Below are 113,571 nucleotides of genomic sequence, written 5' to 3'. Positions count from 1 at the left end.
GTCATCACCGATCCCCGGAGGGACTGTTCGGTCCCGGCGATGGATACACTTTGTAAACCTTTCGCCCCACTGATTCACGAACCTCCAGAACGCCTTGGCCTGCATGCGCGGGCCTTCACCACAGCGGGTGCACCACCCATGCAAAGAGGATCGGAACCCAATACAACCCAGCGGACACAGCAGCTGGTGCTGGCGCTGCTGTGTGGCTTTGCATCCCACGCTGCCGCGCAGGCGGACATTGCCCAGCTGCCGCTGGAACAGCTCATGCAGATGGAGGTCCGGACGGCCAGCCGGTATGCGCAAACCGCCCTGGAAGCGCCCGCCGTGGTGAGCGTGGTGACCGCAGACGACATCCGGCTTTTTGGCTATCGCACGCTGGCGGAAGTGCTGGGCAGCATGCGCGGGCTGTATGTCTCTTACGACCGCTCTTACCACTACCTTGGCACACGCGGCTTTGCCACACCGGGCGACTACAACACCCGGGTGCTGCTGCTGGTCAACGGCGTGCGCTTTAACGACAACCTCTACGACCAGGCCGCCATCGGCTCGGATTTCCCGCTCGACCTGGACCTGGTGGACCGCGTGGAGTTCGTTCCCGGGCCGGGCTCTGCGGTGTATGGCGCCAACGCGTTCTTTGGCGTGGTCAACGTCATCACGCGCAACGGCCGCCAGCTGGCCGGGCCGCAGATCAGCGTGGAGGCGGGCAGCCAAGGCAGCGCCAAGGCACGCTTCTCGCTGGGCACGGTGGATGCCCAGGGCAGCGACTGGCTCGTCGCGGTGACGCGCTCCAGCAGCCGGGGGGCAGACCAGTACTTTTCGGCGTTCGACGCGCCCGAGACCCACCATGGTGTGGCACACCGCCTGGATTTCGACCGCAGCACGCAGCTGTTTGCCCGCATGCAGCGGGAGGGGCTCACGCTCACCCTGGCCCATGGCGAGCGCACCAAGGGCACGCCCACGGCTTCGTTCTCGCAGGCGTTCAACGACCCACGCTCGCGCTACATCGACACCACCACCCGCCTGGCGGCCGAAACCACGCACCAGATTTCGCCCTCACTGGCGCTCACCGGCCGCGTACACGCCGGGCGCTACCGCTTCGTGGGCGACTATGTGTACGACTACCCACCCCTCACGGTCAACCGCGACGTCGGCACCGGGCAGTGGTGGGGCACCGACTGGCAGTGGGTCAGCACGGCGTTTGCACGCCACAAGCTCGCCTGGGGCATCGACTACCGGCGCGACACCCGCATCCAGCAGCTCAACGTCGATCTGGACCCACCCGCCCAGTACCTGGACACCCGCCGCTCGGGCGATGCGCTGGGCATCTACATGCAGGATGAATTTGCGCTGGCGCCCACACTCACGCTGCACACCGGGCTGCGCTGGGGCAAGCAGTCCGGCAGTGCGGGCAGCTTCCATCCCCGGCTGGGCCTGGTGTATTGGTGGAACCCCTCCACCGCCCTCAAGCTGCTGCACGGCACGGCCTACCGGCCCCCCAACGCCTACGAACGCGACTACCGCGTGGACCTGCCCGGCGGCATCGTCAGCTCGGAGGGGCTTCGGTCGGAAAAGGTGCGCACCACAGAGCTGGCCCTCGAACATGCCCCCACCGGCGCCACCCGCATGCTGCTGACGGCGTTCCGGTCGCAGGTGACCGACCTGATCGCGCTGGGCGATGCGAACGCAGCGGAAAGACTGAATTTCGGCAACACCGGCAGCGTGCGCGTTCACGGGCTGGAAGCCGAGGTGGAACAGCGCTGGCAAGGCGGCTCGCGCCTGCGTGTGGCCTATGGCTGGCAAAAGGCGCGCAACACCAGCACCCCCCAGCCGCTGACGAACTCTCCCCGGCACTTGCTCAAGGTCCAGTGGTCGGACACCCTGGCGCTGGGCGCGTGGGGAACGCAAGGCGCTGGCAGGCCGGGCCAATATGCCGTGGAGGCCATCGGCGTGGGCGCGCGCGCAACCCGTTCGGGCGCACGCTTGCCGGGGACCATCGTCACCAACCTCGTCTACACACAACGCTTTGCGGATGTGGACGTGTCGATGGGCGTCTACAACCTGTTCAACCACCGGCATGCAGACCCCGCCTCGTACGAGATCCGCGAAGAATCGATCCGGCAGGATGGACGGACCTACCGGCTCAAGCTCACCTACGCGTTCTGAGCCATGTACAACGCCATCCACCTGGGCAAGATACTGTGGTTCGGCCTGTGTTTGCTGGGCGGGTTGGTCGGCCTGGCGCATGCCACCAACCCCGTGGAAGAACCCGACCTCAAGGCCGCCTATATCTTCAACTTCATCCAGTTCATCGAATGGCCTGACAACGACAGCGCCATGGGCAGCGAACTGACCGTCTGCGTCTCGCCCTTCAGTCCACTCAAGCGCCCCCTGACCGCCCTGGAAGGCAAACAGGCCGCTAAAGGCCGTACCGTGCGGATCAGGCTGCTGGAGATGGCGAGCCTGCGCGACTGCAGGGTGCTCATCCTGCAAAACGCAGACGTGGAGCAGGCATTGCGAGCGCTTCGAACCCTGTCTCAGGGCCATGGCGTGCTGACGGTCTCGGACGAGCTGACCTTCGTCAACCCGGAGATCGTCATCGCTCTCACCCAGCAGGAAGGGCGTATCGTGTTCGGCATCAGCCCCGACGCCGCCGCCAAGGCGGGTCTCACGATCAGCTCCCGACTGCTGCGGCTGGCCAAGGTGAACCGATGAGAACCCAGGCCCCCGAACCCCAGATTGCCATCCCGGCGCCACCGCTGCCGCCCGTGCTGCTGTCGTCCAGGCTGGTGGTAACGGGCATCCTGGCGGCGGGCCTGGCGCTTTTGACGGTGGTGCTGGCACTCACAGGGCTGGACTACTGGAGCACGCGCCAGTCCATGCTGCAGGACAGCCGCGTGGAGGCCGCCATCGTCGCGGACAACATTGCGGCCGCTGTCATGTTCCGAGATGCGCGCACGGCCAACGAGATGCTCGCGGCGCTGAAGTCGTCGCCCATGGTGCTGGGCGCCGGGGTGTACGACGCGCAGGGCCTGCTGCTGGCGCACTACACACGCGGGCCAGGCGACAGCTTCCCCGCCACGCTGGCGGCCGCTGGCATGGGCGGGTTGACCGAGCGTGCGGGGGTGAGCGTGCTGGAGATCGCCCGGCTGGTTGAAACGGCGGGCGTGGCAGAGGGAACCCTGTACTTTCGCAAGTCCATGCGTGCGGTGTACTCGCGCCTGGCCATTCGTTTTGTCAGCGCGTTGCTGATTGCCGGGTGTGTGATGGCCATGGCCGCCGCCATGGTGCTGCGCAGCCAGGCGGCCGTGCGCAACGCCGAGAACCGGCTGCACGCGCTCGCCCATACCGATGCCGTCACGGGCACGGGCAACCGGCACGCCTTCAATGAACGCCTGGCCGCAGCGATCGAAGCCGCCCGGGACCAGGGCACCCGCGTGGCCCTGGTGTACATCGATCTCGACAATTTCAAGACGCTCAACGACACCTTCGGGCATGCGGCCGGGGACGGTTTGCTGCGCCAGGTGGCGCGGCGCCTGCAGTCCGTGGTGCGCAGCACCGATGCGATCTCGCGCCTGGGGGGCGACGAGTTCGCCGTGATCCTGCCGCTGGACATGGACGACGCAGCGCTCAACACCTATGGCCAGCGGATTGTTGGCACCTTCCACCATTCGTTCACCGAAGTCGGCCAGCAGATGACCATGACCTGCAGCGCGGGCATCGCCACCTTTCCGGGTGATGCGGCCGACATGGACGGCCTGGTCAGCAATGCCGATACGGCCATGTACCGCGCCAAGGAAATGGGCAAGAACCGCTGTGTGCGGTTTGACGCGTCGATGAACCAGGCGGTGGTCCGGCGCCAGGCCATCGAGCATGCACTGCGCGCCGCGCTCCAGCAGGGCGAGGGCCTCGCGCTGCACTACCAGCCGCTTTTTGCCGCCACCGACCGCGCCCTGGTGGGCGCCGAGGCGCTGCTGCGCTGGTCGCATGCGGAGCTGGGCAACGTTTCGCCGCTGGAGGCCGTGATGGTGGCCGAGGACTGCGGCCTCATCGTGCCGCTGGGCTACTGGGTGATGCGCACGGCCTGCCGCGATGCCGCCCGGTGGCAGGCGGGCGGGCCGCTCCGGGTGTCGGTCAACATCTCGGCACGGCAGTTGGGCGACCCGCAGTTTCTGGAGCGCGTGATGGACATCCTGCGCGAAGAGGGCCTGCCCGCCCACCTGCTCGAAATCGAACTCACCGAAACCGTGCTGATGGACAACATGGAGGCCGGTGCGCACACCCTGCACCGCCTGAGCCAGCTGGGCATCCACCTGGCCATTGACGACTTTGGCACCGGCTACTCCTCCCTGGCCTACCTGCGGCAGTTGCCGATGCGGCGCCTCAAGATCGACCGCAGCTTTGTCAAGGACCTGCCCGGCCAGGAACACAGCCGCACCATCGTCACCGCCATCGTGGCGCTGGCCCACGGTCTGGGGCTGCAGATCACAGCCGAAGGGGTGGAAACGCCCGAGCAGGCCGACTACCTGGTGCGCCAGGGCTGCGATGTGCTGCAGGGCTACCTGTTTGCGCGGCCCATGCCAGTGGGGGAGTTTCAGGCACAGCTGCAGGAAGGCACTGCGCGCCGGGGAGTGTGAAAAGCGTCAGCGCCCCTGATCACAAAGCCCCGTGGTAACACGGCGCCACTTCGCGCACCTCGACAGTGGCCCATTCGGCGGCCGGGCATTCGCGGGCAATGGCCACAGCCTCCTCGCGCGTGGCGCAGTCGAGCAGGTAAAAGCCACCCACCATTTCTTTCGTCTCGGCAAAGGGTCCATCGACCATGCGGGCCTGGCCTTCGCGCACCTGCAGGCGCACGGCCTGCTCGGTGGAGGCCAGCGATTCGGAGGCACGCAGCAGGCCCCGGGCCTGCAGGCCTTCGCCAAAACGCAGCATGCGCGCATAGGCCTCCTGGCCCCCCGCCAGCCCCCGCTCGGCCCGTTGGCCGTGGGGTTCCATGATGAGCAGCATGTAGGCCATGAAAAGATCTCCTGACGAAACAGATGGGGAGGGCACGCAGCGAAAGGCGCCATCCTATCAGCAGTATTCACTACTATTTTGATAGCTATCAGCGCTTATCCATCAAGCGCTAGCGGCAATTTTCATCAAAATTATTGCGCACCGCAGCAAGCCTGTGCTATCTTTGCCACCTATGCAACGCAGCATGCTCCTATCCACCCTATCGCTAGGCCTAGTGCCTGGCCGGGGTCTGCCTGCGTTCGCCACCGTTGCCTGATCCGCTCAGCGCAACACCTGATCTCCCCCTGACCCCGGCCCGCGAACCAGCCTTTGCACATGCAAAGGGCTGCAGGGGATGTCATTCGTTTCTAGATTCGTTTGACCTGTGCACCGTGTCTTTCACACCGCACACACCGTTCGTGGAGCCTTTTTCATGATTTCCAAACCCGCCACCAAGTACCAGCCCATTGCCCCGGTCGCGTTGACCGATCGCCAGTGGCCCACTCGCAGCATCACCCACGCGCCCGTGTGGCTGTCCACCGATTTGCGCGACGGCAACCAGGCCTTGTTCGAGCCCATGAACGGCGAGCGCAAGATGAAGCTCTTTGAAGAGCTGGTGCGCATCGGCTTCAAGGAGATCGAGGTCGGTTTTCCGGCCGCATCGCAGACGGACTTCGACTTTGTGCGCCGCCTCATCGACGAGAACCTGATCCCCGATGACGTGACTATCATGGTCATGACCCAGTCGCGCGAAGACCTCATTGCGCGCACCGTGGAGGCCGTGAAAGGAGCCCCCCGCGCCATCGTGCACCTCTACAACGCCACGGCCCCCGCATGGCGGCGCATCGTGTTCGGCATGAACGTGACGCAGGTGATGCAGCTCATCGCGCACCACGTGGGCTACCTCAAGCAGCTTACCGATGCACAGCCCGAAACGCAGTGGACCTTGCAGTATTCACCCGAAACCTTCAGCGCCACCGAACTCAGCGTGTCCCTCAAGGCCTGCCAGACCGCGATTGCCGCATGGAACGCGGGCCCCGGCCGTCCCATCATCATCAACCTGCCCACCACGGTGGAGAACGCCACGCCCAACGTGTTCGCCGACCAGATCGAGTGGATGGACCGGCACCTCAGCCCGCGCGAGCACATCACGCTCTCGGTGCACCCGCACAACGACCGGGGCACGGGCGTGGCGGCGGCAGAACTCGCGATGATGGCCGGCGCCGACCGCGTGGAAGGCTGCCTCTTCGGCAACGGCGAGCGCTGCGGCAACGTGGACATCGTGACGCTGGCGCTCAACATGTACACGCAGGGCGTGCACCCGAACCTCGACTTCTCGGACATCACCTCGGTCGCGCGCATTGCCGAGGAATGCACCTCGCTGCCCGTGCACCCGCGCCACCCGTACGCTGGCGACCTGGTGTTCACCGCATTCTCGGGCTCGCACCAGGATGCGATCAAAAAGGGCTTTGCCGCGCAGGACCCGAACGCCTTGTGGGAAGTGCCGTATCTGCCCATCGACCCGGCGGACCTCGGCCGCACCTACGACAGCGTGATCCGCGTGAACAGCCAATCGGGCAAGGGCGGCATTGCTTTCCTGCTCGAACGCGAACACGGCGTGGTGATGCCGCGCCGCATGCAGGTCGAATTCAGCGCAGTAGTGCAACGGCAGACGGACGCGAGCGAGGGCGAAATGAGCGGCGAGGCGCTGTGGGACTTGTTCCAGACCACATACCTGAAAGCGCCTGCGCACGCCGCCATCACCTGCCACAGCCACAAGCTCGATGAAGACGGGCAGGGCATCGAGCTGGACGTGACCATCGACGGCACGCGCCAGCATTTGCGCGGCCAGGGCAACGGGCCGATTGCCGCCACGGTGGATGCCCTCGGCCTGCCGCTGCGCGTGGACCACTACGAAGAGCGCGCCACCGGCACGGGGGCCAATGCCCAGGCACTGGCGATTGTGGAAGCAGCCATGGACGGCGTGGCGGGCTCCACCTTTGGCGCGGGCGCGAGCCACAACATCGTGACGGCGTCGGTACAGGCCATCGTGAGCGTAGCCAACCGGTTGCTGCTGCGGCGCCAGACGGCCGAAATCACTGCGACGGCATGAGCTCCCAAGTGTTGTAAAAAAGATAGCTGCCAACGCTTGATGCACAAGCGCTGGCGGCATTTTTGACCAATATCCCCAAGGCAGGAACGGGGTCAGCGCATGCGCCGGGCTCCATCCGTTACCCTTCGGTCCATGCGCGTTTTTCACAGCCTGGCCTTTGCCGCCTGCACCGCCGCCCTGCTGGCCCTGGGCGGCTGTGGCACCTCACGGCCGCCTTCGACGTCTTCTTCTTCGTCCGCCCCGATCCGCACCACGCCGCCCCTGACCGCCGAGCAGGCACACGACATCGCCATCCACGCACTGGGCCTGGTGGGCACGCCGTACCGTTACGGCGGCAACACGCCCGACTCGGGTTTCGACTGCAGCGGGCTGATTGGTTACGTGTACCGCAATCAGGTCGGCACACCGCCGCCGCGCACGGTGGCGCAGCTCAACAACTGGGGATACCGAATCGACGGTGGCGAGTTGCGCGCCGGAGACCTGGTGGTGTTTGGCACCGGCCGCCAGCCCAACCATGCGGGCATTTATGTGGGGGAAGGGCGTTTTGTGCACGCGCCCTCCACGGGCGGAACGGTGCGGCTCGACCATTTGCAGTCGCGCCATTGGTCGCGGCAGAATGCGGCGTTCCGCAGGCCTTGAATTCGGACACCCCCCTGAGCGGCTTCGCCGCTTCCCCCCGCTCTCGCATCGCTGCGCGCTGCGGGCAGGGGGACGACGCACTCGCTGCGGGGCGGCCCTTGCTCTGCGTCACTGGCCTGGGCCGCGCCAGTTCCGAGCCGTGTGACCACCTCCTTGACCAGTAGGCAACGGCGGCTCCGCGACAATCGGGGCCACCATGACCCACGCACACCGCTCCGCCAACCCCATTTCCACCCACGACACCACACGCATTGATGACACGCGCATCAAGGCCGTGCGCCCGCTGATTACGCCTGCGCTGCTGCAGGAGTGGCTGCCCGCACCCGATGCGGCGCAGGCGCTGGTCGAATCGAGCCGCGCCGCCATCTCACGCGTCCTGCACGGGCAGGACGACCGGCTCGTCGTGGTGGTGGGGCCCTGCTCCATCCACGACCACGACCAGGCCATGGACTACGCGCGCCAGCTCAAGCAACAGGCGGATGCGCTGCAGGCCGACCTGCTCGTCGTCATGCGCGTGTACTTTGAAAAGCCGCGCACCACTGTGGGCTGGAAGGGCTACATCAACGATCCGCACCTGGATGGAAGTTTTGCCATCAACGAAGGGCTGGAGCTGGCGCGCCAGCTGCTGCTCGATGTGCTGGCCACGGGCCTGCCGGTGGGCACCGAATTTCTGGACCTGCTCTCGCCACAGTTCATCAGCGACCTGGTGAGCTGGGGCGCGATAGGCGCGCGCACCACCGAGAGCCAGAGCCACCGCCAGCTGGCCAGTGGCCTGTCGTGCCCCGTGGGTTTCAAGAACGGCACGGATGGCGGCGTGAAGGTGGCCAGCGACGCCATCCAGGCCGCGCAGGCATCGCACGCGTTCATGGGCATGACCAAGATGGGCCAGGCCGCCATTTTTGAGACGCGCGGCAACCAGGACTGCCATGTGATCCTGCGCGGCGGCAAGCAGCCTAACTACAGCGCTGCCGATGTGGATGCTGCCTGCGCCATGCTCAAGGCGGCGGGCCTGCGCGAGCAGGTGATGATCGACGTGAGCCATGCCAACAGCAGCAAGCAGCACCAGCGTCAGATCACGGTGGCGGCAGAAGTGGCCGAGCAGATTGCAGCCGGTGATGCGCGCATCACCGGCCTGATGATCGAAAGCCATCTGAACGAAGGCCGACAGGACATCGTGCCCGGCCAGCCGCTGCAACACGGTGTGTCGGTGACTGACGCCTGCATCAGCCTGGCGCAGACCGTGCCGGTGCTTGAAGGGTTGGCGGCCGCCGTGCGGGCGCGGCGCTCGCGGGCGTAATCCCACCGCAGAACGGGACGGCCCGCCACCTACCGCGCAGCGGCGGGATCGATATTGCGCGCCGTGGCCAGAAGCGTGGCGCACAGGGTTTCCTGGCCGTTCCCGTCCACCGCAAAAACGTCGGACGCGCAGACGGTGAGTAACCGCCCCGCATCCACCACACGCCCGCGCGCACGCAGGCAAACGCCCCGGGCAGGCGCCACGAGTTTCACGGTCGCATCCACCGTGGCATTGGTCCACCCCGGCGGCAACACGCTGCCTGCTGCCGCCACCGCCGCAAAGTCGGCCACGGCAAACACAGCCGTGGCCTGCAACTGGCCGGGGCGAAAACTGAAGGCCTCACTCACCGGAATCTCCATCTCAACCCGGCCCGGTTCGGCGTGGACGAAGCGCAGCCCGAGCGTGCGGGCCATGGGCATGGCCAGCACAAAGGCCTGCAATGCGGCGATGGAGGCCGTGGGCAAAGGGGATGGCGAAGACAAAGTCATGGCGTTTTCCTGGAGGTTGGGGTTTGGGAGGGGGACTTGGTGGATGTGCTGGGCCGCACGCGCGGCCAGGCGCGGGGTGTCTCTCGCTTGCGTGTCTGTTGCGCCTGCAGCCACGCCTGGTGGTCGAGCACCACCTGCTTTTGGGCCTGCAACTGGCCGATCTGCTGCTCCAGCGTGGCCACGCGTTCCTGCAGGGCCAGCACCATATCGTCGATACCCAGCGTGCCGGCACGGTAGTCGTCAAGCCGCCGGGCAATCTGCGGCAGCGCAAAGCCCAGCTGGCGGGACATGGCGATGAACACCACCTCGCGCTTGATGCTGGCGGGATAGTCCCGGTATCCGTTGGCCCGGCGGTGCGGGCGAATCAGCCCCAGCCGTTCATAGTGGCGCAGGGCGTGGACGGACACAGAGGCCTGGCGGGCAAGTTCGGAGATCTGCATGGCACACAGGCTAGCAAGCCTGATGCTGCGCGAAGGTTGCCTTGGCGACTGTTTCCGCGCTGCCTGTGGTCGCTGGGCCGGTTTCCCCTTTGGGGCAAACCCGCATGCTGCGGTGCGTCAACATGGGTCTGTGCGGTGTAGCATTGCTGCTTTATTACAAGTTGTGGCCCCGGCGTTTGCGACTTCCTGCAGCGGCTGGGCCGTCCGGCATGTGCCGCCTTACCGCTCCACTTCCTTGTTGACGCAACTCCGGCCCTCCTACAACCCTCCCCAGGCAGCAAGGCGCCTGGAGGTCGGATGCGTGCCCCTGGGCCTGGCCCCAGCGTAACCACCATGCCGCCTGCGCACGCACCCCAAGAGGCCGCGCGGCTCCACGCACTGCAGTCCTACGCCATCCTGGATACCCCCCCGGAAGACGCGTTTGACCAGTTGGCCACGCTGGCCGCGCGCGTCTGCGGCTGCCCCATGGCCGTGGTCAACTTTGTAGACAGCGAGCGCCAGTGGTTCAAGGCAGCTGTGGGCGTGCCTTTCGCGCAGACCGACCGTGCCATTGCCTTTTGCGTCCATGCGCTGGATGGCAACCGCGATGCCGTGGTGGTGCCGGACGCCCGCCAGCACCCCGCATTTGCGGGCAATCCGCTGGTGGTGGGCGAACCCCGTGTTCGTTTTTATGCCTGCGTGCCCCTTGTTACGCCGGAGGGCTTTGCACTGGGAACGCTGGCGGTGCTGGACACCGTGCCCCGCACGCTGGGGGACGAGCAGCTCGACGGTCTGAAGATCCTGGCAGGCCAGGCCATGGTGCAGCTGGAGCTGCGCCGCCAGAAGCGCCTGCTGGCCCAGCTGGTGCAAGAGCGCGACCAGATGCATGCGGAGATGCTGGCCCAGAGCGATGCGCTGCGTGTGGCAGGACAGATTGCGCGCATCGGGGGATGGACGGTAGAGCTCCCCAGCCTCCAACTGACCTGGTCACAGGAGATCGCTGCCGCCTACGGGCTCACCCACCGCGTAGGCAGCCTGGCCCAGGTGCTGCAGCTGTACACCCCGCCCTACCGGGTGCTCATGCAAAAGGCCTTTGATGAATGCATGCACCATGGCACCCCCTTCGACGTCGAGGCTGAGGTGGCCATGCCTGGTGGCGGGCGATTCTGGGTGCGCACAGCAGGACAGGCGGCGCGTGATGCCCATGGCCAGATCATCCGCATCCAGGGCGCCTTCCAGGACATATCGGTCCAGCACCAGGCGCGGCAGGCACGCCGCGAAAGCGAAGAACGCTTTCACCTGGTCTCGCGTGCCACGGCCGATGCTGTGTGGGACTGGAACCTGCACACCGATGCCATGTGGTGGAACGAGGGCATGCAGAACCTGTTCGGCGTGCCGCTGGACGAGCTGCCCCCCGACAGCACCTCCTGGACCCTGCGGCTGCACCCCGACGACAGCCAGGAAATCCTCCACAGCATCCATGCAGCCATTGATGGCACCGACAACCACTGGTCGGCCGAGTACCGCTTTCTTCGGAAGGACGGCACGTATGCCTGGGTGCTGGACCGGGGCTTCCTGATCCGCGACTCCTCCGGCAAGGCCGTGCGCATGGTGGGCGGCATGACCGACATCAGCGTACAGAAGCTGACCGAGCTCGACGCGCAGCGTGATGCGCAGAACCATGCCGAGCTGCTGCATGTGCAGCAGCGCATCTCGTCGCTGGACATGCCCCTGCCCGACGTGCTGCAACTGGTGGCCGACACGGTGCTGCGCCAGACGCTGGCCCGGGGCGCGCTGGTGGAGCTGTTGCAGGGCCACCAGCTGGTGGCGCAGGCCTCGGCAGGCGACCATGTGCGGCCCGTGGGGCACCTGCTGGCCGTGGACCAGAGCCTGCTCTGGCCCGCACTGCGTGAAGGGCGCACCGTGGTGTGCAACGACACGGAGGCCGAGGGCTGGGACATGGCTTCGCTGCCCCATCGCCATGGCGTGCGCTCCGTGATGGCGGTGCCGCTGCGCACGGCGCAGGGGGTGGTGGGCTCGCTCAAGGTGACGTCTGACAAGCCCAACGCGTTCTCGCGGCGCGACGTGGCGCACCTGGAGATCCTTACCGAATCCCTGGGGGCCATGGTGCAGCTGCGGCATGTGGCCGGGCAGCTCAAGGCGTCGGAGCAGCAGTACCGCATGCTGTTCAACGAGCATCCCCATCCCATGTGGGTGTACGACAAGGAAACGCTGCGCCTGCAGGCTGTGAACCAGTCGATGGAAACCCACTACGGCTACACCGAGGCCGAGCTGCTGGCCATGGACATGACCGAACTGTGGCCCGCCGAGCGGCACGCAACCATCCGGGAGGCCCTGCATGCGATTGCGATCGACCAGCGCAACAAGCCAGTGATCAGCCGCCACGTCAAGAAGGACGGCAGCTTCATGGATGTGGAGATCACGGCTGGCAGCATCAGCTTCAATGGCCGCCCGGCACGCCAGGTGCTGGCCACCGACGTGACCGAACGCCTGCGCACCGAGCGCGAACTGGCCCGCATGGGCCGTGCGCAGCGCCTTCTGAGCGCCTGCAACGAAACCCTGGTGCGCGCCACCTCCGAAACCGCGCTGCTGCAGGCCATCTGCCAGATTGCCGTGGACATTGGCGGCTACCGCATGGGCTGGGTGGGGTTTGCGCTGGACGACGAACGCAAGTCCATCCAGCCTGTAGCCCACGCGGGCTACAACCAGAACTACCTCGAAAACCTGCAGCTTTCCTGGTCGGCCGATGACCCCTACGGCCGGGGGCCGGCGGGCATGGCGGTGCGTTCGGGCAAGCCCGTGATCGTGCAGGACATCCGCACCGAAGGCGACTTTGCCGACTGGACCGAGCGCATGCTGGACCACGGCTTCCACGGTGTGATCTGCCTGCCTTTGCAGGACCGTGATCGCAATCGCGACCGTACCTTTGGCCTGCTGTACCTCTACGCGCCGGACATTCTGCAGATCAGCCCTGAAGAGGCCGCCCTGCTGCAGGAACTCTCCAACGACCTGGCCTTTGGCATCACCAGCCTGCGCGCGCACAAGGCGCAGCAGCGGCTGCAGGCCTCGGTGCTCAAGGTGGCGGCGGCCGTGTCGGCCAGCACGGGCACCGAGTTTTTTGTGCAGCTGGTGCGCAACATGGCCGATGCCCTGGGGGCCCAGGGCGGCTGCGTGGTGCGGTTGCTGCCCCAAGCGCAAGGGCAACCACCCCGGGTGGTCACGCTGGCGGCGGTGCTGGACGGCCAGATGCTGCCCAACGACGAATACAGCCTGGAGGGCACGCCCAGCCTCATGCTGCTGACGCAGCGCGAGTACGTGGTGACCGACAAGGTACAGCAGCGCTATCCGGATGCGCCCGTGCTCCGTTACGTGGGCGCGCAGGCGTACGCAGGACAACAGCTGTGCAATGCCAACGGCGAGGTGGTGGGCATTGTGTTCGTGCTGTTCCGCCAGGCCATTGCGGAGACGGATTTCATCGCCTCCACGCTGCAGATCTTTGCCGCGCGCGCTTCGTCCGAGATCGACCGACAACTGGCCGACGCCCGCATCCGCCACCAGGCCTCGCTGCTGGACAAGGCGCAGGATGCCATCCTGGTGCGCGACCTGGAACACCGCATCATCTTCTGGAACAAAAGCGCCGAGCGCCTGTACGGCTGGTCGCAGCTGCAGGCGCTGGGCCAGTCCATCGAGACCCTGCTTTACGACGACCCCGCCCACTTTCGCCATGCCACCCAGTCGGTGCTGGAGCAAGGCGAGTGGACTGGCGAGATCGTGCAGCGCCACCGCGATGGCAGCACCATCGAGGTCGAGGGCCGCTGGACGCTGGTGCGCGGCGACGACGGCCAGCCGCAATCCATCCTCGCCATCAACACCGACATCCGGCAACGCAAGGCCAGCGAGCGCGAAATCCAGCGTCTGGCGTTCTACGACGCGCTCACCGGCCTGCCCAACCGCATGCTGCTCATGGACCGCATGGCCCATGCGCTGGCCAATGCCCAGCGGCGCCAGCAGGGCGGGGCGCTGCTGTTCATCGACCTCGACAACTTCAAGACCCTGAACGACACCCTGGGCCATGACCAGGGTGACCTGCTGCTGCAGCAGGTGGCGCAGCGCCTGAACACCTGCGTGCGCAGCGTGGACACGGTGGCCCGGCTGGGCGGCGACGAGTTTGTGGTGATGCTGGAAGAGCTGAGCCCCAAATCCCACGAACTGGCCCTGCACGCGCGGGGGGTGGGCGAGAAGATCCTGGCCATGCTGGCCGTGCCCTATGCGCTGGCAGGCTACCAGTACCGCAGCACACCGAGCATCGGCATCGCGCCCTTCACCGGCGAGTTGACCAGCGTGGGCGAGCTGCTCAAGCAGGCCGACCTGGCCATGTACCAGGCCAAGACGGCAGGGCGCAACACCCTGCGCTTTTTCGACCCCGACATGCAGGCCGTGGTGACGGCCCGCGCCGGTCTGGAAACCGACCTGCGTGCCGCACTGGCGCAGGAGGAATTTTTGCTGCACTTCCAGCCGCAGATGCACCAGTCGGGCCGCTGTGTGGGCGTAGAGGCCCTGGTGCGCTGGGCCCACCCGCAGCGCGGCATGGTACCCCCTGCCGTATTCATACCGCTGGCCGAGGAAACCGGGCTCATCCTGCCACTGGGCCGCTGGGTGCTGCACACGGCGTGCAAGCTCCTGGCCACCTGGCAGGCCGACCCGCAGCTGGCCCACCTGACCATGGCGGTGAACGTGAGTTCGCGGCAGTTCCGCCACGCCAGTTTTGTGGACGACGTGGCCCGGGTGCTGGCCATCACCGGGGCACCGGCCCACCTGCTCAAGCTGGAGCTGACCGAAAGCCTGCTGGTGGAAGACATGGAGACCACCATCGCCACCATGGCCGCGCTGCGTTCGCACGGCGTGGGCTTCTCGCTGGACGACTTCGGCACCGGGTACTCGTCGCTGAGCTACTTGAAGCGCATGCCGCTCGATCAGCTCAAGATCGACCAGAGCTTTGTGCGCGACCTGCTGACCGACCCCAACGACGCCGCCATTGTGGACACCATCATCGGCCTGTCGCGCAGCCTGGGCCTGGAAGTCATCGCCGAAGGCGTGGAAACCCCCGAGCAACGCGAGCTGCTGGCCCGCGCGGGCTGCCAGCTCTACCAGGGCTACCTCTTCAGCCGCCCCCTGTCTGCGGACCTCCTGGGGGCCTTCCTGCGCCCTGCGGCTTCCTAGACGGCCTGCACGGCCCCGCGTTTTCCCCGATCGCCTTGCCACAACCGGCCCATGCGCACGGTGGTCGGCTGCGGTTTTCTCCCTGGGGTTGTGTCCCGTGCGCCCCCAAACATCGCCCCGTCCAGATGACAACCCATGCCCTCGGGTGTGCCCCAAGTTGTCCCTCTGTCTTCTTCTTATGTTGTCTATAAATACATAGTCGTAGTAGTAGAAGGCTGCACGGAATGTGGACAACCGCTTTTTTCCCAACCGCAGCGCGCACTTGCAGGTGCGCCAACCCTGTGCACCGATCCCTCTTGCCGTTGTCACGGGAACGGGGACAAAACACAGCGCCTGTCTTTTTCTGTGGATAACCACGTGGTTGTGCCAGAACTATCCCCAGTCTTACGCACCGGCCCTGGTTCGTCATGAACTTGTGCAAAAACTGGCTCTGGCGATTACTGCATAAGCGCTATTAGCTATCTTATTTATAGTAAACACACATTCGCAGGCGCCGCGCTGCGAGTGCCGCTCCACCTCCACCTCAGCAAAGCGGTGCCCAAAAACGGAGGTCCGCACCCAGGTCTTGTTCATGCCCCCTGCTTTTGGGGTAGCCCACCAGAACGCGTGTGCGCTGCGGAATGGTGTTTCGAGGGGTTCTGGTTATTCTTCTATAGTTCTATATATAAATAGCAGTAGTAGTAGAGCAAGCCACTTTCTGTGGACAAGGCCAATTTGTTCAATGTTGGCGCGGGGTTGCGCAGCTGCAAAGTCTGTGTGGCGGTCTGCACAAAGGGCGGGGCTCGCAGACAACAACTTGGGGCCATCGCCGCTTTGTGTGGATAACTGTCCAGTTGTGCCAGAACTGTTCCCAGTGTTATCCACAACGGGTGCCCGTCGGCAACCTTTTCCATCCCACAAAGCACAAAGCCCGGGGTCCGTGGAGGACTCCGGGCTTTGTCAGGCAAGAAGAGAGGGAACCGCCGCCCACCTTGGAGCCGCCCCCTGCGTCAGGGCGGTCCCAGGAGGGGGATTTACTTCGCGGGTGCTGCCTGTGGTTGCTGATGGCGGCCTTCGCCACCCCGCATGCCGTGGTGCCCGTGTCGGCCTTCGCCGTCGCCCTTCAAGCCTGCCATGCCTCCCATACGGTGGCCGTGGTGGGCCTGGGCGTCAAAGGTTTTTTGCTGCTCGGGCGTCAGTGCCGCGTAGAAGGCCTTGGTGGCCTCGCCACGGCGGTCGGCCTCGGCGGCGTGCTGGGCGCGCATGGCCCGCATGCGGTCGATGCGCTCGGGGGTGGTCAGTTTGTCCATGTTCTGGCGGTCCAGACGGGCAGGGCGTTCGCCCGGTTGCATGGCCGCAGTGAACGTTGTCCACGCGGGTTCTTGCGCGGCGGTCAGCTTGAGCTGGCCCTTGAGGGCGGCCAGGCGTTTGGCATGGTGTTCGGCACGTTTTTCTGCACGGTCGCCATGGTGGCGTTCGTGCCGTTCTCCGGCCTTGTAGCGCGGGGCGGCTTCGGTTGTGGGGGCGCCAGCAGCGGGTGGGGTGGCTGGGGCTGGCTGGGCCAGAACAGGCAGGGCCAGCGCGGCCAGAACAGCGGTGGCGGCAAGGCGGTGTTGGAAGCGGAAAGCCATGGTGTGAGTCCTTTTACGGGGGTGGCTCGCTGGAACGACCGTTCCGGCGATTGAGAGTCAGTGTCCGCCCCGCATGTATCGCGGCCGTGCGCGTTGGATGACGCTGTGTAAAGTTGTGCCAAGAAGCTGCAGGCCTGCGCGATCATGGTTTTGATAAAAAATGGCCGCTAGCGCTTATCCATAAAGTGCTAGTAGCTATTATATTTATAGCTAATTAAGGCGACCATCGTTGCTTGTGCACTCCGGCCGAAGGCTGCGTGCCGACGACCACCGACAATGGCACGTTCCGTGTCGGGCGGGCTGTTTTGCTCACGGGTTCGATCGCTCGATCATCCGTTGGCAATAGCTTCACCGATAGAGAAAGTGCTCTCGCTGAAAGCGCTTCACCACCAACGCTCCCGAACAAAAGGTTATCTGTGTTCAAGAACATGATCGTGTACCGCATTGCCCCGCAATGGCAGGTTGAATTGACGCAAGTAGAAGAAGCCCTGGCCAAGGCGCCCTTCATGGAATGTGGTGCCACCCAGGAAAAGTCCCTGGGCTGGGTGCCCCCGCGCGGTGATGCACACGGCCCGCTGGCCGAGTCGGTCGGGGGCCAGTGGATCCTGCGCTTCATGGTCGAATCCAAAGTGCTGCCCGGCAGCGTGCTGGCCCGCCGCGTGAAAGAAAAGGCCGAGCGCATCGAGCAGGAAACCGGCCGCAAGCCCGGCAAGAAGGAAAGCAAGGAGCTGAAAGACGAGGCCAAGCTCGACCTGCTGCCCATGGCCTTCACCAAGCAGGGCTCGATGTGGGTGTGGATCGACACTGCCTCGCGCCTGCTGGTGCTGGACACCTCCAGCCAGGGCCGCGCGGACGAAGTGGTCACCCTGCTGGTCGAGGCGCTGCCCGGCCTGTCGGTGTCGCTGCTGAATACCCAGACCAGCCCGCAGGCCGCCATGGCCCACTGGCTCAAGGAACAGGAGCCGCCCGTGGGCTTCACGGTGGACCGCGAGTGCGAACTCAAAAGCGCCAACGAGGAAAAAGCCGTGGTGCGCTACGCCCGCCACCCGCTGGATATCGAGGAGGTGCAGGCCCACATCGACGCCGGCAAACTGCCCACCAAGCTGGCACTGACCTGGGACGACCGCGTGTCCTTCATGCTGACCGAGGGGCTGCAGATCAAAAAAGTGTCGTTCCTGGACACCGTGTTCGAGGGCACCAAGGCCGATGACGGTGGTTTTGATACCGATGTGGCGATTGCCACCGGCGAGTTGGTCAAGCTGATCCCGGACCTGATCGAGGCGCTGGGGGGAGAGGCTGAGAGTGGCGTGGCCAGTGCGGCAGCTGCGGTGGCCTCAGAGGGCAACAGCATGCCGGCGCCTTCAGTGGAATCACGCGCCCCCACGAATTCAGCGCCTGCGCGAAAGAGTGGCGCTGGTGGCGTGGTGACGGGGCCTGCGCAAGTCCCAGTGGATACGGATCCGGAGTCGGCACCGTTTTAAAAAGCGGGAACTGATCGGTTCGCAGGGATAAATTTGGGAACTATAAAAAATCCTAAAAAGAAATAAAAAATGGAAAATTCTCAAAATCAAAAGAATGCTTCTATTGAGACGTTAAGAGCTTTGGCGGTTGCCTTGGTGTTTGTGCACCATCTTCATTCAGGAGCCAATATTGGCCTGCCCTTTTTTTACCAAATTGGTGGCTGGCTCGGTGTACAAATATTCTTTGTGATCAGTGGATATTTGATTATTTTGAGCGCCATTCGATATTCGGCAAGAGATTATTTTATTCATCGATTTTTTAGAATATATCCAGCGTACATATTTTGGTTTTTATTTTTTTCATTGGCTTTTAATCAATTGACGCTGGATAGCCTCGATGTAAGGGCTCTGTTGGCGCACCTGACATTCTTGCAGCATCTATTTCCTGGTTATTACTTCAAATATAATGCTCTGTTTGTGAGTTGGACGCTGACCATAGAATTGGTCTGGTATGTAGTCGCATTCCTCTGCGCTACAAAATTTTCAAGACATCCATTGAAAATAACGTTTGTTTTCATGGCTATTGCATACGTGTGGACTATATGGGGATGGTCCAATCCTGCGATCTACAAATCTTTGGATTCAAATGGCAGATATTTCTTTATTAACAACAATTTTATCAGTCAACTACCATTTTTCTTTTTTGGAGCATATATTGCTGTTAAAAATCCAAAATTTGATAAGGCAGGATTGTTTGCGATTTTCTTGGTTGCTGTGATTCTATCAACGTCATGGAAACCACACTTTCCAGATCCGATATTTATCACTGGATTTGGTGTTGCATCGCTTTTTCTTATATTAAAAGATGCCGATTACAAAAATCCAAAATTTGTCAATGTATTGTCTGATATTTCTTATTCGTTTTATTTGATTCACTACCCGGTGATAGTCTCTGTGGCACGAGTGATCGAGAACAAGGGAATGTTAGTCATCTTGTCTATCGTTATTACCGTTGCACTTGCCTACATTAGCCATCGATTTATTGAGCAGCCTTTTATCAGGATGGCAAAGCGTCATGCTGGAAAGTTTGTCCAGAAAGGTGGAAACATCAAACCAGCTTCTCAATAGACAAGTTGCACTGAATCTATATTTATTTGGATGCAGAAGTATTTGAACTTGCCACGCTGCTTATTTCTCGCACAAACAACTTCCGCCAAGCATCTCGGGTTTCATCTTCCACCAGCTGAGGCATAAAACCGAAGGCCAGGGTGCGTTCCCCACGCACCATGATGCCGCGGTCCTCTCGCTTCAGGGGTTCCCTGGCCAGCACCTTGTAGCCCGGACGGGGCGCCATGGATGCATAGCTTGTGTACATGCGTCTTGTAGGCTTGAGTCGGTAGACCTTGCCGTCAATGAGGAAGACACCACCGTTCTTCTTCCACTCAATATTGGCAATACCAAACACCTCATGCATCCAGTCAAATGTGGGTTTGCCGTTTTCGTCAAATTCACCCAGGCGCATGTCCTGAATCAGTACCCCGCCTTTTTTCCAGTAGGTGGCTAGCTTGGTCTTAATGTTCTGGGGCATGGCGGCCTGGTGGGGCACCAGGATGGCATCCAACTGTTGGATGATGGGTTCGTCTGCGAGAAGGTTCTTTTCGCCGATGACGTGGACCTGCATGCCGGGCTCGCTGCTCAGGATCTTGTAAGACGCGAACAGCGCATCGCGGTGGGTGTTTCTGCCCGCGCTTTTCTCACCGTGCCACACGTGGAAGTTGGTGGTGGAGCCCAGGATGCCAATTCTGACCCTGCGTTCCGTGCCCGCTGTGACGGCGGGGCCCGGCTTGGCAATGCGGGCGTGAAGCTTGTTCAGCTGCAGGCCAGCCAGCGGCCCCCCACCTGCCTGGTGGTGGAAGCCTCCGATCTCGTAGCCCATCACATGGGGCTGGGCCAGCGACTGGGCCACCGCCTGCTGGATGACGGGGATCAGCTCTGGTGTCTTCTTGGCTGCTTCCCACCGCTCACCATATGCGCCCACCATGACTTTCTTGTAGCCCAGTGAACCCATGTAGTTGGCCAGCGTGGGCAACACATCGGAGTCTCCCACCAGCCCATAGCCATCGTAGAAATTGAAGTCGATGACTGCGATGTCAATGCACGGGGCCAGCTTTTCGACGACACCCGTGGCGTAGATGGCGTCGTGGGAGGTAAAGGTTTCTGCAAAGTAGCCAATCGCCTCTGCCCCCTTGCTCCGGATCACATTGGCGTAGGCACAGGTGGCTTCCTGGAGCCGGGTTTCCCGGAATTCCTTGTGGGCGTGCAGCAGGGGCTCTGCTTTAGGAACACCTGCTGCGATGTGGTTGTTGTAGTTGATGATGGGCTGTTTGGCGTTGTACTTTTTGGCAAACGCATCCTGGGTGGACTCCTTGTAGTCCCGCCACTGGTAGCCCATCTGCCCGTACTTGATTTCGTGCTCTTCCTGCAGGCCAATGGCGTAGCCCAGGACCTTGCCGGGGTAGCGCTTGGAGAAGTGATCGACCGTCTGTGCAATGAATGGGTCTGCATACTTCCTGATCGACGCATCGGTGAAGTCGGGCTGCCAGCTGGGGTCTCCCGAGAAATTGCGCATGGCCATGTCTGGGCGTACCGTGGTGATCCATTGCGGCACGGTGGACATGTTGGGCACGAGCTGGCCCGTCTCGTCCTTGTAGGGGCGTCCACCCATGTCAATGACCAGCAGCAGCGACAGGCCGCCGTTGACGATGGCATCCAGATGGCGGTGGTACTGGGCAAATTCGTACTGGCCCTTGCGACTTTCGATATCGGACCAGTTGAGATAGACGGTGGCGTGGCTGAAGCCCTGGGCCTTGAGTTCGCGGGGCAGGTTCTGGTTCTGATTCAGATCCCAGGGCATGACGATGATGCTGGAGACGGGAGCGGGTGGAGGTGGGGCTGCTTGGCTGGCCAGCGCAACCAGCGAAACAAGAACGGCGGCAATGCGGAGAATTTTTTTCATGAAAGCGCTGGAAGAAAGATTCCGTAGGAGGCGTTGGGCGGCCTGGATTCACAAAATGCGCCCCTCGCTGGGCGGTCGAAGCGCTGGCAACAAGAGGGATTTCCATTCCATTGTTCCATGAACAACATTGGTACCTTGATCTTGTGCTGCGCTACACCGGCGCGGGGTGGTAGTGCGCCACCGCCTGCTCGGAAGCCCGTTCAGCAGGCCGTCTGCACCAGCTCCGCCAGCGCATGCACATAGGGGTCCTCGATGCCCAGCACGCCGAATTGCGTGACCAGCTGATCGAGGTATTCGCGGTTGCTGCCGATGCGGCCACAGGCGCTGGCTATGGTGGCGGCGGTGGCCTGCATGGACAGGTCGCCCCGGTAGTGTGGATGGGCTGTATTGGCCGTCAGCACCAGCGCCTGATTGACAACACCCTGGGGCGTCTGCAATGGCAGCAGGGCGGGGCTGTAGGCGCCGGTGATCATCTCGCGGCGCCAGAGCAGGCGTGACTCCTCTTCAACCGCACAGGCCGGAATGCGGAACACCAGCCCGTCGCAAGACTGCGCTGCGTCGCGCTGCAGCGTGAGCACGAGGCCGGGGCAATCCGGTGTGCCCCGGCCGATGGTGGTGCTCAGCGCAAAGCGCCGGGCGAATCCCGGCAGGTGCGCCCTGCGGACTTCGGCAAACTCCAGGCCGGGGTTCCACATCAGCGATCCATACGCAAACACCCACAGGTCGTCCCGGCGTTCGGACACGCCCGCCAGCACCTGGCGGCGCGAGCGTTCGATGTCGCCGTCGGGCAGGCGCCAATCGATGGGCAGGCCCTGGCTGCGCGCCTGCGCGTCCCATTCCGCCAGGACCTCGTCGGTCAACCGCAGTCCGCAGGCGTGGGCGGGGATGAGCCGTCCTTGAAGTTCGGGAAGGTGCACAAAGGCAGGGGGCGTCATGTGCTGGGGCTTCAGGAGATCGTGGGGCAAGCTCTACAGTAGTGGTCCGAGAACGGTTGGATCAATGGGCCGACTGACAACTCAGTGTTCCAGCGATGGTGTTGATGGCGGCGCGCGGTGACGTGTTACGGCAGAGGCCATGAAAGAAGGGGGCGCCGCCGTAGCGATGGCCCGTCAGCGGCCCACAAATTGCGCGCTTTGGCGTTGGTGAAAGGCCTCCACCCCCGCACGGAAGTCCTCGGTGCCCGCGCAGTGCACAAAGGCGTCTTTTTCGGCCGCCAGTTGTTCGGGCAGAGTGCGGTCCATCGATGCGCGCATGAGGCGCTTCATCGCGCCGTAGGCCACGGTAGGTCCGGCGGCCAGGCGCTGGGCAAGGTTGGTGGCGGCACTGTCCAGTTCGGCGGCAGGCACGATGCGGTTGATGAGGCCCAGGCGCAGCGCGTCGTCGGCGGTGAAGGCTTCGCCCAGCAGCGCGATCTCCAGCGCCTTGCGCACGCCCACGGTACGCGGCAGCGCCCACGAGGCGCCCACGTCGCAGCTGGTGCCCAGGTTGATGTAGGCCAGGTTCAGGCGTGTGCCTTCGGCGGCGATCACGTAGTCGGCCATGAGCAGCAGGCTCAGGCCCGCGCCAGCGGCCACACCGTGCACTTGCGCAATGACGGGCGCGTTCATCTGCGCCAACAGGAGCAGTGCTGCGTTGAGCGGCGTGAGAATGTCGATGGCACCCTGCACCGGGTCGGCGCGCAGCGTGGCCAGGTCGCCACCGGCCATGAAACCCCGGCCGTTGCCACACAACACCACTGCGCGCACGCCAGGGTCGGCGGCAATGGTCTGCACGGCGGCGAGGACGGCGTTGGCCATGGGCACGTCGATGGCGTTGAGCGCATCGGGCCGGTTGAAACGCAGCGTGGCGATGGCGCCGTTTCGTTCCAGCAGCAGGGGGGCGGTCGGGTCGGCGGCGGTGGTTTTCATGTCAAATTGGCCTCTAGCGCTTGCTATATAAGCGCAGATAGCTCCTGTTTTGATAGTAATCTACGCGGCAAGTGGTGAGCCCCGGGCTAGTGGTACAGCGCCTCGATCTCGGCCGCATAGGTCTTGTAGATGCTGGAGCGGCGCACCTTCATGGTTGCGGTCACCTCGCCGTCGTCGTGGTCCAGCTCCTTGGTGAGCAGGTGGAACTTGCGGATCTGCGATACCTGCGCGAGGCGCTGGTTGCCCTGGTTGATTTCGGCGTCGATGAGGCCACGCACCTCGGGGTGCTCCACCAGCGAGCGAAAGTGCGTGAACGGAATGCGCCGCGCCTCGGCCCACTTGCCCACGGTCTCGTAATCGATCATCACCAGTGCGCCGACGAACTTGCGCGCCTCGGCCACGATGATGCATTCCTTGATGAAGGGGCTGCCCTTCATCGTGTTCTCGATCTCGGACGGGGTGAGGTTCTTGCCACCGGCCGTGATCATGATGTCCTTGAGTCGGTCCACGATCTGGATCTGGCCTTGCGATTCACGCACCACGTCGCCCGTGTGCAGCCAGCCATCCACGATGCTGCTGGCCGTGGCCTCGGGGTTCTTGTAGTAACCCGCAAACACCATGTCGCCTCGCAATTGCAGCTCGCCGTTGTCCGCAATGCGGTGCTCCACACCCAGCGTGGGCACGCCCACGGTCCCCACCACTACATGATCGAGCCGGTGGCCCGTGACCATGCCGGTGGATTCGGTCAGGCCATACACCTCGATGAGCGGCACGCCCAGCACGCGGAAAAAGCGCACCACATCGGGCGGAATGGGCGCGGCGCCGGTGAGCGCCACATGGGCGTTGCGCAGGCCGATGAAGTTCTGCAGCGCGCGGAAGACGAGCCAGTAGCTCGTGGCATAAGTGAGCTTGTCGCCCACGCTCCAGGCACTGTGCGGCTTGTCGGCCAACGGCTTGCAGGCGTTGTAGGCCTTGTGGAACAGCGCGCGGCGCAGTCCGCCAGTCTCTTGCAGCTTGATGTGGATGGCGGCGTGCAGCTTTTCCCAGATGCGCGGCACGCCCAGGAACATGGTGGGCGCGACTTCGCGCAGGTCTTCCTGCACCGTGCGGATGGACTCGCCAAAGTTCACCTGCGAGCCGATGTACACCGGCACAAAGCTGGTGAGCATCTGCTCGGCCACATGGCACAGCGGCAAGTACGACAGGTGCGTGGTCTCGCGCGACAGCTCCAGCCGGTCCACGATGCCCGGCACCACGCCCCGGATGTTGCGGTACGAAATCATCGCGCCCTTGGGCTTGCCGGTGGAGCCCGAGGTGTAGATCATCAGGCCCACGTCATCCAGCCGCTGGCGCGCCAGGGCGTCGTCGATGATGGCTTGTTGGCCCGACGCTGCGCCCAGCCGTTCCACCTCGTCAAAGGTGGTGATGAACTGCCGCACTTCGGGCGCAAAGCTGCGCAGGCCCTTGGTCTCCATGACCACGATCTTTTTCAGGCGCGGCAGCTCGGGCAGCGCGGCCAGCAGCTTGTCGGTCTGCTCCTGGTCTTCGCAGACCATGATCTCGATGTCGGCATGGCCGACCACATAGGCCACTTCGTTGGTGGGGCTGGTGGGGTACACACCCACGGTCACCGCGCCCACCAGGCCTGCGCCCATTTGTGCCAGCACCCATTCGATGCGGTTCTCGGAGATCACGCCCACATGCCCGCCCGCAGGCAGGCCCAGAGCGCGCAGCCCCAGGCCGAAGTGACTGGCACGCTGGTGGTACTGCGCCCAGGTGAAGGGCTTCCAGATACCGAAGTCCTTTTGCCGGATGGCGATGCGCTGCGCGTCGGTGCGTGCGCGCTCGCGGAGCATCTGGGGCAGGGTGAGGTCGGGGAGTGTACTCATGACAGCCAGCGTTTGCGACGCTTGTAGTGCTTGATGTCCTTGAAGCTTTTCGCCTCGCCACCGCCACCCATGCCGAGGTAGAACTCGCGCACATCGGGGTCGTTGGCCAGGCGTTCTGCCGTGCCGTCGATCACGATCTTGCCGTTCTCCATGATGTAGCCCCGGTGCGCCACGGCCAGGGCCACGGTGGCGTTCTGCTCCACCAGCAGCATGCTGGTACCGCGCTCGGCATTGATGCGCGCGATGATGGTGAAGATGTCTTCGACCAGCTTGGGGGAGAGCCCCAGCGAGGGCTCGTCGAGCAGGATGAGCTGGGGCTGCGCAATCAGCGCGCGGCCAATCGCCAGCATCTGCTGCTCGCCGCCTGACAGGTACCCGGCCAGGCCCTTGCGCCGCTCATGCAGGCGCGGAAAGTAGCTGTAGACCAGGTCGAAATCCGGCGTTGCATCCTTGCGGCCCGTGAGTGCATAGGTGGCGGCCACCAGGTTCTCTTCGACCGTGAGGTCTTCAAACACGCGGCGGCCTTCCATCACGTGGCTCAGGCCGTTGCGCACCAGCTGCTGTGGCGCCAGCGCCGCCGTGGGCTGGCCATTGAAGTGGATGCTGCCGCTTTCGACCACACCATCCTCCAGCGCCAGCAGGCCCGAGATGGCCTTGAGCGTGGTGCTCTTGCCAGCCCCATTGCTGCCCAGCAGCGCCACGATCTGCCCCCGCGGCACGGCCAGCGACAGGCCGCGCAGGGCCTGCACCACCTTGTTGTAGATGACCTCGATGTTGTTGACTTCGAGGACGTTGGCCGGGGTTGGCTGGGTCATGGCAAAGGCGAGGTCAGAGCTTGATCCAGTCCGAGGCGGCAACCATCTTCTGCGCCTTCATGTCCGCGCGGTACACACGGCCCACGGGGATGGAGTTGCCACTGATGGTGATCGGCACGCCGATCAGCCCGCCCGTGTCGAAGTCCTTGATGGAGTTGAGCGCGGCCTTGAGGTTGGGGCCGGTGAGCGGTTTGCCCGCATCCAGGCAGCGCTTGGCCGATTCGGTGAACAGCATGGCGGCCAGGAAGCCCTGGATGTAGGCCGTGCTCTGGTACTCGGGCCGCAGCGCGCGGATCTTCTCCAGCATCGGCGCCTTCTCGGTGTCGTAGTAGTAGCGGTAGGGCATCACGCCCATGAAGCCATCGGCGGCCTCGCCCATCTTCATCACGGTGGAGCTGTCCATGGTCCAGAAGGTGCCCATCCACTTGCTGGTCATGCCTTGCTGCTTTCCCTGGGTGATGAATTCGGGGATGGGCGCGAGGATGTAGCCGTGGAAGATGGTGTAGTCGGGCGCTGCGCGGCGCAGCTTGATGACCTCCGTGGACACGTCCACGCTGCCTGCGGGCGTCATGATCTTGATGGGCACCGACAGGCCGAGGGCCTTGGCGGCAGCCTCGCTTTTCTCGATGGGGTCGCGGCCGAACTCTGAGTCGGAGTACACAAAGGCCACCTTGGCGCCGGGCTTCTCTTTGGCGATGTGCTTGAGCAGGATGCCGAACATCTCCGTGTAGTCGGGGCCCACGAGGAACTGGTTCGGGTACTTGGCAGGGTCGTTCAGCTCGGATGCGAACGAGGCCCCGGCCATCAGTGTGGTGCCAGCGCGGTCCAGCTCGGGGTTGATGGTCTTGGAGAAACCGGTGGAGTCACCGTAGTACAGATTCACCTTGTTCTGGCTGGTGATCTTCTTGTACGCGGCCACCGACACATCGACCTTGTAGCCCGTGTCCTCGGGCACGTACTTGAGCTTGCGGCCCTTGATGCCGCCCGCGTCGTTGACCATCTTCACGTAGTCACCAATGCCCGCGTTGATGCCCACACCCGCAAACGCGAACACACCCGTGAGCGGGATGGAGCCGCCGATCACGATGTCTTCGTTCGACTGCGCCAGCACCGAGAGCGGGCTGGTGAGCGCGGCGGCGCCAGCGGCACCGAGCAGCAGGTGGCGGCGCTGGAGGGAAGTGTGTGGTGTGTCCATGTTGTCTCCTGAATGGTTTAGTTGCGGAAAGGCCAGAGATGGAAAAAACGGCGGATACGCCGCCACACTTCGGCCAGGCCATGGGGCTCGAAGACGAGGAAACCGATGATGAGCAGGCCAAAAATGACGGTGCGCACGGGCGAGAGAAACACGGTGAGTTCCGCACCCCCGGGCAGCAGGCCCACGACGAGCTTGAGCAGCTCGGGCACCATGGTCATGAACACCGCACCCAGGATGCCGCCCAGGATGGAGCCCATGCCGCCGACGATGATGGCCGCCAGGAAGAAGATGGACATGAGCAGCGGAAAACTCTCGGGCGTGACCACGCGAAAGAAGTAGGCCCACAGCCCGCCCGCCACGCCTGCGTAGAACGAGGACAGGCCAAACGACAGCAGCTTGTAGCGCAGCAGCGGTATGCCCAGCACCTCGGCCGAGATGTCGCGGTCGCGAATCGCGATGAAGGCACGGCCCACGCGCGTGCGAAACAGGTTGGCCGCGCCCAGCAGCATGAGGAGGGTGACCGGCACGATGAGCCAGTACAGGCGGAACGAGGTGTCGAGCGCCATGCCAAACAGCTTGGCGGGCGGCACGCTCAGGCCACCGGTGCCGCCGGTGAACTTCCAGTTGGCAAAGATGAAGTGCGCAATGAACGATGCGGCAATGGTGGCAATCGCCAGATACAGCCCCTTCACGCGCAGCGAAGGGATGCCCACCACGATGCCACCCAGCATCGCGACAAAGCCACCGGCCAGCAGGTTGAGCACAAAGGGCGTGCCCACCTTGGTTTCCAACACGGCCACGGTATAGGCGCCCAGGCCCATGAAGGCGGCCTGTCCCAGGCTGACCAGCCCTGTGTAGCCCGTGAGGATGTTCAAGCCCGTGGCGCTGGCCACATTGATGCTGACCAGGCAGGCCAAGTACAGCCAATAGTCGCTGGCCATGAACGGGAACAGCACCAGCAGCGCGGCGCCCACGGCCAGCCACACTTTTTGCGTGTGCGAGTCGAACAGCGCCGCATCGGCGATGTAGGTTTCCTTGAGGGTTCCGATGCGCATCAGAGTCTCTCTATCTCGTGGGTGCCGAACAGGCCGTAGGGCCGCACCAGCAACACGGCGACCAGCACGATGAAGGTGGCCAGCAGCTTGTATTCGCCACCCAGGTAGGCCCCGGCCAGTGCCTCGATCAGGCCGATGAGCACGCCGCCGATGAGTGCGCCCAGCACGCTGTCGAGCCCGCCCACGATGACCACCACCAGCACCGACAGGCCAAACAAGCCCATGCTGGACGAGATGCCACCAATCGAGCCGACGATGATCCCGGAGACCGCCGCGATCATGGCCGACACCACCCAGGCCAGCGAGAACACACGCGGCACGTTGATGCCGACGGAATAGGCCGCAGCCTGGTCGCTGGCGGTGGCGCGCAGGGCCACGCCACCGCGCCAGAAGCGGAACACCACCAGCACCGCCGCGATGAACACGATGGCAATCACCGCACCCCAAAACACCTTGGGCGCGAGGAAGGCATCCCCCACCATGATGGGCTGGCTGGGCATGAAGTCGGGCAGGCGGCGCTGGTCGGCCGTCCAGATCATCTCGACCAGGCCCACGAGCACGGAAGCCAGGCCCACGGTGACCATGAACACGGAGATGGGTGGCTCGCCCAGCAGCGGGCGGATCATGGTGCGCTCGATCACCGCGCCCAGCAGGCCTGTGCCCAGAACGGCGGCCGGAATGGCCAGCCACAGCGGCAGCGCAAACGTGGCGGCAAAGGTGAAGAACAGGTAGGCGCCGACCATGAGGAGCTCGCCAATGGCGATGTTCACGACGCGCGTGGCCTTGTAAACCATCACGAAGGCCAGCGCAGCGAGGGCGTACAGCCCGCCGCCCGCGATGCCGGTGAGGCTGATTTCAAACAGGTAGGCCCAGTCCATCATGCGGCTCCCTGCGGGGTGGTTGGGTGGCTGCTGGCCCGGAGCTTGGCGCGCAGGTCGCCCACATCGCCAGCGCCCAGGTAGGCACGAATCACCTCGGGATCCGCCTGCACGGCAGCGGGGGTGCCTTGGGCGATGACCTGGCCGAAGTTGAGCACCACCACATGGTCCGACAGGTCCATCACCATGCCCATGTCGTGCTCCACCATGAGCACCGTCACGCCCCACTCTTCGCGCACGTCGAGGATGAAGCGCGCCATGTCTTCGGTCTCTTCGCGGTTCATGCCAGCCACGGGCTCGTCCAGCATCAGGATCTGTGGCTGCATGGCGAGCGCACGGGCCATCTCCACGCGTTTTTGCAAGCCGTAGGGAAGGGCCGACACGGGCGCATGGCGGATGTGGTCGATTTCGAGGAAGTCGATGATGCGCTCCTCGATGTCGCGGCGCAGCTCGGCCTCTTCGCGGCGCGCGCGGCCCAGGTAGAACAGCGCTTGGAGCACGTTGGTTTTGAGGTGCGCGTGGCGGCCCAGCTTGATGTTGTCGAGCACCGTCATGCCGCGAAACAGCGCAATGTTCTGAAAGCTGCGTCCCAGGCCCAGCTTGGCGCGCTGCGGCGCCGGGATGCGCGTGATGTCCTGCCCCTGAAAGCGGATGGAGCCCTGGCTGGGCCGGTAAAAGCCCGAGATGGTGTTGAACAGCGAGGTCTTGCCCGCGCCGTTGGGGCCGATGACGGCGGTGATGGAGCCGGGCTGCACATCGAACCCTACACCGGTCAGCGCCTTCACGCCGCCAAACGCCAGGGTCACGCCCTGCACCTGGAGCAGGGGCGTGGCAGCAAAGGGGCCGGAAGGGGTTGTCTCCATTGGCTTTCTAATACGGGTTGTTCGCAGCTTCTGACAGAAATTTCTCTGGAACCCTGCAGAAATTTCCTACTTTTGCGTAAACTGTTTACTCGTAAGTAGATTCTGGAAGCCGCAACCCCGTTCAGCATCCGTACTTTCCCGAGGAATCGCCCCCCATGCCCCAGGCCAAAGCGGCATCGACCCGACGCAGCAGCAAAAGCAGCACGAGCGGCAGCAGCACCCAGCGCGCGGCCCCCAAGCCCTCATCCTCAGCGCCGTTGCCCCCGGCCCAGGCTGCTGCACCCGACGAAGCTTCGCCCGCCGCAGCTTCGCCCTGGGCCCCCGTATCGCACCGCGAGCGACAGCGCGAAGCCAAGCGCAACGCCGTGCTGCAGGCGGCGGCGCAGCTGTTCAACGAGCGCGGCTTTCACGCCACCTCGCTCGACGACATCGCTGCGCGCCTGAACGTGACCAAGCCCACGCTGTACTACTACGTGAAGAACAAGGACGAGATCCTGCTGCAGTGCGTGGGCAAGGGGCTGGCGATGATGCTCGAAGGCATCGACGCATCCCGCGCCGCAGGCGGCAAGGCCATCGACCAGCTCATGACCTGCATGCAGGTGTACGCGCGCATCGTCACCATGGACTTCGGCATGTGTCTGATCCGCGTGGGCGACGAGCAGGTGCCCCCCGAAAGCCGCAAGGAGCTGCGCCGCCTCAAGTCCGCCATCGACCAGGAGTTCCGCCGCCTAGTGGCTGAGGGCGTGGCCGAGGGCTCGATCCAGCCCTGCGACCCCAAGATCACGGCCTTTGTGATTGCAGGTGCGCTCAGCTGGATCGGCCGCTGGTACCAGCCCGGCGGCGAGTACACGGCCGAGCAGGTCGCGCAGCAGTGCATTGCGACGCTGTGTGAAGGGGTGTTGCGGCGGCCTGCAGACAGCACTACGCTGGACGCCGCTGCCGTGCCCGCCCCCAAACGCAGGGCGGCGAGCAGCAAAGCCAATACCGCTGTTCGGCCCAGCGGGGGCTGATGCGTCTCGGTGGGTCGGAATTCAAGCCAAATCGGCCTTTCGCGCTTGATGGATAAGCGCTAAATGCTACTGATTGGGTAGCGTTTTGCGCGGTGCCCTGGGGGCTTGGTGTTCCGCCTGCCCTGCCGCCAGGTCATCCAATATCGGACAGTCCGGCCGGTCGTTGCCCTTGCAGCAGGACACCAGCGTTTGCAGGCTGCGCTGCATGGCCTGCATTTGGGCGATGCGTTCGCTCAGGTCGTCGATGTGTTGTTGGGCGATGCGCTTGACCTGGCTGCTGGCGCGGCTGCGGTCGTGCCACAGGCCCAGCAGTTCGGCGATTTCTTCCATCGAAAAGCCCAGGTCGCGGCTGCGGCGGATGAAGTGCAGGGCGTGCACGTCGGCCTCGGTGTACTGGCGGTAGCCGCTGTCGGTGCGCGCCACGCCGTTGATGAGGCCCAGCGATTCGTAGTGCCGCACCATGCGCGCCGAGATGCCTGCGCGCTTGGCAGCGACGCCGATGGGCACGGGCCAGGCGATGGGGCGGGGCGCTGTGGCCTTGGCGCGCGTGGTCGGCGCGGCATCGGGGGAATGGGGCATGGTCATGGTGTGGCCCTCGCTGGGTGCGTGGTGGCGCGGCGCTCAGGCCGCGACGGTGTAGCCTTCTTCGGCAATCGCGGCGGCCAGGGCCTCGCGGGGGGCGGTGCTGTCCACGTCCACCTTGCCGCTGGCGCGGTCGATGCGCACCTGGGCGTTGGGATCTACCTGCTGCACGGCCTGGGTGACGGCGCGTTCGCAGTGGCCACAGGTCATGCCCTGCACTTGGAAAGTCGTGGTGGTGGTGGTTGCCATGGGGTGTCCTTGTTGGGTTTGGAAATGTGGCCGTGGATGCGACCGAAGCGAATGTTGAAGCTTGACATCGTGGCAGAGTCAAACGCCGCTCAAGACACTCATGGTGTGAGGGTTGATCAATATCAATGCTTGACCTTGCCATCACGTCAAGGATCAGCATCCCGGCCATGAACACCATCACCACCCCCCCCAACACCGCGCCCGGGTCTGTGCACTCGCTGGACCTGGGCATTTCTGGCATGACCTGCGCAAGCTGCGTGGGCCGTGTGGAGCGCGCGCTGCGCAAGGTGCCGGGCGTGCAGGAGGCCTCGGTCAACCTGGCGACCGAGTCTGCGCGCATTGCCTTTGTCACGCAGGTGGGCGCCGACGCCGCCGCCATGGAGGCGGTGCTGCGCCGCGCGGTGCGCAATGCGGGCTACGAGCCGCGTGCGGCGGGGCAGGAGGACGCGCCTGAGGACTTGTCACCCTGGGCGGGCTTCATGCCTGTGGGCATTGGCCTGCTGCTGTCTGCGCCTCTGGTGCTGCCCATGATCGGCGACCTGTTCGGCCAGCACTGGATGCTGCCGGCCTGGGTGCAGTTTGTGCTGGCCACGCCGGTGCAGTTCATCCTGGGGGCACGGTTTTACAAGGCGGGCTGGCATGCGGCCAAGGCGCTCAGCGGCAACATGGATTTGCTGGTGGCGCTGGGCACCAGTGCGGGCTGGGGCCTGTCGATGTGGCTGTGGCTCACGGCCCCCACGGACCACTCTGGGCATGTGCCGCACCTGTACTTCGAGGCCTCGGCCGTGGTGGTCACGCTGGTGTTGCTGGGCAAGTGGCTGGAGGCACGCGCCAAGCGGCAGACCACGGCCGCCATCCGCGCGCTGCATGCGCTGCGGCCGGATGTGGTGCACCTGCTGGGCAAAGATGGCGAGGTGGATGTGCCGGTGGCTGAGGTGCTGGTGGGCGACCAGCTGGTGGTGCGGCCCGGCGAGCGCATCCCCGTGGATGGCACGGTGCACGAGGGCCACACGCAGGTGGATGAATCCATGCTGACGGGCGAGCCCTTGCCCGTGGCGCGCGATGTGGGCGCGGCGCTGACAGGTGGCTCCATCAACGGCGATGGCCGCATCGTGATGGCGGTGACGGCCGTGGGCGCTGAGACAGTGCTGGCCCAGATCATCCGGCTGGTGGAAGACGCGCAGGCGGCCAAGGCGCCGATTCAGCGGCTGGTGGACCAGGTGTCGGCCGTGTTTGTGCCCGTGGTGCTTGTGGTGGCGGTGGTCACGCTGCTGGGCTGGCTGTGGATGGGCGTGGGCATGGAGGCCGCGCTGATCCACGCCGTGGCCGTGATGGTGATTGCCTGCCCCTGTGCGCTGGGATTGGCCACGCCGGCGGCCATCATGGCGGGCACGGGCGTGGCGGCCAAACACGGCATTTTGATCAAGGATGTGCAGGCGCTGGAGCTGGCGCACAAGGTGGATGTGGTGGCTTTTGACAAGACCGGCACGCTGACCGTGGGCCAGCCTCGGCTAACGGCGTTTGAGGTGGTGCCAGGCTTCGACGATGCGGCCGTGATGGCGGCGGTGGCTGCGGTACAAAGCGGCAGCGAACACCCGCTGGCGCGTGCCGTGGTGGCGGCTGCGGGCGAGCGGCAGATCAGCGTGGCCACCGCGCAGGATGTGCGCGCCGTGCCTGGGCGCGGCACCGAGGGCGAGGTGGACGGCCAGAGCTACCTGGTGGGCAGCCTGCGCTGGATGCAGGAGCTGGGGGTGGACCTGGGTGCGCTCGCGGTGCGGGCACAGCAGCTGCAGAACGAGGGGGCCACCGTATCGGCTGTGGCCCAGCGCGTGACGGAAGGGTTAGCGCTTCGGGCCCTGATGGCTTTTGGTGACGAACCCAAGCCCGGTGCGCGCGAGGCGCTGGCGGCACTGAAGGCGCGTGGCATCCGCAACGTGATGATTTCGGGTGACAACCGCGGCGCGGCCGAGGCCATGGCCCGGCGCCTGGGGCTGGACCCCGACGCGGGCGAGGTGATGGCCGAGGTGCTGCCGGGTGACAAGGCGGCGAAGGTGGTGGCATTGCAACAAGGGCCTGATGGCAAGCGCCATCAAGTGGCGATGGTGGGCGACGGCGTTAACGATGCCCCAGCTCTCGCGGCTGCGGATGTGGGCATGGCCATGGGCAATGGGACCGACGTGGCCATGCACGCGGCGGGCATCACGCTGATGCGGGGCGACCCGATGCTGGTGGCAGCGGCGCTCGATATCTCGCACCGCACAGTGATGAAGATCCGGCAGAACCTGTTCTGGGCGTTTGCATACAACGTGGCGGGCATCCCGCTGGCGGCCCTGGGCTTTCTGAGCCCGGTGGTGGCGGGGGCTGCGATGGCGCTGAGTTCGGTGAGCGTGATGGCGAATGCCCTCTTACTCAAGCGGTGGCGCATGTGATAAATACGTACAACACGGTCATCGATGTCTGGCAAACTGCAACGATTTGTTGCGAATCCGTGGCCTCGGGGGAGGTGCGACGGGCGCACAGGCATACCAATATATGAAGGACGACAGATCATGAATCTCTTCTCGCTCATGCGGCAGTTCACCATACGTTTGCGCATGCTGGGGGCCATTGGCGTGGTGCTGGGCCTGCTGGGGCTGCTGGGGGGCGCGGGCATGCTGGGCATGTTTCGCATCCACAACATGAGTCAGGACTTCATGGACCACTCGTTTGCCGAGGTGGGCTACATGGCCGAGCTGCGTGGCGAGATGGGGGCCATTCGCCAGTTCGAGAAGGACATGATCATTGGCTACGAAAAGCCCGAGGCGGTGAAAGCGGCGCACGCCAAATGGCTGGAAAGCCAGGACAAGGCCAAGAAGATTGCGAACAAGTTCCTGGAAGGCGAGGAAGACTCTGACAACCCTGTGGTGCGCAACATCGTCAAGCGCCTGGACAGCTACCGCGAGCTGTTCGCGCACGTGGCGCGCCAGCTGGAGGCCAGCGGCTATGACACGGCCACGATTGCCAACCGCATGAGCGGCAAGGCCGTGGCCGAGTTTGCCGAGGCCGACAAGCTGATGGCCGAGCTTGATTCCGTGCTGCGCGCCGAGGTGGCCAAGTCGGTGGAGCAGCAGGGCGAGGTGTCTGACCAGACCAAGTGGCTGTTTGTGCTGGCCGTGCTGATCACCGTGGTGGTGGTGGTGCCCACCACGCTGATGAACATGAACTCCATCTGCCGCCCGTTGGAAGACGCACGCAGGATGGCGCAGGCGATTGCGGGGGGCGACCTCTCGCAGCACATTGCGGCCGAGGGCAAGGACGAAGTGGCCGACCTGCAGCGCGCTCTGCGCGACATGCAGCAGGGCCTGGGCGCGCTGGTGGCGCAGGTGCGCGATGCCAGCGGCAACATCGCCACAGCCAGCCAGGAGATTGCCACGGGCAACCAGGACCTGTCGCAGCGCACCGAGCAGACGGCCAGCAACGCCCAGGAGGCCGTGTCTTCGCTGTCGCAGCTGACCGCCACGGTGCAGCAGACGGCGTCGTCGTCGCAGATGGCGAACCAGTTGGCGGCCTCGGCCTCGCAGATGGCCACGCACGGCGGTGGCGTGGTGCAGCAGGCCGTGGCCAGCATGCACGAGATCTCCACCTCCAGCCGCAAGATCGGTGACATCATCGGCCTGATCGACTCGATTGCGTTCCAGACCAACATCCTCGCGCTGAACGCTGCCGTTGAGGCCGCCCGCGCGGGGGAACAGGGCCGGGGCTTTGCGGTGGTGGCCAGCGAAGTGCGCAGCCTGGCGCAGCGCTCGGCCGCAGCAGCCAGCGACATCAAGGGGTTGATCCAGAACAGCGTGGCCGCCGTGGACGGTGGTGTGCGCCACGTGGAAGAAGCGGGCACGGCCATGAAGGACATCGTGAGCAGTGTGCAGCGCGTGGGCGACATCATTGGCGAGATCACGGCAGCGGCGTCCGAGCAGTCGGCCGGCATCGGCCAGGTGAATGGCTCGGTGGGCGAGATCGACCGCATGACGCAGCAGAACGCGGCGCTGGTGGAAGAGTCCGCGGCCGCCGCCGAATCACTGCGCGAGCAGGCCGCGCGGCTGTCGCAGGTGGTGCAGCAGTTCCATCTGGCCGACTCCATGGGGCATGGCCATGCTCACCGCAGCGGCGGTGGCAGCAGCAGCGTGGCCGCGCCGTATGCCGAGGCACCGACGCAGGTTTCATCAGGCCCCACGCAGGCTCGGCTGGCGCGCTGATCTGTTGCCCGTGCTGCGCATGCGCAGCCAGTGCATCAAGGCCCTGCAGGCTTGGCGTGCAGGGCTTTTTTATTTGGCTGCTCTCCATGCTGCCGCGGAGAGGGGCAGATCAGGCCGCAGTCCGTTTATTGACCTGGGTCATGGGCGTGGTGTGTGCTGCATGGCACCCTTAGAACCTGTTCAAGATCTTTTCGGGGTCGCACAAGGTCCATACCGGGATGGGATGCAAGGCGCGGGGCGCCGCTAATAGCCCGTGCTATTGGCAAGCGCCGCAACGCTGCAGACCGCCCGGCAAGGCACTTGCCCGAAGGGTTGGAGTGAAATCGGGCGATTAGAAGCCTCGACTGCTTGCATGGGCACGAGCCCATGCGGCGCATCCGAAGCATCCACTCATCCCGATTGCACTCCAATGCGATCCCCGAAAGATCTTGAACAGGTTCTTAGAGTTCGTCTAACCTGGGGAGTGCACCATGCCGTCGATCAGCCTGCGGACCATTCGCGAAGAGCATGCGTCGCTTGCGGCGGTGCTCCATTCCTTGCGTCTGATGCTGGACCAAGGCCCGGGCGATGCGCCTGCCGCGTTCTTTGACGTGATGCGGGCCATGCTGTTCTACATCGACGAGTTTCCCGAACGGCAGCACCACCCCAAAGAGTCGCAGTGGCTTTTCCCCAAAGTGGCCGAGCGCGCGCCGCAGGCCGCTGAGGCCATTGCGCAGCTGGAGCGCGACCACGAAGGTGGCGAGGCAGCGGTGCGGGAGCTGCAGCACCTGCTGCTGGGTTGGGAGCTGATGGGTGATGGCCGCCGCGAGGCCTTTGCCGACGCGCTGCAGCGCTATGTGCGCTTTTACCTGGAGCACATGCGCACTGAGGAAACCGTGGTCCTGCCGGCGGCGCAGGAGTGCCTGCAGCCGGGTGATTGGGTGGCCATTGATGCGGCCTTTGCCAGCAACACCAACCCGCTGGCCCCGGGCAAGCCGCGCGATGCGGCGTATGACCGGTTGTTCACCCGGATCGTGATGCGGGCGCCCAGCCCGATAGGGCTTGGAAGCCCCCCCTGAGTCGCCTGCGGCGCCTTCCCCCTCAAGGGGGACGCCGCCAGCGTGGCGGGGCGGCCCTTGCGCGGCGGCCCTGGCTTGGGGCGCGCCGGTATCCACCGTTGTGTGGCGAGACTGCCGCTTGGTGGACAGGGCTGTTCAGCCCGCTGCCAAGGCTGGATAGTCGGTGTACCCCTCAGCACCGCCTCCGTACAGCGTCGCGCGGTTGATTTCGTTCAGCGGGGCGTTGCTCTCCAGGCGCGCCACCAGGTCGGGGTTGGCGATGAAGGGGCGGCCAAAGGCAACAATGTCGGCACCGTGGGCCAGTGCGGCATCGGCCAGCTCGCGGGTGTAGGCGTTGTTGACCATCCAGGCGCCCTTGCCACCGGCTGCGCGGTAGGCTGCCTTGAGGGCGGCGTAGTCAAACGGGCGGCCTTCCACCTCGCGCGGGCCGCCGGTGGCGCCTTCGATGATGTGGATGTAGGCCAGGTTCAGGGGCGCGAGCTGGCGGACCACGTGGTCGAACAGGGGCTGGGGGTCGGCGTCCACGATGTCGTTGGCGGGGGTGACGGGCGACAGGCGGATGCCGGTGCGGCCACCGCCGATTTCTTCAACGATGGCGCGGGTCACTTCCAGCAGCAGGCGGGCGCGGTTCTCGATGCTGCCACCGTAGTCATCCGTGCGCTGGTTGGCGCCGGTCTTGAGGAACTGGTCGATCAGGTAGCCGTTGGCGGCGTGGATTTCGACACCGTCAAAACCCGACGCAACGGCGTTGCGCGCGGCGTGGCGGTAGTCCTGCACGATGCCGGGGATCTCTTCGGCATCGAGTGCGCGGGGCATGGAGGTGGGGGTGAAGGTGGGCACGCCGTCCTTGATGAGCACGGTCTTGGTGTTGGCCTGCACGGCCGAGGGTGCGACGGGGGCGGCGTTGCCCGGCTGCAGGTCGGTGTGCGAGACACGGCCCACATGCCACAGCTGCACCACGATCTTGCCGCCGGCATCGTGCACGGCGCGGGTGACCTTCTTCCAGCCGTCCAGCTGCTCGGTGCCGTACAGGCCGGGCACATCGGCATAGCCCTGGGCTTGCGGGCTGATGGCTGTGGCCTCGGAAATGATGAGGCCGGCACTGGCGCGCTGCGCGTAGTAGGTGGCGACCAGGTCGGTGGGGATGGCCTCGGGCGAGCGGTTGCGCGTCAGGGGCGCCATGGCAATGCGGTTGGCCAGCTGAAGGTCGCCCGCGCGGGTGGGTTCAAACAAAGAGGTCATGGTGAGGGTGTCCTGAGGGGCTGTGTGCAAGAAAAGCAGCCTTTCAGCTTAATGCTGCAGCGCAAAACGTGCAGCACACTTGCGTCAACAAGGGCACAGGTTTTGTGTTAACCCGGTCGCTCAGACTGTCGTGCCAGCGGCGCGGGGGCCGTTGCACGAGAATGGACCGCCATGCCCTTGCCACCGCCTTCCGCACCGTTGTTCGTCTCCCCGTTGCGCAGCCTGTGGCTGGCCGTGGCCTTGTCGATGGGCGCCGCTATCTCGCTGGGCATCACGCGGTTTGCCTATGCCTTGTTGTTGCCGCCCATGCGTGAGGACCTGGGCTGGTCGTACACGCTGGCGGGCGGCATGAACACGGTGAACGCGCTGGGCTATCTGCTGGGGGCTCTTGCCACGCCGTTGCTGTTGAGGCGCGTGGCCCCGGGGACGGTGCTGGTGGCAGGTGCGGTGATGGCCACGGTGTTCATGGGCCTGAGCGGATTTTTCACGCAGGCAGCGCCCCTGCTGGTGCAGCGCCTGCTGGCCGGTGGTGCCAGTGCGCTGGTGTTCATTGCGGGGGGCCTGCTGGCGGCACGCCTGGGCGCCCAGGTGCCGGGGCGCAGCGGTTTGCTGCTGGGCCTGTACTACGGCGGCACGGGCTGGGGCATCAGCCTGTCGGCCTTGCTGGTGCCTGCGGTGCTGGGCGTGGCGCCTGCGCCGCACAGCTGGACCTGGGCGTGGTGGGTGCTGGCGCTGGCCTGCGTGGCGGCCACGGCGGTGCTGCTGTGGCCTGCGCGGGCGTTGAACGGGTTGGCTGCACCCGTGGCCGCCGCATTCGGGACCACACCGGAGGCTGCAGTGCCCGACCGCGTGCGCTGGCGGGCGCTGGCTCCTGCGCTGCTGGGTTATGGCCTCTTTGGCGTGGGCTACATCGGCTACATGACCTTTGTGGTGGCGTTGCTGCGCGAGCAGGGCCGGGGTGCGGTCGAGGTGACGCTGTTCTACGCCCTGCTGGGGCTGGCCGTGGTGTTGTCGTCGCGCATCTGGGCCGGGCTGCTGGACCGCAGCCGGGGCGGTGAGGCACTGGCGCGGCTCAATGCGCTGCTGGGCGTGGCCACCATCCTGCCCGCCATCACGGGCGCGTGGCCGGTGGTGCTGGCCTCGGGGCTGCTGTTTGGCGGGGTGTTCCTGTCGGTGGTGGCATCGACCACGGCGCTGGTGCGGCACAACCTGCCGCAGGCGCTGTGGGCCAGCGGCATCAGCGCGTTCACCATCGTGTTTGCGGCGGGGCAGATCGTGGGGCCCACGGTGGTGGGCTGGATTGCCGATGGCCCTGGAGGCCTGGCGCGCGGGCTGGTCTTCTCGGCCTGCGCGTTGTGGGTGGGGGCGCTGGTGGCGTGGCGGCAGAAGCCGCTCTAGCGCATCTGGAGTTTTGGCCGAGTGCGTGCTATGCGCTCCCAATCGATACTGGCGCGGCCTAGACCAGAAACGCCGAGCAAGGGCCGCCCCGCAGCGAGGGTGTTGTCCCGCTGCCCGCGTAGCGAGAGCGGGGGGAAGGCGCGCAGCGCCTCAGGGGGTATCCCTATTTCAGCAGGCCTTCTGCCTTCATGGCCGCCTGCACCGCAGGCCGTGCACCCACACGCTCGCGGTAGGCCGCCAGATTCGCCAGGCCGGCGATGTCGAGCTTGGTGGGTTGGGTCCAGTTGGTCACGGTGAACAGGTAACCGTCGGCCACGGTGAACTGGTCGCCCATCAGGTATTGCTTGCCCGCCAGCTGGCCATCTACCCACTGCAGGCGTTGCAGCAGCCGCTCGCGCACCATGGGTTTGTAGTCCTCGGGAGTGGCGGGGTTGAACAGGGGGCTGAAGCCCTTATGCAGCTCCGTGCCGATGAAGGTCAGCCACTCCTGCAGGCGGTAGCGCGCCAGGGTGCCGTTGGCGGGGGCCAGTTGCTTGTCGGGCACTTGGTCGGCGATGTATTGCACGATGGCCGGGCCTTCGCGCAGGCGCTCGCCGTTGTCCAGCTCCAGCACGGGCACGTAACCCAGCGCATTGATGGTGTAGTAGTCGGTACCATCCTGCAGCTTGTGGCTCTTGGTGCTGGCCAGCACGGGGGTGTAGGCTAGGCCGGCCTCTTGCAGGGCGATGTGGGGAGACAGGGAGCAGGCGCCGGGGGAGTAGTAGAGCTTCATGGATCGGTCCTTGAATTCGTGAAAGAGTGACAAACGGTGAAGCTGTCGATGCTATGCGCTTCGCTGTTTTTATGTCGGCCGACAGTGCGTGGTGGCCTCGGTCATTCCTCTGCAGCCCTAACCCTGGTAAAAGTCTGTAACCCGCGCAGCCCACCTCCTGCATTCCCCGCGTGCAGGAAGCTCCTGATTTCATAGCTGATCGCGCAATCCCCACGGCCCCTGCAGCCCGATTCCTTGCTTTCCCCGCCGCCCACACCGGCCCGTCCCATGTAGGGGTCATTCCTAGCTAGGAACACTCCTAGCTAGGAGCCTTCCCAGTTTCGCGCGCTGATGCCTGTAGGCACAGTCGCGCGCCATGCAAGTCGCCCCCTCAGCCTCCACCTACGCTCCCGCCCCTGGCGACCTGGCCAGCCAGCCCGCCCCTGGCAGCGCATTCAACAGCTACACAGACCAACCCCAGGACAACGCTGGCGCCTTTGCCGACAGCGGCCCAGGCGGCTACGCCCAGCCCGATCCTCAGAACCCCCAGGCTGCCCCCGCCCTGGCCAGCACCTCCCTCTTCGCCCCCACCGACCAAACCCCCAGCACCACACTGGCCCTGATGGTGCAGGCACAGACCAAACCTCTGCTGGTCACCCCTGAGAACGCAGCAGGCCTGGGCATCGACTTTGCGCACACCAAGCCCCTGACCGTCACCCCGGAGAACGCAGCAGGTCTCGGCATCGACCTGGTGCAGACCAAACCCCTGCAGATCACCCCCGAGAACCCAGCCATTGGCACTGTCGGCGCCCAGGCAGCAGCCCCCAATGCCAGCCCCACCGAGATCGCCGCCCTGGAACTGCTGCTGGCCGAGCCCGCCAACCAAGAGATGGTGGCCCAGTTCGGCCCGCCCCTGCGCCCCCTGAACACCGACACCGACGTCGGCCAAGGCATCCTCGCGCGCTTTGGCCCCGACCTGGGCGCCCGGCTGACCCAGCTGCAAGAGGCGCACAACGCCGTACGCGACCAATTCCTGCAGGCCCTGGACCACGCCCAGCAAAACCCCGGCCCCGAAGTGGCAGGCAGCGAACTGATCGCATGGCACTCCAGCGGAGGCGATGCCGAGCACATCACCGAGCAGACACTGCACAGCGTCACCCACCCGCCCAGCGCCAATCAGGCCAGCGACCTCCAGGCCATCGAAGCCCAGGCGCTCGCCGCTGGCGGGCAACACCAGAACCTCTGGCGCCTGAGCGACCCCGCCGAATTCGCCAAGGCCTATGCCAGCGGCGACAGCCCCGCACAAAAAGCCTTCGCCCAACTGCACGGCAAAGAGCCCCTGCAGTTCCATGCCGCCGTGCAGCACGGCGAAACCGATGCGGGCCCGGACATCACCCCTGCCTACTACGGCCTGGGCGAGAGCCAGCTGGTGCTCGGCGGCCCCACCGTCACAGAAAACGGCAACCCCGGGCCCTGGGCAGCCAGCACATGGCAGACCACCCAGCTCACCCCCGAACAGAACCGGGATCTGATCAACAACGAATACCTGTGGTTTGACCCCGTCAACGGCTGGAGCACGGACCTAGCCAACAACATCAAGCAAAGCACCAGCTTCCTGGACAAGGCGCTGCCCATGGTGTTTGCAGGCGTCATGACCTTCGCCACCGCAGGCGCCTTTGGCATTACCGCCGCCAGCGCCAGTACCAGCCTGGGCCAAAGCATGGCGCTGGGCGCCATCAGCAGCGCCACCATGCAGCTGACCACCGGGGGCAAGATCGACCTGGGCGACCTGCTGCGCTCGGCACTGACGGCCGGAGTGAGCTTTGGGGTGATGAACGCCACAGGCATGAACGAGCTGCTGCAAGGCGGCGATCTGGCTACGCGCAGCCTGGGGCACCTGGGCAAGGCGGGCCTGCAGGGTGTGCTGCAAGAAGCCACGGGGGGCAAGTTCAAGGACGGCCTGACCAACAGCCTGCTGGCCAGCGTGGCGGGAGAAGTGGGCAAGAGCCTGGAGGTGCAGATCGCCGAGCTCAGCAAGAACGAAGGCCTGAGCGTGCAAGAAGCCAGCATGCTGCGCCTGCTCGGCCGGGCGGCCAGCAGCGCAGTGAAGGTTGCGGGCAGCAATGACCCGGCGGCGGGGTTTGCGAGTGACTTCCTGGGCGAAGTGCTGGGTGAAGAGCTGCGGGGCGCACAAGGAAAGGGGCAAAGCCAAAGCCAGAACCCAAGCCAGGCAGGGAGTGAGGGACAACCAGGAGACAGGCCCTCCAGCGACTGGGTGAGGAACCTGGGGGCCAGTGAGGTGGATGCGCAGGGGCTGGGCCTGCGGCCAGGGCTCGGGGGACTGGGCGTGCGGGTTTCAGACGAAGCCCTGTCTGGCTGGAGTGACGAGATCGATGGCGGCATCGCCCTGAACGGCAGCATGGCCCCCGAAACGCAAGCGATCACTGAAGCAGTGGTCGGAAAGGGCCAGGGCCCGCTGGCAGCACTGGAGGCAGTGGGGCTGGACAAGCATCAGCAAGTAGCGGCCTACGGTCAGTTGCTGGCCAGCGGTCAGATACAGCTCAACGCACAGGGCGCGCCCATCGTGCAGCCGGGGCAGGTGCTGCAGTTTGATCTGTCGGACACGAGCGCGGCGCAGCTGGGCGGGCGGGCCATTGCGGTGGAGAGTGCGGGGCGGGAGGCGCTGGCTGCGCAGCAGGCGGCTGAGACCTATACGGGAGCAGGTGGGGGAAGAGGGTTTGTGAATCCGGCACTTGCAGGGTCGCTCGCAGGAGCTGCGCAAGACAGCAGCCTGTTCTCACGTGACTCAATGAACGAGTACTGGAGCGGAGACGACATCCTTAGCCGAGGCATGCGTGCTGCAGGCAACACCATCTATGACGTAGCAGAAGCATTGACCCCCGCAGACAGCACTCCGCAAGAGGTGCAGCGAGCACGCGAACTGGGGCAGTTGCGCCAGTCTTTCAATGCCGCGCGCGAAGCTGGCGACATCGGGGAGATGCAAAAGCTACAAGCGCGCCATGCACAGATCACGTCGGCTGATGGCAACCCATCGATGTTGCAGGTTTCTATGGCGTCGGACATTCTTCGCGCCCAGATAGCGCAAGGACTGCCGGCTGACCGGTATTCGCTGGGACTCGCGGCGGGTGCTGCCATTACGCAGGGGTTTGCTGGTATGGTGGCACCCACCGCTGGCGGTCCCATTGCCGGGGCAAATGGGGGAGCGGCAACGACAGTCATAACACCTGCAATGGAGACAAAAATCCTATATGGTGAGCGGGTCACTAATGCAAGTGGAACGCCGACGAATCGATTGATTGGCGCACATGGCGGCGAAATTTCGAATTCAAAACCGAACTACGCTGTCGAGGTGATTTCCGTGAACGCAGACGGAACACGAAATGCAAAACTGTTAACTCAGTTCAGTGATGGTAATGTCTCAAATATTAAGTCGAGTACGTTGTTTCCTGAACATTGGACACCCAGCCAAAGCATTGGTGCTGTGAAGCAAGTCGGAGATTTGGTGCCAGTTGCTACGCGTGCTGATGGAGCGGCGCTCTATCAATCAACTGTAAATGGGGTTCAGATTGAGGTGATTAAAGTTGGGAATAATGTGACTGCTGGCTACCCAGTTGGATCACGTGGATTTCAAACAAAAACATACTTTTTAACAGGCAAGAACTAGCATGTTTGCGGAATATGAAAACTACTTGAATGAAGTTAAAGAATTCGACAATTACTGGTCTGATGTTGGTATCTCTGAAGCGGTTTCAATGTTGGAAAAATTTTCTGCCAACGACTGGCAAATGCTTAATGAAAAAATTCAAGACAAATCAAAAGTATGGCTCGTTTCGTGTGCGGAAACGCTTGGTGATGATGTAGGTGGAGGCAGTTCATTTGATCTGCTTCTAAAATTACTTTCTTCAGAAATTAATGAGGTCAAGATTGCTGCCCTTGATTCAATAAATAGCCGCATATCGTTGGGCTTTGATATTGGAGATAGTGGCGGGAAAATTCGTTCTGCTGTTAGTACAGCGAGAGGTTCGGCGGGCGTTGTTGTTTCAAGGATGTTGGACTCCTTAGAAAAGAAGCTGACGTAATCAGCCCTGCTTAGTCGGCTAACAATCCAAGCCAGGCGCTACGTGTCGCATCCCGGACGACGCATATAGGCGCTCATACACTACGGCCGATTTTGCAAAAGCTGGCCCATCTCTCAATGCGCCTCCCGCCCACCTCGCACAACCAGATCCTTGGTAGAGCTGCCCTCCGCGCCAGCGTTGAAGCCATCAAGGGCTTTTGGCGCACCGGCTGTCGGGGGCTTTAGGACGTCTCAGGTATTCCAGCCTGGCAGGTCGCGCTGCACCTTGCGCAGCAGTGCAGGCCAGGCAAAGGCGCCGCCCAGGCCGCCCGTCTGCACGCGCATGGCCTGGGCCACGCCGCTCACGATCTGGGGGTTTACGGCGATCAACTCGCCACCTGCCTGCGCGTCGATCTGAATGCGGCAGGTGTTCTCGAAGGTGTACATCGACAGGAACGCGTCGGCAATCGTCTTGCCCACGGTGAGCAGGCCGTGGTTGCGCAGCATGAGGAAGTTGGCCTCGCCCAGGTCGGCCTGCAGGCGTGGCTTTTCTTCGTCGCGGAAGGCCACGCCCTCGTACGCGTGGTACGCCAGCGAGCCCAGCACGAAGGTGCTTTGCTGGCTGATGGGCAGCACGCCGCCCTTCTGGGCGCTGACGGCCACACCGGCACGCGTGTGGGTGTGCAGCACGCAGCCCGCCTCCGGCCGGGCCTCGTGCACCGCGCTGTGGATCACAAAACCGGCCGGGTTCACGGGGAAGGGCGAGTCGTGCAGCTTGTTGCATTGCATGTCCACCTTGATCAGGCTCGATGCCGTGATCTCGTCGAACATGAGGCCGTAGGGGTTGATGAGGAACTGGTGCTCGCCCGGACCCGACACCGATTCGGGCAGTTTGGCGCTGATGTGGGTGAAGACCAGGTCGCTCCAGCCGTACAGCGCAACGAGCCGGTAGCACGCGGCCAGGTCGCAGCGCAGCTGCCATTCTTCGGGGCTGACGCTTTCTTGCAGCGAAGGGATGTTGAGCATGGGGTGGTGTCTCCGTTTTTTGAGGAATGGGAAACGCCACTGTAGGGCGATGGGGCGCCCTGGTCTGTCAGGCAGGCTACAGGTGCTGCATTTTTGCGGATTGCTATAAAAAATATAGCTGTTTGCGCCCGTCCACAAAGCGCTAGGGCCGAATTTTGTTGAATTTTCGTGCCCTGGCCCTGCCCGGCCATCAGCGCCCGCGCCCTTGCTGCTGCCGCATCTGGCGCTGCCCCAGCCAGCCCAGCTCAGAGGCTGTCGGACTTGGAAATCGTAGGCAGCAAATCGGCCACAGCGGTCCATTTTTGGCTTCGCCGCTCTTCGAGAACACCGTCTTTTTGCCCCATAGCCGAGCTATGGGGCTGCAAATCCGGCAAAAACTGTCCTCGCTGGGGCCAATTTTCGCTTCGACGCTCCAAGTCCGACAGCCTCCAGGAATGTCCTGCATAACTCCCTGCGGTCGGTGATAGCGCGGTCTCGGGCGGTCTGCTGCGTTGCTTTTCTTGCCAATAGCCGGGCTATTGGCTGCAAAAAGACGCCTTGTAGCCCATCCCGATCCGCACTACCTCCGCCTCGCGAGGGCTATGCAGGCCATCCCCAGCGCCGCCAGCACCAGCATCCATGGATCGTTCACCGGAATCCCCGTGGAGAGGGCCATCACTTGGAGGTTCAGTGTGATGGTGGAGGACAGGCCGTTGGCGTCCGTGACCTGGATGACCAGGACATAGAGCCCCGGTGTGGTCGGTGTTCCGCTCAGCAGGCCGTTGGGCCCCAAGGTCATGCCCGGGGGCAGGGGGCCGGAGTTCACGGTGAAGGTGTAGGGGCCGGTGCCGCCGGTGACCTGGATCTGTCCGCTGTAGGCGGTGTTCGCGACCAGCACGGGCGGAGGGGTGATGGTCAGCGCACCTGTCACGGTGCCTGCACCCAGCAGGTCCAGCTCGCGCCCCAGGGCGTCGGACACTGTGATGGTGAAGCTGTAGGGCGCCGAGCTGGTGGGCGTGCCCGTGAGATCGCCCGTGCCCGACAGGCTCAGGCCCGCCGGAAGAAGCCCTGCGCTGACGAGGAACTGGTAGGGCGGCACGCCATCGCTGCCGACAAAGGTCACGCTGTAGGGCACACCCAGCGCGGGGGTGGGAATGCTGGACGGGGTGACGGTGATGTCCTGCGCGGCGGCGCTGGCAGCCCACAGCACCAGGCTGGCAACGCCGATCCATGTGGTGAAGCGGCGCAAGCCGGTGCGCAGCGCCTGCACTGCGCGGGCCGTCATCGCGCGCCCCCGTTTTTGCGCGCGAGCTGCTGCTCCAGGGCCGAAAGGCGTTCGGCCAGGGCCATGAGTTCTGCATCCTTGGCGTCCAGCTTCTGGTGGAGGGCCTGGACCGTGGCGGCCGCAAGGCCGGCGACATCGCTGGGCGCAAGCGTCCGGGGGCTGGCGCCCACCTGAAAGCGCTGGTGTACATCCTCGGCCATGGGCCCCAGGTGCAGGCTGGCGTTGAGATCGCTCAGGTAGCGCCAGGCATACAGCGGCAGGTTCAACACTTCGCCGAGGACAGCATGGATCGGGGCCGGGCTGATGTCGTGTTTGAGCGTGCGGCTGGAGCCCTGGCTGAGCGTGCCGGCCACCACCAGACCCCCACCTGCCTGCATCGACAGTGCATTGCTGCCACTGCCGCTGGGCGCCAGGCTGAAGGCCGAAGCCGTAGCGTGTTGCGTCCAGTATGCGGTGCCTGTGCCATGTGCAAGCCGCGCAGCGATGGCGCCGTTGTTCTGCAGCTCCATCTGCACGCGGGGCAGGGCAGTGGCGTTGGTGTTGTCCACCAGCAGGGCTCCGCTGCCGTCCGCGCGCCGCAGGTGCAACGGGGCAGCAGGGCGCGGCGTGCCCAGGCCCACGCTGCCGTTGCCCGCAATATCAACGCTGGCATGTGGCGCCCCCGGCCGGATGCGCAGGGGAAGGAGGGAGCCCCCGGTGACATCGCGCACGAAGAAATTGGCTTCGTTGCCCGCCACATCCCAGGTCTGGGCTGTGTAGCCGTTGGTGTTGTTCTGCTCTTGCCGAAGCGCCGGGGTGTTGGAGGACAGCACATGCAGATCAAGCACGGGTACGCCGGTGCCCACCCCCACGCGCCCTTGCGGGTCCACAACCAGGCTGTTGGCGGGCGCTCCGGCCAGCCAGCGCACGGGGGTCAAGCTGCCTGTGACATCGTCGATGCCGAGGTAGCTGGCCCCGCCGCTGGCGCTGTCGTTGGCGATGATCTGCCAGTCGTTGCCGGGAAACGCGCCCGCACTGGTGTCTTCAAACTTGATGCGCAGGTTGTTTTCCTTCAGGCGCAGGGTGTCGAAGCCAAAGCTCTCGTTGTTGACGCAGTCAAACCCCATGCAGATGCTGCCTTGCACGATCTGGTCGTCGGCGACCAACTGGTCTTTGGTGGCAAGGCGGAGGGTGCGGGCGGCCTTTGAAGATGGGGCGGACTGCGCGGCGGGGCCGTCGGCTGTATCCCCTTCGCCCGGGGGCAAAAGTGCGGGTGGCAGCACAAACGCGCCGCCCGCCACCGACACGTTGCCGGCCAGCATGGCGCCCCTGGGCCCGGCAGCGCTGGAGGCACCCACGGGGTTGGCCGCCACGGGGGTTGCATCGTCGGGCCGCACGGCAGCTGTGGTGGGGGCCAGCGTCAACTCGTAGGTGTAGCGCCCGTCGGGCAAGGGATGGTCTTGCAGCGACAACACCAACGGGCCGGACAGCACCAGGTCCTGGGGCGCATCGCCCTCGCGGGCGATGCGCAGCACGGCGCGGCCATGGGGTGCGGTAGAGGTCCACTCCAGCCGGGTGGCCTGAAGCCGTGCCGCAATGGCGGGGGGCTGCACTTCGCTGCCGGTTTGTGCGTGCACGAGGGGTGGGCTCAGCAGGGATGCCAGGGTGGCGGCAACCAGGGCGGCAGCGCGCGGCCGCAGCCTGGTCAGGAGGGGCAAGCAATGGTGGATTGGCATATTGGCAATCCCTAGCGTGCTGCGGGCGTGGCGGTCTTGGTGGGCACGCCCGAAGCGCCCGGAGCGCCCGTTGGGGCCATCTGCGCTTCGAGCAGGGAGATGCGGGCCCGGATCGCGGCGATGTCTGCCTCGCGCTCGTTCACCTTGCGGGCCAGCGCCTGCACGGCGCCCAGGGTCACGCCGGCCAGATCGCCGGGGGCCAGGCTTTTGTCGTCCTGCCCCAGCTGGAAGATCTTGCGGAAGTCCTCGGCCATGGGGCCGACGTGGCGCTCTTGTGTGGGGCTGGATTTGTAGCGCCAGTGGTAGAGCGGCAGGGCCAGCACCTTCTCCAGCAGGGCGGCGCCATTGACCGGCTCGATGCCGGTCTTGAGCGTGCGGCTGGAGCCTGTGCTCAGGGTGCCGGTGATTGCCAGGTTGCCGTTGGCCGCCAGCGTGAACTGGGGGGTGCCAGCGCCCTGGGTCGCCAGCGTGAGCGCGGTGCCTGATGTCATGTCCCAGCCCGTGGCCGGTGCCGTGGTAAAGCGCAGCACGGCAGGCCCGTTGTTGGCCAGATTCAGCAGTGTGCGCGGGGCCGTTGTGCCGCTGGTTTCCTGCACCAGCACCTGGGCCGTGCCATCGGTGCGCCGGACGTGCAGCGCCGCGCCGGGCGAAGCGGTGCCTATGCCCACTGCGCCGGAGGCCGCAATGTCCAGGCTGCTGGTGGGCGCGCCGGGGCGAATGCGCAAGGGCAGGCGCGAGCCGTTGGTGACGTCGCGCACGAAGAAGTTGGCCTCGTTGGCGCCGATGTCCCAGGTCTGCGCCGTGAAGCCGCCTGCCGACGACTGCTCCAGCCGAATGGCGGGGGTGTTGCCGGTCAGTGTGTGCACGTCCAGCACCGGCGTGGCAGTGCGCAGGCCCAGGCGCCCCGTCGAGCTGACGTACAGGCTGTTGCTGGGGGCGCCAGCACTAACGGTGAAGACCTGGCGGTTGGCCGTGGCATCTTCGACCGTGAAATACGATGCCCCGCCCGAGGCGGTGTCATTGACACGGATCCGCCAGTCGTTGGCCGGAAAGGTGCCAACGCTGGTGTCGTCGAAATGAATGCCGAGGTTGTTCTCCTTGAGCCGGAGCGTGTCAAAGCCAAAGGATTCGTTGTTGACGCAATCAAGGCCCGCGCACAGGCTGCCCTGCACGATCAGGTCGTCGGCCACCACCTGGTCCTTGGTGGTGAAGGTGCTGCCGGTCTTGGTGGGCAGCACAGGGGCGCCTGGCTCGGTCGCATCCACCACCAACTGGCCCTGAATGACCACGAACGAGCCCGCTGTGATGCGCTGCTGCATCGTGGCCTGGGCCTGGGCAGGGTCCATGGACGCAGGGGGCTCCAGGCTCAACTCATAAAAATAGCGGCCATCGGCCAGCCCTGCACGCTGGGGCTCCAGCACCACGGGGCCGCGCGCAAACGGCAGGTCGCTGACCGTGCCATCCGGGCGCGCCAGCCGCAGCTTGGCAGCGCCGTGGGGGGCCGCAGCCGTCCAGGTGATGCGGTCAGCCTGGCGCGTGGTGGAGATGGCCTGGGCGGGGGATTGGGCAGCGCAGGTGGCAGCCGCGAGGGTTGCCATCAGGGCGATGGCGGCTCGGTACAGGGGTTTCATGGGGCTTTCTCGAAGGTGGGCAGGGGCTGCCCAGGGCGCCAATATGGCCATTGCCGCCCGCAGAACCAGCGGCCCATCAGTGGCGACGAGTCTGGCCGAGCGATGCCAGATCGTCAATCGAGTAATGCCAGGGGTCGCGCTGCGGAAAAGCCCTGCGCCTGTGCTCAGCCCGCTTGCGGAATTGGCGCCCGCATGCCCGCGTTGATGAGGTTCCACGCATTGATCACGCCAATGGCAAAGCCCAGTTCGGAGATTTCCGCTTCGTTGAACACCGCCTGCAGCTTGGCGTATTCCTCGTCGCTCGCATCGCTGTGGGGCGTGGCGGTGATGATCTCGGCCCAGCGGAAGGCGGCGCGTTCGCGCTCGCCGAAGAACGGCGCCTCGCGCCACCCCGCCACGGCGTTCAGGTGGCGCGGGTCCATGCCGTCCTTGACCAGGTAGGTCCAGTGCATGTCCATGCAGTACGCGCAGCCGTTGATCTGCGACACGCGTAGAAACACCAGCTCGGCCAGGCGCGCGCCCAGCGGGCCCTTCTTGATGGTTTCGGAAAGGCTCACCAGGCCCATGAAGGCTTTGGAAGACAGCTTGTGATAGGGCAGGCGGGCGGTGTGTTGGGTGGTCGATGACATGGTGGTTCCTTGGATGTAGGTGGCAATGGTCCGGGGTAGATAGACCTTGGGCATGAAGGCGGCGGTGGTGTTGCTGCCTCTCATACTGGTTAGACGTTGCCAGGTCTGCCGCTGTGACACGGGGCGCCAAAAATCTCCAAAGAGATTTCACCCCAGCGTGGCCGGAATGCCCGCCAGCTTGTCCGGATTGCGCACGGCGTAGATGGCCACTATCTGCTCCCCGTCCGTCACAAATGCCTGCGCCGATTCAAGGTGGCCATCCACATAGCGCAGTAGCCCCGGCTCGCCATTGATGAGCGCCATGCGGTACGCCACCTGCGCACCCAGGCGGCGGAACAGCGCCCAGTACAGGTTGGCGATGCGAAACGGCCCCACCAGCGGCTTGGGGAAGGACGGTACCTTGCCGCCGCCGTCGCCAATCAGCTGCGCGTCTTCGCTCAGCAGCGCCTCGATGGCGTTGCGGTCGCCACTTTTGGCGGCCAGCATGAAACGCTGGAGCAGTTGGTGGTGCACGGCATGGGGCACCTCAAAGCGTGTGCGCGCTTGCTGCACGCGTTCGCTGGCGCGGTGCACCATCTGGCGGCAGCTCGCCTCGGTTTTGCCCAGCTGCGCGGCAATCTCGGGGTAGTCGTAGTCAAACACCTGGCGCAGCAAGAATGCAGCGCGCTCCTCCGGCCCCAGGCGCTCCAGCACGTACAGGAAGGCCACCGACAGCTCGCCCGCCAGCTCGGCGGCTGCCTCCGGCGTGTTGTGGTGTTGCGCGTCGCCGGTGGGGTTGTCATGCAGCTCCACCAGCGGCTCGGGCAGCCACCAGCCCACATAGGCCTCGCGCTCGGCCTTCAGTGCCCGCAGCCGGTCGATGGACAGCCGCGTGACCACCGTCACCAGCCAGGCCTCGGCCGACTGCAGCGCGGTGGGGTCCTGGCGGCTCCAGCGCAGCCAGGTGTCCTGCAGCACATCCTCGGCATCGGCGCGCACGCCCAGCATGCGGTAGGCAATGCCGAAGAGGCGGGGACGCAGGGTGGTGAAGGGGTCGGTGGCGGGTGGGGCGGTGGATGCGGGCTGTGTGGTCATGGTGGCGTGCGTGAGAGACCTGTGGGTCTTTGATAGACGTTGGAGGTCGCTGTCTTGTGACAAGGTCTCTGCGGCTGCTTTTATTTTGATAGCTGTCAGCGCTTGTTGTATAAGCGCTAGGGGCACTTTTGACCTGAAATGGAAAGGATGCAGAGATGGCAGCTTTGTACGCAACCCGGCGCGCGCAAGCAACCCCGCGCGCGGGCCGGACGGGGAACGGCGCGAAGGCGGCGGCGGCAACGCTCTTATTTGCGCTGGTGCCCTGGGCGACCCAAGCCCAGACCCAATCGCAAACACTGCAACCCGCCGCTGGTGTTGCCCAGCCGCTGGAAAACCGCTGCGGCTGGTTTCACAACCCCACCCCCAACAACGCCACCCTGACCGACCGTGATGGGGAATGGGTGGTGTCCACCCAGGGCGGAGACAGCGCCGAAGGCGACTGGCCCGTGTTCACCGACGCGCAGTGGAAGAAAACCAATGGCCACTATGGCTACGGGTGTGCGTGCATGAAGGTGGTCGTGGACCGCAGCGATGGGCGGGTGCTGCGCATTGCGTCGGCGGCGGCGAAGCCGTTGAAGGCGTGCCGGGAGGACCGGGCGCTGCCGAAGCCTTGAGAAGACCAGTTAGCAAGCTACGCTTTCAAGGTGGCGGGCATGTTGAAAAGGCGGAGCAAATGAACACGAGCGATATTCCTACCTACACCAAACTTGAGCTTGCAGAGATTCAACTCAATCGCGCGATAAAGCTGCTGGTTCACGACGGCGATGTTGTGTCGTCAATCACGCTTTCTGGTGCGGCTGACGACATCATCTGGAAGTCTCTCGAAGAAACGGGTGTCAAGAGTCAACTGACGGAGATCGAAGAACAGGTCGCCGCGTGGTGCAAATCGAACGAAACGCCGTTTAACAAAACGACTTTTAGAAATGACATGCACGTTTTTCGGACGGAACTAAAGCACTTACGTACGGAGTTCTCCTCCGAGAAAATTCCAATTCCAATTGAGGCGGCTATCGAAATAATTGATAGGTGTTGCGAAAACTTCAGGCGTCTGATGGGAAGGTACCCAGAGGAGAGGCCGCTGTTCGTTAGTGTGTACGGCAAGTGACGGCCAAACGAATTTGGGGATCTTCACGGCTGCGTCAGCCGCTCCAGCTGCGTCAGATACGCCAGGGCCTGCCCATTGCTGGTTCCGCACATTTCCACCTGTGGCATCAACCCGCCGCACACCGCCGGTCGCTCAGGCTGCCCAAAAATGCGGCAGCGCGCATCGTCCCCCAGTTGAACGCACCGCATCCCCGCAGGTTTGCCCTGCGGCATGCCCGGGATGGGCGAGCTGATGGAGGGGGCGGTGCAGCAGGCGCCGCAGCCAGGGCGGCAGTTCATGGGTGGTTGCTATTGTTTGCGTAGCTGCTAGCGCTTTTCGGGCAAGCGCTAGAGGCCAATTTGACTCAAATTTTGGCGTTCACTGGCCAGCGGCAGCATCGCCGTGCAGGCGGCTGGATGCCCACAGCACCTGGTCGACCACGGCGCGCACGCGGTCGCGGTGGGCTTGCTGGATGAGGGCGCCGCTGTCGTCAAACGCGCTGCCCGCCGAGCCCAGTGCAAACGCCTTGGGCGCCAGCCAGCATTCGGCGTTGATGAGCAAGGGGGCCAGATGGCTTTGCGAGCGCAGGCCGCCCAGTGCCCCCGGCGACGCGCTGAGCATGCCCACCACCTTGCCGCGAAAGCTCTTGCCGCCGTCTTGCCAGTCGGGGTTGCCTTTGACGGGGCTGGAGGCCCAGTCGATGGTGTTCTTGAGCAGGGCGGTGTAGCTGCCGTTGTATTCGGGCGAGCAGATGACCCAGGCGGGGTGCTGCCACAGGATTTCTTTGAGCCGGATCACGTCGGCGGGCGTGCCCTGGGCTTCGAGGTCGGCGTTGTACAGCGGGATGTCGAAATCCGACAGTTCCAGCAGCGTGACGCTGGCACCCGCGTCGCTTGCGATGGCGGCGGTGGCGTGGGCCAGTTTGCGGTTGAACGATTGCTGGCGCGTGCTGCCGGCAAAGATGAGGAGGGAGGAGGGAGTGGTGTGTGGCATGGTGCCTGCGATTGAATCACAGGCGTGCGTCAGGAATCCTGCAAGCGAGGCAGGCCGGGCAGGGTTATTCCGTGGTGTGGCTACACGGTGTTCGGGGCGGATGTAGCGATCTACGTGCCGCGACCGGCAAGCCGCCCCACCAGCGTCCCCAGCGCTGTGGCAAAGCAACCCAGGCTGAGCAGCGCACGCCACAGGTTGGCGGCATTCCACTGGTCACGCACTTTGGCCCAGTCGGCGGGCAGGGCCTTGGGGTTCCAGGCTTCTGTTGTGTAGTTCAGGGGCAGGTTGACCTGCTGGGTGAAGAACACAATGCCCAGCAGGTAGGCCACGCCGACCACGGCCAGCAGGCGCCACCACAGTGTGCGGTGTTCACGCCAGGCCGTAGCCACGGCCAGCGCGCACCACAGCGGTGGGCCAAAGAACAGCGCAAAGAACAGGGCGTGCCGGACGTTGCGGTTGAAGGCGGACTGCACGGTGGCGTAGGTGGCGCCGTCCATCTGCAACATGGCCAGGTTGACGTTGGCGCTGTAGGTGCCGAAGAACCCGGCCATGAGGCCGAGCCACAACACGGCGAGGGCGTGCGGGATGAGGACGAGCAGGGCAGGCGGCGGGTTGTGGGGGCGTGGGATGGTGGTCATGGCGGGCATGTAGAACGATGCCCGCAGTCTGCCGATGCCCCGCACCCCGCGCCTTATCCTTTGATAAGCCCCATCTCGCTGCGCAGGCGCGACAGAGAGACATCGGTCACGCCCAGGTAGGACGCGAGGTGTTTGAGGGCGATGCGATCCGCCCACTCCGGGTGCTGCTCCAGCAAACTGGCGTAGCGCTGGCGGGCGCTGAGTTGCAAGAACTCCTGCTCGCGCTGCATCTTGCCGTCGAGCAGCGCGCAGAGCACCCGGTGCTCCAGCGCGGCCCAGGGTGCCCAGCCCGCGCTGGGCAGCGGCTCACCTGGATCGATGGGCAAGGGCAGCGCCCACACCACGCTGTCTTCCAGTGGTTCCACGTGAAACATCACCGGCTGATGGCGCAGCGTGGGAGTGATGGGCCAGCACAGGGCGCCGTCCAGAAAGAAGTTCTTGTTGGACTCTGCGCCGTCGCGGCCCAGGTAGTACAGCCGCAGCGCGCCGCGCTCCACCCACCACAGGTGCCGCCAGTGTTCGCCCGCCCGCAGCAGGGGCTGGCCACGCTCCAGCAAGCGCCGTTCGGCGCGTACCCACCAGGTCTCCACGGCCGGAGGCGGGACGCCAAGCAACTCGGTCAGGAAGAAGGTGAGGGGGCTGGAAACAGACACGGCCTGCGCAAAGTGGGAAAATCGCGGGTTGCCTGCTGGGGCGCCAAGTGCGCCCACCACCAGCAGGGCCGGTGTGCGGCGCCTTTGACAGGGCACCCTAGCGCACCGGGTGTTTTGATTATCGGGCCCGCTAGGCCCCGGAGTGTCCCCATGTTGTATCCCCAGGAATTTGATGTGATCGTTGTCGGCGGTGGCCATGCTGGCACCGAGGCCGCGCTGGCCGCTGCGCGCATGGGCAGCAAAACGCTGCTGCTGACCCACAACATCGAGACCCTGGGGCAGATGAGTTGCAACCCCAGCATCGGTGGCATCGGCAAGGGCCACCTGGTGAAAGAGGTGGATGCGCTGGGTGGCGCCATGGCGCTGGCCACGGACGAGGGCGGCATCCAATTCCGCATTCTCAACAGCTCCAAAGGCCCCGCCGTGCGGGCCACGCGGGCGCAGGCCGACCGCATTCTGTACAAGGCGGCCATTCGCCGCGTGCTGGAGAACCAGCCCAACCTGTGGCTGTTCCAGCAGGCGGTGGACGACCTGATGGTGGAGGGCGACCGCGTGGTGGGCGCCGTCACGCAGGTGGGTATCCGGTTCCGCTCGCGCACGGTGGTGCTCACCGCCGGGACGTTCCTGGACGGCAAGATCCACGTGGGGCTGAACAACTACGCGGCGGGCAGGGCGGGTGACCCGCCTGCCGTGTCGCTGTCGGCACGCCTCAAGGAGCTGAAGCTGCCCCAGGGCCGCCTGAAGACCGGCACGCCGCCCCGGCTGGATGGGCGCAGCATCGACTTCTCGAAGTGCACTGAGCAGCCCGGCGACGGCATGCCCGGTGGTGTGAACGAGGGCACGGTGCCCGTGTTCAGCTTCATGGGCAACGCAGAAATGCACCCGCGCCAGATGCCTTGCTGGGTGACGCACACCAACGAACGCACGCACGAGATCATCCGCAGCGGATTTGACCGCAGCCCCATGTTCACCGGCAAGATCGAGGGCGTGGGCCCGCGTTACTGCCCCAGCGTGGAAGACAAGATCAACCGCTTTGCGGACAAGGACAGCCACCAGATCTTCCTGGAGCCCGAGGGGCTGACCACGCACGAGTTCTACCCCAACGGTATCAGCACCAGCCTGCCGTTCGACATCCAGTACGAGCTGGTGCGCAGCATGAAGGGGCTGGAGAACGCGCACATCCTGCGCCCCGGCTACGCCATTGAGTACGACTACTTCGACCCCCGCTCGCTCAAGAGCAGCTTCGAGACGCGGCAGATCCAGGGCCTGTTCTTCGCCGGGCAGATCAACGGCACCACCGGTTATGAAGAGGCGGCGGCCCAGGGCCTGTTCGCAGGCATCAACGCCGCCCTGCAGTGCCGGGGCGACGCGCCTTGGCTGCCTGGCCGCGACGAGGCCTACCTGGGCGTGCTGGTGGACGACCTGATCACCAAGGGCGTGACAGAGCCCTACCGCATGTTCACCAGCCGGGCCGAGTTCCGCCTGCAACTGCGGGAGGACAACGCGGACATGCGCCTGACGGAAGCCGGTCGCAAAATGGGCCTGGTGGATGACGCCCGCTGGGATGCGTTCAGTCGCAAGCGCGATGCTGTTTCACGTGAAACAGAACGCCTAAAGGCCACGTGGGTGAATCCGCGCAGCCTGCCTGCGGCCGAATCCGAGCGGGTGCTGGGCAAGAGCATCGAGCATGAATACAACCTGTTCGAACTGCTGCGCCGCCCAGATGTGAACTACACCAACCTGATGTCCATGGATGGTGGCAAATACGCGACCAACGATGTTTCACGTGAAACGCTGGGCGATTTGAGCGAACCCGTGGTGGAGCAGGTGGAGATTGCCGCCAAGTATTCGGGCTACATCGACCGGCAGCGAGATGAGGTGGGGCGCGCCGCGCACTTTGAAAAGTTGCGCTTGCCAGCCGAGCTGGACTACATGCAGGTCACCGCCCTGAGCATCGAGGCACGCCAGGTGCTCAGTCGCCACCGGCCCGAAACCCTGGGCCACGCCTCGCGCATCACCGGCATCACGCCGGCGGCGATCTCGCTGCTGATGGTGCATCTCAAGAAGGGCGGGTTCAAGGAGTTTGCGGTGGCTGCGGCTGCCAAGGCAGAAGGGGAAGTGGCGGCATGACGATGGCAGTGACAAATGACAGCTTGCGCCAACAGCTGCAGGCAGGGGCCGATGCCTTGGCCCTGGGGCTGACCGACGCCCAGATTACCCTGTTGATGGATTTTCTGGCCCTGCTGCAGAAGTGGAACAAGGTCTACAACCTGACCTCGGTGCGCGATCCGCAGGAGATGATGACGCACCATCTGCTGGACAGCTTGGCCGCTGTGCCGCCGCTGCGCCGCCATGTTGCTGTGCTTGCAGGGCAGGGCCACCACGCTGTGCGCTTGCTCGACGTCGGCTCGGGCGGAGGTTTGCCCGGTGTGGTGTTTGCCATCTGCTGCCCGGATGTGGATGTGAGCTGCGTAGACACCGTGGGCAAAAAGGCTGCGTTCATCCAGCAGGCGGCGGTGGCTCTCAAGCTGCGCAACCTGCATGGCGTGCACGCACGGGTCGAGACGCTGACGACCCCCTTTGACATCATCAGCTGCCGCGCCTTTGCCTCGCTACCCGATTTTGTGACCTGGTCGCGGGCTGCATTGGTAGCGCCGCACGGGGTCTGGCTGGCCATGAAGGGCAAGCACCCCGAGGATGAAATTACGGCCCTGCCCACCGATGTGTCGGTGTTTCACGTGGAACAGCTCACCGTCCCAGGCCTCGACGCCGAGCGCTGCATCATCTGGATGAAGCCGGTCTGACCGTCGGCCGCTAGCTTGTCAGCGGCCGGGGCGGAGTGGTCGCGTAAACTCGGCACCTCACTTAGGGTGCATCCATCTGCGCACCCGTCCAGCACACCGGGAGAGATCATGTTCGGCATCGCAGACTACGGCGCCTTTGTCGCCGCCATTGTGTTGTTCCTGCTCATTCCGGGCCCCGGCAATCTGGCGCTCATCACCTCCACCAGCAAGGGCGGGGTGCGGGGCGGCCTGGCGGCCACGATGGGGGTGATCGCGGGTGACCAGGTGTTGATGTGGGCCGCGGTGGCCGGTGTGGCGGCGCTGCTGGCCACGTACCCCACAGCGTTCAATGCAGTGCAGTGGTTGGGCGCGGCCTACCTGGCCTGGCTGGGCTTCAAGATGCTCACGGCCAAGCCCGGCGCGCAACCCATCCTCAACATCCAGCCGCGCCACTACTTCAAACAGGCCGGCCTGATCACCTTGCTCAACCCCAAGGCCATCGTGTTTTACATGGCGTTCTTCCCTCTGTTTGTGGACCCGGCCCGGCACCAAGGGTTGCTGACCTTTGGCGTGATGGCAGCGACGGTGGCGGTGCTGACGTTTTTCTATGGGCTGGTCGCCGTGCTGCTCACGCACCACCTGGCCGAGCGCATGCGCGCCAACCCGCGCATCGGCCGCGTGCTGGAAAAGGTGGCGGGCGTCTTTCTGATCGGCTTTGGCATCAAGCTCGCCATCTCCAAATAAAACAACGACAACAACAACACGGACTGCAACACCCACATGGCCAAAATTTTCTGCGTTGCCAACCAAAAGGGTGGCGTTGGCAAGACCACCACCACCGTCAACCTTGCTGCGGGCCTGGCCAAGATCGGCCAGCGCGTGTTGATGGTGGACCTGGACCCACAGGGCAACGCCACCATGGGCTCGGGCGTGGACAAGCGCAGCCTCGACCTCACGGTGTACGACGTCCTGCTCGAATCCGCCTCGGTCAAAGAGGCAGCCGTGTTGTCGGAAAAATGTGGCTACTGGGTGCTGGGCGCCAACCGCGAACTGGCCGGGGCCGAGGTGGAACTGGTGGCGCTGGAGCACCGCGAAAAGCGCCTCAAATCCGCGCTGGCGGAGGCCGATGGTGACTACGACTTCGTGCTTATCGACTGCCCTCCGTCGCTGTCGATGCTCACCCTCAACGGCCTGTGCAGCGCCCATGGCGTGATCGTGCCCATGCAGTGCGAGTACTTCGCGCTCGAAGGGCTGACCGACCTGGTCAACACCATCAAGCAGGTGCACGCCAACCTCAATGCCGACCTGCAGATCATCGGCCTGCTGCGCGTGATGTTCGACCCGCGCATCACCTTGCAGCAGCAGGTCAGCGACCAGCTCAAGGGCCACTTTGGCGAGAAGGTGTTCAACAGCGTGATCCCGCGCAACGTGCGCCTGGCCGAAGCGCCCAGCTACGGCTTGCCCGGCGTGGTGTTTGACCCGGCGGCCAAGGGCAGCCAGGCGTTTGTCGAGTTTGCACAAGAGATGGTGGACCGCGTGAAAAACATGCCTGCTGCTGCATCTTCTATGGCAAAAATGGCACCTGGCGCTTGATGGATAAGCGCTAACAGCTATTAAATTGATAGTAATGAAGGCATCCAACATCCTGTTGCTGCCCGGCTGGCAGAACTCCGGCCCCGACCACTGGCAAAGCCGCTGGGAGGCTGTGCACGGCTACCAGCGCGTGGAGCAGCACGACTGGATGCGCCCGCTGCGCGGTGACTGGTCGGCGCGCCTGGAAGAAACCGTGGTCGACGCCGACGGCCCCGTGGTGCTGGTGGCGCACAGCCTGGGCTGCGTTCTCACCGCGTGGTGGGCTGCGCATTCGGCCAACACGCACCGCGTGTTGGGTGCGTTGCTGGTGGCACCGGGCGATGTGGAGCGGCCCGATCTGGCCGCGCAGATCCACGGCTGGGCGCCCATTGCACGCAAGCCCCTGCCGTTCCCGGCGCTGCTGGTGGGCAGCCGCAATGATCCGTATTGCAGCCTGGAGCGCGCTGAGGGTTTGGCGCAGGCTTGGGGCGCTCGCTTCATCGACTACGGCGAGCGCGGCCACATCAATGCCGAATCGGGCCTGGGCGATTGGGACGAGGGGCACGGCTGGCTGATGCAGCTGGCCAACCCGGCATGAGCCGCTGGGCCTTGTGGCGCGTGGTGCGCCGTGTAGCCGTCAGCTACCGAATTTCTCAGTGAACCGATCCATGACCAAAATCAACCTGTCCGCCATCGCCGACCAACTGCCCCGCGCCTGGAACTCCACGGTCGTGGGCCAGGCGGCAGGCGCCAACGTCAAGGTGCTGCGCATGGACGACGCCGCCTACCCCGACGAGTCGCACGACTTTGACGAGGCGCTGCTGGTGCTCGACGGCTGCATGCGCCTGGACCTGCAAGGGCAGGTCACCGAGGTGAATGCGGGCGAGGTGTTCATCGTGCCCGCGGGTGTGCCCCACGCCGTCGCGCCCGGCAGCCATGGCACGCTGGTCATCATCGACCGCTGATTCTTCCCATTCCTTTTTCCCTTTCGCGAGACGCATTTCATGGTCACCAAAAAACCCAAGGGCCTCGGCCGTGGCCTCGAAGCCCTGCTGGGCCCCAAGGTCGAAGAAAAAGTGGAGCAGGCCCAGGCGGCCGAAGCCGGGCTGCCCAGCAGCCTGCCGCTCTCCGAACTGGTGCCCGGCGTGTACCAGCCCCGCACGCGCATGGACGAGGGTGCGCTGTACGAGCTGGCCGAAAGCATCAAGGCCCAGGGCATCATGCAGCCCATCCTGGTGCGGCGCTTGACGGGTGGCGACAACGCCGGCAAGTACGAAATCATCGCGGGCGAGCGGCGGTTCCGCGCCTCGCGCCTGGCGGGCCTGGCCGAGGTGCCAGTGCTGGTGCGCGATGTGCCCGACGAGTCGGCGGCGGCCATGGCGCTCATCGAGAACATCCAGCGCGAAGACCTCAACCCGCTGGAAGAAGCCCATGGCCTGCAGCGCCTGGTCAAGGAGTTCGGCCTGACCCACGAACTGGCCGCGCAGGCCGTGGGCCGCTCGCGCAGCGCGGCCAGCAACCTGCTGCGCCTGTTGAACCTGGCCGAGCCCGTGCAGACCATGCTGATGGCCGGCGACATCGACATGGGCCATGCGCGCGCGCTGCTGTCGCTGGACCGCGCTGCGCAGATCACGGCGGGCAACCAGATTGCGGCCAAGAAGCTGTCGGTGCGCGAGGCCGAAGCGCTGGTCAAGAAGATCGGTGCCGAGTTCAGCCTGGTGCCGCAAAAGCCCCAGAAGGAAAAGTCGCGCGACATGAAGCGCGTGGAAGAAGAGCTCTCAGACCTGCTCATGGCCGAGGTCGAGGTGCGCGTGAAAAAGCGTGTGAAACGCCATGGCCGGGTGGAGGACATGGGCGAGTTGGCGATTCAGTTCGGCTCGCTCGAAGCTTTGAATGGCTTGATCGACCGCCTGCGCGGCTGATCGACCGTTGGTCCGGGGCGCGGCGCTGTCGCCGCGCAAACATGCGTGAAATAGCGCACACAAACGGTTTCCACAGGTAACTTGCGCAGGCAAAATGCGTCCGTGCGGGGCCTACACTGCGCTGCGTTCAACACACCCGGGTTGACCGCAAGGCCTCTTCACAGGGCGGCGAAAGTGCCGCCCTGTGGCCCACGATGGTTTGCCGGGTGATCCATGTATCTCCTGGAGCAGACCCCCATGACCTCTTTGCGCTTCGTCCTGACCCCCGCCTGCCTGGCCGTTGGCCTGTGCATCGCCAGCCTGGGCGCCCAGGCCCAAACCACCAAGGCCCCCAAAGTCCAGCTGTGGATGGATGTCTCCACCGGCACCATGGCGGGCATGCCTGAGATGGACAGCCTGCCCGGTGGCGGCGGCATGCTCGGCGGCCTGATGGGGGGGATGGGCGGTGGCGCGCAGGGCAGGGCGGGTGGTGGTAACACGTCCTATGGCCACGCCCGCGCCATGTCCATCATGCCGCCGCGTGTCATCGACATCGCCTTGCACAACACCCTGCGTCCCGGCGTCGAAGCCAGCCAGGCCATACCGCCTGGCATGCGCATGGGCGAATCCCTTCCGCTGATCCCGCCCCGTGCCCAGCCCACCCAGACCGAGCCGGGCGAGGTGCCGCAGGAATACCAGCAGCACCAGCCCAAGGGCCGCATCTTGCTGTACTGGGGCTGCGGCGCCTCGGTGCGTGCGGGCCAGCCGCGCGTCATCGATCTGGCGCGCGCCAAGCCGACCGACTACGCACAGGCCTTTGTCGGCCGCGCCGTGCCCGACCGGGGGCCGCGCGTGGGCCCGGCCTATGCGCTGTACCCCAACGAACGCAACCAGGTGAGCCTGTCGCGGGACAGCTCGCTGGTGGGCGAACACCAGGTGCGCGGCGATGGTGTGCCTGCTTCTATGAAGTTCACGCTGGGTGCGGCACAAGACCTCATGCCCGCCATCGACCTGCGCACCACCGGCAAGCCGCAGGACAGCATGGGCACCAGCTGGCAGCCTGTGCGCAATGCGCGTGCCTACTACCTGCACGCCATGTCGCAGAGCGGGGACGACCTCATCATGTGGTCCAGCGCCGAGACGCCCGACACGGGCATGGGCCTGTTCGACTACCTGTCGCCCGCCACCATCGACCGCTGGCTCAAGGAGCGTGTGCTGCTGCAGCCCGAAACCACGCAGTGCGCTATCCCGCAGGGCATCTTTGCAGGCGGTGGGCGTGACGCCACACCCATGCTGCGCATGATGGCCTACGGCGGCGAAAGCCACATCGTGCACCCCCCGCGCCCGGCGGACCCCAAGGCCGCGTGGGAGCCCGAATGGGCCGTGCGCGTGCGTGTGAAATCACACACCATGGCCATGCTGGGCGAAGAGATGCAGGGGCGGCGCGAGGGCATGGGGGCTGCTCCGCCGGCCGCTTCGGGCGGTGCCTATTCGAGCGGCATGGGCGGTGCGCCGACCGGCCAGCAGCCCGCTGGCGACGGCGGTGCGGAATCTGGCAACGCGGGCAACGTGGTCAACCCCGTCAACCTGTTGCGCGGCATTTTGGGCCGTTAAGAACCCATGTTGGCCCTGCGCATGCCCTGGCCCCTGCCCGCGCTGGTCGCGTGGGCGTGCGCGTGGCTGATTTTTGTGGCGCTCCAGCGCGCGGTTCCCCCCGTGGCTGCCTTGCTGGTCGCCTGCCTGCTGGGGACGGCGGCCAGTGTCCTGGGCGACAGCTGGTGGCGACGCGGGCTGATTGCGGCGGGCTTTCCGCTGTCGCTGGCGCTGCTGGGTGCGGCCAGCCTGCCGACCTGGGCGTGGCTGGTGCCGCTGGCGCTGCTGCTGCTGGTCTACCCCCTGAACGCCTGGCGCGATGCACCGCTGTTTCCCACGCCCCACCATGCGCTGCAGTCGCTGGCCTCGCAGGCCCCGCTGCCGCTGGGTGCCCGGGTGCTGGATGCGGGCAGCGGCGTGGGCGATGGCCTCAAGGCGCTGCGCCATGCGTACCCGGCCGCGCAGCTGGAGGGCATCGAATGGAGCTGGCCCCTGCGCCTGCTGTGCGCCCTGCGGTGCCCCTGGGCCCAGGTGCGGCGCGCCGACATGTGGGCCGAGGACTGGAGCCCCTACCGCATGGTCTATCTGTTCCAACGGCCCGAAAGCATGGCCCGCGCCGCCGCCAAGGCCCGGGCCGAGCTGGCGACCGGGGCATGGCTGGTGAGCCTGGAATTTGCCGTGCCCGGCGTTCTGCCCTGTGCACAGCTGCGTGCGCCCGGTGGCCGCGTGGTGTGGCTGTACCGCATGCCCCTGAACCGCGTCGAGGCATGAAATGGCACTGTTGGATTGCGATTTGAGCCGTTCGCCACGGTTACAGAAAAGATACAAGCTTTTGCTACATTGCGTCCCTGGCTACAACCCCATACAAAACTACCAAGAAACTCACAGCCAGAGGGGGCTGCCAGCAGCACGTGAACGCGCCGGGAGGGGGCGCACCGGCCGCCAGCACCTTCCTTGTCCGGACCTCCCATCCTGCAGGCCCCACCAGCCTCTGCGGGGCACCACTCTGACGGGTGTGCCTGCAGTGCGGTGCCGTCTTGCGCGTGGACATGGCCGGGGTTTTCTGGTGCACCACCGACCGATCTGCAAGGAGCATTCATGACCGCCCATCCATCCCGTTTCCGCCCGCGCCTTCTGTGGGTGCTGGCCCTGAGTGCCGCCCTCACGGGCTGCGCCACCATGCAGAGCCACGACAAGCTGGCGACCGACATGCAGAACGCCGGCCGCAGCGGCGGCATTCCCGCAGCCATCGCCCAGCTCGAAAGCACGGCCAAGACCGAAGAAGAAAAAACCGCGCTGCTCTACAACATGGAACGCGGCGAGCTGCTGCGCATGGACCGCCGTTACCCCGACAGCACCAACGCCTTCCTGCTGGCCGACAACAAGGTCAAGGAATGGGAAGAAACCGCCAAGACCAACCCCAGCAAACTCATGGGCACCGTGGGCGCTGCGCTGATCAGCGAACGCCTGAAGGTCTACGAGGGCCAGGACTATGAAAAGGTGTGGGTGACCACGCGCCTTGCGCTCAACCGCATGGCCGTGGGCGACTTTGAAAACGCCCGTGTGGACATTAAGCGCACCCACGAGCGCGAAGCCATCATTGCCGAGTTCCGCGCCAAGGAAACCCTGGCCGCTGAAGAAGAAGCAAAGTCCAAGGGCGCCACCTCTGGCGGCAAGGAACTCAACGGCTACCCCGTCGAGACGCTGAACGATCCCGAAGTGCTGGCGCTCAAGAACGGCTACCAGAACGCGCTTTCGCACTACCTGGCCGGTTTTCTGTACGAAATGCTCAACGAGCCTGGCCTGGCCGCGCCCGGCTACCGCAAGGCCATCGAGCTCAAGCCCGAAACCGGCGTGCTCGAAGAAGGCCTGCGCGGCCTGGACACGCGCACGGGCTTCACCTGGAAGCGCCGCCAGCGCATGACCGACGTGCTCTTCATCGTCGAAGCCGGTGATGCCCCCGCGCGCAAGCCCAAGGCCTTCACCATTCCCGTGCCCACGGGCCGTGGTTTGGTCACGGCCAGCATCTCCTACCCCGTGATCGAGCCGTCTTCCGATCCACTGCTGACCACCATCTCCGCGGCTGGCACCGACCTCAAGCTGGAAAAAGTGGTGGACGTGAACGTGATGGCGCGCCGCGCGCTCAAGGACGAAATGCCCGGCATGGTGCTGCGTGGCTTCACCCGCGCCGTGGCCAAGGGCGTGCTGCAGAACGAACTGCAAAAGCGCGGCGGCCTCATCGGCGGCATCATCGGCGCGGCCGCCTCGGTGGCCACCGAGCAGGCCGACGACCGCATGTGGCGCATGCTGCCCGGCCGCGTGTATGTGGCCCGTGGCTACCTGCCGCCCGGCGAGCATGTGGTGAGCGTGAACGGCCGCCAGCTGCCCCAGCCCATCAAGATCGACGGCCAGTACGCCCTGGTGCCCCTGCGCATGTATGAAAACAGCGTGCTGACCGGCGACGTGGCCATGCTCGGCCAGCTGCCCACCGTGGCGGCGGCACCGCAGCCCGCCGCAGAGCCTGCCACCACCGTGCGCACGACGACGACCACCACCACCCGCACGCGCTCGGTGCCCAAGTCGGCGGTCAAGTCCACCTCGGCCACGCCTGCCGCCAAGAACTGAAACCGAACATGTCCCATTTTCAAGGAGCCTCTGGCATGAGAACCCGTTTTGCCCTTGCCGCCGCCGCACCCGCCGTTGCGTGCGCGGTCCTCGCGATGACCCTGGCCACCGCTGCCCGCGCCCAGCTGCACGACCCGGCCACCCCGCTGGCCGTGGCGTCCAAGGTCGCCCTGCGTGGCGAAGCCAACAGCATCGCCGTGCGCGAGATGCGCATCGTGCGCAAGAACGACATCCTGGTCGTGCAGGCCGACATGGCCAACATGGGCCGCACCGACCGCACCGTGTTCTACCGATTCAAGTGGCTGGACAACGTGGGCAACCAGGTGGGCGATGGCGAGTCCTGGAAGCAGATGAGCGTGCTGGGCCTGGGCCAGCAGACCGTCAAGAGCGTGGCGCCCACCAGCGCTGCCGTGGACCTGCGCCTGGAAATGAATGTGGAGCCGCGCTGATCGCGCCGCGCCAATCCCTGTTTGAGTGAGGAGTAAACCAATATGAACACCAAGAACCGCATCCAGCGCAGCGCGCTGATCCTGGCCTTTGCGGCCAGCACCCTGGCCCTGTCGGCCTGCCAGAACCTGTCCTCGCCCACCGTGCGTTTTGACCGCCAGGTCAACTACGGCGATGCCAAGGCCGTCGAGCTGGTGACCAACGAATTCGGCTCCACCGACCTGCAGATGATTGCCGAGAAGATGACCGGCGGTTTGCTCGAAACCGGCATCTTCCAGGGCCGCCCCACGGTGACGATCTCCACCGTGAAGAACAAGACCAGCGAATACATCGACACCACCAACGTGATGAACTCGATCCAGACCTCGCTGGTCAAGTCGGGCAAGGTGCGTTTTGTGCGCTCCATCAACGAGATGCAGGCCGGTGTGGACGAGCTGCAGCGCCAGAACCAGAGCGGCCTGTACAAGCAAGGCACCACCGCCAAGGTCGGCCAGATGACGGCCGCCAAGTACAGCATGGAAGGCGAGCTGACCAGCATCGTCAAGCAGAACAACGCGACCAAGGACGTGTACTACAAGTTCACGCTCAAGCTGTTTGATGTGCAGGAAGGCACGATCGAGTGGCAGGACGAAAAGGAAATCCGGAAGACGAGTAAGAGGTAACCCCCTGAGCGGCTGCGCCGCTTCCCCCTTTCTCTCGCACTGCGCGCGGGAAGGGGGACGCCGCCGGCGCGGCGGGGCGGCCCTTGCACGGCGGCCGCTGGCCTGGGCCGCGCCAGTTTCGAAGGATGTGGGCGCTAAGGCCACATCGCTCGATGGATTCATGAATTCCCGTTAGCTCACAAGGAGCACACCATGCAACGCAGAACCACTTTGCACACGGCCCTGGCCGTGATCGCCGCCACCACCATGGCCTGGGGCACGGGCGCCCAGGCGCAGCAGCCGGGCGCGGCCCCCAAGATCGCCGTGACCGACCTGGCCTATGCCCAGCGCGTGTCCGAATACTTTGTGGCCGGCACCTACCAGCGCAGCAGCCAGATGAGCGCAGGCGGCAGCCACAGCGGTGGCTACAGCCACGGCCCCTATGGCGGTGGCGGCTCGCACTCGGGCAGCCACTCGATGCAGGCGTCCGAGCAGGCCAGCGGCACCTACGTGGCCGGGCGCTACAGCTACATCGAGCAGCGCGAGCTGGGTGGCTACACCAACGACATCAAGGGCGCCATCCTGCAGGGCACGTACTTCCGCCTGATCCAGGGCAAGGGCTTTGACGCAGGCAAGCCCCAGCCGAGCAAGGCCGAGCAGGTGCTCAACCAGGTGCAGGGCGGCAAGATGGCCACGCCGCAGGTTCAGCCCCAGGTCAACGACGTGATCAGCCGCATCAAGAAGGGCGAGTTCAACGGCGCCGACTACGTGCTGTTCGGCGTGGTCTCCAGCATCGACTTCACCGACGCGCTCTCGCCCCTGCAAGGCACCACCAGCGCCACGCGCCAGTACGGCCTGCAGCTCCTGGCCGACTTCTCGCTCATCAATACCAAGACCTACGAGATCAAGGCCGCGTTCTCTGCCCAGGGCGAAGGCAACGACACCAAGATTTTGTCGATCCGTGGCGACATCGCCCCCCCCAACCGCGCCAAGGTGATGCGCGAAACCTCGCTGTCGCTGGCGCAGGACGTGTACCAGCAGCTCGCCATGCAGCTGGGCTACACCGACGCCAACCTGTCGCGCGGCGTGCGCCCGCCCGTGGTCTACCAACAGGGCGGCCAGCCCATGCCCATGCCGCAGCCCCAGCAGCCTGAGCAAGTCCTCATCTTGAAGTAGCAGGGGCGGCAACCCCCAGAGGCGCTGCCGCTCGGTACCGACCGCCGGAGGCAGCCGCCTCTTGCTCGGCATCTCGCGCGGGGCGGCGCACCCGTAGCAGGTGCAGCGCCCGGGGTGGTCGCAGTCATGCCAGACTGTGGCCTGTGCTCAACGTAAAACACCTTTCTGCTTCTGCCGCACCTTTGCGGCCCCTGGCCAGCCCGGTGCTGGCGTTTTTCGTCGCCACGGTCATTGCCGTGGTGCTGGGTGGCTGCGCCTCGCCCCCGCCGTTCTATGCGGCGGCCGCGTCTGAATCACTGGTGAATGTGTACGGGCCGGAGGCTTCCACAGAGACGCCCACGGCGCCTGCACAGGCCAATGCACAGGAGGCTCCTGCAGCCACCCAGACGCCACCCCCTGCGGAGCGCTTTGCTCTGCGGCCCTTGCCAGGCGCTGATGGCGCCACGCTCCTGGCCCTCACGCGCAGCGAGCGCACCGCCTCGCTGCGCTATCGCGTGATCGTCATCCCCGGCTCCGGCTGCGCGGGCATGGGGCCGATTGCCGACCGCTACTTTGCCGGCCTGCTGCATGCCCAGGTGCTGGTGTTGCACAAGCCCGGCGTGGACCCGCAGGCGCGCACGGCGCCCGCAGACTGCGCACGCGACTTCGTGCAGCAAGACCGCCTCTCCAGCTGGCTGGCCCACGCCCGTGCGGCGTTGGTGGCCGATGCGCAGCAACGCGCGCGCGAAGGCGCACCCGCGCTGCCGCAACTGCTGGTGGGCATCTCCGAAGGCGCCGAACTGCTGCCCGCCCTGGCCCCCGAGGTTCCGCAACTCGCGGGCCTGGTGGTGCTGGCGTCCAGTGGCCTTGATCCGCAGGAGGCGGGAGCCCTGCAAGCCCAGCGCCTGGGGGCGCAAGCCGACTGGGAGGAACTGGGCCGCATGGTGGCTGGACGCCGCCCCGACAGTGCCGTAGCGCAGGGCCGCAGCCTGGGCTACTGGCGCGACCTGTGGAACTGGTCATTGACCCTGCCGCTGGTGCGAAGCCCCTGGCCGTTGCTGCAGGTGTGGGGTGGCGACGATGCGCTGGTGCCCCTTGCGGCCTACGAGCGTTTTGCAGAGCTGGCCTCCTTGCGCACCGTGCCCTATTGCGCGCGCCGCCTGGACGGCGCCAACCACGGCTTGCAGCGCGGTGCGGGGCCGCTCACAGACGGCGTGCAGCTGGTCTGGGCCTGGATCGAGCAATGGGCGCGCAACCCGGCCTCAGGGCTGTGCGCGCCACTGCTGGACCGGCCCCTGATGCTGTTGCCATCAGTGGGCGTTCCCTGAGCCAGGATCGCACCGCAGCCAGCTCCGCTGCTGCCGATGCGGTAAAAAAAGGACCCTCAGCCCGACGGTGGCCCTTGCGGCCCGGGAGGGACGGGATTGGCAAGGGCCTGCGCCTGTAGCCAGGCACAGAACACATCCAGCCGGGGCAGGGGGCCGCTGGTGCGGCGGCGCACCACGTAGTCATAGCCGGAGGCCACAAAACCCAGCGGGGCCACCAGCCGCCCCGCCAACACGTCGTCCATCACCAGATGCCAGGGGGCGACGGCAATGCCCAGCCCGCGCACGGCGGCCTCCAGCGTGAAGTAGTAGTGCTCGAACTCGGGCCCCGCCTGTGAAGGCGTGGGCAGCGGCACGGTAGCGCCCGCCGCTGCCCCCCACATGGCCCAGGCGTTGCGCCGCGTGCGGGTGTGCAGGCGCAAGGGAGCGAGGGCCGGGTCGGCCAGATCGGCGGACTGGCGCAGCGCCACTCGTTGCGCCAGTTCGGGGCTCAACACCGGGCCCAGGTGTTCGGGGAACAACCGTTGTTCCTTGCTGGTATCCCACGCCCCGGTGGCCTCTTCGGCAGTGATGGCCAGGTCGCCGTGCATGCGGCCCGCACCGGTGCCAGCGTCGGTGGTGCGCAGGCGCACCTCGATGCCAGGGTGCCGGGCCTGGAAGTCGAACAGCCGGGGGATCAGCCACTTCACGGTGAAGGTGCTGAAGCAGGCCACGTCCAGCGGCCCCCGGCGGGTGTCGCTGACCTCGCGCACCGCATCGGCGATGTGGGCAAAGGCGGTGGTCAGCACCGGCTGCAGCACATGCGCTGCCGGGGTGAGGGTAGGGCGGGCCTTGGTGCCGTCAAACAGGGCCACGCCCAGGTGCTGCTCCAGCTGGCGCACCTGGCGGCTGATGGCGCCGGGCGTGACTGCCAACTCGTCCGCGGCCGCCGTCATGCGGCCCAGCCGGGCGGCGGCCTCGAACGCGCGCAGGGCACTCAGTGGGGGCAGGCGGTGGCTCATCTATGTGATTTTAGAGCACATAAATTCAGCCAAATCATCGCTTTTCAATCAAAAAATTGATAGCAAAAATGGATGGAATTTCAAGCGATAGCTGCTTGAAATGCTTGCAAATTGGCAAGCGCTGGTTTGAATGTCTTTATTTGATTTGAATGAACATAGGAAAACTGATGCCCTTTATCCGCACCAACGTTCCGCAGGACACCCCCGCCGCCACGCGCAATGCCATCGTTCAAGGCATCCACCAAGCGCTGGTGGACGCCATCGGCATGCCGCCCGACGAGCTGTTCAACCTGGTGGCTGGCTACGCCCCCGGCGAATTTGCCTGCAGCCCCACCTTCAACGGCGTGGCGCGCTCCGACCGCGTGGTGGTGGTCGAGATCACGCTGCGGCGCGGGCGCAGCGACGCGATGAAGCGCACCCTCTACGCCGCCATTGCGCGCAACCTGCAGGCCACGGCGGGCGTGGCCCCGGCCGACGTGTTCATCTTCATGCACGAGAACGACTATTCCGACTGGTCCGTGGGCCACGGGCGGTTTGCGATGGACCTGGTGCAAAACAGCGCGGCAGCCTGAGCCGTGGCGCTCGCTACCGGGGCCGGAACATCCTGAACAACTGCTCCGGCCCCACCGTGAAATAGTCCGCCGGGCCGCCGCCGCGCAGGATGTGGCCGGCGTTCGCCGTGTCGTACACGCCGTCTTTCAGCAGCGCCTTGTCGATGTGCACGGCCACCACCTCGCCCAGCACCAGCCAGGTGTCCACCTGCATTCCGTCCGCGCCTTGCAGCTGCAGGATCTGCGTGCTGCGGCATTCAAAGGTGACCGGACTTTCGGCCACGCGCGGCGGTGCGACCAAAGTGGAGGGAAGGGGGGTGAGACCCGTCAGCGCGAACTCGCTGACCTCGGGCGGCACAGCGGCGCAGCTTTGGTTCATCACGTCGGCCAAATCGCGCGTGGCCAGGTTCCACACGAATTCGCCCGTCTCCTGCACGTTGCGCACCGTGTCTTTGAAGCCGATGCTGGCAAAGCCCACGATGGGCGGCACGTAGTTGAAGGCGTTGAAAAAGCTGTAGGGCGCCAGGTTGGTGGCACCTGCTGCGTTCTGCGTGGAGATCCAGCCAATGGGGCGCGGCCCCACGATGGCGTTGAACGGGTCGTGCGGCAGGCCGTGGCCCAGGCGGGGCTCGTAGCTGTGGATGTCATCGCGGCGGGGTGGGGCGGTGGTCATGGGGGTGCAGTGAGGTGGATGGGGATGTGCACGCTGCAGCGGGTGTTCCTTTCACCGCGCAGTCTCCGGGTCGTACATTACCTCCGGCTTCTGCGGGAGGCAGTCACCGGGATTCCAAAGATGCTACTAAAGTAATAGCTAAAAGCGCCTTATGGTCTAGCGCTAGGGGGCTATTTCTATCAAAAGGGGTGGCGCCCACTGGAGCAGTGGCTTTGGCGGTGATCAACACGTAAGACCGAAGGCCAGGGCTATCAGCCGCCCCCATGCCCGGGTGGCAGGCCGAAAAGGCTCCGCCCAAAAAAATGGACCCGCGAGGGGTCCATGGGTAGTCGGCGATTTCGGGTCACCGCCGAGGTGCCGGCAGCGCCTTATTTCTGGAACAGCACCAGCTGGGTCTCTGTCGGGGCCATGCCGCCCCTTTCGGCGTTCATCGTCACTTCGTAGCGTGTGCCGGGTAGCGGTATTTGCGATGTGAAGCTGAACGAGAAGTCACCGTTGCCATCTGCCTGCACACGCTGCGACAGCAATTCCTGGTTCAGGCCAAACGCACCGACGAGCGTGCCGACCGCATTCACCTTGACATCCACCACCGCGCCAGGCACGGTGCGGCCGCGCACGACCACGGCGCCTCTGTCCACTGTGGCATGGTTGGCGTGGCTGGTCACCTGCAGCTGCACCGTGGTGGGCGCGGCGTTCACTTGCGAAGCGATGTTGAAGGTCCAGTTCTGGCGCATGCCGTTGCCCACCAGGTCCCGGGCGGTCACTTCGACCGGATACCGGCCGGTGGGCAGGTCAGCGCGGTAGGTGAAAAACTGCGGCGTGACCTGCGAGGCGGACGTGACATCGCGACCCGCGATCACGATGCGAACGCTCTTGGGGTCTACACCCACACCACCGACGTCATCAAACGTGCCGGACACCGAAGTGGCCGCATTGCGCGGGACCGTTTCCCCGTCGCGCGGCGACACGTGGCGAATCACCGGTGGCTTGGCATCGGCGATCAAAGGCTGGGTCAGGGTTGACGAAACCGTGCGGTCCCCGACACGCAAGGTGGCGACCGTGGGCCGCGATGGCGCCAGGTTGTCCATGCGGCGGATGGTGTACGCGCCCTCATACACGCCGGGCGATACCTCGCGCATCGGCACGTTGTCGATGACACCGGGAATGTCGAAATCCGCCCGGCCTCCGGGCGCGCCGTTCAGCGTAAAGCGCAATTCCGCGCCGGGCTCCATCTTGTCAATGGGGGCGACAGAGAAACGGTCGATCTTCAGTCCGGGTGGCGGTGCGGCCACCACGTTCCGGTCACCAATGTTGGCCGGAAGCGTGTAGTTGCTGGTGATGGTGCGGTTGCGCACCTTCAGCGTGGCGCGCACGGCGCTGCCTTCATTGAGCCGGTCCTGGCGGCGGACTGTGTAGCTGCCCGTGTACACGCCCCGTTCGGTTTCCTGCAGCACGATGGCGCGGGGCACGCCAGCCACACGGAGCTGAACCTTGCCCCGCGGTGTGCCTTCTACCGTGAACTGCAGGTCGGCGCCGGCCCGCAGACCGTCGTCTGTCGCTACCTGCAGTGATCGCAATTCAGGGGCGGCGGGCTGCGCCATGACCGTACCTGGAACGACCATCAGGGCGCTGGCGATGGGAAGAAGCAGGAAAAGGGCTGCCACATGGTGGCGAATCTGTTTTGTCATGGGGTTCAAACCTGGTGCTACGGATGAACTCACTGTGGGCGCAACACATGTTTCCAAACGTAGGCGGGCAGCGACAAGTTCGAAGGACAAGACGCCGTTGGCGCGTCAGGAGCGCGCCGTTTTGAGCCCTTTCACGCGTGCGTAGACCGGTGGTGCAGCCTTGCACAGCCTCTATTGCTCAGGCGCCGGGTGTTGCTGCCCCAGAAACCGCCCCGGTGGCTGCCCCACCGACTTGCGCACCATCGCGCTGAACGCGCTGGGGCTGTAGCCCAGCTCGGCGGCGATCTGGCCCATGGGCATGCGCCCGGCAGCCAGCGACACGGCCTTGGCCAGGATGACCTGCTGGCGCCACTGGGTGAAGGTGCTGCCCAGTTCGGAACGGAACAGCCGTGCCACGGTGCGCGGGCTGGCGCCGGTGTCCTGCGCCCAGTCGGCCAGGGTTTCATGGCGCGTGGGGTCGGCCAGCACGGCCTCGCACAGGTGGCGCAGGCGCTTGTCCTGGGGCAGGTCCACGCCCAACTTCACGGCGGCGGCGCGGGCCAGTTCATCGCGGATGAGGGCGCTCAGGTGCTGCTCGCGCAGCCGCTGGGCGGGCGTGAGAGCGGGGCCGCCGTCGGGCGTGGTGGGCATCTCGCGCACCAGGGCGCGCAGCAGCTCGGACACCTCCAGCACGCGGCACTGGCGCCAGGCGTCTTCCTGGTCGCGCGGCACACCGGGGCCGCAGCGCCCCCGGGGCTGGTGAAAGTACAGCGTGCGCAGGTCGGCGTCTTCCACCATGGTCACGGCATGTTCCACACCGGGCGGAATCCACAGCGCGCGCGAGGGCGGCACGATGTAGGTGCCGTGGTTCACCGTGAGCCGGATCACGCCCGTGGTCGATATCGCCACCTGCGCCCAGGGGTGGCTGTGCGGCATCACCTGGGTGTCGGCGGCCAGCCAGCGCAGCTTGGCGCGCACCGGGCGCGCGGTGGTGGGCACAAACAGCTCGGGCGTGAGCGAGTCCACGTACGACAGGCCGCGTGGCTTGCCGGCCTGGGGGCGCGGCACGACCTGTGCGGCAAAGTGTTCCACCACCGGTTCGGTGGGCGCCGTGGGCGTGGCGGGCAGAGTGCGCGGGTTTGGCATGTTTGCGACAAAAGTTGTCTGCCTATCGTAAACCTGCCGGAGCTGCCCTGCCTAAGATCAGCCCATGACCGCTTCCTCTTCCTCTGGCACCCTCGCCAACCCTGTCCCGTTGCGGCAGGACGCCCGCACCATCGGCCTCGTTGGCCTGGCCCATGGCAGCTCGCATTTCTTCCACATGCTGCTGCCGCCGCTGTTCCCTTGGCTGATCGGGGAGTTTGGCTTCAGCTACTCCGAGCTGGGCCTGCTGGTGTCGGTGTTTTTTGTGATCTCGGGCGTGGGCCAGGCGCTGTCGGGCTTCATCGTGGACCGCGTGGGCGCGCGGCCGGTGATGTTTTTTGCGCTGTCGAGTTTTGCGGCAGCGGGCCTGGCGGCGGGCACCGCGCAGGGCTACTGGGGCCTGTTGCTGGCGGCCGCGCTGGCCGGGCTGGGCAATGCGCCGTTCCACCCGGTGGACTTCACCATCCTCAATAAGCGCGTGTCGCCCCAGCGCCTGGGGCATGGCTTTTCGGTGCACGGCATCAGCGGCAACCTGGGCTGGGCCACGGCGCCCGTGTTCATGGCGGGCATTGCCACGGCCACGGGCTCGTGGCGCACGGCCTGTCTGTGCGGGGGCCTGTTCGCCCTGGTGGTGCTGGCCATCATGGTCTGGAACCGCGATGCGCTGGACGACCGCCAGGGCGCCTGGGCGCACCAGGCCAAGGGCGGGGCAGGGGCTGCCAAGCCCGAGCACCCCATGGCCTTCCTCAAGCTGCCCTCGGTGTGGCTGTGTTTCTCGTTCTTCTTCTGGAGCACCTGCGCCCTGAGCGCCATCCAGAGCTTTGCCAGCCCGGCGCTGCAGTCCATGTATGGCCTGCCGCTGAGTATCACGGCCATGGTGGTCACCGGCTACATGCTGTGTGGCGCGGTGGGCATGTTGATCGGCGGCTTCCTGGTGGGGCGTGTGCAGCGGCTGGAGAAGATCATCTCGGTGTGCCTGCTCGGCTCGGCCGCGCTGCTGGTGGTGGTGGGCCTGGGGCTCCTGCCCGCCATGGCAGCCGTGGTGGTGGCTTCGGTGGCTGGCCTTGGCACAGGCCTGGCCGGCCCTTCGCGCGACATGCTGATCAAGCGCGCTGCGCCCCCGGGCGCCACGGGTCGTGTGTACGGTACCGTGTATTCGGGTCTGGACCTGGGCTTTTGCCTGGCCGCCCCGGTGTTTGGCGCCATGCTGGACCACGGCATGACCTCGGGCATCTTCTACGGCTCGGCCTTCACGCTGGCGCTGAGTGTGGTGTCGGCGGCGCTGGTGGGGGTGGGGGTTGCGGCACGGGCTGCCAGGCCCCTGGCGACGGCGGTCTGAAGGACGCTGGGGCAGCTACGGGCACTCCCGCCGCGCTGGCGAGGCTGTCGAGAGACAGGTCGAACGCGTTCTAATGCCAGGCTGAACGCGCGCCCCGCGTCGGTAGCCCCAGCCGGGGCTTGGCCGCAACGGAGCTTGCTGCTTTTGGTCACCAACCCTTCATTGCCCTGTTCGTACACACCCATGCGCAAGATTGCTTTGGAATCCATCGCGGCGGGCACCTTCGCTGCGCTGGCCATGATGCCGGCGGGCTGGCTCTTTCGGCTGCTGGAGATGCGCGTCGGGCACTACGGCCCCAAGTTTGCGGCCCTGTACCTTGCGCAGCCCGGGCCCGTCGCGCTATTCGTTCAACACCTGGTTCTAGGCTGGGTGTCTGCCCTTCCCCTGGTAGTGTTGCCACTGCACCGTATGGTCACAGGCGGGGCGCTGGGTGTGGGTGCTGTCTACGGTGCACTTTATTACGCAACCGTCAACTCGCTGGCGCTCCCGATCTACTTTGGTGATCCATTGCCCTGGAGCCTGGGGCTGGCCGTGGTGCTGCCGAGCCTGGTGGTGCACGTGGTTTTTGGTGTGGCGGTGGCTTTCGGAGTGCTGGCGATGAGGCGCAGGGGCGGGGGTGGACGTTAAATATCGTCGCGGTCGATTTGCAGCCGACGATCTCTCAGTCCGACAACTCTTAGGCTCCCGCATACTCCTGCCATGCCATTTCCCCTTGAAGAACGCCGCGCCTTGCTCAACGTGAAGGGCGTGGGGCCGACCGTCGTCGCTCGGCTTGAACAGATGGGCTTTGAATCGCTGGCGCATCTGGGCAAGGCCAATGCCCTGGACATTGTTTCCACGGCCTCGGCCATGGTGGGCTCCACCTGCTGGAAGAACAGCCCCCAGGCCCGCGCAGCGATCCAGGCGGCCATTGCACTGGCCCAGTCGCGGCCTGCTTGACCTTTCAGCTGCAAGCCTGGGTGGGGTGTGTTGCAATGCGGCCCGGCGATGGGGCAACAAGTGGCCCCTGCTGCTGCCTCACACCATTTCCAGGACACCCCATGACCCACCCCATCTACAACGCCAGCATCCCCGTCTTTCGCCAGATGCTGGGCTCCCTGAAAGACGTGCTGGCCAAGACCGAGGCCCATGCCACGGCGCGCAAGATCGAGCCGGATGCCCTGCTGCAGGCCCGGCTGTTCCCCGACATGTTCCCCATGGCGCGCCAGGTGCTGATTGCCTGCGACTTTGCCAAGGGCGTGGCGGCGCGCCTGGCCGGGGTGGAGGTGCCGTCCTTCCCCGACGCCGAGCGTCCCGGTTTCGCCGACCTGAATGAACGCATCGACACCGTGCTCACGTTTGTCGAAGGCCTGCCAGAGGCTGCGTTTGCCGATGCCGCCACGCGCCAGATCACCATCCAGCCCGGCACGCCGCGCGAAAAACAGTTCGTCGGCGAGCACTACCTGCTGCACTACGGCCTGCCACAGTTCTTCTTCCATGTGAACGCAACCTACGCCATTGCGCGGCACAACGGCGTGGAGCTGGGCAAACGCGACTACATGGGCAAGTACTGATCAGGGCCTGGGCGCAGACGGTCACCTCGGTGGCCGCTACTGCGCATAGTTCAGCGGCAGCGCCGTGGTGAACTTGATTTCTTCCATCGCAAAGCTCGAACTTACGTCTGACAGCGCCACGGCCTGCGTGAGCCGCTTGTAGACCGAATCGTAGGCGCGGATGTCGGGCACCACCACGCGCAACAGGTAATCCACATCCCCGCTCATGCGGTAGAACTCGACGATCTCGGGGATGCCCATCACGGCATCCCGCAGGGTGTCAAACCATTGCTGGTGGTGCTGGTTGGTCTTCACGGCCACGAACACCGTCACACCCACATTCACCTTGCGCGGGTCCACCAGGGCGACATGGCGGGTGATGTAGCCCTTCTCGCGCAACCACTGAATGCGCCGCCAGCAGGGCGTGTTGGACAGGTGCACGGCCTCGGCCAGCTCGGCCAGCGGCGTCTCGGCGTTGTGTTGCAGCATCGCCAGCAGCTGGCGGTCAATGGAATCCAGATTCTGTTTCAAGGGATATGTGAGAAATCGTTTCCCTTATTGGGCGTTAATCAGGGCATAAAAGCAAAGTTTTTTCAGGGCTGTCGTTACATACTGTCAAGGCATCGTTGGCACGGAATCTGCGTCAAGTTCCCGTAATTTCGCACCGTGCATCCACCCGGTGCGTGGTGCGCTGTCTGCCCATGGCACGCCGTTTCTGGCCCCTCCCGTCGCCCTTTTTTCAAGGATTTCATCCATGTCGCTTTCTGTTTTTCGACGCAACCCCTACGCCCTGGGACTGAGCATTGCCGCATTGGCCGTGCTGGCCGCCTGTGGCGGCAGTGACGGCCCCACCACCCCGGTGGCCACGCCTGAGCCCACCGAGCAGTACGTGCCGCCCGAGCCGCCCTCGGGCTACACGCCCAAAACCATCAGCTATGCCAACAAGGACATGGTGGCGGCGGCCAACCCGCTGGCGGTGAAGGCAGGTGTGGACATCCTGGCCAAGGGCGGCACGGCCACAGATGCCGCCATTGCCGTGCAGATGGTGCTGAACCTGGTGGAGCCGCAGTCGTCGGGCATTGGCGGTGGCGCCTTCATGCTGCACTACGACAAGGGCGCCAACAAGCTGCTGGCCTACGACGGCCGCGAGACCGCGCCCAAGGCCGCCACGCCCAACCTGTTCATCGGCGCCGATGGCAAGCCGCTGGCGTTTCTGGCGGCGGTGGACGGCGGCCTGTCGGTGGGCACGCCGGGCGTGCTGCGCATGCTCGAAGCCGCGCACAAGGCCCACGGCAAGCTGCCCTGGAAGGACCTGTTGGAGCCCGCCATCAAGCTCAGCGAAGAAGGCTTTGCGATCTCGCAGCGCATGAGTGTGTCCATTGCCGGATCGGCCGCGCGCATCAAGGCCCAGGGCGAGCCCGGATCCAGCTATTTCCTCAACGCCGACGGCACGGCAAAGGCGGCTGGCACGCTGCTCAAGAACCCTGAATTTGCAGCCACGCTCAAGGCCATTGCAGCGGGCGGTGCCGATGCGTTCTACAAGGGGGACATCGCCAAGGACATCGTGGCCAAGGTGGTCAGCCATCCCACCAACCCCGGCAAGCTCGCGCTCGATGACCTGAGTGATTACACCCACAAGGTGCGTGAGCCCGTGTGCGGCGTCTACCGTGTGCAGTACCGCGTGTGTGGCATGCCCGCGCCCAGCTCCGGCGGCATCGCGGTGCTGCAGACGCTGGGCCTGCTGCAGGGCTTTGACCTGGCGGCCATGAAGCCCAACACGCTCGACTCCGTGCACGTGGTGTCCGAGGCCTACCGCCTGGCCTATGCCGACCGCGCGCTGTATGTGGCCGACCCTGACTTCGTCAACGTGCCCCAGGCCGGCCTGATCAATGCCGACTACCTCAAGGAGCGCGCCAAGCTCATCAGCCTGCAAAAGAGCATGGGCGTGCCGGTGGCCGGCATCCCGCCTGGTGTCACGGGCGCCACGGGCAAGGACAGCTCACTGGCCCTGCCATCGACCACGCACATGTCCATCATCGACAACGCGGGCAACGCGGTGTCCATGACCACCACCATCGAGAACGGCTTCGGCAGCCTGCAGATGGTGCGCGGCTTCTTGCTGAACAACCAGCTCACCGACTTCTCGTTCACGGCCACCGACGCGGCAGGCAACCCCATTGCCAACAGCGTGCAGGCCGGTAAGCGCCCCCGCAGTTCCATGGCACCCACCATCATCTTCAACGCCGCCACGGGCGACCTGGAAGGTGTGGTCGGCTCGCCAGGAGGCAGTGCCATCATCCAGTACACCGCCAAGACCATCCTGGGCATGACGGACTGGGGCCTGAACGTCCAGCAGGCCATCAACCTGCCGAACTTCGGTGCGCAGACCAACGCCACCACGTCCATCGAAAAGGGCTCGCTCATCGACACCGCTGCCATCCGCGACGGACTCAAGGCACGCGGCCACACCGTGGCGCAGACCGACTCCTTCACCAGCGGCCTGCATGGAGCGGTGTTCAACGGTGTGCGGTCCAACGGCAATGCGGGCCTGCTGTCGCGCAACCCAGGTGCGGGCACCTATGCCGGCGGCGCCGATCCCCGCCGGGAGGGGATTGCGCTGGGCAACAACTGAGCTGCGCAATGTGATCGGTGGCGGCTCCAGAGCAGGGGCTGCGCTGATACTGACGAAGGCTGCCGGGTGGACTACCGGGCAGCCTTTTTTTGGGGGTGCTCGGTGGTGGCCGCCGGATGCTTTTCGCCCGCCAGCGTTTGGAGCAAGCGGGTGAAGGTCGCTGTCGGGCCCACGTTGTCCTCGGCGCGATAGACCAGCGTCAGGGGCACATCCAGCCGCCCGCCATCCACCAACGGCCGGTAGGCAATGGCGTGGCGGTGCACGCCCAGCATCGATGAAGGCACCACGGAAATGCCCGTGCCCGCAGCCACCAGGTTGAGGTTGGTCAGCATGCGCGCCACCTCGGCCACCACGCGGGGGCGCACGCCCTGCTCGGCACACAGCGCCAGCAGGTTGGCATACAGGCCGGGCGCGCCCGGGCGGCGCACCAGGATCATGGGCTCGCCCTCCAGGTCGGCAATCTGGATGGGCAGCGGCTTGCCGCGCCGCTGGCGTTGTGCCAGCGGGTGGTCGATGGGCAGGGCCACCATGGCGGGCTCGTGCTGCAGCGTATCGAACACCAGGCCCGCAGGCCTCGCCACGGGTACGCGCAGCAGGCCGCAGTGCAGGCGGCCATCGGCCACGGCCTCGGTGATCTCGGCGGCGTTGTTCTCGCCAATCTCCAGCACCAGGCCGGGGTGGCGGGCGCGGCACTCCCGCAAGGCAAACGGGGTGAATTCATGGGCGGCGGCCGAGCTGGTGAAGGCGATCACGAGCCGGCCGGTCTTGCCCTCGGCCAGCAGCTGCATGCGGCTTTGCAGTGCGTCGAAGTCATGCACCAGGCGGGCGGCATCGGCCTGCAGTGTCTGCCCCGCCTCGGTCAGCGTGACGCCCTTGGCATGGCGCTTGAACAGCACCACACCCACCGTGTTTTCAAGGGCCTTGATCTGCTGGCTGAGCGGTGGCTGTGCCATGCCCAGTAGCTCTGCCGCGCGGGTCATGTGCCCGGCTTCGGCCACCGCGAGAAAGTAGCGCAACTGGCGGATGTCCATGTCAGAGGTCGGGTGCAGATGGCAGGATGTTCATATGCAAATCGTATCGCCTAGAGCATTTTTGCCTATTTGACGTATTGAAAGCCGGTTTCTACGATGCAGCGGCATTCGGTTTGAAACGGCCCATAAGAATCCTCAAGGAGACACATCCACCATGACTGCCCCGCAACCTCATTTGCCTCTGCCCCGCCTGGCCCTGCTTGGCCTGGCGTGCCTTGCGGTGGCCGCCTGTGCGCCCATGGCACCCAGCAGTGCACCAGCGGCCAGCGCGGTCTCTGCCAAGGCCGAGGCCGCCCCCGTGGCTGCGGCCTGCCCCAAGGACCTGGCACCCATCGCCCGCTGCCTGTCGGGCCAGGATTCGGCGGGTGCGTATTACCTGATCGCCATGCCGCAGCGATGGAACGGCCACCTCGTGCTGCATGCCCACGGGGGCCCCGCGCTGGGTGCGCCCAGGATGGAGCGGTCGGTCGAAGACCTCACGCGCTGGTCCATCATGGTCCGTGCGGGCTACGCCTGGGCGGGCAGCACCTTCCGCCAGGGCGGCGTGGAGGTGCGCGCAGCGGCCGAGGACACCGAGCGCCTGCGGCAGATCTTTGTGCAGCACGTAGCGCAGCCGCAGCGCACGGTGCTGCACGGCCAGTCCTGGGGCGCCAGCGTGGCAGCCAAGGGGGCCGAGATGTTCCAAACCACCGCCAATGGCAAGCGCCCTTACGACGCCGTGCTGCTCACCAGCGGCGTGCTGGCAGGCGGCACGCGGTCCTACGACTTCCGCACCGACCTGCGCGTGGTCTACCAGTACCTGTGCAACAACCACCCCCGGCCCACCGAGGCGCAGTACGCGCTGAATATCGGCCTGCCTGCCGACGCTGCGATGACGCAGGCGGACCTGTCAGCGCGCCTGAACGAATGCCTGGCCCTGAACAAGCCCGCTGCCGAGCGCACGCCCGAGCAGCAACGCAAGGTGCAGACCATCGTGGATGTGATCCGCATCCCTGCGAATTCCATCCAGGGCCACATGAACTGGGCCACGTTCCACTTCCGTGACGTGGTGCAGCACCGCACGGGCGGCGCCAGTCCGTTTGGCAACCAGGGGGTGTTGTACCGGGGCTCGCCCGACGATGCCGCCCTGAACGCGGCCGTGCTGCGCTACCGCGCCGACCCTGCGGCCGTGGCCCGCTTCGCGCAGGACACGGACCTGACCGGCCGCATTCCCGTGCCTGTGCTCACCGTGAAAGGCGTGGACGACCCCACCGCCTTCGTCGAGCTGGATGCAGCCTTCAAGGCCACCATGGCGCAGGGCGGCAGCGCGGCGCGCCTGGTGCAGACCTTCACCCAGCACAACACCCACAGCTACCTGAGCGACCCGACCTACCCCACGCTTTTGGCGGCGCTGCTGCGCTGGGTGGACACGGGCGACAAGCCCACGCCCGAGGGCATTGCGCGGCAGTGCGCAGGCATGGAGACCCCATTTGGCAAGGGCTGCGCCTTCCTGCCCGGCTATGTGCCTGCGCCGCTGGCAAGCCGGGTGGCTGAGCGCGAGCGGCCGTAAACCAGCCGCCAGCGCAAAAAAACAAAGGCCCCGCTGAAACAGCGGGGCCTTGTGTCAAGACGCTACAAAATTCATAGCTGATTGCGCTTGCTAGATAAGCGCCAGGTGCCAATATCGCCAAAAAATCACAGTCAGAGCACCTGTCTTGTCGCACCGGGTGCAGCCCCGGCCGGGGCCGCACCGCCGCCTCTGCTTACTTGACGGAGGCAAGCGCCTTGTTCAGCGTGGCGCTCGGGCGCATCACGGCGTCCAGCTTGGCCACGTCGGGCAGGTAGTAGCCGCCGATGTCGGCAGGTGCGCCCTGCACGGCCGCCAGCTCGGCCACGATGGTCTGCTCGTTGTCGGTCAACTGCTTGGCCAGGGGCGCAAACTTGGCGGCCAGCTCGGCGTCTTCGGTCTGTGCGGCCAGTTCCTGCGCCCAGTACAGCGCCAGGTAGAACTGGCTGCCGCGGTTGTCCAGCTGGCCCGTCTTGGGGCTGGGGTTCTTGTTGTTGTCCAGCAGCTTGCCCGTGGCAGCGTCCAGCGTCTGGGCCAGCACCTTGGCCTTGCCGTTGCCGGTCTTCAGGCCCAGGTCTTCCAGCGACACGGCCAGCGCCAGGAACTCACCCAGCGAATCCCAGCGCAGGTGGTTTTCTTCCACCAGCTGCTGCACGTGCTTCGGAGCCGAGCCGCCCGCGCCGGTTTCGTACATGCCGCCACCGGCCATCAGAGGCACGATGGACAGCATCTTGGCCGAGGTGCCCAGTTCCATGATGGGGAACAGGTCGGTCAGGTAGTCGCGCAGGATGTTGCCGGTGGCGCTGATGGTGTCCAGGCCACGGATCACACGTTCCAGCGTGTAGCGCATCGCACGCACCTGGCTCATGATCTGGATGTCCAGGCCGACGGTGTTGTGCTCGTGCAGGTACATCTTCACCTTGGTGATGAGTTCCTTTTCGTGCGGGCGGTACGAGTCGAGCCAGAACACCACGGGCATGCCGGAGTTGCGGGCGCGGTTGACGGCCAGCTTCACCCAGTCGCGGATCGCAGCGTCCTTGACCTGGCACATGCGCCAGATATCGCCAGCTTCCACGTTCTGGCTCAGCAGCACTTCGCCCGTGGCCAGGTCGGTGATGTTGGCCACGCCGTCTTCAGCGATCTCGAAGGTCTTGTCGTGGCTGCCGTATTCCTCGGCTTGCTGGGCCATCAGGCCCACGTTGGGCACCGTGCCCATGGTCTTGGGGTCGAACGCGCCGTGCCACTTGCAGAAGTTGATGATCTCCTGGTAGATGCGGGCGAAGGTCGATTCGGGCATCACGGCCTTAACGTCCTTCAGGCGGCCGTTGGCGTCCCACATCTTGCCGCCGTTGCGGATCATCGCGGGCATGGAGGCGTCCACGATGATGTCGTTGGGCGAGTGGAAGTTGGTGATGCCCTTGGCGGAATCGACCATGGCCAGCTCGGGGCGGTGCTCGTGGCAGGCGTGCAGGTCGCGCTTGATCTCGTCGCGCTGGCTTTGTGGCAGCGTCTCGATCTTGGTGTACAGATCGACCATGCCGTTGTTCACGTTCACGCCCAGCTCTTCAAAGGTCTTGGCGTGTTTCTCGAACGCATCCTTGTAGAAGATCTTCACGCAGTGGCCGAACACGATGGGGTGCGACACCTTCATCATCGTGGCCTTCACGTGCAGCGAGAACATCACGCCGGTCTTGCGCGCGTCTTCGATTTCCTTTTCGTAGAACTCCAGCAGCGCCTTCTTGCTCATGAACATGCTGTCGATCACTTCGCGGTCGAGCAGGCTGACCTTGGGCTTGAGGACGATGGCCTTGCCGCTCTTGGTGATCAGCTCCATCTTCACGTCACGGGCGCGGTCCAGCGTCATGGACTTTTCGCCGTGGTAGAAGTCGCCAGCGTGCATGTGCGAGACGTGCGAACGCGATGCCTGGCTCCACTCGGCCATGCTGTGCGGGTTCTTGCGTGCGTATTCCTTCACGGCCTTGGGCGCGCGGCGGTCAGAGTTGCCTTCGCGCAGCACGGGGTTCACGGCCGAGCCGATGCACTTGCCGTAGCGGGCCTTGATCTCTTTTTCCTTGTCGTCCTTGGGCTGGTCCGGGTAGTCGGGCAGGGCGTAGCCCTTGGCCTGCAGCTCGGCGATGGCTGCCTTGAGCTGCGAGACGGACGCACTGATGTTGGGCAGCTTGATGATGTTGGCGTCGGGCTGCAGCGTTTTCTTGCCCAGCTCGGCCAGGGTGTTAGGAGCGCGCTGGTCTTCCTTCAAAAACTCGGGAAACTCGCCCAGCACGCGGGCGGCCACGGAGATGTCGCTCTCCGTCACATTGATGCCTGCGGGCGCCGCGAACGTGCGGACGATGGGCAGGAAGGAGGCCGTGGCCAGACGGGGTGCTTCGTCGGTCAGGGTGTAGATGATGGTCGGTTGCTGGGTCGTCATGGCTTGTCTCACGAAACAGAGTAGGTAGGTGCCCCCGGCTGCGTCGCAGCGGGGCCAAACGCGGATGCTCTCTGATTCTCCTTGCTCGGGGCTGTCACCGCCCGCTGTTTTTGCAATCGAATCTCACAATGCAAAATTATCATAAGCCCGGGGCACTTTTTTTCACCAAATAGGTGGTAATCACCCTGCGGCGCTCTGCAGTTTGACCGCGTTGGCGGCAGCGCGCCACCCCCTGTACACCCTATGAAAGGCCCCCTGGAACAGTCACCACGCGGCCAGGCAGGACGGCAAACTGCGCCCAGTGCGCGGGCAGGGCTTCGGGCGCCGTGCCGGTGAAGGCCCCGAAGGCGGGCAGGATCAACTGTCCATCGCCCCACCCAAAGCACGGCGCCCGCAGCGCATCCCGCGCCGGGCCGCGCAGCCGCAGCGTGGGGTGCAGGTGCCCGGCAACCACCGTGTGGCCCCCAACGGCCTGCGGGTGGTGGCAGGCCAGCACCGGCACATGGGCGCAAGGCAACCAGGGCTCGTTGACCAGCGCCAGAGCCAGCGTGGCCGGTGGGTCGCCCGCATGCAGGTCGTGGTTGCCGCGCACCAGGGTCATCGCCACACGGGCATGGCGCTGGCGCCAGGGCAGCAACTGCTGCCACAGCGCATCGGCCGCGCCGCTGCGTGCGTGCAGAAAGTCGCCCAGAAACACCAGGTGGTCGGCGCCGGTGGCAGCGAGCACCGCATCCAGCCGCGCCAGGTTGTCGGCCGTGGTGCCATGCGGCACCGGCTGGCCCGCGCGGCGGAAGGTGGCTGCCTTGCCGAAATGCACATCCGCCACCAGCACCATGCGGGCAGCGGGCCACCACAGGGCGCGCTGGGGCAGCAGCTGCAGCGCGGTGCCGCAGGGCAGGGTGATGGCGTGCGCACCGATGGTGTGCGTGGGGGTGGCCAGCGAGGTCATGGAGCTCAGAATCCGTGGCGTCTGCGGGCGCGACGAGGGCTGTCCCCGGCCGGGTCGCGGCGCGTGCGCCGTGCCGAGGTCGCGGAGCCTTCAGGGAGGTCCCACGCCATGTCCGTGGATTGCACCGGGTGCTGCGCCAGGTGGGTGCCCGTGGTGGCGTCGGCCGCCTGCTCCAGCGCCTGCACCATGCGCGCCAGCCGGTCGGCCAGGGTCTCGGTGCTCAGGCGCTCGCGAAAGCGCTCCACCATCAGCGGCAGGGCAAACGGGGTGGGGCGCGTGAGGGCATGGATGGACAGGGTCTGCGCCTGCATGCCGCGCAGCGTGCGGGCCAGTCGCTCCATGTCCAGCTCGTTCGCTAGCAGCTCGGCACGGGCCTGGGCCAGCAGCAAGTTGCCCGGGTCGTACTGGGCAAACACGTCGTAATAGAGCGACGACGAGGCCTGCAGCTGGCGGCTGCTGCGCTGCTCGCCGGGGTGGCTCTGGAAGATCAGGCCCGCAATGCGCGCGATCTCGCGAAAGCGCCTGCGCGCCATTTCGGTGGCGTTCAGGCTGGCCAGCACTTCATCTTCGAGCCCGCTACCGATGGTGGTGTGCGTGCCTTCGCCGATCAGGCGCGGCAGCAGCGCGAGCCAGTCCACGGGCTTGGCCGACAGCAGCTCCAGCCCGTAGTCATTGACCGCGATGGAGAAGGTGTTGGGCACCTGCTGCGACGCGCGCCAGCCCAGCAGCCCGGCCAGGCCCAGGTGCACCAGGCGGCCCGCCAGTGGGTACAGGTACAGGTGCCAGCCCTCGCGCGTGTGCAGGGTCTCGGCTACCAGGCGGCTGGGTGTGGGCAGGGCCGACCAGGCCTGTTGCAGCTCCAGCAGTGGCTGGGCGCAGCACATCTCGGGCGTGGTGAACTTGCCGCGCTCGGCCTGCGCCAGCTGTTCCAGCATCGCATCGGCCAGCGTGTTCGACAGCGGCATGCGTCCTCCGCTCCAGCGCGGTAGCGCAGCGCTGCCCTTGGGGGCGATGCGCACATAGGCCGTCATCTGCTGAGTGCGCACCAGCTCCAGCAGGCGGCCCGCGAACATGAACACATCGCCCTTGCGCAACCGGGCGATGAAGCTCTCTTCCACCGACCCCAGGCGCCCGCCGCTCACAAACTGCACCTGCATGCTGGCATCACTCACGATGGTGCCGATGTTGCTGCGGTGGCGGCGCGCCAGGCGGGCATCGGGCACGCGCCACACACCTTCGTCGTCGGGCACCACGCGGTGAAAGTCCGGGTAGGTGGCCAGCGATGCGCCGCCCTGGCGCACGAACTGCAGCGCCCACTGCCAGTCGTTGTCGGCCAAGGCAGCATAGGCCGGTGCGCGCCGCACTTCGGCCAGCAGCGCATCGGGCACAAAGCCGCCGCCGAGCGCCACGGTGACCAGGTGCTGCACCAGCACGTCAAGCGGCGCACGCGGCGTGTGCCGGTCTTCAATGCGGCCCTGCGCCAGTGCGTGGCGCGCAGCGGCTGCCTCCACCAGCTCCAGGCTGTGCGTGGGCACCAGCGTGATGCTGGAGCTGCGCCCCGGCGCATGGCCTGAGCGGCCTGCACGCTGCACCAGCCGCGCCACGCCCTTGGCCGAACCGATCTGCAGCACCTGCTCCACCGGCAAAAAGTCCACGCCCAGGTCCAGGCTCGATGTGCACACCACGGCCTTGAGCTGCCCGGCCTTCAGGCCTCGCTCCACCCAGTCGCGCACCTCATGCCCCAGCGACCCATGGTGCAGTGCGATGGTGCCGGCCCAGTCGGGCCGTGCCTCCAGCAGCGCCTGGTACCAGCGCTCCGCCTGAGACCGGGTGTTGGTGAACACCAAGGTGGACGCTGCCGCTTCGATCGACTGCACCACCTGCGGCAGCAGGCTCAGCCCCATGTGGCCCGCCCACGCAAAGCGGTCGGCACGCGCGGGCAGCATCACCTGCACCTCCAGCCGCTTGTCGATGCGGCCTTGCACCAGCACGGCGGGCGGTGGCTGTGGCGTGTCCGGCACGGGCTGCGGCAGCAAGGTGTGCAGGGCCTCCTCCAGGTTGCCCAGCGTGGCCGACATGCCCCACACCTGCAGCGCCGGGTTCCACCCCGACAGGCGCGCCAGCGCCAGTTGCACCTGCACGCCGCGCTTGTTGCCCACCAGTTCGTGCCATTCGTCCACCACCACCAGGCGCACGCTGGCCAGGGGCTCATGTGCATCGGCGCGGGCCAGCAGCAGCGACACGCTTTCGGGCGTCGTTACCAGCAGCGTGGGCAGGCGGCGGTCTTGCGCGGCGCGCTCGCCGCTGGCCGTGTCGCCCGTGCGCAGGCCGCTGGTCCAGGTGGGGGCCAGTTCGGGCAGCGGCGCCTGCAGGGCGCGCAGCGAATCGGCAGCGAGTGCGCGCATGGGCGTGATCCACAGCACGGTGAGGGGTGGTGCCGCAGCGCGGCGCGTGCGCAAGGCGGTGCGGGCGTTGGGGACTTTGGGGGCTTCTTCGGGCGCTGGTGCAGCATCGGCCCATGCCAGATGCTGCAGCGCACCCAGCCACACCGCATAGGTCTTGCCCGCACCCGTGGTGGCATGCAGCAGGCCCGAGCGGCCCTCGCCCATCGCGCGCCACACGTCTTGCTGGAAGCCGAAGGGCTGCCACCCGCGCGCCGCCATCCAGGCGGCTGCGGCACTAGTTGCCACCGGGGGCAGGGGCTTGCGCGGGCGGCGTGTCGTGCTCATGCTGCCGCGTCCTGCCCCGGCAGCAGTGCCATCAGCATTTGCAAGGTATCGGCCTCTGCCACGGGCTTGTCTTGCCGCCAGCGCAGCATGCGCGGAAAGCGCACGGCAATGCCGCTCTTGTGGCGCGGGCTGCGGGCAATGCCTTCGAAGCCCAGCTCAAACACCAGCGTCGCGTCCACGCTGCGCACGGGCCCGAAGCTCTCGCGCGTGGTCTTGCGGATGATGGCATCCACCTGCGCAATCTCGGCGTCCGTCAGGCCCGAATAGGCCTTGGCAAAAGGCACCAGTTGCCGGTCCGGGTCGTCCTGCGGCCCGGTCCACACGGCAAAGGTGTAGTCGGTGTAGAGGCTCGCGCGGCGGCCGTGGCCGCGCTGGGCGTAGATGAGTACCGCGTCCACGCTCATCGGGTCGATCTTCCACTTCCACCACACGCCCACATCCTTGGTGCGGCCCACGCCATAGTGGGCGCTGCGGTGCTTGAGCATGAAGCCCTCGGTGCCCATACCGCGCGCGGCCTCGCGCTGGCGCGCGAGGTCGGCCCAGTCGGAGCCGTGCAGCAGCGCGCTCAGGCGCAGGGCCTTGTGGGGCGGGGGGGCGATGGCGGTGTCATTGGGTGGCTGCAGCGTGGCCTCCAGCAGCGTGCGGCGGGCCTGTTGCGGCTCTTGGCGCAGGTCCTGCCCAGTGTGCTCCAGCAGGTCGTAGGTGACCAGCACCACGGGCAGTTCGCGCAGCAGCTTCGGGCCCAGGGTCTTGCGGCCCAGGCGCTTTTGCAGGTCGGCAAAGGGGCGGGGCTGGGGCTCAACGGGCAGCCACACCAGAATCTCGCCATCGGCCACCGTGCCATCGGGCAGCTGCGCCATCGCGGCCTCGGCCAGTTCGGGGAAGCGGTCGGTCACCAGCTCTTCGCCGCGCGACCAGATCCACACCGCGCCCGCACGCCGCACGATCTGCGCACGGATGCCGTCCCACTTCCATTCCACCAGCCAGTCACCTGGAGTGCCCAGCAGTGCGGGCATCTCGGCCACGGGCTGGTTGAACGGGTGGGCCAGGAAGAACGGGTAGGGCTGGCCTGCATCGGCAGCATCCAGCGTACTGGCATCGTCGTCCACCGGCGCGATCAGCGCCTGGTAGTCGCTGGCCTGGGGCTGCCGGCCGATCTGCGTGTAGCCCATCAGCCGGTGGGCGATGCGCTTGGGGTCCAGCGCGCTTACCGTGGCCAGCGCCTGCGTCACCTGCAGGCGCGACACGCCCACGCGGAAGTTGCCGGTGATGAGCTTGAAGTACACAAAGCGCTGCTCGGGCGCCAGCATGTTCCATTGCGTGCGCAGACGGGTATCTGCGTCACCCTGCGGCAGGGCGCGCAGGGGCAGCAGCTGGGCCATCCATTCGGCCAGTGTCAGTTCGGTGGGCTGGGCGGGCGGGGGCAGCAGCAGCGCCAGCGTTTCGGCCAGGTCGCCCACGGTCTGGTAGCTTTCTTCAAACAGCCACTCGGGCAGGCCCGCAGCCTCTTGCGCCAGCGCCTTCAGGCGCTTGGTGGGCACCATCTGGCGGGGTTTGCCGCCTGCGAGAAAGTAGGTGGCCCAGGCCGCATCGGCAGGCGGCACCACGCGCAGGTAGGCCACCAGCACCGAGAGTTTGGCCGACTGCGCGGTGGTGGCGTCGAGCGCCTGGAACAACTGGGCAAAGGCCTTCATGCGGCTGCCTCAGGTGTGGGTGTGCTGCCTGGCACCTCAAGCGCCGCCCCTGCATCGTCCTCGTTGTCATCGGCGCCGTATTCGGTGGCGAACACCTGGGCGTCCAGCCCCTGCTCGCGCAGCCAGCGCACCATCACGGCCGTGCTGCCGTGCGTCACGATGACGCGCTCCGCGCCCGTGGCGCCAATGGCTTTTTGCAAGCTGGGCCAGTCGGCGTGGTCGCTCATCACAAAGCCCCGGTCCACGCCCCGGCGTCGGCGTGCGCCGCGCACCAGCATCCAGCCGCTGGCAAACGCGTCAGAAAAATCACCAAAGCGCTTGAGCCAAGGGGTGCCAGCGGCCGAGGGCGGCGCCAGCACCAGCGCGCGTTTCAGGTCGGGCTTGGTGAGGCCCGTGTCCGTCACGCGCAGCGTGGGCGGCAGGTCCACTCCCGCCGCGCGGTACACGGCGTTGAGCGGCTCCACCGCGCCATGCACCACGATAGGCCCGATGCTGGCGTCCACCCCATGCAGCAGCCGCTGCGCCTTGCCGAAGGCATACGCATACAGCACGCTGGCCTTGCCCGCCGCTGCATTGGCAGCCCACCAGGCATTGATGTCGGCAAACAGCGCGGGCTGCGACGGCCATCGGTAGATGGGCAGGCCGAAGGTCGATTCGGTGATGAAGGTGTGGCAGCGCACCGGCTCGAACGGCGGGCAGGTGCCGTCGTCTTCGAGCTTGTAGTCGCCCGAGGCCACCCACACCTGGCCGCCATGTTCGACGCGCACCTGGGCCGAGCCCAGCACATGCCCGGCCGGGTGCAGCGACACGCGCACGCCATGGTGGTCTATGGCCTCGCCGTAGGCCAGCGTCTGCAGTGCGATGTCCGCCCCCAGCCGGTTGCGCAGCGTGCCCGCGCTGTCGTGGTGCGCCAGGTAGTGCGCCGAGCCCATGCGTGCGTGGTCTGAATGGGCATGCGTGATCACGGCCCGCTCCACCGGCCGCCAGGGGTCGATGTAGAAATTGCCCTGCGGGCAATACAGGCCTTCGGAGCGGTGGACGATCAGGTCGCTTGCGTGCATGGTCAGGACATCGTAGGCGGCGGGCCAAAGCCGGGGCGCGGGCTGGGGATTGCGTGACGACGCTTCATGACTAAAATTTGAATAAAAATGGCTTCTAGCGCTTATATGATGAGTGCTAGCAGCTATAAATATGTGAGCAATTGCGCTGGGCGTGATTCATTCCGTCAGCGCTATCAACGCCTCGTCCCATCATCTTGTGCAGCTTCTCCCTGTCTGCAGGCCAACACCGCTTTTGTATGCGCACCGAAATCGCCCGCCCGTCAGACGCCGTTGCCATTGCTGCCGTGTTGCGCGAGGCCGCGCAGTGGTTGGTCGATCAAAAAATTCCGCTCTGGCTCGTGTCTGATTTCACAGATGACAGCGTGCAGCGTGATGTGGATGGCGGGTTGTATGTGGTCGCCAAAGCGAGCGAAGCGGTAGTTGGTGTGGTGCGCTTACAGCGCGAAGACCCAGTCTTCTGGCCGGACGCTGAACCGGGCACCTCCGCGTTCTTGCACAAGCTGGCCGTGCGGCGTGCTTGGGCGGGGCAGGGGGTATCTATGGCACTGCTGGCATTTGGGTGCCAGCACGCACGCAGCCTGGGCCTGCGCTATCTGCGGCTGGACTGCGTGGCCGACCGGCAACCGCTGCGAAGGCTGTATGAGGGCTTTGGTTTTACCCTGAACGACTGTGTGCGCAAAGGCAGCAGAGAGTTTGCGCGGTACCAGATCGTGCTGTAGCCGCGCTGTGACCATCTTCAGGAAGGAACGATTCATGCGCCGTGTTTGTGTGTTCCGCCGGTTCGTCATCGCGTTGTTGGTGGCCGTCGCCATGGCCCCATTCCTGACCACTGCCCAGGTGGCTGGCAACCCCGCCCCGCGCACCAATGCCTTCAACGACCCCTTTGTGCAGGTCACCAGCGCCATCCCGGCTTGCCCCGTGCCCGAAGGCCCGCTCTACACCGAGGCCGAGGTCCGCGAGCTGGCCCATGTGCGCTCGCAGCACGGCGGCAGCTGCCACCGTGTGGGGCGCTGCCGGTTGCCCAACTCCTACCTGTACGACGCCGAGATCATTCCGCGCGTGCAGCGCTACATCCAGCAGGATGGGCGTTTTGACGACACCAGTGTGTGGGTTCTGGGCGAGCGGCGGCTGGTGACACTGATGGGTTGTGTGCAGTCGCAGGCGCAGGCCGAGGCGCTGGAGAAAGCCGTGTGGCTCGTGGACGACGTGATGGGGGTGATCAACTTGCTGCAGGTGGGCGTTGAGCGCGATGGCGTGCGCTACCCGGTGCGGTCAGTGCCGTAGCCGGTGCACCGGCCCTTTTATCCCAGCCGCACCCGGCGCGCAATCGGCCCCGACACGGGGCTTGCATCGCCGGTGCCACACATGGCGCGTGGGGGCTTGGGCTGGCCTGTTTCCTGCTGCATATTGCCGTTTCTCCTATTTCATCAAGGAAATTTCGCCATGCAATTCAAGCGTTCCCTGCTTGCGGCCGCTACCCTGGCCCTGGCAACCGTTGCTCCCACCGCGTCGGCAAAACCGTTCAAGTGGGCAGGCTCCAGCGACATCCAGACCATGGACATCCATTCGCAAAACAGCGCCCTGGGCAATGGCATCCATGCGGCTGTGTATGAGTCGCTGGTGATGTTCAACAGCCGCACGCTCAAGGTCGAGCCGCTGCTGGCCACCTCGTGGCAGCAGGTCAGCCCCACGCAGCTGCGCGTGAAGCTGCGACAGGGGGTGAAGTTCAGCGACGGCTCGGCCATGACGGCCGATGACGTGGTCTATTCGCTGCAGCGCGCGATGAGCAAGACCTCCACGTACTCCATTTACACCCAGGGCATGGACCGCATCGCCAAGGTGGACGGCGAGACCATCGACATCTTCCTGAAGAACCCCAACCCGGTGATACTGAACCAGCTCACCGAGCTGCGCGTGATGAGCAAGGCCTGGGCCGAGAAGAACAACTCGGTCGAGCCCAAGGACATCAAGGCCAAGGACGAAACCTATTCGCACCGCAATGCCATGGGCACCGGGCCCTTCGTGCTCAAGGAATGGGTGCCCGACCAGAAGATCGTGTTTGCTTCCAACCCCCACTGGTGGAATGCAGGCAAGGCCGAAGGCAACGTCACGGAGATCACCTACACCCCCATCAAGTCCGAAGCCACGCGCATCGCCGCGCTGCTGTCGGGCGAGGTAGACATGGTGCGCGACACCAGCATCCAGGATCTGGCCCGCATCAAGGCCAACCCCGCCCTCAAGGTCATGGAGATGGTGGAGAACCGCACCGTGTACCTCGCCATGGACCAGTTCCGTGACGAGCTGGTGGGCAGCAACATCAAGGGCAAGAACCCGCTCAAGGACCTGCGCGTGCGCAAGGCGCTCTACCAGGCCATCGACAGCGCCACGCTGCAGCGCGTGACCATGCGCGGCATGTCCAAACCCACCGGAGCCATCGTGTCGCCGCTGGTCAATGGCTGGACGGAAGCCGTGGATAAGCGCCTGCCCTTTGACGCCAATGCCGCGAAGGCCTTGCTGGCCGAGGCAGGCTACAAAGACGGCTTCGAGGTGGACTTTGCCTGCAGCAACAACGCCATCGTGCAGGACGAAGAGCTGTGCCAGGCGATCACCTCCATGTGGTCGCGCATCGGCGTGAAGGCCAAGCTGCGCACGCTGCCAGCGGTCACCTATTACCCCATGGCACAGCGGCACGAGGCCAGCATTGCGCTGCTCAGCTGGGGCGTGCCCACCTTCGATGCGCTGTACACCCTGCAATCACTCGTCCGCACCAAGACCACGGGCGGCGACGGCAACTACAACCTGGGCCGCTACACCAATGAACGCATGGACTACATCGTCGACCGTGTGAAGACCGAAACCGACCTGCCCGTGCGAAACCGCTTGCTCACCGAAGGCCTGCAGCTGCAGAACGACACCGTGGCACACATCCCCCTGCACAACCAGATGCTGGCCTGGGCGATGAAGAAAAACGTGGAGCTGGTGCAGCGGCCGGACAACCGGATTGACTGGCGCTTGATCAAGGTGAACTGACGGGCAGGGGGGCGAAAGGCCGTCCGTTGACGGACGGCCTTTCGCGGCGCACTTACGCTGGCAGATTCAGCCGCAGCACGCTGTTTTCGCTGCCCACGTACAGGCTGTTGGCATCCGGGCCTGGGCTGATGAATTTCACCAGGTTCAGGCTGGCGGGCAAGGAGCCTGGGCGCACGCCGCCGGGCGTCGGATCGGCCTGCCCGGCCACCAGCTCCAAGCCCTTGGCAACGGTCCAGCGGTACACGCCGCAGGGGCCGGACAGGAACACCTGGCCCGGCCGACTGGGCAGTACGCACAGCTGCTGGTAGGGCATCAACTCGCGCCGGTGGATGTCCAACCCGGGCAGCGCAAACGCCTGGCGTGTGGCACCTTCCAGCCGTACCAGTTCGGGCGCATAACGCTCGAACTGGCCTTGTGGGGTCAACACCGTGCGGTTGCACAGCACCCACGACACGGGGGACGCCGTGCCCTCGAAGGCGATATCGGTGATGTCCAGGTACCAGGGGCGCTGGGCCAGCGGCGGATAGTTGGCCGCGGAGTAGACCTGCTGCGGGTCACCCAACAGCACCTGCACCTGACCGGTGGCGCTGATGGTCCCGATGAGTGACGTGCCCTCGCCGGGCGGGTAGCTGCCATCGCCCTCGGGCAGCGTGCGGGTGGCAAACCACAGCAAGCCCGTGGTGTCCGGTCGAAGCACCTGCAGCCCCCCATACCCCGCAAAAACGCTGCTTTGCACCCACGGTTCCCACACCGTGCCGCTACCGTTCTTGGGCGTGCGTAGCACCGTATTGGTGGAGCGGTCGTAAGTCAAAAGATAGCCGTAGGCGATGGCCAGCAGGCCGGTGCGCCGGTAGGGCAATGCGGTGGAGGCCACTTGGCCGGACGGCGCCACGGTGCGCACGGGCGGTGCAGCGCCGCCGTAGGTCGTGCCCGCGCCCACTGCCACGAACAGCGGCCCAGACCCTTCAGAGACGGCGTGGGCGCCTCCGGTGAAGTCAAAGCGGGCAGCGTCACCCACGCCATCCGCATGGCCCAACTGGTCCGGCAGCCCGACCCACGCCGACAGCGGCGCCGTGGGCGCCTGGGACGGATCCAGCAGGTACAGCTCTGCGGGGTACTGCCAAGAGTTGGGCGCGCCGAGGTCGCGGCGAATACGCAGCGCGAGGTGGCCAGTGGCGGGGTTGGGGGCAGCCACGTCCAGTTCGCCCGGAAGCTCCCGCGCGTTCTGCCGCGTACCGTCCAGCGCGTAATGCGCCACGGTTCTGGCGGCAGCGTCGTAACCCCAGTACCTGTCGGCGCTGCCTTTGACGGGCGCCAAGGGCACGGCGCTGCCGCTGGGCCAGCTGCTGGGCAGGACGTTCCATGCATAAACGCCTGGCGCCGTGTTGGCCAGTTCGGCCCATTCCACGCGGCTCTGAGCATCAATGAACATGCGGATGGCCCCGGTGGGAGACACGAGCAGGCGGCTACCGTCGGGCACTGCAAGCAGGGAAGTCACCGTACCGTCCGGTGCCAGTGCGCGCAGCGTCCGGTGCGCAGCAACGAAGGGCCTGTCGAGGAAGTACACCAGCCCGTCTCCGCCCAGAACGGGGGAGTCGAATCGGCAGATCTGGGCTGTTGCGCCTTTCCCGTCTTGCATTACGTCTGGCTCGCCGGGGGCTCGGCTCCTACCCGCCACAACCTGCAGCGTGTCGCCTTCCCACGCGCAGACGACCTGTACCGGACCAAAGAACAGCGCGACCAAGTAGCGTCCGCTCGCGTCCACCACCCCCGATATGGCGTGTTGGGTGAAGGCGGAGCCGTACGTCATGGTGCCCTGGGCGGAGACGTGTCCGATCCGCTGGGTGTCGCTTCCCCTGCCCACAAACCACATGTCACCCTGGGTGCTGAAGGTCAGTCCAATGATTTCCTGGGGCAGGCGGGCTTGCGTGTCCTTACCGCCGAGGAACCCGATGCCACCTAGGCCGCCCGCCATCAAACTGAGCGAGGCTGGCCCCGGCGCGGGACCGGGCGGTGGGGCTGGCGCGGGGGCGCCCTCTCCCCCGCCACCGCCGCAGGCCGACAAACCAGAGGCCGTCATCCACAGGGCAAAGTGGCGGCGAGTGAGGGCAGAGGAAACCTTCTCGGTCGAAATGCGCATGGACAGTCTTGTGAAAGTTGAGAGATCACTGCTTATAAAACACCGATGTAGCAAATGTGGAGGTTGTTACCAGGAGTTGCAGTGACGCGCGTGCCAGCTGTGAGCACCGAGCACTGCGGGCACGCAGAGTGCGCGGGCGTTAGCGCGCGGGCTGCAGCATGATGATCGCCATGCCCGCCAGCGCTACCAGTACGCCCGCCGTATCCCAGACGGTGGGCCGAATGCCATCGACTATCCACAGCCATGCCAGCGCCGCGCCGATATAAACCCCGCCATAGGCCGCATACACGCGCCCCGCGCCTGCGGTGTCATGCAGCGTGAGCAGCCACGCGAACAGGGCGAGGCTCAGCGCTGCAGGGATCAGCAGCCACATCGGCTTGCCCTGTTTGAGCCACAGCCAGGGCAGGTAGCAACCCACGATTTCAGCCAGGGCGGTGGCGATGAAGAGCAGCAAGGTCTTCATCATTGTTCGGGGCCGCGAAGGGCGGTGGATGGTGGTGCTTCTGGGCTGGTTGCCAGCCACTGGCGCAGCGCCAGTTCGCCCTTGGCGGTGAAGTGCACGACGCGCGAGCCCTGTGCCCGGTGCGCCCATCCGCCGTCGAACAGGCGTTGCAGCAACGCAGCGCCCAGCGCGCCGCCCAGATGGTGGCGGCGCTCGCTCCAGTCCAGGCAAGGGCGGCACAGCATGCGCCGCTGTTGCGCCAGTGCCGTGGTGTCAATGTCCACCTGGGCAAACCACCGCGCGCCTGCGGGCGTCACCGCTGCACCCTGGGGCGTGGCCTGCAGCAGCCCCTGGCGCACCAGGGCTTCGTAGAACTGCACGCCCACTTCGCCGGCCAGGTGGTCGTAGCACATGCGTGCGCGGCGCAACGCGGGCTCCCGGGGGCTTGCGCGCAGGCGCACGGCACCGGCGCGGAAGGCCACGTTCATGAGCGATTCCAGCAGGTGCGCCACATCGCGATCGGCCAGCCGGAAGTAGCGGTGGCGGCCCTGGTGCTCGACGGTCAGCAGGCCCGCATCGAGCAGCTTGGCCAGGTGGGCACTGATGGTCTGCTTGGTCACGCCTGCCACCGCCGCCAGTTCGGTGGCCGTGAGTGCGCGGTCGGCCATCAGGGCCGTGAGGACTTCGGCGCGCGCGCTGTCGCCAATGAGCGCGGCAATGCGCGCGATGTGGGGGCCATCTTTCATGGTTCGATCTTGGGCGAACCATCAAAGGACGTCAACCGCCTATCGTGAAGCCCTGTCCACCAACGACTTCTGAACACCATGATCACCTGCTTTATCCGCTACGACATCGACCCCTTCCAGCGCGAGCTGTTTGCCGAATACGCGCGCCGCTGGGGCCAGATCATCCCGCGCTGCGGGGGCCACCTGATCGGCTATTTTCTGCCGCACGAGGGCAGCAACTACGAGGCCTGGGGGCTCATCGGCTTTGAGTCGCTGGCTGCCTACGAGGCCTACCGCGCCCGCCTGCGCTCCGACCCCGAAGGCCGTGCCAACTTCGCCATGGCGCAGGAAAAGCGCTTCATCCTGCGCGAGGAGCGCACGTTCACGCAGGGCGTGGAAGGCACGCTGGACCTGCCCGCACACCCACTGGAGATCAGTGCATGATGGCCGTCATTTTCGAGGTACAGCCCGCTCCGGGCCAGCAGGACGCTTATCTGGGCTCTGCCGCTGCGTTGCGGCCTTTGCTGGAGCAGATCGACGGGTTTATCTCCATCGAACGGTTCGAGAGCCTCAGTGCTCCCGGCAAACTGCTGTCGCTTTCGTTCTGGCGTGACGAGGAAGCGGTGGCGCAATGGCGCCAGATGGAAGCCCACCGCGCCACGCAGAAAGCAGGCCGCGAGCGGATCTTCGACAACTACCGCCTGCGCGTTGCCGCGGTGGTGCGCGACTACGGCATGCACGACCGCAATCAGGCTCCCGCAGATTCACGATCAGTGCACACCTGACGGGAGCCTGCGCTCCCGGCTACGACGGCCGTACTGCCGGGCAAGCCTCGCCATGGCCGCGTTTCGAACTGTGGTGGTCTGCACCAGCGCAGGAGAAAGGGGGCTGCCACCCAGATTTGCTGCCGGGTCAGAGCCCATCGGCGGCGGATGCGGAGACGGGAGAGATCCGCAGGAGGGGCAAGCCTTCAGCAAGGGGACACAGCGCCGCTCATGCTGCCCTGGCACAGGTGCAGGCTGATCCGCGCCCGGTTCAATAGCAGATCGCACAGCCACGCATACACCAGCGCGATGTATGCCAGCTGCGCCCAGCCCACGTAGCTGCCGAACACGACGGTGTGCAGCCAGTTCTGGCCCCAAAGGTAGATGGCGCTGCTTGCCAGTGTGGCCAGAAGGAGGGTGGCGGTGGCCGGCACCAGCGATACCCCACCGGCGCCGTGGGGTCGCCGCCATGCTGCCAGGCCCAGCAGGGCGAATGCCAGGGCATTGGCACCGCTGAAGATGCGCAATTCGCGCAACAGCTTTTCGGCCGTGTCCATGTAGGCGCTGCGGATCAGCGCATCGAGCTGGGCCTGCATCTGCTGTGCGGTGCCAATCTGCAGTTCCAGCCGTTGTTGCCGCCGTTTGCGGCACTCGCACGCCGGAATCCCCATCTCGGCCGCAATGGCCGCGACCCGGGCGGGCAGGCCCGCAGACAGCGCCTTGCGAGCGGCGTCGATCTCCTGTTCCTTGCCGCGCAAGAAGACCCACGCCTGGGCGCTCAGAAAGCGTTCGTCCAGGGCACGGAGCTTTTCGCCCGTCTTATGCTCGATCTGCTGGCGGATCAGCTCGCGCGCACCGTGTTCAATCCAGGTAGGTTGCAGCAGCGATACCAGCAGCAACCCGCCGAAGGCGGCGCTGCCCAGCAGGGACAGCAGGAGTACGAAAGAGCGAAACAAGGTGGAGGTCTCCGATGTTCAGTGCAGCTTAGCTCTGCGCAGACCGCACGTCGGCACATCCACTTTCGAGTACCAGCCGGCCCAGTGCGGGCTCCGTGAGCCGGTAGCTCAGCCGTTCGGCCACGCGCTCGGCACCCAGGCTTTCGTAGAACAGGATTCCCCGGGCGTTTGAAGCCTTCACAGGCCAGTCGATGCGGCGGCAGCCGTGTTCCATGGCATGTCGGGCGAGCCCGTGCATGAGCGCCCGGCCCGCACCCTGGCTTCTTGCGGCCGAACTTACATACAACTCTTTGAGCTGGCAGTGTCTGCGCTGGTCCTCTGCAAATTCGACCAACGAATACACCAGCGAGAAGGCCGCCAGGCCCACCACAACGCCATCGCTGCGCGAAGCCACCAGCAAACGCTGGGCGGAGCCGGGCGCCAAGAGGTTCTGGTGAAGATGCTCCATCACCACCTGCCGAGGGGGTGTGGCGCCTTGGTTGTAGAAGGCGTGCAGTTCGCACAGCAGGTCGACCAGTAATGCATGCTGGTGTTCGGCGACAAGTTCAATACGAAAGCGGTGTTTTGTGGGATGGGGGGCCTGCATATGGTTTTCTCACCAGGAAGCGTCTGCAACAGGACGAGCCGCGCATTCTGGCCCCTCCTGCGTGTCCAATGGCCATCGCATCACAGTCGGTACACGCCCTGCGGCATGCTTCGCGCAGGGGAAAGTTGGTCAGGACTTCCGTGGGCCATGCCGACCGTGGGCGTGCGTTGTGTGTACCGCCTGCCTAGGCTTTCACCGCAATCACTTCCATACAGACGCGGTACCGCTGGCTGATGCCATAGCGCACGGGCTTGAAGCCACATTCGGCCAGCAGTGCATACAGGCGGTCGCGGTCGAAGTTGTGATAGTGCTCGATTTCACCCCAGTACGGGTTCGCATTGCCGGCATCCAGTGCCTTCCAGACCATGGAGCCCGAGTTGGGCATGGAGATCAGCAGCACGCCCCCCGGTTGCAACAGTCGGTGGGCGGCATGCAGGCCCACCTTGGGATACGGCATGTGCTCCAGCACATCTGCCATGCTGATCACACTGGCGGGGCGAGACAGCTCGAACCCTTTGACATCCTGGCAATGGGCTGCCACGCCCCATCGGCGCAACTCTTCCACCGATTGCGGACGCAGGTCCAGGCCCACAGGCTCGAAGCCGTACTCGTGCGCCGTGAACAGAAGCGATGCATTGCCAAACCCCACGTCCAGCCACGTGCCGCCGGTCTGGTAGGGCAGCACTTTCTCAATCATCTGCGCAGACACATAGCGCTGCCGCTCCAGGTCATAGCCCACCACCTGGGATTCGTTGGTGCCACGGAAAACGATATTCAGCGCTGCTTCGGTGTAGTAGCCGCTGCGAAAAACATGCTGGCACGCCGCGCATTGGCTCCAATGCATGGTGCGAGAGAGTTCTTGGCTGTAGCGAGGGTGGTGGGAACAGTCCGCACTGCGCAGCGGACGAAAGGCTTTGCTCTCGCACAACGGGCATGCCTGGTAGTCGATCAACTCATTGGCCAGGACTGCGGGGGTGTTTGCTAGAGCCCTGTAAGTCACCGGCGCAGCTGGGAAGGAGTACTTGATCATTGCCGCATTCTATGAGCCTGTGATCTGCGCATGAGGAGCGCCCTGGCGTCACGCCGAATTGCAAACGCCGCAAGCGCAAAGAGCACGGCCCACGAGACGAAAGCTCCGGTCAGTACGTGCAGGAGGTAGGCCGAGGCCCCGCCCTCGGGCACGAGCCAGTACACCATCGCAGTGGGAGTGATGTGGACAAGGAGTGCAGCCGTTTGGATGCCGGGCCACAGGTAGGTGGTCGAAGCCCATCCAGGCGGCAGGACCCCACAGTGCCAACGCGCCGACAGCCGCCGAGAAACCGATACCGACCAGCACAGCGGCGCGCAAGCCCTTCATGCGGCCAACCAACGCTGCACGGTTCGAGCGTGCCGCTTCCAGCAACCGATGGGAGCGGGGCGGAGCGCTGGGACAGATCGAGCGGCGTGAAAGCGAGCCGTGCACCAAAATGCTATAAAAACAATAGCTTTTCGCGCTTGTCAGACAAGCGCCAGGTGCCAAAAAACCTCCAATCCGAGCCGCGCCAGTCAGCGAGCCCGTTCACGAGGCGGCCCACTCACAGCGCAAAAATTTTCCCCGGGTTCAGGATGTTCTTCGGGTCCAGTGCCCGCTTGATGGCGCGCATCATGTCCACCGCGCCCGTGCCGGTCTCGTCCAGCAAAAAGCCCATCTTGTGGATGCCCACGCCATGCTCACCGGTGCAGGTGCCGCCCATGCTGAGGGCGCGGGCCACCAGCGTGTGGTTCATGGCTTCGGCCTTGGTGCGTTCTTCGGCGCTGTTGGGGTCGATGAGGTAGCCGAAGTGGAAGTTGCCGTCGCCCACGTGGCCGACGAGGAAGTAGGGGATGCCGCTGGCTTCGACTTCGTCCACCGATTCGAGCAGGCAGTCGGCCAAGCGGCTGATGGGCACGCAGGTGTCGGTGCTGATGGCGCGGCAGCCGGGGCGGCTTTGCACGGCGGCGAAGTAGGCGTTGTGCCGGGCGGTCCACAGGCGGGTGCGTTCTTCGGGCGTGCTGGCCCATTCGAAGGCCTGGCCGCCGAATTCGCTGGCGATGTCCTGCACCATCTCGGCCTGTTCTTTCACGCTGGCGGGCGAGCCGTGGAACTCCATGAGCAGCATGGGTTCTTCGCGCAGATTGAGCTTGCTGTGCGCGTTCACCATGCGCACGGTGTGGTGGTCGATCAGTTCCACGCGGGCGATGGGCACACCCAGCTGGATGGTCTGGATGGTGGTGCGCACGGCGGCCTCGATGCTCGGGAACGAGCAGATGGCCGCGCTCACGGCCTCGGGCAGGGGGTACAGGCGCACGGTGATCTGCGTCATGATGCCCAGCGTGCCTTCGCTGCCCACCAGTAGGCGCGTGAGGTCGTAGCCCGCGCTGCTCTTTTTGGCGCGCGTGCCGGTGTGGATGACCTCGCCGCTGGCGGTCACCACCTCCAGCGCCAGCACGTTCTCGCGCATGGTGCCGTAGCGCACGGCGTTGGTGCCGCTGGCGCGGGTGGCGGCCATGCCGCCAATGCTGGCGTCGGCGCCGGGGTCGATGGGGAAAAACAGGCCTGTGTCCTTGATCGCATCGTTCAGTGCTTTGCGCGTGATGCCGGGCTGCACGGTCACCGTGAGGTCTTCGGCATTGATGCTCAGCACCTGGTTCATGCGGCTCACGTCGATGCTGATGCCGCCCTGCACGGCCAGCAGGTGGCCTTCGAGCGACGAGCCGGCGCCGTAAGGGATCACAGGCACTTCGTACTGGCTGGCCAGCTTCACCGCATCGGCCACATCCTGCGTGCTTTCGGCAAACACCACGGCGCTGGGCGGTGGGGCCTGCAACGAGCCCTCGTCGCGCCCGTGCTGCTCGCGCACGGCCTGGGCCAGCGAGCACTGCGCGGCAAAGCGGGCCTGCAGCGCATCGATGAGGGCCTGGGGCACGTCGCGCAGCTTGATTTCGGGCAGCAGGTGGGCGGCAGCGGTGGGGGCGTTCATGGTGTGTGTCTCCGGTGGGTGCGGTCAGTGAGAAGCATTCTAGGTTCGGCCCCGTGCAAGGGTTCTGGGTGATCCAACTTGGGCCTGTGCGGGGATGCGGGTATTCACGGGCTTGCTGGTCCACGGCAGCATAAATACATTACGTTCGAAATGTATATTGTGAAAGCGCCATGAACCACCGTGTTTCCCCCAAGGCCGGGGTGCGCCGCACCCATGCCGAGCGCAGCGCCGCCACCCGCCAGCACCTGATTGCCACGGCCATCGACGTGATCCAGCACCGCAGCCTGGAGGAGATGTCCATCCACGAGCTGGCCAAGTCGGCGGGCATGACCTCGGGCGCAGTGCAGCACCACTTCGAGTCGAAGGCGGTGCTGATGATGAATGTGCTGAGCGAGCTGATCGAGTCCACCGTGCGTTCGGGCGAACTCTGGCCCAGCCCCGCGCTGCCCGCGCGCGAACGGGCCGCGAAGTTTGTGCAGGCGGTGTGGAGCCTGGTCTATGCGCAGCCGCGCTTCATCGTGGCCTGGAACATCTACCTGGGCTGCCGCAACCAGCCCGAGGTGCTGGGCCACATCGCCGAGCTGCGCCAGAGTGTGCAGGCGCGCATGCACGAAGGCTTCTTCACGGCCTTCCCCGAGCTGGCGGCAGAACCCGACCGCGATGGCCTGCTGGGCTTGGTGCTGTCGTCGTTGCGCGGGCTGGGGATGCTGCAGCTGTTTGCGCCCGCACAGCCATCAGCGCCCGATGCCGTCCAGCAGGCGCAGCTGGCCTGCCTGGCCGACTGGATCGCCAACCGGTGCGAGGCCGCAGCAGCCTCTGCGGCCACGCCCGCGAAGGTGCGCACGCGCCGCCGCTGACCCGTCTTTGCCTGCACGCCGCGCCGATCAGGCATCCCTCGCTTAAAACATCACCAGGAGACACACCATGACTTCGGCTTCCATGCGCGCTCCGCGCCTCCTCGCGCTCGCCGCACTCGCTTGCCTGGCCGGTGGCGCCCTGGCGCAGCAGCCGGGCGGCTATCCGACCAAGCCCATCCAGCTCATAGCCCAGCAACCGCCCGGCAGCGGCTCGGACGCGATGACGCGCGTGTGGGCCGACTGCGCTGCGCGCGAGCTGGGCCAGCCCGTGGTGGTGCAGAACAAGCCCGGGGCCAACGGCATCCTGGCCATCAACTACCTCAAGTCCCAGCCGGCCGACGGCTACAGCCTGCTGAGCATCGGCATGTCGCAGATGACGATCACGCCCTATGTCTACAAGCAGCCGCCGTATGACCCGCAACACGACTTTGACGGTGTGGCCGTGCTGGGCACATCGCCCCTGGTGCTGGCCGTGCCGCCCGGCATGGGCATCGCCAGCCTGGCTGACCTGCAGAAGCTGGCGCGGTCCACGCCCGGCGGGATCAACTTTGGCTCACCGGGCAAAGGCAGCCCTGCGCACCTGCTCACCTCGGCGCTGGTGGACAAGCTGGGGGTGCCCGGCACCCATGTGCCCTTTGTGGGTGAGGGCGCGGGCCTGACTGCGCTCATGGGCCAGCAGATCCATGCGATGACGTTGGTGATTGGCACGGCGGCGGCGCAGGTCAAGGCGGGCAAGCTGGTGCCGCTGGCGCTGTTCGGTGCCCAGCGCTCAGCGCTGCTGCCCGATGTGCCCACCATCGCCGAGGCCCTGCCCGCCGCCAGCGACTTGGCGCGGCCTGCATGGATTGCGGTGGTGGCCAAGGCAGGCACCTCGCCCGAGCTGCTGAACCGGCTCAATGCCGTCACCGAAAAATGCCGTGGTGGTGATGCGCAGTACAAGTCCCGCCTGGAAGCCATGAACGTCACACTGACCACTTCCACACCCGGCGATGCCCGCACCTGGGCGGCCCGCGATGCGGCCGTGTGGCGCCCGCTGATCGACAAGCTGGGCCTGGCCACGGAATGAGTGCGAGCACAGCGGCGCCGCTGGTCACGCTGCCCCATGGCGGGCAGCTGCGCGGCCTGTGGGAGCAGGGCGTGCGCGTGTTCCGGGGTGTGCGGTATGCCCAGGCGCCGCGCGGCATTTTGCGCTTTGCGGCCCCGGTGTCAACGCTACCGTGGCCTGGCGTGCGCGATGCCACCGGGTTTGCTCCGATGGCACCGCAGCTGCCCCGCACGGCGCGTGCGGATGCGCCCATGCTGGGGGGCGAGGACTGCCTGGCCGTGAACGTATGGGCCCCGCCTGCCGAGCCCGGCGCCCGCCTGCCCGTGATGGTGTGGGTGCATGGCGGCGGGTTCTTTCGCGGCGCGGCCAGCGAGCCGCTGTACGACGGCGCTTCATTTGCCCGGCAGGGCGTGGTGTTTGTGTCGCTGCAGTACCGCTTGGGCATCGACGGTTTCCTGCATTTCGAGGACGAGGACGAGGCTGGTTCGCGAGGCGGCGCAGCGCCCGCCAATCGCGGCCTGCTGGACTTGTTGGCCGCGCTGCAATGGGTGCGCGAGCACATCTCCGCCTGGGGCGGCGACCCGGCGCAGGTCACGGTGTTCGGCCAGTCGGCCGGTGCGGGCGCACTGGCCTGTGTGCTGGGCATGCCCGCATCGCGTGGGCTGTTGCAGCGCGCCATCTTGCAGAGCCCGAGCGTGGCCTGCCAGACGCTGCAAGAGGCCGCCGCTGCACGCCGCGCCGTGGCTGCGCTGGTGGGGGTGGCGCCCTCCCTGGCTGCGCTGGGTGTGGCAGCCCGGCCTGCCGTGCTGCACGCGGTGCACCGCCTCGCGGCAGACCCGGCCCTGCGGCAGCAACACGGCCTGGGCATCCGCAACTTCTTTCCCCTGCGGCCCGTGGTGGACGGGCAGGTGCTTGTTGCGCCGCCGCTGCAGGCGCTGGCGCAGCAGTGGGCGGCGCACCCGCCAGACTTGCAGGTGCTGGTGGGTTGCAATGCCGAGGAGATGCGCCTGTACCACATGCCGGGCGGCGCGATGGACCGCGTGACCGAGGCGCAGGTGCTGGCTTTTGCGCAGGAGGTGGGTTTGGGCGCGGACGCGGTGCAGGCCCTGCGCGCCACATTGCCGCCCACCCACCCAACGCCCGGCGAGCTGCTGTGTGCCCTGCAGTCCGACTTTTACTACCGCGTGCCCGCCCAGCGCATTGCAGCGCTGGCCAGCCGCTGGGCCCGCAGCGCCCATGCCTACGAATTCGCCTGGCCTTCGCCGCAGTGGCGAGGGCGCCTGGGGGCGGCGCATGGGGTAGAGCTGCCGTTTGTGTTCGGCAACCTCCACACCACCACGGGGCAGGAACTGACAGGGCCCAGGCCACCCACCGCGCTGGCTGCGACCATGCACCAGGGCTGGGTGGCGTTTGCACAAAGGGGCGACCCCGGATGGGCGCCGTACGCGGGCGCGCAACCGCTGGTTCAGCGGTTCGATGTGGCGTCGCCTGCGTATGCGCCCCACCCGGAGCCTGTGCGGCTCTCGCTGTGGGACGGTTTTCTTTAACAAAGTAGCCGCCGAGGTGGCTGCAGAGGTAGATGCCGGAGCGGTGGCTCGCTACACTGGTTTGGCGTCTTTCTGACGACTTCAAACAGAGGGGGTTGCCATGGCTTCAGCCAATGTGGGGGATTGCCTGTCGGGTGCCTGGGGCATCTTCAAGAACAACGCCATCACCCATGTGGTGTGCACCTTGCTGGTGATGGTGGTGGCCAGCATCAGCGCGGGCCTGCTGGCCGGGCCCATGGTGGTGGGCTATATGCGCATGATCGATCGCGAGACGCGCGGTGAGGCGGTGCAGATCGGCGACATCTTCCGGGGTTTTGACGACTTTGTGCCCGCGTTCGTGGCCGGGCTCATCAGCTCGCTGGTGGTGTCGCTGGGCTTCATGCTGTGTTTCATCCCCGGCCTGCTGGTCATGGCGCTGCCCCCGGTGGCGCTGTTCCTCGTGGCGCGCGGCGAGCGCGATGGTGTGGCTGCCTTCAATCAGGCCTGGAGCATCGTGACGAAGAACCTGGGCTCGGCGTTCTTTTGCTCGCTGGTGCTGGGCATCGTGGGTTCGCTGGGCTTTTTGCTCTGCGGGGTGGGCGCGTTGCTGACGCTGCCGCTGTCCACCATCGGCTCCTACTACATGGCGCGCCAGCTGGTGGGCGATGAACCGGTGGCGCTCCCTCCCCTCTGACCCCGGCCCTGTAGTGGTGCCGGTGACCAGATCGCCCGCCTGGCAGCCGCTGGACGGGAACGCTCGGCGGCTGCGGCTGGCGTTCGGCCTGGGCTGGCCGCTGGCCATGGCCGCCACGCCCTGGTGGCTGGGGCAGGGCGGGCTGGGCCTGGGCTGCGGGTTCCGCGCGCTGACGGGCATGCCCTGCCCGCTGTGTGGCGGCACACATGCGTGTGCGGCCCTGGTCCAGGGCGATTGGGCGGCCGCCTGGGCCGCCAACCCGGGCGCGGTGCTGTTGCTGGTGTGGCTGGTGCTGCTGGCGGGCCAGGCGGTGGTGGAAGGCACGCTGGGCCACCGCCGCACGGTGCGCTGGCCGTGGTGGCATCCGGCAGTGCTGGTGGCGGTGGGCGGCGGATTGCTGCTGCCCTGGCTGCTGCGCCTCGCGGGGCTCGCGTAGCCGGGTGCGCAGCCTTCTTTCTCTCTCTCTATTCCCTTCCAGCTTTTCGGGCACGCGCGTGCACCGCTTGTGATGTGCACGCACCACTTGCTTGCAAAGTGGCGTATCCGTGGTGCCAGGGAACCGCCCGGTGCACAGCATCCGTGCGCCAGACTGGTGCATTCTGCTTGTATACCAGTTGGCACGGAACCTGCGTAACCGCAGGCAATGACCACCGCCACCGAGATCAGCAACCGCATCATCGAAGCCGTGATGGCGCAAAAACTCGCGCCCGGCTCCCGCCTGGGCGAGCAGCAACTGGCCATGCTGTTCGACTGCAGTCGCACCATCGTGCGCGAGGCGCTCACGCGGCTGGCCACGCGGGGCATCGTCACCGTCAGCGCCCGGCGCGGCTGGTACGTGATCGAGCCTTCGCAAGACGAAGCGCGCGAGGCCTTCGAGGCGCGCCGCGTGATCGAACTGGGCTTGCTGCACCAGCTCAAGGTGGTGGACAAGGCCGCGTTGCGCCAGCTCAAAAGCCATCTGCAGCGCGAAAAGGCCGCGCTGGCGGGCACTGATGTGGGCATGCGCAGTTTTCTATTGGGCGACTTCCACGTGTGCCTGGCCGAATGCCTGGGCAACAGCCTGCTGGCCGACACGCTGCGCGACTTCACGGCGCGCACCACGCTCATCGCCATGCTCTACCAGTCGTCGCACGATGCGGCGCAGAGCTGCGCCGACCACGTGCGCATCGTCGAGGCGCTGGAGGCAGGCGACATTGCCCGCGCCGAAGCGCTGATGTCCGAACACATCGGCACGGTGCAGTCGGCCCTGCGCCTGCAGGCCAGCAGCGACCCCCTGGCGGGGCTGCGCGACGCACTGGCGCCGGTGCGCAAGAGCCCTGCACAAGCCACCCCACCAGCCCGCGCGCGCAAGCCCCGCGCTGCCCCCAAGAGTTCCACCCCCCCAGCGTCTGACCCAGACGCGCCTGCCGACGCATCCACCTACCTAGGAGCCCTGCTATGACCACCGTCCGCACCGTCACCTCGTCCACCCGCCGCCTGACCCTGGGCGTGTTCGCCGCCGCAGGCCTGTCTGCCGCCCTGATGGCGCCTGCCGCCCACGCGCAGAACGCGCTGGACAACATCCTCAAGGCCAAGGAAATCAAGATTGCCATTCCCACCGACTACCCGCCCTACGGCTTTGTCGGCACGGACCTCAAGCCCCAGGGCCTGGATGTCGAGATGGCCAATTACATCGCCACCAAGCTGGGCGTGAAGGTCGAGCTGATCCCCGTGACCAGCGCCAACCGCATCCCGTACCTGCAAACGCAGAAGGCCGACCTCGTCATCTCCACGCTGGGCAAGAACCCCGAGCGCGAAAAGGTGATCGACTTCACTGCGGCCTATGCGCCGTTCTTCCAGGCCGTGTTTGCCAGCAAGAGCCTGAACATCAAGAGTTTTGCCGACCTCGCGGGCAAGAGCGTGGCCGTGACGCGTGGCGCCATGGAAGACCAGGAACTGGCCAAGGTCGCCCCCCCCGGCGTGGACGTGAAACGCTTTGAAGACCATGCCGCCAGCATCTCGGCCTTCGTGTCGGGCCAGACGCAGGCGATTGCCACCAGCGCCTCCACGGCGGGCACCATCATGGTCAAGAACCCCAATCTGCAGACCGAATACAAGCTGCTGCTGAAAGACAGCCCCAACTTCATCGGCGTGGCCAAGGGCGAGGACAAGCTGCGCCTGCGTGTGAACGAAATCATTGCCGAGGCGCGCAAATCCGGCGACATCGACAAGATGTCCAGCAAGTGGCTGGGCCGCCCTGCGGGCGATCTGCCCCTGTGATGCTGCGTACAGGATGAATTGCTGAAACCCAAGGGCCTGCGGCGCGACAAGCGGCGCAGGGCACAAGCATGCTGATTGCGCTCGATTTTTCTGCCGTCCTCGCGTCGTGGCCTTTGCTGGTGCGTGGCGTGGCCTGGACCATCGGCCTCACCATTGTGGGCACCGTGCTGGGCCTGCTGCTGGGCACGGTCTGCGCCTGGGCGCGTGCGCGCAACCTGGGCCACCGGCCCACTGCGCTGCGCTGGGCCGTGGCCAGCTATGTGGAGCTGGTGCGCAACACGCCTTTCATCGTGCAGCTGTTTTTCCTGTTCTTCGGGCTGCCCGCGCTGGGGCTCAAGCTCTCGCCCGAGTTTGCCTCGGTGCTGGCCATGGTGATCAACCTGGGCGCGTATTCCGCCGAGATCATCCGCGCAGGCATCGAGGCCACGCCACGCGGCCAGATGGAAGCCGCGCACAGTCTGGCGCTGACGCCGGGCCAGACCTTCCGGCGCGTGGTGCTGCCGCCCGCGCTGCAAAAGGTGTGGCCCGCCATGGTCAGCCAGATCATCATCGTGATGCTGGGCTCGGCCGTGTGCGGGCAGATCTCCACGCCCGAGCTGAGCTACGCCGCCAACCTGATCTCCAGCAACACCTTCCGCGCTTTCGAGGCCTTCATCCTGGCCACTGCCGTGTACCTGGTGCTGTCCATGCTCACCCGCCGCCTGCTGATGTGGGTGGGCGCACGTTTCTTGGTCGGGAGGTAAGCCGCCATGGTCGAGTTCTCTCTGTGGGACATCCTGCGCAACCTGCTGCTGGCAGCGCGCTGGACGGTATCCCTGTCCCTCATCGCCTTCATCGGTGGCGGCCTGGTGGGCCTGCTGCTGCTGGTGCTGCGCCTGTCCAAGGTGCGTGGCTCCGAGCGTTTGATCGGTGCCTATGTGCAGGTGTTCCAGGGCACGCCGCTGCTCATGCAGCTGTTCCTGGCGTATTTCGGCATTGCGCTTTTTGGCATCAAGACCTCACCATGGACGGCCGCGGCCGTGGCGCTGACGCTCTACACCAGCGCCTACCTCACCGAGATCTGGCGCGGCTGTGTGGCCTCCATCCCCAAGGGCCAGTGGGAGGCCGCGCAGAGCCTGGCACTCAACTTTGGCGAGCAGCTGCGCCATGTGGTGCTGCCGCAGGCGCTGCGCATTGCGGTGCCGCCCACGGTGGGTTTTCTGGTGCAGGTGATCAAGGGTACGGCGCTGGCTTCGGTGATTGGTTTTGTCGAGCTGACCAAGGCGGGCAGCATGATCTCCAACGCCACCTACCAGCCCTTCCTCGTCTACGCCTGTGTCGCCCTGCTGTATTTTGTTTTGTGCTTTCCGGTAAGCCTGGTGGCGCAATCGCTTGAAAGGAAACTCCATGGCAACCGCCGCTGAAGCCACCACGGCTACCCCCACTCCCGCCCATGATGGCATCGTGGTGAGCGATCCACCCATCGTGGACATCACGGCCCTGCGCAAGTCTTACGGCACCAACGAGGTGCTCAAAGGCATCGACCTCAAAGTGCAAAAGGGCGAGGTGATTGCCATCATCGGAAAAAGTGGCTCGGGCAAGAGCACGCTGCTGCGCTGCGTGAACGGGCTGGAGGTTTTTCAGGAAGGCGCTCTGAGCGTCAACGGCAAGAAGCTCATGCACGACAGCCCCACTGCGATGCGGGAGTTGCGCCAGCAGGTGGGCATGATCTTTCAGAGCTTCAACCTGTTCCCGCACCTGAGCGTGGGCCGCAACATCATGCTGGCCCCCACGCTGGTGAAGGCACGGGATGCCAAGACGGCAGAAGCGCAGGCGCGCAAGCTGCTCGAACGTGTGGGTCTGGCCGAAAAGTTTGACGCCATGCCCGATCAGCTCTCGGGCGGGCAGCAGCAGCGCGTGGCCATTGCGCGCGCGCTGGCCATGGAGCCGCAGGTGCTGCTGTGCGACGAAATCACCTCGGCGCTGGACCCGGAACTCGTGGGCGAGGTGCTGCGCGTGGTGGAGTCGCTGGCACTTGAAGGCATGACACTGATGATGGTCACACACGAGATGGCGTTTGCCCGCAAGGTGAGTGACCGCGTGATCTTCATGCACCAGGGCCGTGTGCATGAAACAGGTGCGCCCGCCGAGCTGTTTGGCAACCCGCAGACGCCGGAGCTGCAGCAGTTCCTGTCGTCGCTGCACGACTGACCCAAAACAAAGCCCGCCTGCGGTCTGGAGAGTTCCAGGGCAGGCGGGTCCGCAGGCCCCAATGGCCCGCTACTTCCCAGAGGCCACCCGGAGGCTGGTACCGTGCCAGGTCCAGGCGCCTCACAAAAAAATCAGGACAGAAGGCCCTTCTCGAATTCTGAGGGTGACAGTGCGCCGCTCTGGTCCTTGTCCAGTTCCTTGAAGCGCTGGCTGATGGCCGGCAGCTGGGTCGCTTCTTTCTCGGTCAGCTGGCCGTCCTTGTCGAGGTCTGCGCGGTTGAATGCCGTGATGGCCGCCCTCGATGGGTTGCCGGTGCCGGGGCCATACGAATATTTGGAGTCCGCCTGGGGTGCCGTTTTACTGGCTGGGGCGGGCTGGGGGGATGCCGAAGTGGTCTGTGCTTGCAATGCGCCCGCGCCGCCCAGGGAAATGGCGGCGAAAAGCATCACGCTGCGCGTGTCGAACGAATAGGTGCGTCGTTGCAGTGCTTTCATGGAAGCTAAGCTCCTTCGAAGTTGAACAGGGTTGCATTGCACCGCAGCACGGTGGTGAAGGCCAGCACTCTTGCCTGCTGTTGCCCAGGTCAACATTTCCCAGCGTGGTGTAACCCGGCAGTACCGGCACATGTAGTTTTTGCGGGTGGATGTAGCCAGAAGTAGCTCGCAGGTTGCCTGCAGCCCTGGCATCGGAGAGAGAGGCTTGGGGCGGCATGCCCCACGGTGGCACTTGAGCGCAGGATGACCGGCAGGCCCGTGTACGTCCTACAAGCGACGGGCGTGCGCGCCAAAACAATGAATCCAAGCAATTCGCTTGTTCTGGTGTTTTATCGAAGGAGCCTTTCATGCAAAAGCAAACCATCCTCGCCGCCCTGGCCACACTGGCGTGCACCGCCGCCTTGGCACAAGCCCCCGCCAATGTCACCGCGCGTCCGCCTGCAGAAGTCAACCCCACCGCATCGGGCGGCGCTGCGGCTGCCAATGCCCAGAACAAGGTGGACATGCGCAGCAGCCAGAGCAGCGCAGCACCCGCCAACCCCACCGCGGGTGACGGCCGTGCCGCCCCTGTGGCCGAAATCAACCCCAGTGCAGCAGGCGGCAAGGCCGCAGCCACCGCACAGACGCGTGTCAATGCACGCTTGATGGACAGCAATGGCGACGGGATGGTGTCGCGCAAGGAGTGGGACACCTACCATGCGAACGCCTGGAACACCCTGCAGCCCACGAACACGGGCGTATCCACCGCTGACATTGACAAGCTCAACCGCACCCCCATGACCCACTGATCGGGCCGTGCGTAGCCAACGGGTTCGAACCAACGCCCCTGCATGTGATGGCAGGGGCGTTGGTCTGTCTGGGCAGCGCGTGGCACGGTGAAGCCACATCGCAATGTGGCTTCTTGTGCGGAGAGCAGGGTGGTAGGCCCCCTCTCACCGCAGTGGACCTGGGTGGCGGAGAATCTGCGAATTCTTCCACCGCATGCGGCGCCCCTGCCACCTGCGCTCCACCTTACCGAGGCACCCCATGGGCAACCGACTCACACAGATCGCCACGCGCACCGGCGACGCCGGTACCACCGGACTGGGCAACAACCAACGCGTTTCCAAAAACAGCCTGCGCATCCATGCTCTGGGCGACGTGGACGAACTCAACTCCCACATCGGCCTGCTGCTGTGCGAGCGCGTTCCCGCCGATGTGCGCGAGCTGCTTGTCGAGGTACAGCACCAGCTGTTCAACCTGGGGGGCGAGCTGTCGATTCCCGGCTACGAACTGCTCAAGGCCGAGGCGGTGCTGGCGCTCGATGAGGCGTTGGCCCACCACAACGCGGCGCTGCCCCGGTTGCAGGAGTTCATCCTTCCCGCAGGCACCCGCGCCGCCGCGCAAGCCCATGTCTGCCGCACCGTGGCGCGCCGCGCGGAGCGTGTGGTGGTGGCGCTGGGCAACGAAGAGGCCATCAACGACGCACCCCGGCAGTACCTCAACCGCCTGTCCGACCTGATGTTCGTGCTCGCCCGCGTGCTCAACCGCATGGACGGTGGCGATGACGTGTACTGGAAAAGCGAGCGTCTGGCGCAACAGAATGCTACTGAATAGATAGCTGCTTGCGCTTGATGGTCGTGCGGTAGCGGCCAATTTTCCTCATATTTTCACTGC

At 65.5% G+C, this 113,571-nt stretch carries 102 protein-coding genes; 56 read left to right on the top strand and 46 right to left on the bottom strand.

What is annotated here, in order from left to right:
• Positions 1-138 precede the first annotated feature (138 nt).
• The 3 genes from C8C93_RS20035 to C8C93_RS20025 are packed head-to-tail and all read left to right on the top strand — an operon-like array spanning position 139 to position 4,634.
• Complete coding sequence (locus tag C8C93_RS20035) at positions 139-2,163, top strand: TonB-dependent siderophore receptor (RefSeq protein ID WP_233559522.1); 2,025 nt, start codon at positions 139-141, stop codon at positions 2,161-2,163.
• 3 nt (positions 2,164-2,166) lie between these two features.
• The gene (locus C8C93_RS20030) at positions 2,167-2,712 is read left to right on the top strand and encodes a YfiR family protein (protein WP_055393673.1); all 546 of its coding nucleotides are present in this window, start codon (positions 2,167-2,169) and stop codon (positions 2,710-2,712) included.
• On the top strand, positions 2,709-4,634 hold the full coding sequence (locus C8C93_RS20025) for a bifunctional diguanylate cyclase/phosphodiesterase (RefSeq protein ID WP_121508050.1): 1,926 nt from the start codon (positions 2,709-2,711) through the stop codon (positions 4,632-4,634). Before C8C93_RS20030 ends, C8C93_RS20025 begins: the two co-directional genes overlap by 4 nt.
• Before the next feature lie 19 nt (positions 4,635-4,653).
• Here C8C93_RS20025 and C8C93_RS20020 read toward each other — a convergent pair whose 3' ends face one another.
• Complete coding sequence (locus tag C8C93_RS20020; RefSeq protein WP_055393669.1) at positions 4,654-5,016, bottom strand: YciI family protein; 363 nt, start codon at positions 5,014-5,016, stop codon at positions 4,654-4,656.
• Positions 5,017-5,428: 412 nt separating this feature from the next.
• On the opposite strand from C8C93_RS20020, the gene leuA reads away from it, so the two are divergent.
• The 3 genes from leuA (at position 5,429) to C8C93_RS20005 (ending at position 9,044) form a co-directional block, all read left to right on the top strand.
• Entirely contained in the window at positions 5,429-7,108 is a 1,680-nt protein-coding gene (leuA, locus tag C8C93_RS20015) for a 2-isopropylmalate synthase (RefSeq protein ID WP_121508049.1), read from the top strand.
• A gap of 132 nt (positions 7,109-7,240) precedes the next feature.
• On the top strand, positions 7,241-7,747 hold the full coding sequence (locus tag C8C93_RS20010) for a C40 family peptidase (RefSeq protein ID WP_055393665.1): 507 nt from the start codon (positions 7,241-7,243) through the stop codon (positions 7,745-7,747).
• A gap of 196 nt (positions 7,748-7,943) precedes the next feature.
• The gene (locus tag C8C93_RS20005; RefSeq protein WP_121508048.1) at positions 7,944-9,044 is read left to right on the top strand and encodes a 3-deoxy-7-phosphoheptulonate synthase; all 1,101 of its coding nucleotides are present in this window, start codon (positions 7,944-7,946) and stop codon (positions 9,042-9,044) included.
• A gap of 29 nt (positions 9,045-9,073) precedes the next feature.
• Here C8C93_RS20005 and C8C93_RS20000 read toward each other — a convergent pair whose 3' ends face one another.
• The gene (locus tag C8C93_RS20000) at positions 9,074-9,532 is read right to left on the bottom strand and encodes a PaaI family thioesterase (protein ID WP_176887660.1); all 459 of its coding nucleotides are present in this window, start codon (positions 9,530-9,532) and stop codon (positions 9,074-9,076) included.
• A complete protein-coding gene (locus tag C8C93_RS19995; RefSeq protein WP_121508047.1) occupies positions 9,529-9,972 on the bottom strand; it encodes a MerR family DNA-binding transcriptional regulator in 444 nt (147 codons plus the stop codon). The genes C8C93_RS20000 and C8C93_RS19995 overlap by 4 nt, the downstream gene beginning before the upstream one ends.
• Before the next feature lie 333 nt (positions 9,973-10,305).
• Between C8C93_RS19995 and C8C93_RS19990 the strand changes: the two genes are divergently transcribed.
• Positions 10,306-15,192, top strand: coding sequence for an EAL domain-containing protein (locus C8C93_RS19990; protein WP_121508046.1), 4,887 nt, complete (start codon positions 10,306-10,308; stop codon positions 15,190-15,192).
• A gap of 1,013 nt (positions 15,193-16,205) precedes the next feature.
• Here the strand turns inward: C8C93_RS19990 and C8C93_RS19985 are convergent.
• A complete protein-coding gene (locus tag C8C93_RS19985) occupies positions 16,206-16,802 on the bottom strand; it encodes a Spy/CpxP family protein refolding chaperone (RefSeq protein WP_121508045.1) in 597 nt (198 codons plus the stop codon).
• 416 nt (positions 16,803-17,218) lie between these two features.
• Between C8C93_RS19985 and C8C93_RS19980 the strand changes: the two genes are divergently transcribed.
• Both C8C93_RS19980 and C8C93_RS19975 read left to right on the top strand, forming a co-directional pair.
• Positions 17,219-18,283: a recombination-associated protein RdgC gene (locus tag C8C93_RS19980; protein ID WP_121508044.1), complete on the top strand. Its 1,065-nt coding sequence runs from the start codon at positions 17,219-17,221 to the stop codon at positions 18,281-18,283.
• A 69-nt stretch (positions 18,284-18,352) separates the two neighbouring features.
• Positions 18,353-19,390, top strand: coding sequence for an acyltransferase (locus tag C8C93_RS19975; protein WP_121508043.1), 1,038 nt, complete (start codon positions 18,353-18,355; stop codon positions 19,388-19,390).
• A gap of 22 nt (positions 19,391-19,412) precedes the next feature.
• Here the strand turns inward: C8C93_RS19975 and C8C93_RS19970 are convergent, their stop codons facing one another.
• The 9 genes from C8C93_RS19970 to C8C93_RS19930 form a co-directional block, all read right to left on the bottom strand.
• Complete coding sequence (locus C8C93_RS19970) at positions 19,413-21,278, bottom strand: beta-galactosidase (protein WP_121508042.1); 1,866 nt, start codon at positions 21,276-21,278, stop codon at positions 19,413-19,415.
• A 200-nt stretch (positions 21,279-21,478) separates the two neighbouring features.
• A complete protein-coding gene (locus C8C93_RS19965) occupies positions 21,479-22,213 on the bottom strand; it encodes a gamma-glutamylcyclotransferase (RefSeq protein WP_121508041.1) in 735 nt (244 codons plus the stop codon).
• A gap of 174 nt (positions 22,214-22,387) precedes the next feature.
• On the bottom strand, positions 22,388-23,185 hold the full coding sequence (locus C8C93_RS19960) for an enoyl-CoA hydratase/isomerase family protein (protein ID WP_121508040.1): 798 nt from the start codon (positions 23,183-23,185) through the stop codon (positions 22,388-22,390).
• An 86-nt stretch (positions 23,186-23,271) separates the two neighbouring features.
• The gene (locus tag C8C93_RS19955; protein WP_121508039.1) at positions 23,272-25,074 is read right to left on the bottom strand and encodes a long-chain fatty acid--CoA ligase; all 1,803 of its coding nucleotides are present in this window, start codon (positions 25,072-25,074) and stop codon (positions 23,272-23,274) included.
• Positions 25,071-25,889, bottom strand: a complete 819-nt coding sequence (locus C8C93_RS19950) for an ABC transporter ATP-binding protein (RefSeq protein ID WP_121508038.1) — start codon at positions 25,887-25,889, stop codon at positions 25,071-25,073. Before C8C93_RS19950 ends, C8C93_RS19955 begins: the two co-directional genes overlap by 4 nt.
• A 13-nt stretch (positions 25,890-25,902) precedes the next feature.
• Complete coding sequence (locus C8C93_RS19945; RefSeq protein ID WP_121508037.1) at positions 25,903-27,084, bottom strand: ABC transporter substrate-binding protein; 1,182 nt, start codon at positions 27,082-27,084, stop codon at positions 25,903-25,905.
• 17 nt (positions 27,085-27,101) lie between these two features.
• A complete protein-coding gene (locus C8C93_RS19940) occupies positions 27,102-28,139 on the bottom strand; it encodes a branched-chain amino acid ABC transporter permease (protein WP_121508036.1) in 1,038 nt (345 codons plus the stop codon).
• Positions 28,139-29,020: a branched-chain amino acid ABC transporter permease gene (locus C8C93_RS19935; RefSeq protein ID WP_121508035.1), complete on the bottom strand. Its 882-nt coding sequence runs from the start codon at positions 29,018-29,020 to the stop codon at positions 28,139-28,141. Before C8C93_RS19935 ends, C8C93_RS19940 begins: the two co-directional genes overlap by 1 nt.
• Positions 29,017-29,880, bottom strand: coding sequence for an ABC transporter ATP-binding protein (locus C8C93_RS19930; RefSeq protein WP_121508034.1), 864 nt, complete (start codon positions 29,878-29,880; stop codon positions 29,017-29,019). Before C8C93_RS19930 ends, C8C93_RS19935 begins: the two co-directional genes overlap by 4 nt.
• Positions 29,881-30,035: 155 nt before the next feature.
• Between C8C93_RS19930 and C8C93_RS19925 the strand changes: the two genes are divergently transcribed.
• Positions 30,036-30,890 carry a TetR/AcrR family transcriptional regulator gene (locus C8C93_RS19925; protein ID WP_233559521.1) on the top strand — a complete coding sequence of 285 codons (855 nt, stop codon included), beginning with the start codon at positions 30,036-30,038 and terminating at the stop codon, positions 30,888-30,890.
• A gap of 66 nt (positions 30,891-30,956) precedes the next feature.
• Here the strand turns inward: C8C93_RS19925 and cueR are convergent, their stop codons facing one another.
• Together cueR and C8C93_RS19915 are read right to left on the bottom strand one after the other, a co-directional pair.
• On the bottom strand, positions 30,957-31,475 hold the full coding sequence (cueR, locus tag C8C93_RS19920) for a Cu(I)-responsive transcriptional regulator (protein WP_233559520.1): 519 nt from the start codon (positions 31,473-31,475) through the stop codon (positions 30,957-30,959).
• A 36-nt stretch (positions 31,476-31,511) separates the two neighbouring features.
• Positions 31,512-31,721 carry a heavy-metal-associated domain-containing protein gene (locus C8C93_RS19915; protein ID WP_121508033.1) on the bottom strand — a complete coding sequence of 70 codons (210 nt, stop codon included), beginning with the start codon at positions 31,719-31,721 and terminating at the stop codon, positions 31,512-31,514.
• 167 nt (positions 31,722-31,888) lie between these two features.
• On the opposite strand from C8C93_RS19915, the gene C8C93_RS19910 reads away from it, so the two are divergent.
• From C8C93_RS19910 to C8C93_RS19900, 3 genes are all read left to right on the top strand, one after another.
• Positions 31,889-34,150, top strand: a complete 2,262-nt coding sequence (locus C8C93_RS19910) for a cation-translocating P-type ATPase (protein WP_121508893.1) — start codon at positions 31,889-31,891, stop codon at positions 34,148-34,150.
• Between the two features lie 120 nt (positions 34,151-34,270).
• Positions 34,271-35,953 carry a methyl-accepting chemotaxis protein gene (locus C8C93_RS19905; protein ID WP_121508032.1) on the top strand — a complete coding sequence of 561 codons (1,683 nt, stop codon included), beginning with the start codon at positions 34,271-34,273 and terminating at the stop codon, positions 35,951-35,953.
• 470 nt (positions 35,954-36,423) lie between these two features.
• Positions 36,424-37,011 carry a hemerythrin domain-containing protein gene (locus tag C8C93_RS19900; protein WP_121421759.1) on the top strand — a complete coding sequence of 196 codons (588 nt, stop codon included), beginning with the start codon at positions 36,424-36,426 and terminating at the stop codon, positions 37,009-37,011.
• 135 nt (positions 37,012-37,146) lie between these two features.
• On the opposite strand, the gene C8C93_RS19895 is transcribed toward C8C93_RS19900, so the two are convergent.
• Positions 37,147-38,253, bottom strand: a complete 1,107-nt coding sequence (locus C8C93_RS19895) for an alkene reductase (RefSeq protein ID WP_121508031.1) — start codon at positions 38,251-38,253, stop codon at positions 37,147-37,149.
• 171 nt (positions 38,254-38,424) lie between these two features.
• Between C8C93_RS19895 and C8C93_RS19890 the strand changes: the two genes are divergently transcribed.
• Positions 38,425-39,651, top strand: a complete 1,227-nt coding sequence (locus C8C93_RS19890; protein WP_121508030.1) for a YbfB/YjiJ family MFS transporter — start codon at positions 38,425-38,427, stop codon at positions 39,649-39,651.
• A gap of 163 nt (positions 39,652-39,814) precedes the next feature.
• On the opposite strand, the gene gstA is transcribed toward C8C93_RS19890, so the two are convergent.
• Positions 39,815-40,423, bottom strand: coding sequence for a glutathione transferase GstA (gene gstA / locus C8C93_RS19885; protein WP_121508029.1), 609 nt, complete (start codon positions 40,421-40,423; stop codon positions 39,815-39,817).
• Between the two features lie 355 nt (positions 40,424-40,778).
• Between gstA and C8C93_RS19880 the strand changes: the two genes are divergently transcribed.
• Both C8C93_RS19880 and C8C93_RS25080 read left to right on the top strand, forming a co-directional pair.
• Complete coding sequence (locus C8C93_RS19880; protein ID WP_121508028.1) at positions 40,779-44,087, top strand: EndoU domain-containing protein; 3,309 nt, start codon at positions 40,779-40,781, stop codon at positions 44,085-44,087.
• 1 nt (position 44,088) lies between these two features.
• Entirely contained in the window at positions 44,089-44,502 is a 414-nt protein-coding gene (locus tag C8C93_RS25080; protein WP_147433792.1) for a hypothetical protein, read from the top strand.
• 230 nt (positions 44,503-44,732) lie between these two features.
• Here C8C93_RS25080 and C8C93_RS19875 read toward each other — a convergent pair whose 3' ends face one another.
• From C8C93_RS19875 to C8C93_RS19850, 6 genes are all read right to left on the bottom strand, one after another.
• On the bottom strand, positions 44,733-45,506 hold the full coding sequence (locus tag C8C93_RS19875) for a class II aldolase/adducin family protein (RefSeq protein ID WP_121508027.1): 774 nt from the start codon (positions 45,504-45,506) through the stop codon (positions 44,733-44,735).
• A gap of 559 nt (positions 45,507-46,065) precedes the next feature.
• On the bottom strand, positions 46,066-46,770 hold the full coding sequence (locus tag C8C93_RS19870; RefSeq protein WP_121508026.1) for an Ig domain-containing protein: 705 nt from the start codon (positions 46,768-46,770) through the stop codon (positions 46,066-46,068).
• Positions 46,767-48,467 carry a tail fiber domain-containing protein gene (locus C8C93_RS19865; protein ID WP_121508025.1) on the bottom strand — a complete coding sequence of 567 codons (1,701 nt, stop codon included), beginning with the start codon at positions 48,465-48,467 and terminating at the stop codon, positions 46,767-46,769. The genes C8C93_RS19870 and C8C93_RS19865 overlap by 4 nt, the downstream gene beginning before the upstream one ends.
• Before the next feature lie 29 nt (positions 48,468-48,496).
• Positions 48,497-50,116, bottom strand: coding sequence for a tail fiber domain-containing protein (locus C8C93_RS19860; RefSeq protein WP_158603282.1), 1,620 nt, complete (start codon positions 50,114-50,116; stop codon positions 48,497-48,499).
• A 164-nt stretch (positions 50,117-50,280) separates the two neighbouring features.
• A complete protein-coding gene (locus C8C93_RS19855; RefSeq protein ID WP_121508892.1) occupies positions 50,281-50,745 on the bottom strand; it encodes a carboxymuconolactone decarboxylase family protein in 465 nt (154 codons plus the stop codon).
• Positions 50,746-50,892: 147 nt separating this feature from the next.
• Positions 50,893-51,819 (bottom strand): RNA polymerase sigma-70 factor, encoded by a 927-nt coding sequence (locus C8C93_RS19850; protein WP_121508023.1) that lies wholly within the window; start codon positions 51,817-51,819, stop codon positions 50,893-50,895.
• A 155-nt stretch (positions 51,820-51,974) separates the two neighbouring features.
• Here C8C93_RS19850 and C8C93_RS19845 point away from each other — a divergent pair, with 155 nt between their 5' ends.
• Positions 51,975-52,433, top strand: coding sequence for a DUF4087 domain-containing protein (locus C8C93_RS19845; RefSeq protein ID WP_121508022.1), 459 nt, complete (start codon positions 51,975-51,977; stop codon positions 52,431-52,433).
• A gap of 59 nt (positions 52,434-52,492) precedes the next feature.
• Positions 52,493-52,924 (top strand): hypothetical protein, encoded by a 432-nt coding sequence (locus C8C93_RS19840; RefSeq protein ID WP_121508021.1) that lies wholly within the window; start codon positions 52,493-52,495, stop codon positions 52,922-52,924.
• A gap of 23 nt (positions 52,925-52,947) precedes the next feature.
• Here C8C93_RS19840 and C8C93_RS19835 read toward each other — a convergent pair whose 3' ends face one another.
• From C8C93_RS19835 to C8C93_RS19820, 4 genes are all read right to left on the bottom strand, one after another.
• Positions 52,948-53,202, bottom strand: a complete 255-nt coding sequence (locus tag C8C93_RS19835) for a YkgJ family cysteine cluster protein (RefSeq protein WP_121508020.1) — start codon at positions 53,200-53,202, stop codon at positions 52,948-52,950.
• Positions 53,203-53,281: 79 nt separating this feature from the next.
• The gene (locus tag C8C93_RS19830) at positions 53,282-53,896 is read right to left on the bottom strand and encodes an NADPH-dependent FMN reductase (protein WP_121508019.1); all 615 of its coding nucleotides are present in this window, start codon (positions 53,894-53,896) and stop codon (positions 53,282-53,284) included.
• 110 nt (positions 53,897-54,006) lie between these two features.
• A complete protein-coding gene (locus C8C93_RS19825) occupies positions 54,007-54,534 on the bottom strand; it encodes a DUF1772 domain-containing protein (protein WP_121508891.1) in 528 nt (175 codons plus the stop codon).
• 53 nt (positions 54,535-54,587) lie between these two features.
• Positions 54,588-55,187 carry a Crp/Fnr family transcriptional regulator gene (locus C8C93_RS19820; protein WP_233559519.1) on the bottom strand — a complete coding sequence of 200 codons (600 nt, stop codon included), beginning with the start codon at positions 55,185-55,187 and terminating at the stop codon, positions 54,588-54,590.
• A gap of 150 nt (positions 55,188-55,337) precedes the next feature.
• Between C8C93_RS19820 and mnmG the strand changes: the two genes are divergently transcribed.
• From mnmG to C8C93_RS19750, 14 genes are all read left to right on the top strand, one after another.
• Entirely contained in the window at positions 55,338-57,317 is a 1,980-nt protein-coding gene (gene mnmG / locus C8C93_RS19815) for a tRNA uridine-5-carboxymethylaminomethyl(34) synthesis enzyme MnmG (protein ID WP_121508018.1), read from the top strand.
• 2 nt (positions 57,318-57,319) lie between these two features.
• On the top strand, positions 57,320-57,991 hold the full coding sequence (gene rsmG / locus C8C93_RS19810; RefSeq protein WP_121508017.1) for a 16S rRNA (guanine(527)-N(7))-methyltransferase RsmG: 672 nt from the start codon (positions 57,320-57,322) through the stop codon (positions 57,989-57,991).
• A 108-nt stretch (positions 57,992-58,099) separates the two neighbouring features.
• On the top strand, positions 58,100-58,714 hold the full coding sequence (locus C8C93_RS19805; RefSeq protein WP_121508016.1) for a LysE family transporter: 615 nt from the start codon (positions 58,100-58,102) through the stop codon (positions 58,712-58,714).
• Between the two features lie 36 nt (positions 58,715-58,750).
• Positions 58,751-59,563: a ParA family protein gene (locus C8C93_RS19800; protein ID WP_121508015.1), complete on the top strand. Its 813-nt coding sequence runs from the start codon at positions 58,751-58,753 to the stop codon at positions 59,561-59,563.
• Between the two features lie 34 nt (positions 59,564-59,597).
• Complete coding sequence (locus C8C93_RS19795) at positions 59,598-60,140, top strand: alpha/beta hydrolase (protein ID WP_121508014.1); 543 nt, start codon at positions 59,598-59,600, stop codon at positions 60,138-60,140.
• Positions 60,141-60,210: 70 nt separating this feature from the next.
• Entirely contained in the window at positions 60,211-60,507 is a 297-nt protein-coding gene (locus tag C8C93_RS19790; protein WP_121508013.1) for a cupin domain-containing protein, read from the top strand.
• A 39-nt stretch (positions 60,508-60,546) separates the two neighbouring features.
• A complete protein-coding gene (locus tag C8C93_RS19785) occupies positions 60,547-61,464 on the top strand; it encodes a ParB/RepB/Spo0J family partition protein (protein ID WP_055402181.1) in 918 nt (305 codons plus the stop codon).
• A gap of 237 nt (positions 61,465-61,701) precedes the next feature.
• Positions 61,702-63,057: a hypothetical protein gene (locus C8C93_RS19780; protein ID WP_121508012.1), complete on the top strand. Its 1,356-nt coding sequence runs from the start codon at positions 61,702-61,704 to the stop codon at positions 63,055-63,057.
• Positions 63,058-63,063: 6 nt separating this feature from the next.
• Complete coding sequence (locus C8C93_RS19775) at positions 63,064-63,807, top strand: class I SAM-dependent methyltransferase (protein WP_121508011.1); 744 nt, start codon at positions 63,064-63,066, stop codon at positions 63,805-63,807.
• 327 nt (positions 63,808-64,134) lie between these two features.
• Positions 64,135-65,661 (top strand): COG3014 family protein, encoded by a 1,527-nt coding sequence (locus tag C8C93_RS19770; protein WP_055395761.1) that lies wholly within the window; start codon positions 64,135-64,137, stop codon positions 65,659-65,661.
• Between the two features lie 35 nt (positions 65,662-65,696).
• Positions 65,697-66,110 carry a YcfL family protein gene (locus C8C93_RS19765; protein WP_055395763.1) on the top strand — a complete coding sequence of 138 codons (414 nt, stop codon included), beginning with the start codon at positions 65,697-65,699 and terminating at the stop codon, positions 66,108-66,110.
• Between the two features lie 42 nt (positions 66,111-66,152).
• Positions 66,153-66,770, top strand: a complete 618-nt coding sequence (lpoB, locus tag C8C93_RS19760; RefSeq protein ID WP_121508010.1) for a penicillin-binding protein activator LpoB — start codon at positions 66,153-66,155, stop codon at positions 66,768-66,770.
• A gap of 192 nt (positions 66,771-66,962) precedes the next feature.
• Entirely contained in the window at positions 66,963-67,925 is a 963-nt protein-coding gene (locus C8C93_RS19755; RefSeq protein WP_121508009.1) for a hypothetical protein, read from the top strand.
• 143 nt (positions 67,926-68,068) lie between these two features.
• The gene (locus C8C93_RS19750) at positions 68,069-69,232 is read left to right on the top strand and encodes an alpha/beta hydrolase (protein WP_233559518.1); all 1,164 of its coding nucleotides are present in this window, start codon (positions 68,069-68,071) and stop codon (positions 69,230-69,232) included.
• 56 nt (positions 69,233-69,288) lie between these two features.
• Here the strand turns inward: C8C93_RS19750 and C8C93_RS19745 are convergent, their stop codons facing one another.
• Positions 69,289-70,230 (bottom strand): LysR substrate-binding domain-containing protein, encoded by a 942-nt coding sequence (locus tag C8C93_RS19745; protein ID WP_121508007.1) that lies wholly within the window; start codon positions 70,228-70,230, stop codon positions 69,289-69,291.
• 167 nt (positions 70,231-70,397) lie between these two features.
• Here C8C93_RS19745 and C8C93_RS19740 point away from each other — a divergent pair, with 167 nt between their 5' ends.
• Entirely contained in the window at positions 70,398-70,802 is a 405-nt protein-coding gene (locus C8C93_RS19740) for a tautomerase family protein (protein WP_121508006.1), read from the top strand.
• 13 nt (positions 70,803-70,815) lie between these two features.
• Here C8C93_RS19740 and C8C93_RS19735 read toward each other — a convergent pair whose 3' ends face one another.
• The 3 genes from C8C93_RS19735 to C8C93_RS19725 form a co-directional block, all read right to left on the bottom strand.
• Complete coding sequence (locus C8C93_RS19735; protein WP_121508005.1) at positions 70,816-71,454, bottom strand: flavin reductase family protein; 639 nt, start codon at positions 71,452-71,454, stop codon at positions 70,816-70,818.
• A 368-nt stretch (positions 71,455-71,822) separates the two neighbouring features.
• Positions 71,823-73,142: a hypothetical protein gene (locus C8C93_RS19730; RefSeq protein ID WP_121508004.1), complete on the bottom strand. Its 1,320-nt coding sequence runs from the start codon at positions 73,140-73,142 to the stop codon at positions 71,823-71,825.
• A gap of 171 nt (positions 73,143-73,313) precedes the next feature.
• Entirely contained in the window at positions 73,314-74,267 is a 954-nt protein-coding gene (locus C8C93_RS19725) for a helix-turn-helix domain-containing protein (protein ID WP_121508003.1), read from the bottom strand.
• A 64-nt stretch (positions 74,268-74,331) separates the two neighbouring features.
• Between C8C93_RS19725 and C8C93_RS19720 the strand changes: the two genes are divergently transcribed.
• From C8C93_RS19720 to C8C93_RS19705, 4 genes are all read left to right on the top strand, one after another.
• Positions 74,332-75,603 (top strand): MFS transporter, encoded by a 1,272-nt coding sequence (locus C8C93_RS19720; RefSeq protein ID WP_121508002.1) that lies wholly within the window; start codon positions 74,332-74,334, stop codon positions 75,601-75,603.
• Between the two features lie 183 nt (positions 75,604-75,786).
• Complete coding sequence (locus tag C8C93_RS19715) at positions 75,787-76,230, top strand: hypothetical protein (protein WP_121508001.1); 444 nt, start codon at positions 75,787-75,789, stop codon at positions 76,228-76,230.
• 72 nt (positions 76,231-76,302) lie between these two features.
• The gene (locus tag C8C93_RS19710) at positions 76,303-76,542 is read left to right on the top strand and encodes a hypothetical protein (RefSeq protein ID WP_055395781.1); all 240 of its coding nucleotides are present in this window, start codon (positions 76,303-76,305) and stop codon (positions 76,540-76,542) included.
• Positions 76,543-76,643: 101 nt separating this feature from the next.
• Positions 76,644-77,156 (top strand): DUF1993 family protein, encoded by a 513-nt coding sequence (locus C8C93_RS19705; RefSeq protein ID WP_055395783.1) that lies wholly within the window; start codon positions 76,644-76,646, stop codon positions 77,154-77,156.
• A gap of 36 nt (positions 77,157-77,192) precedes the next feature.
• Here the strand turns inward: C8C93_RS19705 and C8C93_RS19700 are convergent, their stop codons facing one another.
• Positions 77,193-77,654: an Lrp/AsnC family transcriptional regulator gene (locus C8C93_RS19700; RefSeq protein WP_055395804.1), complete on the bottom strand. Its 462-nt coding sequence runs from the start codon at positions 77,652-77,654 to the stop codon at positions 77,193-77,195.
• Positions 77,655-77,889: 235 nt separating this feature from the next.
• Here C8C93_RS19700 and ggt point away from each other — a divergent pair, with 235 nt between their 5' ends.
• On the top strand, positions 77,890-79,767 hold the full coding sequence (ggt, locus tag C8C93_RS19695; protein WP_121508000.1) for a gamma-glutamyltransferase: 1,878 nt from the start codon (positions 77,890-77,892) through the stop codon (positions 79,765-79,767).
• A gap of 71 nt (positions 79,768-79,838) precedes the next feature.
• On the opposite strand, the gene C8C93_RS19690 is transcribed toward ggt, so the two are convergent.
• A complete protein-coding gene (locus C8C93_RS19690; RefSeq protein WP_121507999.1) occupies positions 79,839-80,798 on the bottom strand; it encodes a LysR family transcriptional regulator in 960 nt (319 codons plus the stop codon).
• Between the two features lie 154 nt (positions 80,799-80,952).
• Between C8C93_RS19690 and C8C93_RS19685 the strand changes: the two genes are divergently transcribed.
• Positions 80,953-82,347 (top strand): hypothetical protein, encoded by a 1,395-nt coding sequence (locus C8C93_RS19685; protein ID WP_121507998.1) that lies wholly within the window; start codon positions 80,953-80,955, stop codon positions 82,345-82,347.
• A 193-nt stretch (positions 82,348-82,540) separates the two neighbouring features.
• On the opposite strand, the gene C8C93_RS19680 is transcribed toward C8C93_RS19685, so the two are convergent.
• From C8C93_RS19680 to C8C93_RS19660, 5 genes are all read right to left on the bottom strand, one after another.
• The gene (locus C8C93_RS19680; protein WP_121507997.1) at positions 82,541-84,775 is read right to left on the bottom strand and encodes an NADP-dependent isocitrate dehydrogenase; all 2,235 of its coding nucleotides are present in this window, start codon (positions 84,773-84,775) and stop codon (positions 82,541-82,543) included.
• A gap of 241 nt (positions 84,776-85,016) precedes the next feature.
• Positions 85,017-85,724: a ligase-associated DNA damage response endonuclease PdeM gene (gene pdeM, locus C8C93_RS19675; protein WP_121507996.1), complete on the bottom strand. Its 708-nt coding sequence runs from the start codon at positions 85,722-85,724 to the stop codon at positions 85,017-85,019.
• A gap of 5 nt (positions 85,725-85,729) precedes the next feature.
• Positions 85,730-88,453: a ligase-associated DNA damage response DEXH box helicase gene (locus tag C8C93_RS19670; protein ID WP_121507995.1), complete on the bottom strand. Its 2,724-nt coding sequence runs from the start codon at positions 88,451-88,453 to the stop codon at positions 85,730-85,732.
• Positions 88,450-90,147, bottom strand: coding sequence for an ATP-dependent DNA ligase (locus C8C93_RS19665; protein WP_121507994.1), 1,698 nt, complete (start codon positions 90,145-90,147; stop codon positions 88,450-88,452). Before C8C93_RS19665 ends, C8C93_RS19670 begins: the two co-directional genes overlap by 4 nt.
• Entirely contained in the window at positions 90,144-91,208 is a 1,065-nt protein-coding gene (locus tag C8C93_RS19660) for a ligase-associated DNA damage response exonuclease (RefSeq protein WP_121507993.1), read from the bottom strand. The genes C8C93_RS19665 and C8C93_RS19660 overlap by 4 nt, the downstream gene beginning before the upstream one ends.
• Positions 91,209-91,444: 236 nt before the next feature.
• Between C8C93_RS19660 and C8C93_RS19655 the strand changes: the two genes are divergently transcribed.
• The 3 genes from C8C93_RS19655 to C8C93_RS19645 all read left to right on the top strand — a co-directional run bounded on the left by C8C93_RS19655 (position 91,445) and on the right by C8C93_RS19645 (position 94,238).
• The gene (locus C8C93_RS19655; protein ID WP_121507992.1) at positions 91,445-91,927 is read left to right on the top strand and encodes a GNAT family N-acetyltransferase; all 483 of its coding nucleotides are present in this window, start codon (positions 91,445-91,447) and stop codon (positions 91,925-91,927) included.
• A gap of 34 nt (positions 91,928-91,961) precedes the next feature.
• A complete protein-coding gene (locus C8C93_RS19650) occupies positions 91,962-92,492 on the top strand; it encodes a BON domain-containing protein (RefSeq protein WP_121507991.1) in 531 nt (176 codons plus the stop codon).
• A 159-nt stretch (positions 92,493-92,651) separates the two neighbouring features.
• Entirely contained in the window at positions 92,652-94,238 is a 1,587-nt protein-coding gene (locus tag C8C93_RS19645) for an ABC transporter substrate-binding protein (RefSeq protein WP_121507990.1), read from the top strand.
• A 52-nt stretch (positions 94,239-94,290) separates the two neighbouring features.
• On the opposite strand, the gene C8C93_RS19640 is transcribed toward C8C93_RS19645, so the two are convergent.
• The 3 genes from C8C93_RS19640 to C8C93_RS19630 all read right to left on the bottom strand — a co-directional run bounded on the left by C8C93_RS19640 (position 94,291) and on the right by C8C93_RS19630 (position 97,566).
• Positions 94,291-96,378 (bottom strand): hypothetical protein, encoded by a 2,088-nt coding sequence (locus tag C8C93_RS19640; RefSeq protein ID WP_233559517.1) that lies wholly within the window; start codon positions 96,376-96,378, stop codon positions 94,291-94,293.
• 139 nt (positions 96,379-96,517) lie between these two features.
• A complete protein-coding gene (locus C8C93_RS19635; RefSeq protein WP_121507989.1) occupies positions 96,518-96,841 on the bottom strand; it encodes a YnfA family protein in 324 nt (107 codons plus the stop codon).
• Complete coding sequence (locus tag C8C93_RS19630; protein WP_121507988.1) at positions 96,841-97,566, bottom strand: helix-turn-helix transcriptional regulator; 726 nt, start codon at positions 97,564-97,566, stop codon at positions 96,841-96,843. The genes C8C93_RS19635 and C8C93_RS19630 overlap by 1 nt, the downstream gene beginning before the upstream one ends.
• A gap of 78 nt (positions 97,567-97,644) precedes the next feature.
• Between C8C93_RS19630 and C8C93_RS19625 the strand changes: the two genes are divergently transcribed.
• Entirely contained in the window at positions 97,645-97,989 is a 345-nt protein-coding gene (locus C8C93_RS19625; RefSeq protein WP_010465174.1) for an NIPSNAP family protein, read from the top strand.
• On the top strand, positions 97,986-98,330 hold the full coding sequence (locus C8C93_RS19620) for an antibiotic biosynthesis monooxygenase (RefSeq protein WP_121507987.1): 345 nt from the start codon (positions 97,986-97,988) through the stop codon (positions 98,328-98,330). Before C8C93_RS19625 ends, C8C93_RS19620 begins: the two co-directional genes overlap by 4 nt.
• Positions 98,331-98,515: 185 nt before the next feature.
• On the opposite strand, the gene C8C93_RS19615 is transcribed toward C8C93_RS19620, so the two are convergent.
• From C8C93_RS19615 to C8C93_RS19600, 4 genes are all read right to left on the bottom strand, one after another.
• Entirely contained in the window at positions 98,516-99,265 is a 750-nt protein-coding gene (locus C8C93_RS19615; RefSeq protein ID WP_121507986.1) for a hypothetical protein, read from the bottom strand.
• Positions 99,266-99,293: 28 nt separating this feature from the next.
• Positions 99,294-99,851: a GNAT family N-acetyltransferase gene (locus C8C93_RS19610; RefSeq protein ID WP_121507985.1), complete on the bottom strand. Its 558-nt coding sequence runs from the start codon at positions 99,849-99,851 to the stop codon at positions 99,294-99,296.
• 184 nt (positions 99,852-100,035) lie between these two features.
• Positions 100,036-100,695 carry a class I SAM-dependent methyltransferase gene (locus C8C93_RS19605; protein WP_055396210.1) on the bottom strand — a complete coding sequence of 220 codons (660 nt, stop codon included), beginning with the start codon at positions 100,693-100,695 and terminating at the stop codon, positions 100,036-100,038.
• Positions 100,696-101,425: 730 nt separating this feature from the next.
• On the bottom strand, positions 101,426-102,850 hold the full coding sequence (locus C8C93_RS19600) for an FAD-binding oxidoreductase (RefSeq protein ID WP_121421812.1): 1,425 nt from the start codon (positions 102,848-102,850) through the stop codon (positions 101,426-101,428).
• Positions 102,851-103,020: 170 nt separating this feature from the next.
• On the opposite strand from C8C93_RS19600, the gene C8C93_RS19595 reads away from it, so the two are divergent.
• The 10 genes from C8C93_RS19595 to C8C93_RS19550 all read left to right on the top strand — a co-directional run bounded on the left by C8C93_RS19595 (position 103,021) and on the right by C8C93_RS19550 (position 111,421).
• Entirely contained in the window at positions 103,021-103,707 is a 687-nt protein-coding gene (locus tag C8C93_RS19595; RefSeq protein WP_121507984.1) for a TetR/AcrR family transcriptional regulator, read from the top strand.
• A gap of 67 nt (positions 103,708-103,774) precedes the next feature.
• Entirely contained in the window at positions 103,775-104,773 is a 999-nt protein-coding gene (locus C8C93_RS19590) for a tripartite tricarboxylate transporter substrate binding protein (protein WP_121507983.1), read from the top strand.
• Positions 104,770-106,299 (top strand): carboxylesterase/lipase family protein, encoded by a 1,530-nt coding sequence (locus C8C93_RS19585; RefSeq protein ID WP_121507982.1) that lies wholly within the window; start codon positions 104,770-104,772, stop codon positions 106,297-106,299. The genes C8C93_RS19590 and C8C93_RS19585 overlap by 4 nt, the downstream gene beginning before the upstream one ends.
• Before the next feature lie 100 nt (positions 106,300-106,399).
• Positions 106,400-106,972, top strand: a complete 573-nt coding sequence (locus tag C8C93_RS19580) for a hypothetical protein (RefSeq protein WP_121507981.1) — start codon at positions 106,400-106,402, stop codon at positions 106,970-106,972.
• 22 nt (positions 106,973-106,994) lie between these two features.
• Entirely contained in the window at positions 106,995-107,408 is a 414-nt protein-coding gene (locus C8C93_RS19575) for a DUF2752 domain-containing protein (RefSeq protein ID WP_233559516.1), read from the top strand.
• A gap of 207 nt (positions 107,409-107,615) precedes the next feature.
• On the top strand, positions 107,616-108,413 hold the full coding sequence (locus C8C93_RS19570; RefSeq protein ID WP_121507979.1) for a GntR family transcriptional regulator: 798 nt from the start codon (positions 107,616-107,618) through the stop codon (positions 108,411-108,413).
• A complete protein-coding gene (locus C8C93_RS19565) occupies positions 108,410-109,231 on the top strand; it encodes a transporter substrate-binding domain-containing protein (protein WP_121507978.1) in 822 nt (273 codons plus the stop codon). The genes C8C93_RS19570 and C8C93_RS19565 overlap by 4 nt, the downstream gene beginning before the upstream one ends.
• A 68-nt stretch (positions 109,232-109,299) precedes the next feature.
• Positions 109,300-109,974, top strand: coding sequence for an amino acid ABC transporter permease (locus tag C8C93_RS19560; RefSeq protein ID WP_121507977.1), 675 nt, complete (start codon positions 109,300-109,302; stop codon positions 109,972-109,974).
• A gap of 6 nt (positions 109,975-109,980) precedes the next feature.
• The gene (locus tag C8C93_RS19555) at positions 109,981-110,634 is read left to right on the top strand and encodes an amino acid ABC transporter permease (RefSeq protein ID WP_121507976.1); all 654 of its coding nucleotides are present in this window, start codon (positions 109,981-109,983) and stop codon (positions 110,632-110,634) included.
• On the top strand, positions 110,618-111,421 hold the full coding sequence (locus C8C93_RS19550; RefSeq protein WP_121507975.1) for an amino acid ABC transporter ATP-binding protein: 804 nt from the start codon (positions 110,618-110,620) through the stop codon (positions 111,419-111,421). The genes C8C93_RS19555 and C8C93_RS19550 overlap by 17 nt, the downstream gene beginning before the upstream one ends.
• A gap of 131 nt (positions 111,422-111,552) precedes the next feature.
• Here the strand turns inward: C8C93_RS19550 and C8C93_RS19545 are convergent, their stop codons facing one another.
• Positions 111,553-111,915 carry an EF-hand domain-containing protein gene (locus C8C93_RS19545; protein WP_121507974.1) on the bottom strand — a complete coding sequence of 121 codons (363 nt, stop codon included), beginning with the start codon at positions 111,913-111,915 and terminating at the stop codon, positions 111,553-111,555.
• Between the two features lie 347 nt (positions 111,916-112,262).
• Between C8C93_RS19545 and C8C93_RS19540 the strand changes: the two genes are divergently transcribed.
• Positions 112,263-112,703, top strand: a complete 441-nt coding sequence (locus tag C8C93_RS19540) for a hypothetical protein (protein ID WP_121421820.1) — start codon at positions 112,263-112,265, stop codon at positions 112,701-112,703.
• A gap of 238 nt (positions 112,704-112,941) precedes the next feature.
• Positions 112,942-113,511 (top strand): cob(I)yrinic acid a,c-diamide adenosyltransferase, encoded by a 570-nt coding sequence (locus C8C93_RS19535; RefSeq protein ID WP_121421821.1) that lies wholly within the window; start codon positions 112,942-112,944, stop codon positions 113,509-113,511.
• The last annotated feature ends 60 nt before the right edge of the window (positions 113,512-113,571 follow it).

Source organism: Acidovorax sp. 93 (genome assembly GCF_003633835.1).
GTDB classification, from domain to species: domain Bacteria; phylum Pseudomonadota; class Gammaproteobacteria; order Burkholderiales; family Burkholderiaceae_C; genus Acidovorax; species Acidovorax facilis.
This window is presented reverse-complemented; position numbering and strand designations above follow the sequence as displayed.

Bases quoted from the DNA above. Each gene is read 5' to 3' on its own strand.
- C8C93_RS19620 (WP_121507987.1), top strand. From the start codon at position 97,986: ATGATGGCCGTCATTTTCGAGGTACAGCCCGCTCCGGGCCAGCAGGAC.
- C8C93_RS19965 (WP_121508041.1), bottom strand. From the start codon at position 22,213: ATGACGCCCCCTGCCTTTGTGCACCTTCCCGAACTTCAAGGACGGCTC.
- C8C93_RS19745 (WP_121508007.1), bottom strand. From the start codon at position 70,230: ATGAGCCACCGCCTGCCCCCACTGAGTGCCCTGCGCGCGTTCGAGGCC.
- C8C93_RS19585 (WP_121507982.1), top strand. From the start codon at position 104,770: ATGAGTGCGAGCACAGCGGCGCCGCTGGTCACGCTGCCCCATGGCGGG.
- C8C93_RS19640 (WP_233559517.1), bottom strand. From the start codon at position 96,378: ATGCGCATTTCGACCGAGAAGGTTTCCTCTGCCCTCACTCGCCGCCAC.
- C8C93_RS19795 (WP_121508014.1), top strand. From the start codon at position 59,598: ATGAAGGCATCCAACATCCTGTTGCTGCCCGGCTGGCAGAACTCCGGC.
- C8C93_RS19895 (WP_121508031.1), bottom strand. From the start codon at position 38,253: ATGACCTCTTTGTTTGAACCCACCCGCGCGGGCGACCTTCAGCTGGCC.
- pdeM (WP_121507996.1), bottom strand. From the start codon at position 85,724: ATGACCTCGCTGGCCACCCCCACGCACACCATCGGTGCGCACGCCATC.
- C8C93_RS19540 (WP_121421820.1), top strand. From the start codon at position 112,263: ATGCAAAAGCAAACCATCCTCGCCGCCCTGGCCACACTGGCGTGCACC.
- C8C93_RS19960 (WP_121508040.1), bottom strand. From the start codon at position 23,185: ATGAAAACCACCGCCGCCGACCCGACCGCCCCCCTGCTGCTGGAACGA.
- C8C93_RS19710 (WP_055395781.1), top strand. From the start codon at position 76,303: ATGCCATTTCCCCTTGAAGAACGCCGCGCCTTGCTCAACGTGAAGGGC.
- C8C93_RS19595 (WP_121507984.1), top strand. From the start codon at position 103,021: ATGAACCACCGTGTTTCCCCCAAGGCCGGGGTGCGCCGCACCCATGCC.
- C8C93_RS19755 (WP_121508009.1), top strand. From the start codon at position 66,963: ATGCAACGCAGAACCACTTTGCACACGGCCCTGGCCGTGATCGCCGCC.
- C8C93_RS19600 (WP_121421812.1), bottom strand. From the start codon at position 102,850: ATGAACGCCCCCACCGCTGCCGCCCACCTGCTGCCCGAAATCAAGCTG.
- C8C93_RS20010 (WP_055393665.1), top strand. From the start codon at position 7,241: ATGCGCGTTTTTCACAGCCTGGCCTTTGCCGCCTGCACCGCCGCCCTG.
- mnmG (WP_121508018.1), top strand. From the start codon at position 55,338: ATGTTGTATCCCCAGGAATTTGATGTGATCGTTGTCGGCGGTGGCCAT.
- C8C93_RS20025 (WP_121508050.1), top strand. From the start codon at position 2,709: ATGAGAACCCAGGCCCCCGAACCCCAGATTGCCATCCCGGCGCCACCG.
- C8C93_RS20020 (WP_055393669.1), bottom strand. From the start codon at position 5,016: ATGGCCTACATGCTGCTCATCATGGAACCCCACGGCCAACGGGCCGAG.
- C8C93_RS19730 (WP_121508004.1), bottom strand. From the start codon at position 73,142: ATGACAAAACAGATTCGCCACCATGTGGCAGCCCTTTTCCTGCTTCTT.
- C8C93_RS19915 (WP_121508033.1), bottom strand. From the start codon at position 31,721: ATGGCAACCACCACCACCACGACTTTCCAAGTGCAGGGCATGACCTGT.
- C8C93_RS19550 (WP_121507975.1), top strand. From the start codon at position 110,618: ATGGCAACCGCCGCTGAAGCCACCACGGCTACCCCCACTCCCGCCCAT.
- C8C93_RS19910 (WP_121508893.1), top strand. From the start codon at position 31,889: ATGAACACCATCACCACCCCCCCCAACACCGCGCCCGGGTCTGTGCAC.
- C8C93_RS19740 (WP_121508006.1), top strand. From the start codon at position 70,398: ATGCCCTTTATCCGCACCAACGTTCCGCAGGACACCCCCGCCGCCACG.
- C8C93_RS20000 (WP_176887660.1), bottom strand. From the start codon at position 9,532: ATGACTTTGTCTTCGCCATCCCCTTTGCCCACGGCCTCCATCGCCGCA.
- C8C93_RS19715 (WP_121508001.1), top strand. From the start codon at position 75,787: ATGCGCAAGATTGCTTTGGAATCCATCGCGGCGGGCACCTTCGCTGCG.
- C8C93_RS19680 (WP_121507997.1), bottom strand. From the start codon at position 84,775: ATGACGACCCAGCAACCGACCATCATCTACACCCTGACCGACGAAGCA.
- C8C93_RS19835 (WP_121508020.1), bottom strand. From the start codon at position 53,202: ATGAACTGCCGCCCTGGCTGCGGCGCCTGCTGCACCGCCCCCTCCATC.
- C8C93_RS19860 (WP_158603282.1), bottom strand. From the start codon at position 50,116: ATGAAACCCCTGTACCGAGCCGCCATCGCCCTGATGGCAACCCTCGCG.
- C8C93_RS19725 (WP_121508003.1), bottom strand. From the start codon at position 74,267: ATGCCAAACCCGCGCACTCTGCCCGCCACGCCCACGGCGCCCACCGAA.
- C8C93_RS19555 (WP_121507976.1), top strand. From the start codon at position 109,981: ATGGTCGAGTTCTCTCTGTGGGACATCCTGCGCAACCTGCTGCTGGCA.
- C8C93_RS19705 (WP_055395783.1), top strand. From the start codon at position 76,644: ATGACCCACCCCATCTACAACGCCAGCATCCCCGTCTTTCGCCAGATG.
- C8C93_RS19935 (WP_121508035.1), bottom strand. From the start codon at position 29,020: ATGATGGACTGGGCCTACCTGTTTGAAATCAGCCTCACCGGCATCGCG.
- C8C93_RS19840 (WP_121508021.1), top strand. From the start codon at position 52,493: ATGAACACGAGCGATATTCCTACCTACACCAAACTTGAGCTTGCAGAG.
- C8C93_RS19720 (WP_121508002.1), top strand. From the start codon at position 74,332: ATGACCGCTTCCTCTTCCTCTGGCACCCTCGCCAACCCTGTCCCGTTG.
- C8C93_RS19605 (WP_055396210.1), bottom strand. From the start codon at position 100,695: ATGCATTGGAGCCAATGCGCGGCGTGCCAGCATGTTTTTCGCAGCGGC.
- C8C93_RS20030 (WP_055393673.1), top strand. From the start codon at position 2,167: ATGTACAACGCCATCCACCTGGGCAAGATACTGTGGTTCGGCCTGTGT.
- C8C93_RS19900 (WP_121421759.1), top strand. From the start codon at position 36,424: ATGCCGTCGATCAGCCTGCGGACCATTCGCGAAGAGCATGCGTCGCTT.
- C8C93_RS19955 (WP_121508039.1), bottom strand. From the start codon at position 25,074: ATGAGTACACTCCCCGACCTCACCCTGCCCCAGATGCTCCGCGAGCGC.
- C8C93_RS19875 (WP_121508027.1), bottom strand. From the start codon at position 45,506: ATGCTCAACATCCCTTCGCTGCAAGAAAGCGTCAGCCCCGAAGAATGG.
- C8C93_RS19930 (WP_121508034.1), bottom strand. From the start codon at position 29,880: ATGGAGACAACCCCTTCCGGCCCCTTTGCTGCCACGCCCCTGCTCCAG.
- C8C93_RS19545 (WP_121507974.1), bottom strand. From the start codon at position 111,915: ATGAAAGCACTGCAACGACGCACCTATTCGTTCGACACGCGCAGCGTG.
- ggt (WP_121508000.1), top strand. From the start codon at position 77,890: ATGTCGCTTTCTGTTTTTCGACGCAACCCCTACGCCCTGGGACTGAGC.
- rsmG (WP_121508017.1), top strand. From the start codon at position 57,320: ATGGCAGTGACAAATGACAGCTTGCGCCAACAGCTGCAGGCAGGGGCC.
- C8C93_RS19985 (WP_121508045.1), bottom strand. From the start codon at position 16,802: ATGGCTTTCCGCTTCCAACACCGCCTTGCCGCCACCGCTGTTCTGGCC.
- C8C93_RS19565 (WP_121507978.1), top strand. From the start codon at position 108,410: ATGACCACCGTCCGCACCGTCACCTCGTCCACCCGCCGCCTGACCCTG.
- C8C93_RS19535 (WP_121421821.1), top strand. From the start codon at position 112,942: ATGGGCAACCGACTCACACAGATCGCCACGCGCACCGGCGACGCCGGT.
- C8C93_RS20005 (WP_121508048.1), top strand. From the start codon at position 7,944: ATGACCCACGCACACCGCTCCGCCAACCCCATTTCCACCCACGACACC.
- C8C93_RS19855 (WP_121508892.1), bottom strand. From the start codon at position 50,745: ATGTCATCGACCACCCAACACACCGCCCGCCTGCCCTATCACAAGCTG.
- C8C93_RS19975 (WP_121508043.1), top strand. From the start codon at position 18,353: ATGGAAAATTCTCAAAATCAAAAGAATGCTTCTATTGAGACGTTAAGA.
- leuA (WP_121508049.1), top strand. From the start codon at position 5,429: ATGATTTCCAAACCCGCCACCAAGTACCAGCCCATTGCCCCGGTCGCG.
- C8C93_RS19765 (WP_055395763.1), top strand. From the start codon at position 65,697: ATGAGAACCCGTTTTGCCCTTGCCGCCGCCGCACCCGCCGTTGCGTGC.
- C8C93_RS19655 (WP_121507992.1), top strand. From the start codon at position 91,445: ATGCGCACCGAAATCGCCCGCCCGTCAGACGCCGTTGCCATTGCTGCC.
- C8C93_RS19970 (WP_121508042.1), bottom strand. From the start codon at position 21,278: ATGAAAAAAATTCTCCGCATTGCCGCCGTTCTTGTTTCGCTGGTTGCG.
- C8C93_RS19785 (WP_055402181.1), top strand. From the start codon at position 60,547: ATGGTCACCAAAAAACCCAAGGGCCTCGGCCGTGGCCTCGAAGCCCTG.
- C8C93_RS19610 (WP_121507985.1), bottom strand. From the start codon at position 99,851: ATGCAGGCCCCCCATCCCACAAAACACCGCTTTCGTATTGAACTTGTC.
- C8C93_RS19570 (WP_121507979.1), top strand. From the start codon at position 107,616: ATGACCACCGCCACCGAGATCAGCAACCGCATCATCGAAGCCGTGATG.
- C8C93_RS19805 (WP_121508016.1), top strand. From the start codon at position 58,100: ATGTTCGGCATCGCAGACTACGGCGCCTTTGTCGCCGCCATTGTGTTG.
- C8C93_RS19830 (WP_121508019.1), bottom strand. From the start codon at position 53,896: ATGCCACACACCACTCCCTCCTCCCTCCTCATCTTTGCCGGCAGCACG.
- C8C93_RS19560 (WP_121507977.1), top strand. From the start codon at position 109,300: ATGCTGATTGCGCTCGATTTTTCTGCCGTCCTCGCGTCGTGGCCTTTG.
- C8C93_RS19790 (WP_121508013.1), top strand. From the start codon at position 60,211: ATGACCAAAATCAACCTGTCCGCCATCGCCGACCAACTGCCCCGCGCC.
- cueR (WP_233559520.1), bottom strand. From the start codon at position 31,475: ATGACCATGCCCCATTCCCCCGATGCCGCGCCGACCACGCGCGCCAAG.
- lpoB (WP_121508010.1), top strand. From the start codon at position 66,153: ATGAACACCAAGAACCGCATCCAGCGCAGCGCGCTGATCCTGGCCTTT.
- C8C93_RS19630 (WP_121507988.1), bottom strand. From the start codon at position 97,566: ATGAAAGATGGCCCCCACATCGCGCGCATTGCCGCGCTCATTGGCGAC.
- C8C93_RS19645 (WP_121507990.1), top strand. From the start codon at position 92,652: ATGCAATTCAAGCGTTCCCTGCTTGCGGCCGCTACCCTGGCCCTGGCA.
- C8C93_RS19850 (WP_121508023.1), bottom strand. From the start codon at position 51,819: ATGACCACACAGCCCGCATCCACCGCCCCACCCGCCACCGACCCCTTC.
- C8C93_RS19800 (WP_121508015.1), top strand. From the start codon at position 58,751: ATGGCCAAAATTTTCTGCGTTGCCAACCAAAAGGGTGGCGTTGGCAAG.
- C8C93_RS19635 (WP_121507989.1), bottom strand. From the start codon at position 96,841: ATGAAGACCTTGCTGCTCTTCATCGCCACCGCCCTGGCTGAAATCGTG.
- C8C93_RS19770 (WP_055395761.1), top strand. From the start codon at position 64,135: ATGACCGCCCATCCATCCCGTTTCCGCCCGCGCCTTCTGTGGGTGCTG.
- C8C93_RS19625 (WP_010465174.1), top strand. From the start codon at position 97,645: ATGATCACCTGCTTTATCCGCTACGACATCGACCCCTTCCAGCGCGAG.
- C8C93_RS19950 (WP_121508038.1), bottom strand. From the start codon at position 25,889: ATGACCCAGCCAACCCCGGCCAACGTCCTCGAAGTCAACAACATCGAG.
- C8C93_RS19940 (WP_121508036.1), bottom strand. From the start codon at position 28,139: ATGCGCATCGGAACCCTCAAGGAAACCTACATCGCCGATGCGGCGCTG.
- C8C93_RS19845 (WP_121508022.1), top strand. From the start codon at position 51,975: ATGGCAGCTTTGTACGCAACCCGGCGCGCGCAAGCAACCCCGCGCGCG.
- C8C93_RS19775 (WP_121508011.1), top strand. From the start codon at position 63,064: ATGTTGGCCCTGCGCATGCCCTGGCCCCTGCCCGCGCTGGTCGCGTGG.
- C8C93_RS19780 (WP_121508012.1), top strand. From the start codon at position 61,702: ATGACCTCTTTGCGCTTCGTCCTGACCCCCGCCTGCCTGGCCGTTGGC.
- C8C93_RS19685 (WP_121507998.1), top strand. From the start codon at position 80,953: ATGACTGCCCCGCAACCTCATTTGCCTCTGCCCCGCCTGGCCCTGCTT.
- C8C93_RS19870 (WP_121508026.1), bottom strand. From the start codon at position 46,770: ATGACGGCCCGCGCAGTGCAGGCGCTGCGCACCGGCTTGCGCCGCTTC.
- C8C93_RS19650 (WP_121507991.1), top strand. From the start codon at position 91,962: ATGCGCCGTGTTTGTGTGTTCCGCCGGTTCGTCATCGCGTTGTTGGTG.
- C8C93_RS25080 (WP_147433792.1), top strand. From the start codon at position 44,089: ATGTTTGCGGAATATGAAAACTACTTGAATGAAGTTAAAGAATTCGAC.
- C8C93_RS19890 (WP_121508030.1), top strand. From the start codon at position 38,425: ATGCCCTTGCCACCGCCTTCCGCACCGTTGTTCGTCTCCCCGTTGCGC.
- C8C93_RS19670 (WP_121507995.1), bottom strand. From the start codon at position 88,453: ATGAGCACGACACGCCGCCCGCGCAAGCCCCTGCCCCCGGTGGCAACT.
- C8C93_RS19690 (WP_121507999.1), bottom strand. From the start codon at position 80,798: ATGGACATCCGCCAGTTGCGCTACTTTCTCGCGGTGGCCGAAGCCGGG.
- C8C93_RS19880 (WP_121508028.1), top strand. From the start codon at position 40,779: ATGCAAGTCGCCCCCTCAGCCTCCACCTACGCTCCCGCCCCTGGCGAC.
- C8C93_RS19825 (WP_121508891.1), bottom strand. From the start codon at position 54,534: ATGACCACCATCCCACGCCCCCACAACCCGCCGCCTGCCCTGCTCGTC.
- C8C93_RS19945 (WP_121508037.1), bottom strand. From the start codon at position 27,084: ATGGACACACCACACACTTCCCTCCAGCGCCGCCACCTGCTGCTCGGT.
- C8C93_RS19995 (WP_121508047.1), bottom strand. From the start codon at position 9,972: ATGCAGATCTCCGAACTTGCCCGCCAGGCCTCTGTGTCCGTCCACGCC.
- C8C93_RS19990 (WP_121508046.1), top strand. From the start codon at position 10,306: ATGCCGCCTGCGCACGCACCCCAAGAGGCCGCGCGGCTCCACGCACTG.
- C8C93_RS20035 (WP_233559522.1), top strand. From the start codon at position 139: ATGCAAAGAGGATCGGAACCCAATACAACCCAGCGGACACAGCAGCTG.
- C8C93_RS19925 (WP_233559521.1), top strand. From the start codon at position 30,036: ATGCCCCAGGCCAAAGCGGCATCGACCCGACGCAGCAGCAAAAGCAGC.
- C8C93_RS19580 (WP_121507981.1), top strand. From the start codon at position 106,400: ATGGCTTCAGCCAATGTGGGGGATTGCCTGTCGGGTGCCTGGGGCATC.
- C8C93_RS19660 (WP_121507993.1), bottom strand. From the start codon at position 91,208: ATGCACGCAAGCGACCTGATCGTCCACCGCTCCGAAGGCCTGTATTGC.
- C8C93_RS19905 (WP_121508032.1), top strand. From the start codon at position 34,271: ATGAATCTCTTCTCGCTCATGCGGCAGTTCACCATACGTTTGCGCATG.
- C8C93_RS19590 (WP_121507983.1), top strand. From the start codon at position 103,775: ATGACTTCGGCTTCCATGCGCGCTCCGCGCCTCCTCGCGCTCGCCGCA.
- C8C93_RS19665 (WP_121507994.1), bottom strand. From the start codon at position 90,147: ATGAAGGCCTTTGCCCAGTTGTTCCAGGCGCTCGACGCCACCACCGCG.
- gstA (WP_121508029.1), bottom strand. From the start codon at position 40,423: ATGAAGCTCTACTACTCCCCCGGCGCCTGCTCCCTGTCTCCCCACATC.
- C8C93_RS19735 (WP_121508005.1), bottom strand. From the start codon at position 71,454: ATGACCACCGCCCCACCCCGCCGCGATGACATCCACAGCTACGAGCCC.